This is a genomic window from Pseudomonas sp. Irchel 3E19 (assembly GCF_900187585.1).
Classification (GTDB): domain Bacteria; phylum Pseudomonadota; class Gammaproteobacteria; order Pseudomonadales; family Pseudomonadaceae; genus Aquipseudomonas; species Aquipseudomonas baetica.
This window is the reverse complement of the sequence record NZ_FYDT01000026.1, coordinates 1-93856: the sequence shown is the minus strand read 5'-3', so window position 1 is coordinate 93856 and position 93856 is coordinate 1. Positions and strand designations below refer to the sequence as shown.

72 protein-coding genes and 4 tRNA genes are annotated in these 93856 nt (G+C 59.8%); 42 read left to right on the top strand and 34 right to left on the bottom strand.

Annotated features, from left to right (window positions below; translation table 11 throughout):
• Positions 1 to 209: 209 nt before the first annotated feature.
• Positions 210 to 1064, bottom strand: a complete 855-nt coding sequence (gene folD, locus CKW18_RS17450; RefSeq protein ID WP_095189943.1) for a bifunctional methylenetetrahydrofolate dehydrogenase/methenyltetrahydrofolate cyclohydrolase FolD — start codon at positions 1062 to 1064, stop codon at positions 210 to 212.
• Between the two features lie 275 nt (positions 1065 to 1339).
• On the opposite strand from folD, the gene CKW18_RS17445 reads away from it, so the two are divergent.
• The 10 genes from CKW18_RS17445 to CKW18_RS17395 all read left to right on the top strand — a co-directional run bounded on the left by CKW18_RS17445 (position 1340) and on the right by CKW18_RS17395 (position 10734).
• Positions 1340 to 1416 (top strand) — tRNA-Arg (locus CKW18_RS17445).
• 32 nt (positions 1417 to 1448) lie between these two features.
• Positions 1449 to 1524: transfer RNA gene (locus CKW18_RS17440), tRNA-His, on the top strand.
• Positions 1525 to 1581: 57 nt separating this feature from the next.
• Positions 1582 to 1666: transfer RNA gene (locus tag CKW18_RS17435), tRNA-Leu, on the top strand.
• Between the two features lie 77 nt (positions 1667 to 1743).
• A tRNA-His gene (locus CKW18_RS17430) sits at positions 1744 to 1819 on the top strand.
• 401 nt (positions 1820 to 2220) lie between these two features.
• Complete coding sequence (gene tig, locus CKW18_RS17420; RefSeq protein WP_095189941.1) at positions 2221 to 3531, top strand: trigger factor; 1311 nt, start codon at positions 2221 to 2223, stop codon at positions 3529 to 3531.
• A 92-nt stretch (positions 3532 to 3623) separates the two neighbouring features.
• Complete coding sequence (gene clpP / locus CKW18_RS17415; RefSeq protein WP_007951559.1) at positions 3624 to 4259, top strand: ATP-dependent Clp endopeptidase proteolytic subunit ClpP; 636 nt, start codon at positions 3624 to 3626, stop codon at positions 4257 to 4259.
• Positions 4260 to 4371: 112 nt separating this feature from the next.
• Positions 4372 to 5655 (top strand): ATP-dependent Clp protease ATP-binding subunit ClpX, encoded by a 1284-nt coding sequence (gene clpX / locus CKW18_RS17410; RefSeq protein ID WP_016775335.1) that lies wholly within the window; start codon positions 4372 to 4374, stop codon positions 5653 to 5655.
• Positions 5656 to 5817: 162 nt separating this feature from the next.
• Positions 5818 to 8214, top strand: coding sequence for an endopeptidase La (lon, locus tag CKW18_RS17405; RefSeq protein WP_095189940.1), 2397 nt, complete (start codon positions 5818 to 5820; stop codon positions 8212 to 8214).
• Between the two features lie 148 nt (positions 8215 to 8362).
• Positions 8363 to 8635: an HU family DNA-binding protein gene (locus CKW18_RS17400; protein ID WP_003183171.1), complete on the top strand. Its 273-nt coding sequence runs from the start codon at positions 8363 to 8365 to the stop codon at positions 8633 to 8635.
• 227 nt (positions 8636 to 8862) lie between these two features.
• Complete coding sequence (locus tag CKW18_RS17395; protein ID WP_095189939.1) at positions 8863 to 10734, top strand: SurA N-terminal domain-containing protein; 1872 nt, start codon at positions 8863 to 8865, stop codon at positions 10732 to 10734.
• 100 nt (positions 10735 to 10834) lie between these two features.
• Here the strand turns inward: CKW18_RS17395 and CKW18_RS17390 are convergent, their stop codons facing one another.
• Positions 10835 to 12040 carry an MFS transporter gene (locus CKW18_RS17390; protein ID WP_095189938.1) on the bottom strand — a complete coding sequence of 402 codons (1206 nt, stop codon included), beginning with the start codon at positions 12038 to 12040 and terminating at the stop codon, positions 10835 to 10837.
• 118 nt (positions 12041 to 12158) lie between these two features.
• Here CKW18_RS17390 and CKW18_RS17385 point away from each other — a divergent pair, with 118 nt between their 5' ends.
• Positions 12159 to 13058 (top strand): LysR family transcriptional regulator, encoded by a 900-nt coding sequence (locus CKW18_RS17385; protein WP_095189937.1) that lies wholly within the window; start codon positions 12159 to 12161, stop codon positions 13056 to 13058.
• Positions 13059 to 13150: 92 nt separating this feature from the next.
• Positions 13151 to 13987, top strand: coding sequence for a DUF2242 domain-containing protein (locus tag CKW18_RS17380; protein WP_095189936.1), 837 nt, complete (start codon positions 13151 to 13153; stop codon positions 13985 to 13987).
• A gap of 359 nt (positions 13988 to 14346) precedes the next feature.
• On the opposite strand, the gene CKW18_RS17375 is transcribed toward CKW18_RS17380, so the two are convergent.
• Together CKW18_RS17375 and CKW18_RS17370 are read right to left on the bottom strand one after the other, a co-directional pair.
• On the bottom strand, positions 14347 to 15387 hold the full coding sequence (locus CKW18_RS17375; RefSeq protein ID WP_095189935.1) for an AraC family transcriptional regulator: 1041 nt from the start codon (positions 15385 to 15387) through the stop codon (positions 14347 to 14349).
• Between the two features lie 3 nt (positions 15388 to 15390).
• Complete coding sequence (locus CKW18_RS17370) at positions 15391 to 16521, bottom strand: nitrilase-related carbon-nitrogen hydrolase (protein ID WP_095189934.1); 1131 nt, start codon at positions 16519 to 16521, stop codon at positions 15391 to 15393.
• A 206-nt stretch (positions 16522 to 16727) separates the two neighbouring features.
• Between CKW18_RS17370 and CKW18_RS17365 the strand changes: the two genes are divergently transcribed.
• Both CKW18_RS17365 and CKW18_RS17360 read left to right on the top strand, forming a co-directional pair.
• Positions 16728 to 18767, top strand: coding sequence for an NADPH-dependent 2,4-dienoyl-CoA reductase (locus CKW18_RS17365; protein ID WP_095189933.1), 2040 nt, complete (start codon positions 16728 to 16730; stop codon positions 18765 to 18767).
• A 161-nt stretch (positions 18768 to 18928) separates the two neighbouring features.
• Positions 18929 to 19855, top strand: a complete 927-nt coding sequence (locus tag CKW18_RS17360; RefSeq protein WP_095189944.1) for a 1-aminocyclopropane-1-carboxylate deaminase/D-cysteine desulfhydrase — start codon at positions 18929 to 18931, stop codon at positions 19853 to 19855.
• 3 nt (positions 19856 to 19858) lie between these two features.
• Here CKW18_RS17360 and CKW18_RS17355 read toward each other — a convergent pair whose 3' ends face one another.
• Positions 19859 to 20407, bottom strand: a complete 549-nt coding sequence (locus CKW18_RS17355) for a cytochrome b (protein ID WP_095189932.1) — start codon at positions 20405 to 20407, stop codon at positions 19859 to 19861.
• A 357-nt stretch (positions 20408 to 20764) separates the two neighbouring features.
• Between CKW18_RS17355 and CKW18_RS30610 the strand changes: the two genes are divergently transcribed.
• The gene (locus CKW18_RS30610; RefSeq protein WP_170947275.1) at positions 20765 to 21415 is read left to right on the top strand and encodes a hypothetical protein; all 651 of its coding nucleotides are present in this window, start codon (positions 20765 to 20767) and stop codon (positions 21413 to 21415) included.
• 106 nt (positions 21416 to 21521) lie between these two features.
• On the opposite strand, the gene phnX is transcribed toward CKW18_RS30610, so the two are convergent.
• Both phnX and CKW18_RS17335 read right to left on the bottom strand, forming a co-directional pair.
• On the bottom strand, positions 21522 to 22349 hold the full coding sequence (gene phnX / locus CKW18_RS17340) for a phosphonoacetaldehyde hydrolase (protein WP_095189930.1): 828 nt from the start codon (positions 22347 to 22349) through the stop codon (positions 21522 to 21524).
• Positions 22350 to 22492: 143 nt separating this feature from the next.
• Entirely contained in the window at positions 22493 to 23602 is a 1110-nt protein-coding gene (locus CKW18_RS17335; RefSeq protein WP_095189929.1) for a 2-aminoethylphosphonate--pyruvate transaminase, read from the bottom strand.
• 112 nt (positions 23603 to 23714) lie between these two features.
• Between CKW18_RS17335 and CKW18_RS17330 the strand changes: the two genes are divergently transcribed.
• Positions 23715 to 24575 carry a LysR substrate-binding domain-containing protein gene (locus tag CKW18_RS17330; RefSeq protein WP_095189928.1) on the top strand — a complete coding sequence of 287 codons (861 nt, stop codon included), beginning with the start codon at positions 23715 to 23717 and terminating at the stop codon, positions 24573 to 24575.
• 99 nt (positions 24576 to 24674) lie between these two features.
• Here the strand turns inward: CKW18_RS17330 and CKW18_RS17325 are convergent, their stop codons facing one another.
• Positions 24675 to 25553: a LysR family transcriptional regulator gene (locus tag CKW18_RS17325; protein WP_095189927.1), complete on the bottom strand. Its 879-nt coding sequence runs from the start codon at positions 25551 to 25553 to the stop codon at positions 24675 to 24677.
• Positions 25554 to 25823: 270 nt separating this feature from the next.
• Here CKW18_RS17325 and CKW18_RS17320 point away from each other — a divergent pair, with 270 nt between their 5' ends.
• Both CKW18_RS17320 and CKW18_RS17315 read left to right on the top strand, forming a co-directional pair.
• A complete protein-coding gene (locus CKW18_RS17320) occupies positions 25824 to 27149 on the top strand; it encodes an MFS transporter (RefSeq protein ID WP_095189926.1) in 1326 nt (441 codons plus the stop codon).
• 71 nt (positions 27150 to 27220) lie between these two features.
• Positions 27221 to 28612 (top strand): FAD-dependent oxidoreductase, encoded by a 1392-nt coding sequence (locus tag CKW18_RS17315; RefSeq protein ID WP_095189925.1) that lies wholly within the window; start codon positions 27221 to 27223, stop codon positions 28610 to 28612.
• Positions 28613 to 28660: 48 nt separating this feature from the next.
• On the opposite strand, the gene CKW18_RS17310 is transcribed toward CKW18_RS17315, so the two are convergent.
• Complete coding sequence (locus CKW18_RS17310; protein WP_095189924.1) at positions 28661 to 30052, bottom strand: type VI secretion system Vgr family protein; 1392 nt, start codon at positions 30050 to 30052, stop codon at positions 28661 to 28663.
• A gap of 220 nt (positions 30053 to 30272) precedes the next feature.
• On the opposite strand from CKW18_RS17310, the gene CKW18_RS17305 reads away from it, so the two are divergent.
• Positions 30273 to 30977: a YebC/PmpR family DNA-binding transcriptional regulator gene (locus tag CKW18_RS17305; protein WP_095189923.1), complete on the top strand. Its 705-nt coding sequence runs from the start codon at positions 30273 to 30275 to the stop codon at positions 30975 to 30977.
• A gap of 127 nt (positions 30978 to 31104) precedes the next feature.
• Here the strand turns inward: CKW18_RS17305 and CKW18_RS17300 are convergent, their stop codons facing one another.
• Positions 31105 to 32418 (bottom strand): leucine-rich repeat-containing protein kinase family protein, encoded by a 1314-nt coding sequence (locus CKW18_RS17300; protein ID WP_095189922.1) that lies wholly within the window; start codon positions 32416 to 32418, stop codon positions 31105 to 31107.
• Positions 32419 to 32520: 102 nt separating this feature from the next.
• Positions 32521 to 33660, bottom strand: coding sequence for a cell division protein ZapE (gene zapE / locus CKW18_RS17295; protein ID WP_095189921.1), 1140 nt, complete (start codon positions 33658 to 33660; stop codon positions 32521 to 32523).
• 299 nt (positions 33661 to 33959) lie between these two features.
• Here zapE and CKW18_RS17290 point away from each other — a divergent pair, with 299 nt between their 5' ends.
• The 7 genes from CKW18_RS17290 to CKW18_RS17260 all read left to right on the top strand — a co-directional run bounded on the left by CKW18_RS17290 (position 33960) and on the right by CKW18_RS17260 (position 40391).
• Positions 33960 to 34463 carry a spore coat U domain-containing protein gene (locus tag CKW18_RS17290; RefSeq protein WP_095189920.1) on the top strand — a complete coding sequence of 168 codons (504 nt, stop codon included), beginning with the start codon at positions 33960 to 33962 and terminating at the stop codon, positions 34461 to 34463.
• 106 nt (positions 34464 to 34569) lie between these two features.
• Complete coding sequence (locus CKW18_RS17285; protein ID WP_095189919.1) at positions 34570 to 35103, top strand: spore coat U domain-containing protein; 534 nt, start codon at positions 34570 to 34572, stop codon at positions 35101 to 35103.
• 20 nt (positions 35104 to 35123) lie between these two features.
• A complete protein-coding gene (locus CKW18_RS17280) occupies positions 35124 to 35660 on the top strand; it encodes a spore coat protein U domain-containing protein (RefSeq protein ID WP_095189918.1) in 537 nt (178 codons plus the stop codon).
• A 4-nt stretch (positions 35661 to 35664) separates the two neighbouring features.
• Positions 35665 to 36165, top strand: a complete 501-nt coding sequence (locus CKW18_RS17275) for a spore coat U domain-containing protein (RefSeq protein ID WP_095189917.1) — start codon at positions 35665 to 35667, stop codon at positions 36163 to 36165.
• 34 nt (positions 36166 to 36199) lie between these two features.
• Positions 36200 to 36988, top strand: a complete 789-nt coding sequence (locus CKW18_RS17270) for a molecular chaperone (protein WP_095189916.1) — start codon at positions 36200 to 36202, stop codon at positions 36986 to 36988.
• Positions 36989 to 37065: 77 nt separating this feature from the next.
• Complete coding sequence (locus CKW18_RS17265) at positions 37066 to 39423, top strand: fimbria/pilus outer membrane usher protein (protein ID WP_095189915.1); 2358 nt, start codon at positions 37066 to 37068, stop codon at positions 39421 to 39423.
• Positions 39420 to 40391: a spore coat U domain-containing protein gene (locus CKW18_RS17260; protein ID WP_095189914.1), complete on the top strand. Its 972-nt coding sequence runs from the start codon at positions 39420 to 39422 to the stop codon at positions 40389 to 40391. The genes CKW18_RS17265 and CKW18_RS17260 overlap by 4 nt, the downstream gene beginning before the upstream one ends.
• 122 nt (positions 40392 to 40513) lie before the next feature.
• On the opposite strand, the gene CKW18_RS17255 is transcribed toward CKW18_RS17260, so the two are convergent.
• Complete coding sequence (locus CKW18_RS17255) at positions 40514 to 41260, bottom strand: anti-sigma factor (RefSeq protein ID WP_095189913.1); 747 nt, start codon at positions 41258 to 41260, stop codon at positions 40514 to 40516.
• Positions 41257 to 41763, bottom strand: a complete 507-nt coding sequence (locus CKW18_RS17250) for a sigma-70 family RNA polymerase sigma factor (protein WP_095189912.1) — start codon at positions 41761 to 41763, stop codon at positions 41257 to 41259. The genes CKW18_RS17255 and CKW18_RS17250 overlap by 4 nt, the downstream gene beginning before the upstream one ends.
• A 157-nt stretch (positions 41764 to 41920) precedes the next feature.
• On the opposite strand from CKW18_RS17250, the gene CKW18_RS17245 reads away from it, so the two are divergent.
• Together CKW18_RS17245 and CKW18_RS17240 are read left to right on the top strand one after the other, a co-directional pair.
• Entirely contained in the window at positions 41921 to 43015 is a 1095-nt protein-coding gene (locus CKW18_RS17245; protein ID WP_095189911.1) for a catalase family peroxidase, read from the top strand.
• Positions 43012 to 43557 carry a cytochrome b gene (locus CKW18_RS17240; RefSeq protein ID WP_095189910.1) on the top strand — a complete coding sequence of 182 codons (546 nt, stop codon included), beginning with the start codon at positions 43012 to 43014 and terminating at the stop codon, positions 43555 to 43557. The genes CKW18_RS17245 and CKW18_RS17240 overlap by 4 nt, the downstream gene beginning before the upstream one ends.
• A 211-nt stretch (positions 43558 to 43768) precedes the next feature.
• Here CKW18_RS17240 and CKW18_RS17235 read toward each other — a convergent pair whose 3' ends face one another.
• Positions 43769 to 44920 (bottom strand): M14-type cytosolic carboxypeptidase, encoded by a 1152-nt coding sequence (locus CKW18_RS17235; RefSeq protein ID WP_095189909.1) that lies wholly within the window; start codon positions 44918 to 44920, stop codon positions 43769 to 43771.
• Between the two features lie 475 nt (positions 44921 to 45395).
• Positions 45396 to 45737: a DUF6124 family protein gene (locus CKW18_RS17230; RefSeq protein WP_095189908.1), complete on the bottom strand. Its 342-nt coding sequence runs from the start codon at positions 45735 to 45737 to the stop codon at positions 45396 to 45398.
• 129 nt (positions 45738 to 45866) lie between these two features.
• On the opposite strand from CKW18_RS17230, the gene CKW18_RS17225 reads away from it, so the two are divergent.
• Complete coding sequence (locus CKW18_RS17225) at positions 45867 to 46526, top strand: LexA family transcriptional regulator (protein ID WP_095189907.1); 660 nt, start codon at positions 45867 to 45869, stop codon at positions 46524 to 46526.
• 39 nt (positions 46527 to 46565) lie between these two features.
• Here CKW18_RS17225 and CKW18_RS17220 read toward each other — a convergent pair whose 3' ends face one another.
• From CKW18_RS17220 to CKW18_RS17205, 4 genes are all read right to left on the bottom strand, one after another.
• Positions 46566 to 48515 (bottom strand): acetyl/propionyl/methylcrotonyl-CoA carboxylase subunit alpha, encoded by a 1950-nt coding sequence (locus CKW18_RS17220; RefSeq protein ID WP_095189906.1) that lies wholly within the window; start codon positions 48513 to 48515, stop codon positions 46566 to 46568.
• Positions 48515 to 49330 (bottom strand): gamma-carboxygeranoyl-CoA hydratase, encoded by an 816-nt coding sequence (locus CKW18_RS17215; RefSeq protein ID WP_095189905.1) that lies wholly within the window; start codon positions 49328 to 49330, stop codon positions 48515 to 48517. The genes CKW18_RS17220 and CKW18_RS17215 overlap by 1 nt, the downstream gene beginning before the upstream one ends.
• Positions 49331 to 49445: 115 nt before the next feature.
• Positions 49446 to 51053 carry a carboxyl transferase domain-containing protein gene (locus tag CKW18_RS17210; RefSeq protein ID WP_095189904.1) on the bottom strand — a complete coding sequence of 536 codons (1608 nt, stop codon included), beginning with the start codon at positions 51051 to 51053 and terminating at the stop codon, positions 49446 to 49448.
• Between the two features lie 12 nt (positions 51054 to 51065).
• The gene (locus CKW18_RS17205) at positions 51066 to 52229 is read right to left on the bottom strand and encodes an isovaleryl-CoA dehydrogenase (protein ID WP_095189903.1); all 1164 of its coding nucleotides are present in this window, start codon (positions 52227 to 52229) and stop codon (positions 51066 to 51068) included.
• Between the two features lie 178 nt (positions 52230 to 52407).
• Here CKW18_RS17205 and CKW18_RS17200 point away from each other — a divergent pair, with 178 nt between their 5' ends.
• Complete coding sequence (locus CKW18_RS17200; RefSeq protein ID WP_095189902.1) at positions 52408 to 54105, top strand: AMP-binding protein; 1698 nt, start codon at positions 52408 to 52410, stop codon at positions 54103 to 54105.
• Positions 54106 to 54765: 660 nt separating this feature from the next.
• On the opposite strand, the gene CKW18_RS17195 is transcribed toward CKW18_RS17200, so the two are convergent.
• The 3 genes from CKW18_RS17195 to CKW18_RS17185 form a co-directional block, all read right to left on the bottom strand.
• Positions 54766 to 55665, bottom strand: a complete 900-nt coding sequence (locus CKW18_RS17195) for a hydroxymethylglutaryl-CoA lyase (RefSeq protein WP_095189901.1) — start codon at positions 55663 to 55665, stop codon at positions 54766 to 54768.
• 146 nt (positions 55666 to 55811) lie between these two features.
• Positions 55812 to 56213, bottom strand: coding sequence for a MerR family DNA-binding transcriptional regulator (locus CKW18_RS17190; protein ID WP_027614625.1), 402 nt, complete (start codon positions 56211 to 56213; stop codon positions 55812 to 55814).
• Positions 56214 to 56411: 198 nt separating this feature from the next.
• Complete coding sequence (locus tag CKW18_RS17185) at positions 56412 to 57341, bottom strand: LysR family transcriptional regulator (RefSeq protein WP_095189900.1); 930 nt, start codon at positions 57339 to 57341, stop codon at positions 56412 to 56414.
• A 171-nt stretch (positions 57342 to 57512) separates the two neighbouring features.
• Between CKW18_RS17185 and CKW18_RS17180 the strand changes: the two genes are divergently transcribed.
• Entirely contained in the window at positions 57513 to 58742 is a 1230-nt protein-coding gene (locus CKW18_RS17180) for an acyl-CoA dehydrogenase (RefSeq protein WP_095189899.1), read from the top strand.
• Positions 58743 to 58873: 131 nt separating this feature from the next.
• On the opposite strand, the gene CKW18_RS17175 is transcribed toward CKW18_RS17180, so the two are convergent.
• Positions 58874 to 60208, bottom strand: a complete 1335-nt coding sequence (locus CKW18_RS17175) for a substrate-binding domain-containing protein (protein WP_095189898.1) — start codon at positions 60206 to 60208, stop codon at positions 58874 to 58876.
• Between the two features lie 189 nt (positions 60209 to 60397).
• On the bottom strand, positions 60398 to 61210 hold the full coding sequence (gene xthA, locus CKW18_RS17165) for an exodeoxyribonuclease III (RefSeq protein ID WP_095189896.1): 813 nt from the start codon (positions 61208 to 61210) through the stop codon (positions 60398 to 60400).
• A 303-nt stretch (positions 61211 to 61513) separates the two neighbouring features.
• Here xthA and CKW18_RS17155 point away from each other — a divergent pair, with 303 nt between their 5' ends.
• From CKW18_RS17155 to CKW18_RS17145, 3 genes are all read left to right on the top strand, one after another.
• Entirely contained in the window at positions 61514 to 62164 is a 651-nt protein-coding gene (locus tag CKW18_RS17155; protein ID WP_095189894.1) for an N-acetyltransferase, read from the top strand.
• A gap of 65 nt (positions 62165 to 62229) precedes the next feature.
• Positions 62230 to 63957: an autotransporter assembly complex family protein gene (locus CKW18_RS17150; protein WP_095189893.1), complete on the top strand. Its 1728-nt coding sequence runs from the start codon at positions 62230 to 62232 to the stop codon at positions 63955 to 63957.
• Positions 63954 to 67628: a translocation/assembly module TamB domain-containing protein gene (locus tag CKW18_RS17145; protein WP_095189892.1), complete on the top strand. Its 3675-nt coding sequence runs from the start codon at positions 63954 to 63956 to the stop codon at positions 67626 to 67628. Before CKW18_RS17150 ends, CKW18_RS17145 begins: the two co-directional genes overlap by 4 nt.
• Positions 67629 to 67763: 135 nt before the next feature.
• Here the strand turns inward: CKW18_RS17145 and CKW18_RS17140 are convergent, their stop codons facing one another.
• From CKW18_RS17140 to CKW18_RS17105, 8 genes are all read right to left on the bottom strand, one after another.
• Positions 67764 to 70307: a fimbria/pilus outer membrane usher protein gene (locus CKW18_RS17140; protein ID WP_095189891.1), complete on the bottom strand. Its 2544-nt coding sequence runs from the start codon at positions 70305 to 70307 to the stop codon at positions 67764 to 67766.
• Positions 70308 to 70391: 84 nt separating this feature from the next.
• Positions 70392 to 71141, bottom strand: a complete 750-nt coding sequence (locus tag CKW18_RS17135; RefSeq protein ID WP_095189890.1) for a molecular chaperone — start codon at positions 71139 to 71141, stop codon at positions 70392 to 70394.
• A 72-nt stretch (positions 71142 to 71213) separates the two neighbouring features.
• Positions 71214 to 71807, bottom strand: coding sequence for a fimbrial protein (locus CKW18_RS17130; protein WP_095189889.1), 594 nt, complete (start codon positions 71805 to 71807; stop codon positions 71214 to 71216).
• 110 nt (positions 71808 to 71917) lie between these two features.
• Positions 71918 to 72565: a response regulator gene (locus CKW18_RS17125; RefSeq protein ID WP_095189888.1), complete on the bottom strand. Its 648-nt coding sequence runs from the start codon at positions 72563 to 72565 to the stop codon at positions 71918 to 71920.
• 22 nt (positions 72566 to 72587) lie between these two features.
• Complete coding sequence (locus tag CKW18_RS17120; protein ID WP_095189887.1) at positions 72588 to 75755, bottom strand: hybrid sensor histidine kinase/response regulator; 3168 nt, start codon at positions 75753 to 75755, stop codon at positions 72588 to 72590.
• An 86-nt stretch (positions 75756 to 75841) separates the two neighbouring features.
• Entirely contained in the window at positions 75842 to 77029 is a 1188-nt protein-coding gene (locus tag CKW18_RS17115; protein ID WP_095189886.1) for an EAL domain-containing response regulator, read from the bottom strand.
• Positions 77016 to 79817: an ATP-binding protein gene (locus CKW18_RS17110; protein ID WP_095189885.1), complete on the bottom strand. Its 2802-nt coding sequence runs from the start codon at positions 79815 to 79817 to the stop codon at positions 77016 to 77018. The genes CKW18_RS17115 and CKW18_RS17110 overlap by 14 nt, the downstream gene beginning before the upstream one ends.
• Positions 79818 to 79871: 54 nt before the next feature.
• Complete coding sequence (locus tag CKW18_RS17105) at positions 79872 to 80843, bottom strand: fimbrial protein (protein ID WP_095189884.1); 972 nt, start codon at positions 80841 to 80843, stop codon at positions 79872 to 79874.
• A 177-nt stretch (positions 80844 to 81020) separates the two neighbouring features.
• Here CKW18_RS17105 and CKW18_RS17100 point away from each other — a divergent pair, with 177 nt between their 5' ends.
• The 5 genes from CKW18_RS17100 (at position 81021) to CKW18_RS17080 (ending at position 87445) form a co-directional block, all read left to right on the top strand.
• Positions 81021 to 82343 carry a hypothetical protein gene (locus CKW18_RS17100; protein ID WP_095189883.1) on the top strand — a complete coding sequence of 441 codons (1323 nt, stop codon included), beginning with the start codon at positions 81021 to 81023 and terminating at the stop codon, positions 82341 to 82343.
• Between the two features lie 257 nt (positions 82344 to 82600).
• Positions 82601 to 83083, top strand: coding sequence for a MarR family winged helix-turn-helix transcriptional regulator (locus CKW18_RS17095; RefSeq protein ID WP_095189882.1), 483 nt, complete (start codon positions 82601 to 82603; stop codon positions 83081 to 83083).
• Complete coding sequence (locus CKW18_RS17090) at positions 83073 to 84542, top strand: efflux transporter outer membrane subunit (protein WP_095189881.1); 1470 nt, start codon at positions 83073 to 83075, stop codon at positions 84540 to 84542. The genes CKW18_RS17095 and CKW18_RS17090 overlap by 11 nt, the downstream gene beginning before the upstream one ends.
• A gap of 15 nt (positions 84543 to 84557) precedes the next feature.
• Positions 84558 to 85760 (top strand): efflux RND transporter periplasmic adaptor subunit, encoded by a 1203-nt coding sequence (locus tag CKW18_RS17085; protein ID WP_095189880.1) that lies wholly within the window; start codon positions 84558 to 84560, stop codon positions 85758 to 85760.
• A 155-nt stretch (positions 85761 to 85915) separates the two neighbouring features.
• A complete protein-coding gene (locus CKW18_RS17080; RefSeq protein WP_095189879.1) occupies positions 85916 to 87445 on the top strand; it encodes a DHA2 family efflux MFS transporter permease subunit in 1530 nt (509 codons plus the stop codon).
• A 127-nt stretch (positions 87446 to 87572) separates the two neighbouring features.
• On the opposite strand, the gene lpxH is transcribed toward CKW18_RS17080, so the two are convergent.
• Both lpxH and CKW18_RS17070 read right to left on the bottom strand, forming a co-directional pair.
• Complete coding sequence (lpxH, locus tag CKW18_RS17075) at positions 87573 to 88325, bottom strand: UDP-2,3-diacylglucosamine diphosphatase (RefSeq protein WP_095189878.1); 753 nt, start codon at positions 88323 to 88325, stop codon at positions 87573 to 87575.
• Positions 88322 to 88828, bottom strand: a complete 507-nt coding sequence (locus CKW18_RS17070) for a peptidylprolyl isomerase (RefSeq protein WP_095189877.1) — start codon at positions 88826 to 88828, stop codon at positions 88322 to 88324. Before CKW18_RS17070 ends, lpxH begins: the two co-directional genes overlap by 4 nt.
• A gap of 251 nt (positions 88829 to 89079) precedes the next feature.
• Between CKW18_RS17070 and CKW18_RS17065 the strand changes: the two genes are divergently transcribed.
• From CKW18_RS17065 to CKW18_RS17055, 3 genes are all read left to right on the top strand, one after another.
• Positions 89080 to 90780: a glutamine--tRNA ligase/YqeY domain fusion protein gene (locus tag CKW18_RS17065; protein ID WP_095189876.1), complete on the top strand. Its 1701-nt coding sequence runs from the start codon at positions 89080 to 89082 to the stop codon at positions 90778 to 90780.
• A gap of 21 nt (positions 90781 to 90801) precedes the next feature.
• On the top strand, positions 90802 to 92184 hold the full coding sequence (cysS, locus tag CKW18_RS17060; RefSeq protein WP_095189875.1) for a cysteine--tRNA ligase: 1383 nt from the start codon (positions 90802 to 90804) through the stop codon (positions 92182 to 92184).
• A 373-nt stretch (positions 92185 to 92557) separates the two neighbouring features.
• Positions 92558 to 93766 carry an MFS transporter gene (locus tag CKW18_RS17055; RefSeq protein ID WP_095189874.1) on the top strand — a complete coding sequence of 403 codons (1209 nt, stop codon included), beginning with the start codon at positions 92558 to 92560 and terminating at the stop codon, positions 93764 to 93766.
• The last annotated feature ends 90 nt before the right edge of the window (positions 93767 to 93856 follow it).

Sequence of the window (93856 nt, the reverse complement as noted above, 5' to 3'; positions counted from 1 at the left end):
CACTCGATGGGAATATTTTGAGTGAATGTGCTCAAGTCACAGAAGTTGAAAAGGTCGCCGAGGTCGAGCAAGTCCTGTTGAACAGACATAAAAAATCCGATGCCAGAGATCTGACATCGGATTTTCGGAGAAGCCCGGCGAGGATTCAAATGCTTAAGTGAACAGCATTACCGCACAGGGCGGGGTTCTCGTACTGCGCAAAATATGCCTTATGCGTGCAGGGTTTCTGCCGCGTAGAGGGTGTTTTCCAGCAGGCAGGCACGGGTCATCGGGCCGACGCCGCCCGGAACTGGAGTGATCCAGCCGGCGCGAGGCAGGGCGGTTTCGTACACGACGTCACCGACCAGTTTGCCGTCTTCCTGACGGTTGATGCCGACGTCGATCACGATCGCGCCTTCCTTGATCCACTCGCCTTTGACCAGGCCAGGCTTGCCGGCGGCCACGACCACCAGATCGGCGCGACCCACATGGCCAGCCAGATCCTTGGTGAAGCGGTGGGTGACTGTCACGGTGCAACCGGCCAGCAACAGTTCCATTGCCATTGGGCGACCAACGATGTTGGAGGCGCCAACGACAACGGCGTCCATCCCGTAAAGATCAGCGCCGGTGCTTTCCAGCAAGGTCATGATGCCTTTAGGGGTGCATGGGCGCAGCAGCGGAATACGCTGGGCCAGACGGCCGACGTTATAAGGGTGGAAGCCATCGACGTCTTTGTCCGGGCGGATACGCTCCAGCAGTTTGGAGGCGTCCAGGTGCTCGGGCAGTGGCAGTTGCAGCAGGATGCCGTCGATTGCCGGATCGTCGTTAAGACGATCGATCAGGTCGGTCAGCGCTTGCTGAGTGGTTTCGGAGGGCAGGTCGTAGGCTTGAGAGAGGAAACCGACCTCTTCACAGTCTTTACGCTTGTGCGAGACATAAACCTGAGAGGCAGGATCGCTGCCGACCAGGATCACCGCGAGGCCGGGAGTGCGCAGGCCTTGCTGGCGACGCTCGGCAACTCGTTTGGCGATCTGCTGGCGCAGGCTGGCGGCGATCGATTTGCCGTCGATTAGTTGTGCAGTCATTGCGCGTGATTAACCATCGAGAGGGGAAAAAAAGAGAACGCATTCTCGCATGTCAGGCGGTGAGGGCAAAGGCGCTTGGTCAGCAAATTCCCCTAACTCCTTTAATTAAATGAATTTTTTTCAAAAAGGATTTGACGACCTTGGGAGCGCTCTATACTATTCGTCGCACTTGTCGGGCACAGCCTAGCACTGGTTAAGAAGGTGAAGCGGAATTAAGGTTCTGCAACGCTGGAAAGCACTTAGTTTGTAGTCCTTTAAGAGTACAGATTAATAAGGCGCCCGTAGCTCAGCTGGATAGAGCATCCGCCTTCTAAGCGGATGGTCGCAGGTTCGAGTCCTGCCGGGTGCGCCATTAGGCAGCTTTGGCACAAGTAGCGCGATATGGTGGGCGTAGCTCAGTTGGTAGAGCACGGGATTGTGACTCCCGTTGTCGTGGGTTCGATCCCCATCGTCCACCCCATATTTCGAAAGGCGCCAGATGTAACAGTCTGGCGCCTTTGCTTTAAAAGCTTCATCTGCGGATGTGGTGGAATTGGTAGACACACTGGATTTAGGTTCCAGCGCCGCGAGGCGTAAGAGTTCGAGTCTCTTCATCCGCACCAATTAAAGCTTCATTCATGCCTTTTGGCCTGGTGGGGTTCAACAAAGAAGACATTTGGCTTTTTTGTTACGCAATATGGTGGGCGTAGCTCAGTTGGTAGAGCACGGGATTGTGACTCCCGTTGTCGTGGGTTCGATCCCCATCGTCCACCCCATATTTCGAAAGGCGCCAGATTTAACAGTCTGGCGCCTTTTTTGTTTTAGCGGTTTGGAAACCCGGTGATTACCGGTTTCAGGCTGCAGGGCAGGGCGTTTCGTCGTATTTATGTTGCTCGATGATGCTGTGCTGCTCGCCGGGCTTGCTTGCAAGGTCGGCCGTCAGGGAGTTATGGGTCATCTCTTCTATATATAGAAGAGATTGGCGCAGAGCCCTGGCGTGATTGGTTGTATTCGCCTGTGGGGCGCGACGCATCCGTGTGTCGGTCCTTATAAATTGCCTGCTGTTTTTTTACCCGTTTTCAGTAGGGTGACTTCTTGAGTTTGACCCACTAGAATGCATGCCCTTGATTCTGGGGTCGGAAACGGCCGGCTAACGTCTGTGCAACGAGGAATATCCATGCAAGTTTCTGTTGAAAATACTACTGCTCTCGAGCGCCGCATGAGCGTCACCGTGCCGGCTGAGCGCATCGAGACTCAGGTCAACAAGCGTCTGCAGCAGACTGCCCAAAAGGCCAAGATTGCTGGCTTCCGTCCAGGCAAAGTGCCAATGAGCGAAATCAAGCGTCGTTTCGGTGCTGACGCTCGTCAGGAAGCTGTTGGTGATGTCATCCAGTCCTCCTTCTACGAAGCCGTGGTTGAGCAAAAGCTGAACCCGGCCGGTTCGCCGTCGATCGAGCCTAAGTCGCTCGAAGCTGGCAAGGATCTGGAATACGTTGCCGTATTCGAAGTGTTCCCTGAGTTCACCGTTGCCGGCTTCGAAGGCATCACCGTTGAGCGCCTGAGCGCTGACGTGGCTGACGCTGATCTGGACAAAATGCTGGACATCCTGCGCAAGCAGAACACCCGTTTTGAAGTGGCCGATCGTGCTGCCCAGAACGAAGATCAGCTGAACATCGATTTCGTTGGCAAGGTCGACGGCGAAGTGTTCGCTGGCGGTTCCGCCAAGGGTACTCAGCTGGTGCTGGGTTCCGGCCGCATGATCCCGGGCTTCGAAGAAGGCCTGGTTGGCGCTAAGGCCGGCGAAGAGCGCGTTCTGAACCTGACTTTCCCAGAGGACTATCAGAACCTGGACCTGGCTGGCAAAACCGCTGAGTTCACCGTCACTGTCAACACCGTTTCCGAGCCAAAACTGCCTGAGCTGAACGAAGAGTTCTTCGCTCAATTCGGCATCAAGGAAAGCGGCATCGACGGTTTCCGCACCGAGGTTCGCAAGAACATGGAGCGTGAACTGCGTCAGGCGATCAAATCCAAGGTCAAGAATCAGGTCATGGACGGTCTGCTGGCCACCAACCCGATCGAAGTGCCTAAGGCTCTGCTGTCCAACGAAGTTGACCGTCTGCGCGTGCAGGCTGTTCAGCAGTTTGGTGGCAACATCAAGCCAGACCAACTGCCGGCCGAGCTGTTCGAAGAACAAGCCAAGCGCCGCGTCGTGCTGGGTCTGATCGTGGCTGAAGTGGTCAAGCAGTTCGACCTCAAGCCTGACGAAGCCCGCGTTCGTGAAATGATTCAGGAAATGGCTTCGGCTTACCAAGAGCCTGAGCAGGTTGTGTCCTGGTACTACAAGAACGACCAGCAACTGAACGAAGTCCGTTCGGTTGTGCTGGAAGAACAAGTTGTGGATACTGTTCTGCAGAAAGCTAGCGTGACCGACAAATCGGTCTCTTACGAAGAAGCAGTCAAGCCGGTAGAAGCTCCAAAAGCCGACTGATCGTTTTTGCGTTAAGAAGTGCTCACATAAGCCAGCTCTCGAGCTGGCTTATGCGTATTCAAGACATAACTATTTGGGAGTGACTGCAGAGCATGTTCCGTAATTCGTATATTCAGCAGAACTCTGATATCCAGGCCGCAGGCGGCCTGGTTCCGATGGTTGTCGAGCAATCTGCTCGTGGCGAACGCGCCTATGACATCTACTCGCGCCTGCTCAAGGAGCGAGTGATTTTTCTGGTTGGTCCGGTAGAGGACTACATGGCCAACCTGATTTGCGCGCAACTGCTGTTCCTTGAAGCGGAAAACCCGGACAAGGACATCCATCTCTATATCAACTCCCCGGGCGGTTCGGTGACAGCAGGCATGTCGATCTACGACACCATGCAGTTCATCAAACCCAACGTATCGACTACCTGCATCGGCCAGGCATGCAGCATGGGCGCGTTCTTGTTGACCGCCGGTGCTCCAGGCAAGCGTTTCTGCCTGCCGAACTCGCGCGTGATGATTCACCAGCCACTGGGTGGTTTCCAGGGTCAGGCATCGGATATCGAAATCCATGCCAAGGAAATCCTCTTCATTCGCGAGCGCCTGAACACGCTGATGGCCAAGCACAGCGGTCGTACCCTTGAAGAAATCGAGCGCGATACCAACCGCGATAACTTCATGAGTGCAGAAGCTGCGAAGGAATACGGCTTGATCGACGAAGTGATCAACCAGCGCCCAGCTTAAAATAAGCAACTCAAAATAGGCTTGGTCGGCGCGTCTGATCAGTGGCGGGCTTGAAAAAGCCCGCAATAGCCTTCATCTTGTGTTGCAAGCCTATCGGATTTGGATCGAACGAATGACTGACACCCGCAACGGCGAGGACAACGGCAAGCTGCTCTATTGCTCCTTCTGTGGCAAAAGCCAGCATGAAGTGCGCAAATTGATTGCCGGCCCCTCGGTCTTTATCTGCGACGAGTGCGTCGACCTGTGCAATGACATCATCCGTGAGGAGGTGCAGGAAGCCCAGGCCGAAAGCAGCGCGCATAAATTGCCTTCGCCTAAAGAAATCAGCGGCATCCTTGATCAGTATGTGATTGGTCAGGAGCGTGCGAAAAAGGTTTTGGCCGTAGCGGTGTACAACCACTACAAGCGCCTGAACCAGCGTGACAAAAAGGCTGACGACGTCGAACTCGGCAAGAGCAACATCCTGCTGATCGGCCCGACAGGCTCTGGCAAGACCCTGCTGGCCGAAACACTGGCCCGCCTGCTGAACGTTCCGTTCACCATCGCCGACGCAACCACCCTCACCGAGGCCGGTTACGTAGGTGAAGATGTCGAGAACATCATTCAGAAGCTGCTGCAGAAGTGCGATTACGACGTAGAGAAGGCCCAGATGGGTATTGTCTACATCGACGAAATCGACAAGATTTCCCGCAAGTCCGACAACCCGTCGATCACCCGTGACGTTTCTGGTGAAGGCGTGCAGCAGGCCTTGCTCAAGTTGATCGAAGGCACGGTCGCTTCCGTACCGCCGCAAGGTGGCCGCAAGCATCCGCAGCAGGAGTTCCTGCAGGTCGACACCCGTAACATCCTGTTCATCTGCGGTGGTGCGTTCTCGGGTCTCGAGAAGGTCATCCAGAACCGTTCCACCAAAGGTGGCATCGGTTTCAACGCAGAAGTGCGCAGCAAGGAAGAAGGCAAGAAGGTTGGTGAGTCCCTGCGTGAAGTCGAGCCTGACGATCTGGTCAAGTTCGGTCTGATCCCGGAGTTCGTCGGTCGTCTGCCTGTCCTCGCGACGCTGGACGAGCTGGATGAGGCTGCGCTGATGCAGATCCTCACCGAGCCGAAAAATGCTCTGACCAAACAGTATGCCAAGCTGTTCGAGATGGAAGGCGTGGATCTGGAGTTCCGCTCAGACGCGCTGAAATCGGTCGCCAAGCGTGCCCTGGAGCGTAAAACCGGTGCCCGTGGCCTGCGTTCGATTCTCGAAGGTGTGCTGCTCGACACGATGTACGAAATCCCCTCGCAGTCCGAGGTGAGCAAAGTCGTCATCGATGAGAGTGTGATTGAAGGCAAGTCCAAGCCACTGTATATCTACGAGAACAGTGAGCCGACGGCCAAGGCAGCGCCGGACGCTTAAGCGTCCACTCTGCCGGAATAAAGAAGGGGCCTTCGGGCCTCTTTTTTTTATGTCATTTTTTACATCCGCTTTGTGCTTGTTTTTTTTCAAGGCAGCCCCCATCTTGGTTTCAAGCTTAATTCCATCTGATTACGGCCATATGGCCGCCGTAGAGGCGAAATCATGAAGACAACCATCGAATTGCCTCTCCTGCCATTGCGTGATGTTGTGGTTTATCCGCACATGGTTATCCCGCTGTTCGTGGGGCGCGAGAAATCCATCGAAGCCCTCGAGGCAGCGATGACGGGTGACAAGCAGATCCTGCTGCTGGCCCAGAGAAACCCGGCTGACGATGATCCCGGTGAAGACGCTCTCTATCGCGTAGGTACCATCGCAACTGTGCTGCAACTGCTCAAGTTGCCCGACGGCACCGTCAAGGTGCTGGTCGAGGGTGAGCAGCGCGGTACCGTTGAGCGCTTCAGCGAAGTCGACGGCCACTGCCGTGCCGAAGTCTCCTTGATCGAAGAAGTCGACGCTGCCGAGCGCGAGTCCGAAGTGTTCGTGCGAACGCTGCTGTCGCAGTTCGAACAATATGTGCAGTTGGGCAAGAAAGTCCCGGCTGAAGTCCTGTCATCGCTCAACAGCATTGATGAGCCGGGCCGCCTGGTTGATACCATGGCCGCGCACATGGCGCTGAAAATCGAGCAGAAACAGGAAATCCTCGAAATCATCGATTTGTCGGCGCGGGTCGAGCATGTTCTGGCATTGCTGGACGCCGAGATCGACCTGCTGCAAGTCGAAAAACGCATTCGCGGTCGCGTCAAAAAACAAATGGAGCGCAGCCAGCGCGAGTACTACCTGAATGAGCAGATGAAGGCCATTCAGAAAGAGCTGGGTGACGGTGATGAAGGTCACAATGAAATCGAAGAGCTGAAAAAGCGCATCGATGCTGCCGGCCTGCCGAAAGATGCACTGGCCAAAGCCACCGCAGAGTTGAACAAGCTCAAGCAAATGTCACCGATGTCCGCCGAAGCCACGGTAGTGCGCTCCTACATCGACTGGCTGGTGCAAGTACCGTGGAAGGCACAGAGCAAAGTGCGCCTGGATCTGGCCCGTGCGGAAGACATTCTCGATGCCGATCACTATGGTCTGGAAGAGGTCAAGGAACGTATCCTTGAGTACCTCGCCGTGCAGAAGCGCGTGAAGAAAATCCGTGGCCCGGTGTTGTGCCTGGTGGGTCCTCCGGGCGTGGGTAAAACCTCGCTGGCTGAGTCGATTGCCCATGCGACCAACCGCAAGTTCGTGCGCATGGCCCTCGGTGGCGTGCGTGATGAAGCGGAAATTCGTGGTCACCGCCGGACTTACATCGGTTCGATGCCGGGAAGATTGATTCAAAAGATGACAAAGGTGGGCGTGCGCAACCCGCTGTTCCTGCTCGACGAAATCGACAAAATGGGCAGCGACATGCGTGGCGACCCGGCGTCGGCGTTGCTTGAAGTGCTCGATCCTGAGCAAAACCACAACTTCAACGATCACTATCTGGAAGTCGATTACGACCTTTCCGATGTGATGTTCCTGTGCACCTCCAACTCGATGAACATTCCGCCGGCGCTGCTTGACCGGATGGAAGTCATCCGTCTGCCGGGTTACACCGAAGACGAGAAGATCAACATCGCGGTCAAATACCTGTCGCCAAAACAGATCGCCGCCAATGGTCTGAAGAAAGGCGAGCTGGAATTCGACGAAGAAGCGATCCGCGACATCATCCGTTACTACACCCGTGAAGCCGGTGTTCGTGGCCTCGAACGGCAGATCGCCAAGGTCTGCCGCAAGGCGGTCAAAGAGCACGCGCTGGAAAAACGCTTCTCGGTGAAAGTGACAGCTGATTTGCTGGAGCACTTCCTCGGCGTGCGCAAGTTCCGCTACGGCCTGGCTGAGCAACAGGATCAGATCGGTCAAGTGACCGGACTCGCCTGGACTCAGGTTGGCGGCGAATTGTTGACCATCGAAGCCGCTGTTGTGCCGGGCAAGGGTCAGTTGATAAAGACCGGTTCACTGGGTGATGTAATGGTCGAATCGATCACTGCCGCCCTGACTGTGGTACGCAGTCGCGCGAAGAGTCTGGGCATTCCTCTGGACTTCCACGAGAAGCGCGACACGCATATCCACATGCCGGAAGGCGCGACTCCGAAAGACGGTCCTAGCGCCGGTGTAGGGATGTGCACCGCGCTGGTGTCGGCGTTGACCGGCATTCCGGTACGCGCCGATGTCGCCATGACCGGCGAAATCACTCTGCGTGGTCAGGTGCTGGCAATTGGCGGTTTGAAGGAAAAACTGCTGGCGGCGCATCGCGGCGGAATCAAGATTGTGATTATTCCGGAAGAGAACGTGCGTGATTTGAAGGAGATTCCTGACAATATCAAGCAGGATCTTCAGATTAAACCGGTTAAATGGATTGACGAGGTCCTGCAAATTGCGCTGCAATACGCGCCGGAGCCCTTGCCGGATGTGGCTCCGGAGATAGTTGCCAAGGACGAAAAGCGCGAGTCTGACTCTAAGGAAAGAATTAGCACGCATTAATACGTTTTTGCCTGGGGGGCTTCCTTGACAGCTTTTTAGAGCCCTTGTTATAAAGCGGCTCTTAAGTGTCTGTAGGCCATTCAGCACTCGTTTTTGCTTTCACCAAAAAACTTAGAATCATCTCAAAATAGATATAAGGGGACTTAGAGTGAACAAGTCGGAACTGATTGATGCTATCGCTGCATCCGCTGATATCCCGAAAGCTGCTGCTGGCCGTGCGCTGGACGCTGTAATCGAATCCGTCACTGGCGCTCTCAAGGCTGGCGACTCCGTAGTTCTGGTCGGTTTCGGTACTTTCTCCGTGACTGATCGTCCGGCTCGTACCGGTCGTAACCCTCAGACCGGCAAGACTCTGGAAATCCCGGCTGCCAAGAAGCCAGGTTTCAAAGCCGGTAAAGCACTGAAAGAAGCTGTTAACTAAGTTTTCAGGTTTTTACCCATCCGGGTCGGGGTCATGCCTGACTTGGCAGCGGAGCGGTAGAGCAGGTCGCTGAAACAGCTGCCTGTAACGCCGGGATCGAGGGTTCGAGCCCTGTCCGCTCCGCCAGTTACGAGAAGGCGCATCCTCGGATGCGCCTTTCTTCTATCCGGATTCTACCCACGCTCCACGGTTGCCTAAATTGAAGTTCAACCGTTTCTGGGGGACGCATGCTGCAGAATATCAGGGACAATTCACAAGGCTGGATTGCCAAGACCATTATCGGGGCCATCATTTTGCTGATGGCTTTGACCGGTTTCGACGCCATTTTCCAGGCCGCCACTCACAAGAATGAGGTGGCCAAGGTCAATGGTGAAGAAATCAGCCAGAACGAGCTGAGCCAGGCCGTTGATATGCAACGCCGTCAGCTGATGCAACAGCTGGGCAAAGATTTCGACGCTTCCTTGCTCGATGAAAAAATGCTCCGCGAATCGGCCCTCAAGGGTCTGATTGATCGCAAGCTGCTGCTGCAAGGCGCTGAACAATCGAAATTCGCTTTCTCCGAAGGCGCTTTGGATCAGGTGATCCTGCAGACGCCTGAGTTTCAGGTTGATGGCAAGTTCAGCTCCGAGCGTTTCGACCAGGTGATCCGTCAACTGGGTTACAGCCGTATGCAATTCCGCCAGATGCTGGCTCAGGAAATGCTGATCGGCCAATTGCGCGGCGGTGTAGCGGGCAGCGGTTTTGTCACCGACGCCGAAGTGCTGGCATTCGCCCGTCTGGAAAAACAGACCCGCGATTTCGCGACCCTGAACGTCAAGGCTGATCCGGCCGCGGTCAAGCTGACCGACGATGAGGTCAAGGCGTACTACGACGAGCACGCCAAGGAATTCATGACCCCTGATCAAGTGGTCATCGATTACCTGGAACTGAAGAAGGCTTCGTTCTTCGATCAGGTCGCCGTCAAGGACGAAGACTTGCAAGCAGCGTATCAGAAAGAGATCGCCAACCTGTCGGAACAGCGTCGTGCGGCGCACATTCTGATCGAAGTGAACGACAAGACGACCGAAGCTCAGGCCAAGTCGAAGATCGAAGAAGTGCAGGCGCGTCTGGCCAAGGGCGAGAAGTTTGAAGCGCTGGCCAAAGAGTTCTCGCAAGACCCGGGTTCGGCCAACAACGGCGGTGACCTCGGTTATGCAGGTCCTGGTGTCTACGACCCAGCCTTCGAAAAAGCCCTGTACTCGCTGGCTAAAGATCAGGTTTCCGAACCGGTTCGCACCGACTTCGGTTACCACCTGATCAAGCTGCTGGGTGTTGAAGCGCCTGAAGTGCCAACCCTGGCCAGCCTGAAGGACAAGCTGACCCGCGAGCTGAAAGCGGCGCAGGTCGAGCAGCGTTTCGTTGAAGCGACCAAGCAACTGGAAGACTCCGCGTTCGAAGCGTCTGACCTGGCTCAGCCTGCATCGGATCTGAAACTGACTGTGCACACCTCCAAGCCGTTCGGCCGTGAAGGTGGCGAAGGTGTTGCGGCCAACCGTGCCGTGGTCACTGCTGCGTTCAGCACTGAAGTGATCGATGAGGGGGCCAACAGCACCGCCATCGAACTGGATCCGGAAACCGTGATCGTGCTGCGTTCCAAGGAGCACTTGAAACCTGCGCAACTGCCTCTGGAAAGTGTGAGTGCGGCCATCCGCACCCAACTGACCAAAGAGCACGCCAGCGCGGCTGCCAAGACCAAGGCCGAGAAGCTGATTGCTGATCTGCGCGATGGCAAGGCGCCGCTGGACAAGGCTGTTGATGGCCAGAGCTGGAAAGCCACACAAGCGGCCACCCGTGGTCAGGAAGGTGTTGATCCGGCGGTACTGCAGGCGCTGTTCCGTATGCCTAAGCCGGCAGCCAAGGACAAACCGACGTTCAGCAGCGTTACGCTGTCGGACGGTAGCCTGATGATCGTGCGTTTGAACGGCATCAATGAGGCGGCTGCGCCGACCGAGGAAGAGAAGGTTCAGTACCGTCGCTTCCTGGCGTCCCGTGAAGGGCAGCAGGACTTTGCGGCTTATCGCAAGCAGCTGGAGGCACAGGCAGACATCAAGAAGTTCTGATGGTTGACTGAGCTTTACTACGAGAGCCCCGGCCAATTGGTCGGGGCTTTTTTGTGGGCGCGATCCAGCCTTCTGGGCATGGGTCGGGATCGCCTTTGGATCATCCCGCTCGCGGAAATCCATGATGTCGGGCGTTTACAGCTGCGTACAAGGTCGAGACCAGCAGCGCTGCAACAATCCATGGAAAGTGTCCAACCCCCACGCTGTCCAGCAACAGCCCACCCGCCAGTCCACCTCCGGCGATGCCGACATTCCACAAGGTGACCAGCATGGATTGCGCGGTGTCGGCGGCGTCTTTTGCGGTTTTTGCCGAGGCGGTTTGCAGCAGCGATGGCATGGCGCCGAAGGCCAGTCCCCATATTGCCGTGGCGATGTAGATCACGTTCGGCGATTCGCGCCATAGGCCGAGCGCTATGGCCGAAAGCATGAACAGCAGCGTGCTGATGATGACCAGTTCGCGCAGCCAGCGATCTATCAGGCTGCCGACGACCCACAGACTCAGCACGGAGGCCAAGCCGAACATGAGCAATACAAGGTCGATATCACTGGCAAGTCCGGAGGGTTGCAGAAACGGTGCGATGTAGGTGTACAGAAGGTTGTGTGCGACCACGTAGGACAAGGTCACGAACAACACCGATCGTACGCCTGGCAGGGTAAAGACCTGACGCAGCGGCAAGCGGTTGCCTGCGCGATCGCCCGGAAAGTCCGGCACTTGCCAGCGTACCCAGATGACCAGCAGTACGGTTAACGCGGTCATGATCGCGAAGCTCAGGCGCCAGCCGATCAGGGTGCCGAGCAAGGTGCCTGCCGGGATTCCCAGTGACAGCGCAATCGGTGCACCCAGCATGGCCACGGTGATAGCACGGCCTTGCAGGTGCGGCGCGACCATTCGGCTTGCGTACCCGGCGAGCAGGGCCCAGAGCAGGCCGGCGAATACACCGGCGATAAATCGTGCAATCAGGGTTAGCCAGTACAGGTCTGAAACGGCGGTGATGCTGTTGGCGATGGCAAACCCGGAGATGGCGGATAGCAGCAGCGGGCGGCGACGCCAGGTGCGGGTAGCGATGGTCAGCGGTATGGCGGCCAGTATCGAACCGATGGCATACAACGTGACCAGTTGCCCGATCAGCGCCTGAGAGACGCCCAGGCCGTCGCTCATCTGCGGTAGCAGGCCGGCGGGCATGGCTTCGGTCATTACCGTGATGAAACCGGCGGTTGCCAGGGCCAGCAGTGCTGCGAGGGGGAGGCGTTCGCGGGTTGCAAGCGGGGGGTGGAGTGGGGGGCAGGTGAGTGGTGCGTCGTTCATGAGCCAGCATCCTTGTGCAGAGTTGACGAGGCACACAGGTTAGAGCGCTGCACATTCAGGAAAAACAGGTTATGGTTCCGAACATATCGGACATGGAAGTCGTCAATGGAGTGTTGGTATGGATAGCCTTGGCAGTATTTCGGTGTTTGTTCAGGTTGCCGAAACGCGCAGTTTTACCGAGGCGGGTCGGCTGCTGGGAGTATCGTCCTCGGCGGTGGGCAAAAGTATTGCCCGGCTGGAAGCACGGCTCGGCGTACGGCTGTTTCATCGCACCACTCGCAGTATCACGCTCACCAGCGAAGGTGCGCTGTTTCTTGAGCGTTGCCGCAAGATCCTCGCCGAGGTTGAGGCGGCGGAGTTTGAGTTGTGTGACGCCGCTGCAAAACCCCATGGCAAGTTGCGGATCAGTCTGCCGCAGGTGCATGGGTTGGTGATGCCGGTCATGAACGAGTTCATGGCCCTGTATCCGCAGATCGAGCTGGACCTGGATCTGACTGATCGCATGGTCGATGTGGTCGAAGAGGGCTTCGATGCGGTTATCCGAACCGGTACACCGCGTGACTCGCGACTGATGGCACGACCGTTGGGTAAGTTTTACATGGTGCTGGTGGCCAGTCCCGCCTATCTGCGTGAGCGCGGTGTGCCGCAAATGCCCGGCGATCTTGCTGACCACGCCTGTCTGCGCCACACCTTCCATGCCACCGGAAAACTGGAGCCCTGGCCTTTGCGGCGGGAGCCGTTTACCGCGGAGCCATTATTGCCGGCGCGGCTTGTCAGCACGTCCATCGAGGCCGTCAGTCATGCGGCATTGGCCGGTATGGGCATTGCCTGCCTGCCGGACTTCATGACGCATGACGCGGTCGCTGAAGGGCGCCTGCAGCGGGTACTGGATGGGTATCTGGAACATACCGGTCAATTCTGGGTGTTATGGCCCTCGAGCCGCCACGCGACGGTGAAGTTGCGGGTTTTCATCGATCATTTATCGGCGCGACTTTTTCCCGACACCGAAGGTCGATAGCGTTGTAACTGTTTCAAGACACTAATCCATACGCCGCGGGGCCGCGATCTGTTGCACAATACGCCCCGGACTGTTTTCCCTCAGGATGTTCAATGTTGATTTCCACTCCCCTGCGTGTTGTCGGGTTGGCGCTGTTGTTGACCGCTGTTGCCGGTTGTTCGAAAGACAAGCCGATGTATGAGCATGAGAACTTCGATGACTCCGGTACGTTCTCGCGCAATTATCCAGTGACCGACTCGGTCAGCTGTGAAGCGGCCCGTCGCGCATTGCTCAGTCAGGGTTACATCATCACCAGCAGCGACCCGAAAGTGATCAGCGGCCACAAAAGTTTCCAGCAGACCGGCGATACTCACATGGAGATCAGCTTCAACGTGGTCTGCGCCGATGACGGCACTGCCGGGCACCATGCCACGATGTTCGCCAACGCCCTGCAGGATCGGTACGCGCTGAAGAAGACCAACAACTCGGCCAGCCTGGGTGTTGGTGTGCTGGGTTCGGTGTCGATGCCGATCGGCTCCTCCGACGACTCGATGGTCAAGGTTGCCAGCGAGACGGTGACGGCGCAAAAGTTCTATGAGCGCTTCTTTGCGCTGGTCGAGCAGTTCCTGCCGGCAGAAACCAAAAAAGCGGCGCATATCGAAGAGAAGCCGAAGACCGATCTTGGCATGCCTGAGCCGAAAGCGGCTCCGGCAAACCTGACGCCTGCTGCAGAGCCCGCTCCCGCCCCGGCGGTCACCGCACCTGCACCTGTCGAGACCGCTCCGGTGACCTCAGAGCCGGTAGCGCCACCCGCGGAATCGACGCCGATCACGCCTGCACCGAGTGCAGAACCTGCGCCGGCCACGGAAGTCATCACGCCACCGGCCAATCCGACGGACATCCCGCCGCCGTCCGAGCCGATTCCGGCAATGCCAGCCTCCGGCCAATAATCCAGAGACCCAATCCCCGTGTGGGAGCGAGCCTGCTCGCGAAGGCGTCAGTCCATCCGATATTGAGGTGGTTGAAAGAACGCTTTCGCGAGCAGGCTCGCTCCCACATTGATTTGTGTCTGATCAAAACATCTTCTTACGAAAAATCCCCGCGATAAATTCCTGACCGCCTGCTACGTTTTATCCAAGAAGGCCGGATTTCATTTTTCCTTCACACGGGCACGTTATGCTCGGGACAAATCGAAGAGAGCAGTAGGGGGATTACGCAATGGATGACTATCAAGAAGAACTGCTCGAGTACCAGGCGTATGAACTGGATCAACCAGAGCCGGCCGAAGACGCCACCGAGCTTTAAAACCTCAGGCGGTTTTGCGATGGCTGCGGCGGAATTCGCCGGGTGTCTGTCCGCTCCAGCGTTTGAAGGCTCGCTGGAATGCTTCGGCTGAGGCAAAGCCCAGCAGGTAGGCGATTTCGCCGAACGCCAGTTCGGTGTCGCGGATGTAAGTCATCGCCAGGTCGCGGCGAGTGTCATTGAGGATCGCGCGAAATTGCGTGCCTTCCTCGGCCAGTTTGCGCCGCAATGTCCAGGTTGGCAGCTTCAGGCGTGCCGCCACTTCTTCCAGGTCGGGTTCCCGGCCCCCATTCAATAGCGGTCCGAGCAACTGCGTGATGCGTTCGCGCAGGCTGCGGGTGCGGGTCAGTTGCTCCAGTTCCCGTTCACACAACTGGAGTAAATGCTTCCAGGTGCTTGGGCAATGTTCGGGATTGCGCTGCGCCAGGCTGCTCAGGCTCAGGCGCAGTTGATTGCGCTCGGCGCCAAACTGGATCGGGCTGTCACCCAGCACGCTGTAAGCATCGCGGTAATCGGGTGCGTCGAATTCGATTTCAATGCGCTCGGCCTTGAGCGGTTCGCGGCTGACGCTGGACAACTGATGCAGCCAACCGGCGATGATCGAGTCCACTACAAAGCGGTTATAGGCGTTATACGGGCTGATCGAGTAGAAGCGCAGCCAGGCGCCGTTGGTGTCCTCATGGAAACTCGACTGGCCACGGTAGTTGGAGCCGTAGAGGGGCTCGAAACGGATCAGGCAACGGGCCGCTTCACGCACGGTGGGTGCCTGTGAGGCGGTGACGCCGGCCAGCCCCGCTTGACTCAGGCGACTGAGCAGACCCATGCGCAGGCCCAGCGCCGGATCAGCCGTCAGTTGAATCGCGCCATGGCCCAAACGCATATAACGCGGAATCGACAGCCGGGCCCCTGCCTCGGCCAGTCGGGCGGCGTCCAGACCATATTGTTCCAGCAACGGTTGCGGATCGCTGTCATGACTGCGCACGGCATCGGCGAGGCTATCGACGAAGCCCACCGACAGATCCCCGAGGCGCATCGGCAACGGCTTCATGGCTTACAACCAGATATTCAGCAAGCGCGCGCCACGGGCATCGCCATCGGCGAACTGTTGACCGTTGCTGCTGAGGAAACTTTGCCCCGAACCGGGCTTGTCCCAGAATTGCCCACGCAGGAATACACTCATGCCGGCAATCGCCCGACTGCTCGGCGGTTGCGCGGTCAGCGTCAGGCGATGCCAGGCCTGGCCCTCGCTGATTTCACCGGGTTTCAGGCTGACTGAACTCGGTGTACTGGAACCTTTGTAGCCCCCCCACGGTTTATTCCACACCCCGTGGCCGACCACGAACGCCGGCACGGCGACCAGTTGTGCGCCTTGTTCGTCGAGTTTTCGATAGTTGTCCGGATACCAGCTGTCGCTGCCGATCAGCACGCCAAGGCGCCCGGCCGGTGTGTCGACCACGTTGATCGCGTGCTCATCTTCGGCTTCGATCACGTCACGCTGTTCGAAGATCGGATGCATCTGCCGCTGTGGTTGACCGAGCGGCAAGCCATCACGGCCGAACACCACGCTGCTGTTGAACAGCGAACCGCTGCCGGGTTTGAGCTGGCCATCACGGATGCTCGGCTCGGGCAGCACGATGGAACCCGCCACCAGCGTGACGTGAAACTCCTTGGCCAGTCCGCCGAACAGCGCCTGATAATCCTTGGCCATGGCTTTGGATTTCATACGCAGATGGGCGTCATCCAGGCGGCTGCTGCCTTTTGCGCCGAGCCAGGCACGGGCAAAGAGCAGCGGATTGCTGGCTGCCAGCCAGTTCATCGCTTCGGCCAGAGTCGGGGCCTGATACAACTCGTCTTTCTCGCCGCTGATCATCAGCCAGGTGCCGACATGTTCCGGCAACACCACCACGGTTTTGTCATTCAACAAGCCCTGATCCTGCGCTTGCTGCAAATACGCGGCGAGTTTGCGGTGTAGGCGTTCGGAGCTTTGATAGTCGGTGGGAAACAGTTCTGGCTGGATGCCGAGCAGATTGCCCCGGTCGCCGGGCGTGCCTTCATCAACCGCGAGTTTGATACGCAGGTCCGACAGATAATGCCCCGCCGGCCGGTCCGCCGCCCACATGGCGTAGGTGGTGAGGGCAGCCACGATGGCCATGGAAAAAAACAGGTACAAAAGTTTGCGCATGAAAACCAACAACGACCGGGTACAGGGTGTGATGCCTAGGGTAGGGCCCATGGTCTTGCTTGCCAAGGGGCGCTGCGCATTTTGATCATTAAGTTGTCAGTTACGGTCATTGAGTGACAGCGATGCGACTCTTAGTCTGTCGAGCATGACTGACGGGGGACACAGAACTCCCGCATTTTCCGTGATCGCTCGTTGTGGAGTTACCGATGACCGCCGCTCATTACCCGAACCTGTTGGCCCCGCTGGACCTGGGATTCACCACACTGCGCAACCGCACCCTGATGGGCTCGATGCACACCGGCCTTGAAGAGAAACCAGGTGGTTTCGAGCGCATGGCGGCGTACTTCGCTGAGCGTGCCCGTGGCGGTGTCGGCCTGATGGTCACCGGCGGTATCGGCCCGAACGACGAGGGCGGTGTGTATTCCGGCGCGGCCAAACTGACCACCGAGGAAGAAGCGCTCAAGCACCGCATCGTCACCCGTGCAGTACATGAGGCGGGCGGCAAGATCTGCATGCAGATTCTTCACGCCGGGCGTTATGCCTATAGTCCGAAACAGGTAGCGCCAAGCGCGATTCAGGCGCCGATCAACCCGTTCAAGCCCAAAGAGCTGGACGAGGAAGGCATCGAGAAGCAGATCAGCGATTTCGTTACCTGCTCGGTGCTGGCACAAACCGCCGGGTATGACGGCGTCGAGATCATGGGCTCGGAAGGGTATTTCATTAACCAGTTCCTTGCCGCGCACACCAACCACCGCACTGACCGCTGGGGTGGCAGCTACGAAAACCGTATGCGCCTGCCGGTGGAAATCGTGCGCCGCGTCCGTGAAGCCGTGGGTCCGAACTTCATCATCATCTTCCGCCTGTCGATGCTCGATCTGGTCGAGGGCGGTAGCTCTTGGGAAGAGATCGTCACCCTGGCCAAAGCCATCGAGCAGGCCGGTGCGACCATCATCAACACCGGCATCGGCTGGCACGAAGCGCGAATTCCGACCATCGCCACCAAGGTGCCGCGTGCGGCGTTCAGCAAGGTCACGGCAAAACTGCGTGGGTCGGTGAGTATTCCGCTGATCACCACCAACCGCATCAACACTCCGGAAATCGCCGAGCAGATTCTGGCTGAGGGCGATGCCGACATGGTCTCGATGGCGCGGCCGTTCCTTGCCGACCCGGACTTCGTCAACAAGGCTGCTGAAGGTCGTGCCGACGAAATCAATACCTGCATCGGCTGCAACCAGGCGTGCCTCGACCATACCTTCGGCGGCAAGCTCACCAGTTGCCTGGTCAACCCACGCGCCTGTCACGAAACCGAACTCAACTACCTGCCGGTGCAGCAGATCAAGAAAATCGCCGTGGTCGGCGCCGGGCCTGCCGGGTTGTCCGCCGCCACTGTGGCCGCCGAGCGTGGGCATCAGGTGACCTTGTTCGATTCGGCCAGCGAAATCGGTGGCCAGTTCAACATCGCCAAGCGCGTGCCGGGCAAGGAAGAGTTTTTCGAGACCCTGCGTTACTTCAACCGCAAGTTGCAGACCACTAACGTCGAGGTGTGCCTGAACACCCGCGTCGACGTGGCGAAACTGGTTGAAGGCGGCTATGACGAAATCATCCTTGCCACCGGCATTGCGCCGCGTCTGCCGGCGATTGCGGGCGTCGACAACGCCAAAGTGCTGAGCTATCTGGACGTGATCCTCGAACGCAAACCGGTTGGCAAGCGTGTGGCGGTGATCGGCGCCGGCGGTATCGGTTTCGACGTCTCGGAATTCCTCGTCCATGAAGGCGTGGCCACCAGTCTGGATCGCGCCGCGTTCTGGAAAGAGTGGGGCATTGATACTCAACTGGAGGCTCGCGGTGGTGTGGCTGGAATCAAAGCTGAGCCGCACGCGCCGGCCCGTGAAGTGTTTCTGCTGCAACGCAAGAAAACCAAAGTGGGCGACGGCCTGGGCAAAACCACTGGCTGGATTCACCGTACCGGTTTGAAGAACAAGCAAGTGCAGATGCTCAACAGCGTCGAATACCTGAGCATTGACGACGAAGGCCTGCACATCCGCATCGGCGAAACCGGCGAGCCGCAGCTGCTGGCGGTGGACAACATTGTGATCTGCGCAGGACAGGATCCGCTGCGGGAACTGCAGGACGGGCTGGTCGCCGCCGGGCAGAACGTCCACCTGATCGGCGGCGCGGATGTGGCGGCGGAGCTGGATGCCAAACGTGCAATCAACCAGGGCTCGCGTCTGGCTGCTGAATTGTAAGCACCACGGTATCCCCCTGTGGGAGCGAGCCTGCTCGCGAAGGCGTTGTGTCAGTCAACATTTGCATTGACTGACAATTTACTTTCGCGAGCAGGCTCGCTCCCACAAGGGCACTGTTTTTGGCTGTTAAGATGGCGGTTCATGTTTCGGAACTGCCATTCATGCTTTTCCCTTCCTGCGACTGGCTTCCCCAAGCCCCTCTCAACCTTCTTCATCTGGACTGGCTCACCAACGCCGGCATCGAAGTGGCGATCCTGCGCCTTGATCAGATCGACCCGCTGATCAGCGGCAACAAGTGGTTCAAACTCATCGAACACCTGAAAGCTGCCGACCGTGCCGGCGCTGAAGGCATCATCAGCCTTGGCGGGGCGCATTCCAATCACCTGCATGCTTTAGCCGCGGCGGGCAAGCGTCTCGGGTTCAAGACCGTGGGACTGCTGCGCGGCCATCCGCAGGAAACGCCCACGGTGAAGGATCTGCAAGCATTCGGCATGCAGCTGCATTGGCTGGGTTATGGCGGCTATCGGGCGCGGCATGAGCCGGGTTTCTGGCTGCCGTGGCAGGCGCAATATCCGACGCTGCAGGCGGTACCGGAGGGCGGCGGCGGACTGCCCGGGGCCCTGGGTTGCGCAGCGCTCAAGGTTCAGGTCGATGCGCAATTGAGCGATCTGGGCTGGAGCGATTACCACGGCTGGTGGCTGGCTTGCGGTACGGGGACGACCTTGGCCGGGCTGGCCCTTGCCGAGGCCGGCGCGCATCCGGTGTACGGCGCGTTGGCTGTGCCTGACGATCACGGCGTGGCGTCGCAGGTCGAGGCGATCATTCGCGAAGCAGGGCTGGCCACGGCGGATTACGAACTGATCGACGCCAGCCGGGGTGGTTTTGCGAAGGTCGATCCCGCGTTGCTGGGGTTTATCGACATCACCGAACAAGCCAGTGCAGTGCCGCTGGAGCCGTTGTACACCGGCAAGGCGTTGCTGGCGCTCAGGCAGCAGGTCGATGCGGGCCTATTCGCCAGCGGCACGCGACTGATCTTCGTGCATACCGGCGGTTTGCAGGGGCGGCGCGGGTTTACGGCCACCCCGTGAGCGTCAGCCGCGCTTGGGCATCATCCGCAGCAACGTGTTATCGCGCACCACGTAATGATGATAAATCCCTGCCAGCGCATGCAGCCCGATCAGCCAGTAACCCGCCGTGGCGATCAGCACATGCCAGCCTTCTACCTGTTTGGCGAACGCTTTGTCTTCACCCACCAACAGCGGCAGATCAAAGCCATAGAACATCACCTGATGGCCCTCGGCGCTGGTGATCAGCCAGCCGAGAATCGGCATGCTGATCATGAACAGGTATAACGCCCAGTGCATCAGCCGCGCCAGCAGGGTTTGCCATTGCGGCGAGGCCGGGAAGATTTTTGGCGCCGGGCCGACGCTGCGGGCCAGCAGGCGAAACCACACCAATACGAATACGGTCAGGCCGAGCATGTAGTGGGCTTCTTTGATCAGCGTGCGCCCGCCGCTACCTTTGGGGAAGATGCCGCGAAATTCCATGCTGGCGTACACCAGCACCAACAACACCAGCATCAACCAGTGCAGCAGAACCGATACGGTGCTGTAGCGAGATTCGGAACTTGTCCACGGCATACGGTGTTTCCTCACAGATCAGGGTCGAAACGGGCCGTTCTTGGCGACGGCATGCTTTAACTGTAAACCCAAAGGCTTGTTTTTGCCTTGAGCGGTGTTTTTATTTTTTGAGTGCTGTGAGTTGTATATTTTTGGACGTGAGGTATCGGGTTGGAGCGTTTATTAAGTTTGTATTAATTTGTTGTGGGCGGTCTTTTGAGTTGGGGGGTGGTGTAACGGCTTGTTGTTTATATTCTGTAGTTTACTTTGGCTTGAGTGGTTTTGGTGGTCTGGTTATTGTGTGGACAGGTCCTGGGGTGTTGTAGGTTCTCAAGGAATTTTAATGTCGTTTAATTATATATTTAATCAGGTGTACTAATGTTTTCTAACAAAAATCAGAACGCATATATTGTAAAAAGGGCAATGGCCAAGAAGCCTGTGACCATGCCTAAACCTGTCGTCAAGCCAAACCCTGTAACCAAACCTGCGCCGGTCAAGCCAGTCGCTCCGATCAAGCCACCGGTCAAGCCCATTGCACCAGTCAAACCGCCAGTCAAGCCTGTTGTGCCGGTCAAGCCCCCAGTCAAACCCGTTGCGCCAGTCAAACCACCGGTCAAACCGGTTACGCCGACCAGGCCTGCCAAGCCTGGCGAGACTACTCCACCTGTTGAAGTGAAGCGGCCGCCAATGCCTTGGCCGACCATTAACTTCAATATCGACCCGGTTGCCCTGGCGACACTTATTATCAGCCTGGGTGGCGTTGTTAATGCGGATGGCTCGACTTCGCTGCCCGATGGCAGCCTGATCGATGCCGATCAAAATTCGCTGAAAGGCCCGGATGGCGTTATTCACCATCAGGACGGACGCGTCGAATTTCCCGATGGACGGATTGTCTGGCCGGATAGTACGATCGAATATCCTGATGGGCGTATTGTTTGGAAAGACGGAACAGAAAAACTTCCAGATGGCAGTATCAGGTACACGGACGGTTTGGCTTACGATGCGGCAGGTAATCTGATTTCGGAATAATTTAAATATTCTTTAATGTGTCAAAGTTCGTGATTTTTTGCACCACGGCAGAAAAAAGAAACACCGCGGACTTGTCCTCAAGTCAGCGGTGCTTCTTGTTTTTCAGTTAGAAAGTTTGTGGCATCTCACCGTTGGCCAGACGCTTGTTGATGTCGGCAATCACTTCCGGCAGGTCGGTGATGGTGTCAATCATGTAGTGCGGGCGCGAACCTTCGAACAGGGCGTGGATACGCTTGCGTTCGCTGGCCAGTTCGTCGCTGCCCAAGGCACGGAAACCCTCGTAATCGAGCCCCAGCGCATTACCCGAGCAGATCAGCGCCACAGTCCACATGCCGGCGCGGCGGCCCTCGAGGATGCCCGGCACGGTATCGTCGATCTTCACGCAGGCCGCCACATCGTCGATACCCAGCGCAATCACGTTGGCCAGTGCCTGCGCCGGCCATGGGCGGCCGTTCGGCACTTCGTCGGTGGCGACGACGTGGTCGGCGATATAGCCGTTGGTCGCGGCCAGTTCGACGACTTTGTCCATCACCTGTTTCGGGTAGCCGGAGCAGGAACCGATCTTGATCCCTTGCTGGCGCAGGTTAGCGATGGTTTCGAGGGCGCCGGGAATCAGCGCCGAATGCTCGGCGATTTTTTCGATCTGCAGCGGCATGAAGCGGTTGTAGATCGCGGTGACGTCATCGTCGGTCGGGGTGCGGCCAAACGCCTTGCGATAACGCTCCGCCACCTGCGGCTGATCACACAGGGTGCGGATGTGATCCCACTTGCCCATGCCCATAGGCCCGCGCGCTTCTTCGATGGAGACCTGAACGTCGAATTCAGCGAAGGCTTCGACGAAAATCTGGGTGGGTGCGAAAGAGCCGAAATCGACCACGGTGCCGGCCCAGTCGAGGATGGCGGCTTGCAGCTTGGTTGGGTTTGCGTAGTTCATGGCAATCAAATTCCTGAGTTGGCAATGCAATTCAAACTGTGGGAGCGAGCCTGCTCGCGAAGGCGTCGTGTCAGTCGACATCAATGTTGAATGTGCGACCGTTTTCGCGAGCAAGCCCGCTCCCACAGGGATTGGTGGTGTTCTTAGATCTCGAGGACTTCCATCTCGCGCAGCACTTCACCTACCGCCGCGACTGCTTCGCGCATTTGCGCCGGGCTGACGTGGCCGATACAGCCGACGCGGAAGGTTTCGACCTGGGTCAGTTTGCCGGGGTAGAGGATGTAACCCTTGGCCTTGACCCGTTCGTAGAAGTCCTTGAACTGATAGCGCGGGTCTTCCGGCGCATGGAACGTGGCGATGATCGGCGCCTGAATCGCTGTTGGCAGGAAGCTGCGCAAACCGAGTTTGGCCATCTCTTCCATCAGCGCCTGACAGTTGGCCGCGTAGCGCGCATGCCGTGCCGGCAGGCCACCTTCTTCGTTGTATTGCAGCAAGGCTTCGTGCAGCGCGGCGACCACATGGGTTGGCGGGGTGAAGCGCCATTGACCGGTTTTCTGCATGTAGGCGTGCTGGTCAAACAGATCCATCGCCAGCGAGTGCGAATTGCCTGCTGCAGCGGCCAACGACTCTTTGCGAGCGAAGACGAAGCCCATTCCCGGCACACCTTCCAGGCATTTGCCGGAGGCGGCGATCAGCGCATCGAACGGCACGGTCTGCGCATCCACCGGCAGCGCGCCGAAGGAGCTCATGGCATCGATGATCAGGCGTTTGCCGTGTTGCTCGATAACCTGGGCAATTTCCGCCAGCGGATTGAGGATGCCGGTGCTGGTTTCGCAGTGGATCAGCGCGACGTGGGTGATATCGCCATCGGCGCGCAGCAGACGATCTACGTCGGCGGCAGTGGTCGGTTCGTCTTCAGCGGTTTCGAAAGTGCTGAAGGAGCGGCCGAGCACTTCGCAGATTTTCGCCAGACGCTTGCCGTAGGCGCCGTTGATCAGCACCAGCACTTTGCCGTCGCGTGGCACCAATGTACCGATCGCCGCTTCGACCGCAAAAGTGCCGCTGCCCTGCAACGGCACGCAATGGTGAGTGGCGGCGCCGTTGAGGATCGCCAGTAGTTGCTCGCAAAGGCTGGCGGTCAGTTGATTGAAGCGGTCATCCCATGACCCCCAGTCGACCATCATCGCCTGGCGGGTGCGGGCCGAAGTGGTCAACGGGCCGGGAGTGAGCAGGATGGGTTCGGCGATACTCATTCGTGTGTCCTCGGGAAGCGCTGTGGGATGAAGCTACGGGGCATACGTTGCAATTCGCCGTTGCATCAATCAAATTGTTTGTTGTTATGCCAGCCATCAGTGAGGGTTATTCATGAACCTGTTTCAACTCCGCGCGTTCGATGCCGTGGCCCGTGAAGGCAGCTTCACCCGTGCTGCTGCCCGCTTGTTCATCAGTCAGCCGGCGGTCACCGGGCATATCAAGGCGCTGGAGGAGCACTACCAGATCACCTTGTTGCGGCGCACCGCACGACGGGTGGAACTGACCGAGGAGGGCACCAAACTGGCGGCGATCACTCGGGCCATGTTTGGTCTGGCGGAAGAGGCGCAGGCGATGCTCGAAGCCAATCGACAATTGCTCACCGGGCGACTGGAGGTGGCGGCGGATGGCCCGCACATGGTCATGCCGATGCTGGCGAGTCTGCGTTCGCGGTATCCAGGGATCACGGTCAATCTGCGTCTGGGCAATGCGCAGGAAACCCTTGCCGCGCTGTTATCCGAGCACGCGGACGTCGCCGTGCTGACCGAAGTCGAGCCGCGCAAAGGCTTGCACCTGCAAGCGCTGAGCGAGTCGCGGATTTGCGCCTTGGTGCCGGCCGGGCATCCGTGGGCGGTGCGCTCTTCAGAGGTGAAGCTCAAGGAACTGGATCAGGTGATCATGGTGCTGCGCGAGCCGAGTTCGATCACCCGGCGCACGTTTGATCAGGCGTGTACGCAGGCTGCGGTTAATCCGCGAGTGTTGCTGGAACTCGATAGCCGGGAAGCGGTGACTGAAGCGGTCGCCGCAGAACTGGGCGTCGGCGTGGTGTCCTCAGTGGAAGTCAGCCACGACCCGCGCGTGGTGGCGATTCCGATTGTCGGCGAGGGGCTGGTAAACCGGCACATGATTGGCTGCATGGAGCGGCGGCGGGAGTTGCGGCTGATTCAGGCGTTCTTCGACTTGGCGCCGGCCTGAGACACCGCGGCGCCTCATTCGCGAGCAGGCTCGCTCCCACACTGGTCTTGCGGCATATACACATCCCCTGTGGGAGCGAGCCTGCTCGCGAAGGGGCCATCACTGTTTCACAAGGCTTTCGCGAACCATATCGAGAAACGTCGCCACCACCCGTCGCGAACTCTGCTCACGCAAGCACACCAGTGTCTCGGTCAAACGCCGGGTGCAATCGGTAATCGGCAACGCACAGACCCGCGAGTCCGCACCAAACTCCGCAGCCGAAACAACCCCCACGCCAATCCCCACCACCACCGCCTCACGCGCCGCTTCCCGGCCTTCGACCTGAATCGCCGGACGAATGCGAAACCCGGCGCGGGCCATTTCCTCTTCCAGCGTCTGTCGCGTCACCGAGCCGTGCTCGCGCAAGACCAGCGGCGTGTCATCCAGATCCGCCAGGCAGATCGACTCGCGCTCGGCCCACGGATGATTGCGCGAAACGAACGCCACCATCGGGTCGTTGCGCAATGGCACGCTGAGCAAACGTTCATCACTGACATCACGCCCCAGTAGCGCCAGATCGGCCTGATAGTTAAACAACCGAAACAGCGATTCATCGGTATTGCCCGTCTCGATCTTCACGCTGATCCCCGGATAGCGCTCGCAGAACCGCGCGATCTGCGGCAACACATGCACCGGCGCATCCACCGCTAGAATCAGGCTGCCGGTCTGCAAGGCCTGGGATTCCTGAAGCAGTTCCTGGGCTTCGGCTTCAATCACAAACAGGCGCTGAGTAATCGTCAGCAAGCGTTCGCCGAGGTCAGTCAAACGCACGGAACGTTTATTGCGATGAAACAATAAAACGCCGAAGCGTTCTTCCAGTTTGCGCACCTGGTCGGAAATCGCCGGTTGCGTGAGGAAAAGCCGCTCGGCGGCCCTGGTGAAGCTTCCATGCACGGCCACGGCGTGAAAGGCTTTGAGCTGGGCGTGGGACACCGACATGAGGCCTCCAGTAACAAGCTGAGCTTATGAGTGAAATACGATAAATCGATTTTATTTATTAAACAGTAATTGCTTTGATCCGCTCACGCCATCGCTGACTGCCCGTTCGTGCAGCAACGCTGGCGATGAGCCTGTGCGTGCAACAGCAGGACTCATCTGACCGGTATCGCCATAGGGATGGGGTGATATCGCAGTGCTCAACAATAAAAAAACACAGGCGTTTACTTAACGATTCTGCCGGCACACTCACACCCTGAGGTCAGAACCACAATGAACAAGCACATCGGCACCATTGCGCGTTGGCGCATGCAGATTTTCGCTATCACCTGGCTCGCGTATGCCGCTTTCTACTTCACCCGCAAAGCGTTTTCGGTGGCCAAACTGGGCATCGGCGAAGACCCGACCTTCATGCTCGACAAGATGACGATGGCCAATCTGGATGCCATCTATCTGGCGGCTTATGCCATCGGCCAATTCACTTGGGGCATGCTCGCCGACCGCTTTGGGCCCAGGGTCGTGGTGCTCGGTGGTTTGCTGATTTCCGCTGCGGCGGCGCTGGTGATGGGCAGTTTCGCGACGTTACCGATCTTCGCCACCTGCATGTTGATCCAGGGGTTGGCGCAGTCCACGGGATGGTCGGGGTTGTGTAAAAACCTCGGCAGTTTTTTCCCCTCCGAGCAGCGCGGGCGAGTGCTCGGGTTGTGGAGTTCCTGCTATGCGTTTGGCGGTCTGGTTGCCTCGCCGTTCGCCGGATGGTGGGCCTATACGCTGGTCGGTAGCTGGCACGCGGCGTTTATTTCCAGTGCGGCGGTGGTCGCGGTCGTGGCGGTGTTGTTCTTTATTTTTCAACGTAACAAACCGGAAGACGTCGGCTTGCCGGCAGTGGAGCCAGAGCCGGAACTGAGCGCTGAAGAGACCGAGGCCAACAGCAAACTCAGCGTTTGGGAGCCGTTGAAGGAGATCCTGCGCAACCGCACGGTGTTGGTGCTGGGTCTGGCGTATTTCATGTTGAAACCGGCGCGCTACGCGATTTTATTGTGGGGCCCGGTGATCGTCTTCGAGCAGATGCCCAGTGTCGGCAAGGTGGGGGCGGCGATTATTCCGACCTCGTTTGAGCTGGCCGGGTTGCTCGGGCCGATCATGATCGGCCTGGCCTCGGACAAACTGTTCGGCGCCCGGCGCATGCCGGCCTGCGTCTTGAGTCTGCTGGCGTTGACCGTCACCCTGGCACTGTTCATGGGCGCCTTGCAGACCGGCAGTGTGTTGCTGGTGGTGGCGTTGCTGTTCGTTATGGGCCTGACCCTGTACGGCCCGGACTCGATGATCAGCGGCGCGGCCGCCATCGACTTCGGCAAAGCCAAGGCCGGCGCCACCGCCGCTGGATTCGTCAACGGTTGCGGTTCGGTCGGTGCGGTGCTCGGCGGTTTGCTGCCGGGTTATTTCGATACGGTGACGGTGTTCATCGTGTTCGCCGGTTGCGCGCTGTTCTCGGCGCTGGTGCTGATTCCGCACTGGAACAGCCGTCCGGTCGGCGTGATGGAGCCGCGCGCGTCCATCCCCAATAGCCCGTTGACGATCAAACCTCTGCGTTCTTGAAACCCCTTGCCTCGCGGCCTGCTGCAACGTTCGCGGCAGGCTGAGTCGTGGCCATTTGACTGGAGAATCCCATGAGACCGTTTTGGCTGGAGCAGGCCTTGCAGGCCGACGCATCCGAAACCTGCCCGTCGCTGCAAGGCGAAGTACGCAGCGATGTGTGCATTGTCGGCGGCGGTTACACCGGGTTGTGGACGGCGATCATGCTCAAGCAACAGGACCCGGAACTGGATGTGCTGTTGATCGAGGCCGACATCTGCGGCGCCGGTGCCAGCGGGCGCAATGGCGGTTGTGCGCTGTCGTGGTCGGCGAAATATTTCACCCTTGAACGCTTGTTCGGCGTCGAGGAAGCCGTGCGACTGGTCAAGGAATCCGAGCGCAGCATCCACGCCATCGGTGAGTTCTGCGAGCAATACGGCGTCGATGCCGATTATCGGCTCGACGGCACGCTTTACACCGCCACCAACCGTGCGCAGGTCGGTTCGACCGACGCGGTGATCGCGGCGCTGGAGCGCAACGGCATCAACTCGTTCAGCCAGCGCCCGGTCGCCGACGTGCAGCGCATGGCCGGTTCGAGCAAGCATCTGGAAGGTTGGTTCTCGCCGGCCGCCGCCAGTGTGCAACCGGGCAAACTGGTGCGCGGGCTGCGCCGGGTGGCGTTGCAACTGGGTGTGAAGATCCACGAGAACACGGCGATGACAGGGTTGCAGGAGGGCCGTCCGGCGCGCCTCCAGACGCCGAACGGCAACGTTGTCGCCGACCGTGTGGTGCTGGCGATGAACGCGTGGATGGCCCGCGCCTTCCCGCAGTTCGAGCGCAGCGTGGCAATCGTTTCCAGCGACATGCTGATCACCGAACCGCGCCCGGACCTGTTACAGGACATCGGTTTGACCAGTGGCGTCACCGTGCTCGATTCGCGGATTTTTGTGCACTATTACCACAACACCCCGGACGGCCGGATCATGCTCGGCAAGGGCGGCAACACCTTCGCCTATGGCGGGCGGATGCTGCCGGTGTTCGATCAGCCATCACCGTATGCCGGGTTGCTCAAGCGCAGCCTTGGCGATTTTTTCCCGGCGTTCGCCGACGTCAAGGTCGACGCAACCTGGAACGGGCCGTCCGATCGCTCGGTGACCGGTTTGCCGTTCTTTGGCCAGATGAGCAACAGCGGCAATGTGTTTTACGGATTCGGTTATTCCGGCAGCGGCGTTGGCCCTTGCCACATGGGCGGGCAGATTCTCGCGTCGCTGGTGCAGGGAGTGGACAACCCGTGGACGCGCTCGCCGCTGGTCAATGGGCCGCTGGGTTACTTCCCGCCGGAACCGATCCGCTATCTCGGCTCGTTGATGGTGCGTAACGCCATCCGCCGCAAGGAGCGTGCCGAAGACCATGGGCGACGGCCCCGGCATCTGGACGTGCACCTGGCGAAATTCGCCGCGGCGGCGGGCAAGGCCGACAAGGGTTGAGTCCCATCAGCAGTGAGTCTGTGTGGCGATGCCTCAGGCGGGGCAACACTATGTGCCGTTGAGCAGCCAATCAAGCAGCAAGCCGTTGTCCCGCGCAGCCAGTGTTTCGCGCGGCGCCGGATTGCGCGAATGGCCCAGGCATACAATCGGCCGGTCAGGATCGCTGTCGAGGAAGCTCACCCACACTTCACTGCCGGCGCAGGGCAGTTCAGCGGCGGCCATTCGGCCATTGGCGCAGGTCATGGCGATGGGCAGCCAGATTGCGTCGGATTCGACCGCTGGCGAGTGTTCCGACGGCCACAGCCGGACAGCGATGCGCCCGTGCGCGTCAATGCGCGCCGGTTGCCCCGACGCGCCGATGACCTGCGCCAGGTGATACCCGGCGATGCTCGGGCGCAGTTGTTTGAGCGGGGGGCGAAAGTCGGTTGACCAGGGTTGTGCGGTGAAGTCGTTGTAGTAGCGATGCACGGTGGGCGTCGGGTCGAGAATCGATGGATGTTGACCATGGTGGCGTAATGAGGTGATCCGCCATTGCTCATTGAAGTGGCTGATCGGATGCTCCGAAACCTGCAATAGATGCCCGCTGCGCAAACCGACGCAGTCGCTGCGACCATGGAATGAGCGATGCAGGCAACGTTGTCGCTCCAGATGGCGACGACTGCGTTGCTCGTCATGGCGGTGCTCCGGTGCCGGCATCGGCGGCCGTGGTGTTGACGCGGTCTGATTGGCTGCATCCTCGGCCGGCGCCTTTTGCCCTCGATTGCGCACAACGTGCAGGGTGGGGATGGGCGCGGCGTGGTGATGCTGGTACAGCGCGCTGACGCCGGGTGAGGGCGTTTGCTCGTCGACCGTGAAGGGTAGCAGTGTCGGCGTTTGCGGCAGACTCAGGCTGTCATCGGCGAACACAACGGTGTGGCCGCTGGCGTGATGCTCGAAGTGGTAGTGGATGCCTTCTTCTTCGCACAGCCGTTGCAGCAGCGCCAGATCGCTTTCCTCGTACTGGATGCAAAACGGTCGTACGGGATAATGGCCCACGGTCATTTCAATGCGGTAGCTGTGCGCCGGCAAGGCGTTTTCGTCGAGCAATTGCTGAATAATCTGTGGCACGCTCAGTTGCACCAATACCCGTCGCCTTTCTGGTTGTGCCAACGTCTGCAGGTACGGCACCAACGTCAGCCGGTAGCCGATTCGATACGTCCCGCGGTGTTCGCAACGGGCGCTGTGGATCATGCCGTGGACCCCGTGATGGTCGTCCAGTTGCACATAGGCCGTCTGCTGCAACAGCGTAGCTGTCGCCATGGCCGGGGCCAGGCCGATCAGTTCGATGTCGAAGCGAAAAGGCTGGTTGAGCGCTTCTTCACCGACAAAACGCAACACGGGCAGGCGCAAGCCGCTGTCGATCAGGGTCAGGGTGAACGGACTTTCCTTGTCATTGAGCATTCGCACAGGCTCTGTCAGGCAATACGGGCCTCAGAGAGTACGAAACCGCGGCGCTGAATAGTCATCGCAAAAGGGTTTTTCAGAATCGCCCTACGAGCTCTGGCGAAGATGTCGATTTCACATTGGATTTTTTGGTCGATTGCCGACTTTAGGCCGTATAAACTTGGCGCCACGCGTCGGCCAATAGATGTCTCGGCGCCACAGATCAAGAGAGTGAGTAATGGGCGCACAGTGGAAGGTTAAACACAAAGAAGCGGCAGCCAACGCCAAGGGCAAGATCTTCGGCAAACTGGTGAAAGAAATCACCATCGCTGCCCGCAACGGTGCCGATACCGCCACCAACGCACACCTGCGTCTGGTGGTCGAACAGGCCAAGAAAGCCTCGATGCCCAAGGAAACCCTGGACCGCGCGATCAAGAAAGGCGCGGGTCTGTTGGGCGAAACCGTGCAATACCATCGTGTGACCTACGAAGGTTTTGCACCGCATCAGGTTCCGTTGATCGTCGAGTGTGTTACCGACAACATCAACCGCACCGTCGCGGAAATCCGCGTGGCATTCCGCAAGGGCCAACTGGGCGCTTCCGGCTCTGTCGCCTGGGACTTCAACCATGTGGGCATGATCGAAGCTTCGCCGGACACCCCGGACGCCGATCCGGAAATGGCCGCGATCGAAGCCGGTGCCCAGGATTTCGAGCCGGGCGAAGACGGCGCGACCCTGTTCCTGACCGATCCGACGGACCTCGACGCCGTGCAGAAAGCGCTACCGGAGCAAGGCTTCACCGTGCTGTCGGCGAAACTCGGCTACCAGCCGAAAAACCCGGTGAGCGGCCTGAGCGACGAGCAAATGGCTGAAGTTGAAGCGTTCCTCGAAGGCCTCGACAACCACGACGACGTGCAGGACATGTTTGTCGGTCTGGCTGGCTGATTTGTTTTATTTGTAGCACTGTCATCGCGGGCAAGCCCGCTCCCACAGGTATTGCGTCGTACACACGTTCTGTGATCGCCACCAAACCCTGTGGGAGCGGGCTTGCCCGCGATTGACCGCGTAGCGGTCACGGCTTTTTCAGTACCGCAACCACTTCACTGAACCCCGGTCGCCCCGGCACATCCGCCTGACAGCAACGCCGCTGCAGTTCCTCCAGCTCCCCACGCCGCTCATCACTCAACCCTGAGTCGATCCGCGCGAGCAACTCCCCAAGCAAAACCCCGAACGCGCGCACCTCAATGCGTTGCAGCGCCCGTGTTTCGACGTTGTCCGTGGTGGCATGGAACGACGCCGCGCCGAAATCCCCCAGCAAACAGTCCCCCTGATCATTCAACAGAATGTTGTGCCCGTAGAGATCGCCGTGGGTGATGCCTTGCTGATGCAGATGCTCGGCCGCCGAGGCGATGCCCTTGGCAATGCGCAGCACCACATCGGCGCTGAAGCGGCAATCCTCGGCGTACACATCCCGTGAGCAGGAGGCCAGGCTTGGCAACCCCGCCAGGTTGCGAAAGCTTGGATCAATCAGTTGCATCACCAGCCCCTGCTGTCCGTCGGGGTGGCCAGTGATGCGGCCTTCAACCCGGATCAGGTTCGGGTGCAGCCCGGCGGTGATGCAGGCGTTCATTTCGTGCAGCGGCGAGCCGTCGCTGGTCATCTCGCCTTTGTACAGCTTCACCGCGACTGGCTGCCGTGAACCATCGGCGCGCTGCCAGATCGCCCGGGAAATCACCCCGGAAGCGCCTTCGCCCAGTTGCTGCTCCAGGTGCAACGCCGACCAGTCGATCTGCGGCGTGGCTTCAAGGGCGGCGGCGTCGGCTTCGGTTTCCAGCGGATTGCCGGCGTAGGCCAGCCACGTCAGGCGCGGCAACGTCAGCAGCTGTTGCGGCAGTTCGGTGAGGCGGTTGGCGGCGATGCGGATCAGTTCCAGCCGGTTGCAGTTGCCCAGCGATGGCGGCAGCGATTGCAGGCGATTGCCGGCCAGCATGAGTTTCTGCAAGTAAGGACGTTCGCCCAGTTCGTCTGGCAGGGTCTCGATGCAGTTGTCGGTCAGAATCAGCCAGCGCAGCAGCGGTGGCAGGGCGGCACCGGGCACATTGACGATGCGGTTGGCCTTGAAGCCGACCATCGTCAGTGCGGCGCATTGGCCGAGGCAGGCGGGCAGTTCGCTGAACTGGTTGTCGGAGCAGAACAGTACGCGCATTCGGGTCAGTCGATGCAGGTCATCCGGCAGACGGTTCAAGTTGTTGCCGCTGAGGTTGAGCACCTCCAGAGAGTCGGCCAGATCAAAGATCTCCGGCGGAAATTCGGTCAGGCCGCAGGACAGATCCAGCCGCGTGATGCCCGACAACTCGCCGGCGCGCAATTGAGCAAGGGTGTGCATGAAGTTCTTCGCAATAGAGGGGTCGCAGGAATGGCCGACATGATAGCGGTAGATGCCTGCTCAGCGCAGAGGAAACCCTGTAGGCGCTGCCGAAGGCTGCGCCTACAAAGGGTGCGGTGCTGTGGTCAGATCCTGCAGTTGCCCCAAGCGGCTGCGCGTGCGGGCCAGATCGATCGCGTTGCCCGCCAGACTTTCGCCCAGCGGCAGTGTGCCGAGCAGGCTCAGGTGTTTGTCCTGATCGTAGAGCACGTCGATCAGATTGATGAAGCGCTGTTGCGCAGCGATCGAGCATTCAGCCAGTTCCGGTAGATCGTCGATGATCCAGTGGTCGAACCGCCGACACAGTTCCAGATAGTCCATCACTGCAGTTGGTTCTTCGCACAGATCAGCGAAGGTAAAACCGACGCGCCGGCCCTCGCACACACGTGCCTGAATCTGCCGGGTGCCGACCGTTAACGGCAGGGGCGGTGCATTCTGCGCCGGCAGATTCAGCGCCTGACGTTGAGCCGGTGTGGCCGGCCACAGGTAGCGTCCGTGGGTGAAAACCTGATGTGCGTGATTGCGCGCCTGACTGCGGTAATCGTGGGGGCCGCCGACTTCCATGATCTGCATGCGCGAATTGATCAGCTCGATCACCGGTTTGAACCGCGCGTGATAAAGCGGATTCGGCAGCAGGCCTTCCGGGGCATAGTTGGAGGTCACCAACAACAGAATCCCGCGCTGGAACAGTGCCTTGAACAACCGTGTAATCAGCATTGCATCGCCGATGTCATGCACATGGAATTCGTCGAAACACAGCACCCGACAGTCCTGCAATAACTCATCGAGCGTGAGGGCGAGGGCATCGTCCTGTTGGCGATGGCGGAACATGCCCTGATGCAGTTGGGCAAAGAATTCATGGAAATGCAGGCGCCGTTTCTGCTCCATTGGCAGGGCCTGGAAAAAGCCATCCAGCAGCCAGCTCTTGCCGCGTCCGACGGCACCGTACAGATACAGGCTCGGCGGTTTTTGCGCTGCGCCGCCGAACAACAGACTGGCCTGCTGCGCCATGCAATCGATGACGCGCTGCTGGCTCTGGCTGAGGATGTAACCCTGATCGTGGGCTTTGTTTCGCATGTAATCGCGGATCAACCGGGCACTGGCGTCATGGCCGGCGCTGGCGGGCAGACCTTTGCCGAACAAACGGCGCAACGCCAGCCAGCGCTGGGTCAGTGGCGAACGTTTCGGCGGGTGGGTGGGCACTCTGCGGTCACTCCGTATGCGTCAAACCGGCTCTGGGGCGCGGCAGCGTAGTGTAACCAGACGCACCGTCAGCCTTCTACCGCAGCCGCCCGAGAGTGGGCGGTCACTGAACAATAATGTGCGGCGTGTAGAGGAATTTTCAGCAACTGGATTCTCCGCATTGCCAACCTTTCGAAACATATCCCGGCGTTTGCGTGGATCCAATCGACTGGCGCAATCGCAGTCCGTTGCTAACCTGAAACACAATAACGACGACGCGAGCACCGACAAGGAAGGGCGCAGTGAATGTACGTGTGGTCATGGGCCTGCTGGGTGTGTGTGTTGCACCTGTATACGCGGCGGATCTCCAGGTCGAAGTACGGGTCGACGTGCAGCGCGGCTGTCAGTTGATTGGCCAGCAGCGCGAGGCCGGTATCGAACAACTTGGCGTGCTCGATTTCGGCAGTACCGCGCGCCTTGACGATCCTGCAGGGCCGCTGGGGGCGGCGTTGACCAATCAACGGCTGCCGCGCCTGGAATGCAACCCGGACACGCCGTATCAGATGCGTGTCGATGGCGGTTTGCATGGCGGCGTCGGCGAAGTTCGCTACATGGCCGGCGCGGCTGACAGCCAGCCGATTCCGTATCGCTTGTATCAGGACGCCGCGCGACGGGTGCCGTTGGTGGTGGATGTACCGGTCAGCGGTCGGGTGCCGGACAGCGGCACTGTGGAGTTGCCCTTGTACGCGCGGATCGAGCGCCTGGCGCAAGTGCCCAGGGTCAGCCGTTACTCCGATCTGGTGAAAGTGACGGTCACCTGGTGATCGCAAGGTTTTAAGCGGCAATCCGCTGGATTCGGGTTGTTCATGGAAGGTGTTCAGCGATGAACGTGATGGTTGAGTCATTCCTCAGGGAGCAGGGGCGGACACAATGACAGGCAGGCACTGGATGGTCATGGCGGCAGGCACGCTGCTGTTGCTCGCGGACGAAGCGCAAGCGGCGGTCAGCGGGCAGATAAATGCGCGGCTGATCCTGATTGCCGGCTGCGAAGTGACCAATGCCAGCGATCCCTCCGGCCCGGTCAGCGACCTGGGCAAGCTTGATTTCGGCCAGCAGGGCCCGACCTGGGACGCGCCGATCAAGGCCAGCCTCGATGGCGACAGCAGCGGCAAACTCAACGTCGCCTGTAACCCTTCGGTCACCGGTTTCACCGTCACCATCGACGGTGGTGCCCACGGTGACGGCACCACCCGGCGCCTGAGCAACGGCCGCCAGACCCTTCCTTATCAGCTATTCCTCGATGCCTCCGGCAAACAAAGCTACAGCATCGGCCAGCAACACAATTTCGCTGTCACCAGCGGTGCGCAGATACCCATTCCGGTATTTGGCTCGGTGGTGGCGAATACCCGCGCGGTTCCGGCAGGGGTCTATACCGACACCCTGACGGTGACGCTCGACTGGTAACCCCGTAGAGGACGGACACCATGCGTACGTTTGCATCAAGGATAGGTTTGTCGCTGCTCGGCCTGACGCTGGTTTCCAGTGCCAACGCCGCTACCACTGTCACCGGCCAGATCACCTCCAGCCTGATCCTGATCAGCAGCTGTCAGGTCAACGGCGCCGGCGGCTCCACGGGGCTGAACTTCGGTGCGTTGAACTTCGGCACCGCCAACAGCCTGTTCACCACCGCCACCGGGCAAGTGTTGGGCGGTGGCGGCGGGGCGTTGTCGATTCTGTGCTCGAGCGGCACCACGCCGACGGTCAAGGTGCGTGCCGGCTCCCACGACGGTATGTCGCCGGGCGGTACGCGCGCGCTGTACGACGGTGTCGCCAACTACGTGCCGTATGACTTGTATACCGATGCCGGGCATTCGCAGCTACTGGCGATCGACGGCACGATCAATCTGGCGGCCAGCACCGGCGTGGCGCAAACGGTGAACATCTACGGTCAGGCAGTGGGCAAGGCCGGTTTACCCGCCGGGACCTACACCGACACCGTCGCTGTTGAACTGACGTTCTGATGCCATGCGCCGTCAAGGCTGCATTGCGCTGCTCCTGCTCTGTGCGGGCAGTGCGCCGCTGCCGCTGACAGCAGCGACCAATCAGAGCTTTCAGGTCAGCGCTACGATCACGGCGGGGTGTCTGGTGGTGGGTGGGGTGTCGAACTATGGCGGGCTGAATTTCGGTTCGCGTTCGGCCCTGGCCACCGGCACGGTGCAGGTCGCACTGACCGGCGGTGTGCAGTTGCAATGCACACCGGGGGTGACATTGAACATGAGCGTCGATGGCGGCCAGTACAACAGCAGCGGCCGGCACATGCAGGTCAGCAGCGGCACTGCGCGGGTGGCGTATGCACTGTTTCGCGACGCCGCGTACAGCCAGAGCCTGGGGATTGGCCAGAGTGTGGCAGTGGCCTATAGCGATGCGAACAACATCAGCCTGCCGATTTACGGTCAGGTGCAATTGCCCGGCAATCAGCCGGGGGGGACGTACAGCGACGTGTTGCAGGTGCAGCTGTCGTGGTAGGGCGAAATTTGAATGGCCGACAAGGAGCAGGTAGATGGGGGCAGTTATGTCACGGCATTCGTGGGTGCAGTGCGCGATGTTGGCGCTGGTCATGCTCGGGGCAGGTCACACGCAGGCAGCCAGCTCGGTATTGATCTGGCCGATTGATCCGGTTCTTGAGGCCGACCAACAGGCCAGCGCGCTGTGGCTGGAGAACCGTGGTAACGAAACCGCCAATCTGCAGATTCGCGTCTTCGCCTGGAGCCAGAACGGTTTTGCAGAGCAGTACCAGAATCAGCGCGACGTGATCGGCAGCCCGCCCGTGGCGAAGATCGAACCGGGGCAGAAACAACTGGTGCGCCTGACCCGAACCAAAGACGTACCCCCCGGGCAGGAACTGGCCTATCGAATCATCATCGACGAAATCCCTTCCGCACAAACGGCCTCCGCCGAGGGTGGCAAGACTGCAGCGGCCATTCGCTTTCAAATGCGTTATTCAGTGCCGCTGTTTGCCTACGGCGCGGGGCTGTGGAGCAAAGAGGACAGCACTCGGCCGCGAGATCCCAAAGGCATCGGCCTGCCGCAGTTGAGCTGGCGCACGGTGGCGGTCGATGGCCGACCCTACGTGGAGGTGCGCAATCAGGGTGCGGTCCATGCCCGGCTGACCGATGTGGCGATCAAACAGGGTGGGCAGAGCAAGCCATTGGCTGAAGGCCTGCTGGGTTACGTGCTGCCGGGCGCAGTGATGCGTTGGCCGGCACCGGGTTCTCTGGCCGGCGATTCAGCGTTGCAGGTGCGGGTCAACGGTGCGACGCAGGTGCAGAGCGTGACTCCGTCGCGGTGATTGAGTCGAGCCCGGGTCTTTGACGTCGAGCAAGCAGTGTCAGGAGGATTGAGTCCATTGACGGATGTAAAGCGCGTATGAGCCCAGGATGGGCTCGCCGTATTCGGCGTCCGTTGTGGCTCGTGACCGGCGCGTGTTGCCTGGTGTTCGTTCAACCATCCGGGGCCGGCGAGCTGCCGCCGCCTCCGAGCGGCATGGAGGCCGTGAGTGATGCACAGCTGTTTCTGGAACTGGTCGTCAACCAGATGAATACCGGGCGCGTGGTGGCGGTGCAGCAGCGCGGCGGGCGGCTGTTCCTGCCGGCCACGGCGTTGCGCGAGACCGGGATGAAATTGCCCGATAGCCTTGGCGCGGAAGTCGATCTCGACAGCCTGCCGGGGCTGCACAGCGAGTACGACAGTGTCGGTCAGCGGTTGCTTCTCGACGTACCGCCGGACTGGCTGCCGGAGCAATTGATCGGCAATCGCCAGGCCTATCCACGAACCCCGGCGCTGAGCAGCTTCGGCGCGCTGTTCAACTATGACCTGTACCTCAACGACACCGACGATGCCGGCACCTATCTGGCGGCGTGGAACGAAGTGCGCCTGTTCGACAGCTGGGGCACGTTGTCCAACACCGGGCAGTACCGGCGCACCTTGTCCGGTGATTCCGTCAGTACGCTGAACAACGGCTACCTGCGTTATGACACCACGTGGCGTTACTCCGATGACGAGCGAATGCTCACCTACGAGGCCGGCGACGTGATCAGTGGTGCGTTGCCCTGGAGCAGTTCGGTACGCCTAGGCGGCGTGCAGTTCTCCCGGGATTTCGCGGTGCGTCCGGATCTGGTGACCTATCCATTGCCGCAATTTGCCGGCGAAGCGGCGGTGCCGTCCTCGGTGGATCTGTTTATCAATGGCTACAAGTCCAGCAGTGCCGACCTGCAACCGGGGCCGTATACGCTGACCAACATTCCGTTCATCAACGGCGCTGGCGAAGCGGTGGTGGTGACTACCGATGCGCTGGGTCGGCAGGTGTCGACCACGGTGCCGTTTTATGTCACTAGCAGCTTGCTGCAAAAAGGCTTGAGTGATTTTTCCGTGGCCGCCGGCACGTTGCGTCGCGACTACGCCCTGAAGGATTTCAGCTATGGTCCCGGCGTAACCTCCGGTAGTTTTCGTTACGGCGTCAGCGACAGTTTCACCCTCGAGAGCCATGCTGAAGCCGCTGAAAATCTCACCCTCGGCGGGCTCGGCGGCAACCTGCGCCTGGGCAATTTCGGTGTGCTCAACAGCGCCATCAGCCAGAGCCGTTTCGAGGGCGACGGTGGCGAGCAGTTAAGCCTCGGTTATCAGTACAGCAACCAGCGTTTCAGCTTTTCCTGGCAGCGCCTGCAACGTCACGATCAATACGCCGACCTGAGCGTGGTCGACAGCCCCTACATCAGCCTCAGCCGCCGCAGCGAACAGGCCACCCTGAGCCTCAATCTCGAGCGCTGGGGCAGCCTCGGTGCCGGTTATTTCGACGTGCGCGCGGCCGACGATTCGCGCACGCGGCTGCTCAATCTGAGCTGGAGCAAACCGCTGTGGCGCAACAGCAGTTTCTATCTGTCGGCCAATCGTGAAATCGGCGACAGCCATTGGGCAGTGCAGGCACAACTGGTGATTCCGTTCGATCTGCGCGGCAGCCTAGCGATCAGCAGCGAACGCAGCAAGACCGGGCAAACCCAACAGCGGGTCAACTACAGCCGCGCGGTGCCATCCGAGGGCGGGGTGGGGTTCAATCTGGGTTACGCCAAGGGGGACGGCGCCGATTACCGTCAGGCTGACGTGACCTGGCGTCTGCAATCGGTGCAGTTGCAGGCCGGGGTGTATGGCACATCGGAGGCCGAAACCCGTTGGGCCGATGCCAGTGGTTCGCTGGTATGGATGGACCGGCAGGTGTTCGCCGCCAACCGCATCGACGATGCTTTTGTCGTGGTCAGCACCGATGGCTTCGCCGACATTCCGGTACGCTACGAAAATCAACAAGTGGGGCAGACCGATAAAAACGGTCATCTGTTAGTGCCGTGGAGCAGCGCCTATTACCGCGGCAAATACGAAATCGATCCGCTGAACCTGCCGGCCAATGTGCGCAGCCCGAATGTCGAGCAGCGTATTGCGGTGCGGCGTGGAAGCGGTTATTTGCTTGAGTTCCCGCTGTCCCGAGTGATTGCCGCAAGCATCGTTCTGGTTGACCCTCAGCAACGTGAATTGCCGTTGGGCGCAGGCGTACTGCATGAGCAGAGCGGCACGCGCACGGTGGTTGGTTGGGATGGTCTGGTTTATCTGGAAAACCTGCAGGCGCAGAACGCGCTGCAAGTGATCCTGGCGGATGGCAAAACCTGTCAGGCGCAGTTCAATGTCGACATGAACCAGACTCAGGTGCCGCTGATCGGCCCGTTGGTGTGCCAATGATCGGCGCCCGTTTGTTTCTGTGGCTGGCGCTGATGCTGCCGGGGGCGGCGCAGGCCCTGTGTTCAGTGGTCGGTACAACGCCGGCGGCATTCGGTTCAATCAGCTCGATTGCGTTGCGCACCACATCGCAGCCCAGTTCGACACTCAATGGCGGTTTGAGCTGCACCGGTTCGCTGTTGTCGCTGCTCACCAGCAACGATCACTTCTGGGGAACAGTCTCTTCGGCCCAAAGCGGATTGCTCGGGCCGAGCGGCGATGTGATCAATTACACGATCTACGCCAACAACAGCACCAGTTACCCGCTGACCCGCGGCACCGCCTTTGACTTCGCCCGTAACGGCATCATCGATGCCTTGGGATTGCTTGGGGGGACGACGCCGAAAACCGTGCCGCTCTATTTGCGGACGACCATCGGCAGCAATGTCGCTGCGGGGGTGTACACCGAAACCCTGAGCATTTTCTGGAACTGGAATTACTGTTCGGGGATTGGCATCGGCAGTATTTGTCTGGGACGTGATATCAACAGCGGAACATCCACGTTGACGGTGAACCTGACGGTTTCCAACGACTGTACGATCACCGCGCCGAATATCGCCTTTGGCAGCGCCCCGGTGGTCAGTGCCTTCACACCGGTAACCGGGCAGACCATCAATCTGGCCTGCACCAAGGGCAGCGACTACACCGTAGGCTTGAGCGACGGGCAGAACCCGGTGAGTGTCGGTGGGCGACGGCGAATGATTTCCGGGAGTAACTACCTGGCCTATGACATCTTCAAAAGCGCCGGCACCACACGGTGGGGCAGTGTGGGTGGCGCACGTCGTGCGAGCACCGATGCCGAGGTCAATCCGGGCAACGGGCTGGGCACTGGCAGCCAGATTTTCAATTTCAACGCCAAGATCTACACCGACCAGACCACACCGCCGGCGGGGACGTATCTGGACAATGTGGTGCTGGATGTCGGTTTCTGAGCTGGCACCGCACGACCCCCTGTAGGCGCTGCGGAACGCTGCGATCTTTTGATCTTGATTCTAAAAAACAGGATCAAAAGATCGCAGCGTGCCGCAGCTCCTACAACGGTTATGCAGTATTTTCAGAACTGCTTGAGCAGTGTGGCGGCCGGTGTATCAACCGGGCTGACAATCGCATAGTTATAGCCGCCCCCCGACCAATATTCGGCGCGCAAATCCCCATCACTGCGGCTGCCCCGAGGCAGAAAGGTGTTTTGCGGCCCAGGTGGCCGCACATAGAAACTCACCCTGTGCCCGCTGCCATCCTCATACATCACCATCGCTGCCGGCCCTTCATCGGTACTGAGCAGGCGTCCACTGACGGGCTCAAAACCGGCCGACTTCAGATCGGGCAAGCGACCCGCCTGAGTGAAATAGCGGTCGAGCCAGCGCTGCATATCGCCGTCGCCGTCGACCTTGTAATCGGCCGGCAACAGGCCTTGCTGGGCAATCAATCGATACGCCTGCAAGGCGTCGGTCATCGGCAGCACGGAGGAGCGCACGAGGGTCATTTCCCGGGCCTGCCAGCCGCTGAAACCGCCGACGCTCACCGCAATCAGCAACACCGCGGCGCTGGCCAGATGGCGGCGTGACTGCTGCTTGCGGCGCTGGCGAATCATCGCCGGATCGAGCGCCGGATTGGCCGGTTGCTGCAACGCGCCACTGAGGGCTGCGCGCAGTTGCTGGGCATCTTGTTGCCAGGCGCGCACTTGCGCGGCTGCATCCGGATGACTGGCCAGCCAGGTTTCCAGCACACGCCGGTCGGCGTCGCTGAGTTGGTGGTCGACGTAAGCGTGCAGGTCACGCTCGCTGGGAGGCAGGCTGATCATTTGAGTCTCCGCAAAGAAGGGCTGTTGATTTCGCCTTCGCTAAGTTGGCGCAAGGCCTGGCGGGCGCGGGACAGGCGCGACATCACGGTGCCGATCGGGGCGCCGAGAATCTCGGCGACCTCTTTATAGGAAAGGCCTTCAACCGAAACCATCAGCAGCAGGGCGCGCTGTTCGGTAGGTAATCGGTCGAAGGCTTGCAGGGTCGATTGAGCGATCACGGTGCGCTCGACCGACGGTTCGGCATCGTCGCGACCGGTGAAAAATTCGAGCATCCGCGCATAGCGGCGCGAGCGGCGATGAGCATCGAGAAACTGTCGGTAGAGGATCGAAAACAGCCAGGCGCGCAGATCGCCGTCGGCGCGTTTGTCGCCCCAACTCGACAGGGCCCGTTCAAGGCTCGCCTGCACCAGATCGTCGGCGCTGCTGCTGTTGCGCGTCAGTGACACGGCAAAGCGGCGCAATCTGGGAATGATTTCTCTCAACTGTTCGTCGAATTCGCTCATGAGTTTCTGCAAGTCACTACGCTGTGGACTAGGGAGACGTCCGTCGCTGGAGGTTATTCCACGATCGGAAAAATAAATACCGGGCCGTGGAATAAACCTTGCTGGGGTGCGTCTTGCTGATTCTTCCTACTTGTGGCCGATGGCCCTGGAGTTATTCATGGTTGATCGCACTTCACCCACAGGCGGGCCGCAGCGTCCGCCACTGAGTGCCGCGAGCCTGATAGTGCGTCTTGGTGGCATTGCCGTTGTGGTCGCCGCGGTGGCCGCGGCGTTTGCCTACGTACATGGCAACTTCGACCCACAACGTCTGACGCCCAAAGCGCTGGTCGATGTGCTGGAGAAGAACAACGGCGTGCATCCCGGATTTCGCCGCAATCACGCCAAAGGCGTGTGCGTGATCGGCCATTTCGAGAGCAGTGGCGAGGCGCGGGTGTTTTCCACCGCGCAGGTGTTCAACGAGCCACGCACTCCGGTAGTGGGGCGTTTTGCATTGCCGGCGGGCAATCCGTATGCACCGGATAGCGCCGTGCCGATTCGCAGTCTGGCGCTGCGTTTCACCCAGGCCAATGGTCAGCAATGGCGTACCGGCATGAACAGTATGCCGGTGTTCCCGGTGGGGACGCCTGAGGCGTTTTACCAATTGCAGCAGGCGCAATCGCCAGATCCGGCCACGGGTAAACCCGATCCGGGCAAGGTTCCGGCGTTCTTTGCCGCGCACCCCGAAGCCGTACCGTTCCTGACTTGGGTGAAGACCGCGAAGCCGTCGGCCAGTTACGCTACCGAAACCTACAACAGCGTCAATGCGTTTTATCTGGTGGACGCCAGCGGGAAAAAACAGGCCGTGCGCTGGAGCATGACACCGCTGGCCCAGGATGCTGCAGGTGCCACCGCCCCTGAGGGCAGCGACTTTCTGGAAAAGGATCTGGTGCAGCGCTTGGCTGCCGCGCCACTGCGCTTTGCGTTGAATATCACCTTGGCCAATCCCGATGATCCGGTGAACGACGCCAGCAAAACCTGGCCCGCCGGACGTAAGGTGTTGAACGCCGGCACGTTGGTGCTGGACAAGACCCAGCCGCAACTGAGTGGCGAGTGCCGCGATATCAATTACGACCCATTGGTGCTGCCGTCCGGCATTCAAGGCACCGACGACCCGTTGCTCGCCGCACGTTCGGCCGGTTACGCCGATTCCTATCTGCGGCGCACCAGCGAAGTCAGCCAGTTGCCCGCCGCCAAACAGGAGGCTCGCCCATGAGCACGCAACCGACACATTTCGCCCTGTTGGCGCGACTGCTGCACTGGCTGATGGCGGTAATGATCATCGCGATGCTGTTCATCGGTGCCGGCATGGTCACTTCGGTTTCACAGCGTCATGAATGGCTGATCCATCTGCACAAGCCGTTGGGCATCGCGATTCTGGCGCTGGTGATCGTGCGGATTGTGGTGCGCTTGGCGACGCGCCAGCCGCCGCTGCCGGCGGACCTGCCGGACTGGCAGGTGTTCGCGGCCAAGGCATCGCACCTGTTGCTCTACGGCTTGATGCTGGTGCTGCCGCTGCTCGGTTGGGCGATGATCAGCGCATCGGGTGAGCCAGTCATGCTCAGCACTTCGCTGCAATTACCGTCCATTGTTCCGGCCGATGCGCAGTTGTTTGCGTTGCTGCGCAAAGCGCATGGCTATCTGGCGTATCTGTTGTTCCTGACGGTGCTGCTGCACTTGGCGGCGGCGCTGTTCCATGGCTGGGTGCGCCGCGACGAAGTGCTCTCCAGCATGTTGCGTGGGCGCGATCGCGATTAACCCGTTGGGGCGGCGCATTGTGTGGATGCGCCACTTTCCCCGGCGCCACGGCGTTGATGCCTGCACCCAGCAGGCACACGCCGTACCAACCGGCCCATGCGGTTGTGCGAAGTACACATTGCCCACGGCAATACCGCAGGCAACGGCGAACAGCCGCACCACGCTAGATCGCAGACAAGCTGCGATCTTTTGGTATTGCGAGGGCAGAGGTTCAGCGCAGCGTACCGACCATGTCGGCAATGGTGGTCAAAACATCTTTACCCAACTGCATCGAGCGTTTGCCCGACCAACCGGTGTGCGCATTCGGTGCGTCGTCGTGATCCTTGAAGGGCATTTCCAGCGTCAGCGACAGGCAATCGTACTTCTGGCCGACGCTGTTGCATGCCAGCGTCATGTTGGCCTGGCCTGGTTCGTCGCGGGTGTAGCCATACTTGGTCTGGAAGTCTTTGGTGGTGTGCTTCAAGTGGCTGCGGAAATGCTCTTCGAGTTTTTCCAGCCGTGGTGTGTACCCCGGATTACCTTCGCAACCGGCGGTGAAAACGTGGGGGATTTCCTCATCGCCGTGTACGTCGAGGAACAGATCGACGCCGTACTTTTCCATCTGCTGCTGTACGAACAAGACCTCAGGGCTGACTTCCTGACTGGCACTCTGCCAGGCGCGGTTGAGGTCCTGACCCATGGCGTTGGTGCGCAGGTTACCGTGGAAGGCACCATCCGGGTTCATGTTCGGCACCAGGTAGAGGTCGGCACCGGCGAGCAATGTGTTCAGCACCGGGTCATCGTTTCTTTCCAGACGTTCGATCACGCCTTCCATGAACCATTCGGCCATGTGCTCACCGGGATGCTGCTGGGCGATGATCCAGACCTTGCGCTGACCCTGCGCACCGCTGCCTTTGCGCAGCAGCTGGATGTCGCGCCCCTCGACGCTTTTGCCGGTGGCCAACAGTTCGGTGCCGGCTTTGGTCAGCGCCTGCTCGATCAGCCAGTCGTGGCGACCACGGCTGTAAGGTTCGAAATAGGCAAACCAGGCGTGAGTCTGCGTGGCTTCAAGCGAGAAGCGCAGGCAGTCGCCTTCGAATATGGTCGGTACGCGGAACCAGTTGACGTGGTCGTAGGAGGCCACGGCTTGATAACCGGTCCAGGCCTTGTTGTACGAAGACTGGCTGGCGTTGTTCAGGCGAAACCAGTGTTCCTGGCCGACATGCAGGCCGCTGGCCTTGAAGTGGAACCACTGGAAATGCGCGCTGCGCATGTCTGGTCGAATGGCCAGAACCGGGTTGAGCGGATTACTGATGTCGATGACTTGGATATTGCCGCTGTCGAAGTTGGCGCTGATGTCGAACGAAGATTTGGCCACGGTCATAATCGGTTCCTGAATATGATTTTTATGGCGGCTACTTTAGCAGGCTGGGGTGAAACGGAGGAGAATCGCGGGGGTGTTGGCGGGGGCGTCCTCCATGACGCGGACGCAGCTTAGTGTCTGTGCGATTGATTCTCAAGTGCTAATTGCCATTAGTTTGCCCCAATGGCGCCGAGCTTCTCTTGCCAAGCGATATTCTTTTGATATTATCCGCGCCATCGAATTTGCAACATCAAAGACTTCATTAGCCTGAAGACATAAGCCCGAAAAACGGGCAAAAAAAGACCCGGCAAAAAGCCGGGTCAAAAACCGTGATTAGCCTGATGAGGAGATAGTCCAGAAGACCGACCTAAGGTCTCTGGTCCATCGACTGATCTCGCGACCAGCTGCATGCAATAATAATCATTATCATTTGCAAGTCAAATGATTTTATCTGCTCGATTGGAAAATTCTTTCCTGTCCTCTCGAAATCTCTTCGTCACGCTTCTTCTTCGCCATCAAGCGAATGGTCGACCATCGCCCGCGCCATATCCACCATGTGTACTACCGAAAACGCCAGATCGCGACTTGCGCCTTGCAGGTTTTCGGCTGCCTTGAACGCGGTAGCGGCTGCGCAACGCAACAGATCCGAGGCATGCACCAGAGCTTCTTCACCGCTGAGGTGACGCCTGACGTCAAAAAAACGCTCATCAACCTCGGGTTCTGACACAGTTGGTTTCAAGTAGTAGTCCAGCGCACGCTGTGCTGCGGCGTTGCCTTGTGGCGAGGTGAAAGTGGTGTCCATCTGCAGGTCGGGCAAGTCTTTGCAGCTGATATTCATGGTGAAAGGTCACTCCTTGGTCGATTCAAATCCGTGATCTCAGAATAGTACGATTCGTAATTGTGACTTGAATTTAAATACTACAATATGTGTTTTGTCGGTCGAAGACGTACGCGTAAGGTGCCGCACATGGATAAATGGATTGAGTTGGTCAAGGCCAAGATGAGTGAACTCAAAATCACTCAAACAGAGCTCGGAGAGCGCGTCGGCATGTCCCAGGGCGGCATCGGCCATTGGCTGAACAAGCGGCGGGAACCGGGCATCACGGAAATGAATCGCGTGCTGCAGGCGCTGGGCATGGATTTTCTGGAGGTGGTGCTGGTGATCCGCGAGCCCCTGGACACGCCGGACGACGATATGCCGCTGGCGCAGAAATACAACCCGTACTTTCGCTACCCGGTCAGTGACTGGCGTACCCCCTGCGAGGCACGGGAGAGTGAACCGACGTCCTACGCCCCGACGCAAAGCAAACAACGCTTCGAACTGACGGATTACCACGCCCGAGGTGCGGCGTTCTGGTTGACAGTGACGGGTGATTCGATGACTGCGCCCACCGGCTCGAGTATTGCCGAAGGCATGCTGATTCTGGTAGATCCGGAGGTGGAAGCGCTGCCCGGAAAGCTGGTCATCGCCCAGTGGCCGAACAGCGATGAGGCGATTTTTCGCAAGCTTGACGAAGAGGGCGGCCAGCGTTATCTGGTACCGCTCAATCCGACCTGGCCCAAAGCCCTGTTCACCGACGAGTGTCGAATCATCGGCGTTGTGGTTCAGGCAACGGCGCGTTACTAGTCAGATCGATCCTCGCCAAGCGTAGGATCGATCCTTGATTCACACTTCTTCCAATTCGACCAAAGCGCTGCCTTCGCCGACCATCTCACCTTCCTGGCAATACAGTGCTTTGATCACGCCTGCGTGTGGCGCGCGGATGCTGTGCTCCATCTTCATCGCCTCCAGCACCACCAGTTGCGCACCGGCCTCAACCGATTGCCCGGCCTCAACCAGCACTCGCACGATGCTGCCATTCATTGGCGCGGTCAATCCGCCCTGATGACTGTGGCCGGCTTCAACGGCACTGATCGGATCGTACGACTCAATGCGCCGTAACTCGCCTTCCCATTGCAGATACAGTGAATTGCCCTGACGGATAGCGCGCAGGCTGCGACGCACGCCGTCGCGCGCGACAACCAGCGCTTCAGCCGAGAGTTTGGCGTCGCCACCGGCTCCCAGCGTCAGCGCCCGATCCTGGCCTTCGCAACTCAAATGCAGGGCGATTTCTCGCGGCAGGCCAGCACGCAAACCGCTGCCCGTAACCCATGGCGAACCCGGATCATCCGCCCGAGCAACACTCGGCAGACTCTGCGCAAACGCCTGCGCCGCCGTGTTCCAGAACGCATCACTCAACTCGCCCGGAGCCGGCAACAGTTGCTCCTGATAACGCGGAATAAACCCGGTATCCAGTTCCGCTGCGGCAAACGCTGGGTGCGCAATGATCCGTCGCAGGAAATTGATATTGGTTTTCAACCCGCCAATTGCAAATTCATCGAGCATGCTCAACAACCGCAGGCGCGCCTGTTCACGGTCCTCGCCCCAGGCAATCAGCTTGCCGAGCATCGGGTCGTAAAACGGCGAAATCTCATCACCTTCCTCAACGCCACTGTCGACTCGACGTCCCGGCCCTTCAGCCGATTCACGATACAAATCCAGGCGTCCGGTAGCGGGCAGGAAGTCATTCGCAGGATCCTCGGCATACAGACGCACTTCAATCGCATGCCCATTCAAAGGCACCTGATCCTGAGTGATCGGCAGCGCTTCGCCACGGGCGACGCGAATCTGCCACGCCACTAGATCCAGACCGGTGATAGCCTCGGTGACTGGGTGCTCAACCTGCAGCCGCGTGTTCATCTCCATAAAGAAGAATTCGCCACGCGAATCGAGCAAGAACTCCACGGTGCCCGCGCCGACATAACCAATCGCCTGCGCCGAACGCACGGCCGCTTCACCCATCGCCCGGCGCAGTTCCGGGGTCAGGCCCGGTGCCGGGGCTTCTTCGACAACTTTCTGGTGGCGGCGCTGAATCGAACAATCACGCTCATTGAGATACAGGCAGTTGCCATGCTGATCGGCAAACACCTGGATCTCCACATGGCGTGGCTTGAGCAGGTATTTCTCCACCAGCATCCGCGAGTCGCCGAACGACGACTGCGCTTCTCGTTGAGCGGAGGCGAGGGCTTCGGCCAATTGGCTGACCTCCTCAACCACTTTCATGCCTTTGCCGCCACCGCCAGCCGTAGCCTTGAGCAGCACCGGATAGCCGATACGTTCGCAGGCATCGCGGAAGGTATCGAGGTCCTGCGCTTCGCCGTGATAACCCGGCACCAGCGGCACACCCGCGGTTTCCATCAACGCCTTGGCCGCAGATTTGCTGCCCATCGCGTCAATGGCCGAGGCCGGCGGGCCGAGGAATATCAGGCCCGCCGCTTCGATAGCGCGAGCGAACCCGGCGTTCTCGGACAGAAAGCCATAACCCGGATGAATCGCCTGAGCGCCGCTGGCTTTGGCCGCCGCGATCAGTTTGTCGATTTGCAGATAACTGTCGGCCGCTTTGCTGCCACCCAGATCCACGCGAATGTCCGCCTCACGGCTGTGCCGCGCTTCGCGGTCGGTGGCGCTGTGCACGGCAACAGTGGTCAGGCCCAGGGCTTTGGCGGTGCGCATGACCCGGCAAGCGATTTCGCCACGGTTGGCCACCAGCAGGGTGGTGAGAACAGGTGCGCTCATCAACGCGGCTCCTTGGTGGTGGTTGCGGCCTGCCAGTTCGGCGGACGTTTTTGCAGAAACGCGCGCAAACCTTCCTGGCCTTCGGGGCTGACGCGGATACGGGCGATGGCGTTTTCGGTGTAGCGGCGCAGGGCCGGGGTCAGGGCGCCGTTGCCGACTTCACGCAGCAAGTCTTTGCTCGCACGCATCGCGGCTGGGCTGTTGAGCAGCAAATTGTCGATCCACTGTTCGACCTGTTGCTCAAGCTCCGCGACCGGATAGCTGTCGGACAGTAAACCTATTTCCCGCGCCCGCTGACCGCCAAAACGTTCGGCGGTCAAGGCGTAACGACGTGCCGCGCGCTCGCCGATGGCTTGCACCACGAACGGGCTGATCACCGCTGGCGCCAGACCGATGCGCACTTCCGACAGGCAGAACTGCGCGTCATCGGCACCAATGGCCATGTCGCAGCAACTGATCAGGCCCAGCGCGCCGCCGAACGCTGCGCCTTGCACCACGGCCAGGGTCGGGATTTTCAGCTTGGCGAGGTTGTACATCAGCTCTGCCAGTTCGCGGGCGTCGTCGAGGTTGGTGTGGTAATCGAGTTCGGCCGATTGTTGCATCCACGCCAGATCAGCGCCGGCGCTGAAGTGCTTGCCGCGCCCGCGCACCAGCAGAAAACGCAGGCTGGCATCGCTGGCGACCTTGTCGAGGGCGAGGATCAGTTCGCGGATCATCTCGGCGTTGAAGGCGTTGTTCTTTTCAGCGCGGTTGAGCCACAGCGTCGCGAAACCCCGTGGGTCGCTCTGCAGTTCGAGGGTGTTGAAATCGCTCATATTCATCCGTCTCCACGTTTTCTGTGGGAGCGAGCCTGCTCGCGAAGAGCGATTGCGCGGTAAGACAGATGGACCGCGCTGAAGCTTTCGCGAGCAGGCTCGCTCCCACAAAAAATCACATCCGGAACACGCCGAAGCGGCTCGGTTCGATTGGCGCGTTCAGCGACGCGGACAAGGCCAGGGCCAGCACATCGCGGGTCTGCGCCGGGTCGATGACGCCGTCGTCCCACAGCCGGGCACTGGAATAGTAGGGGTGACCCTGTTCTTCGTACTGGTCGAGGATCGGTTGCTTGATCTCGGCTTCCTGCTCGGCACTGAACGCCTGGCCGCTGCGCTCGGCCTGTTCGCGCTTGACCTGCACCAGTACGCCGGCGGCCTGTTCGGCGCCCATCACGCCAATGCGCGCGTTCGGCCACATCCACAAGAAGCGCGGGTCGTAAGCGCGACCGCACATGCCGTAGTTACCGGCGCCAAAGCTGCCACCGATGATCACAGTAAATTTCGGCACCTTGGCGCACGCCACCGCTGTCACCAGTTTTGCGCCGTGCTTGGCGATGCCGCCGGCCTCGTATTTCTGGCCGACCATGAAGCCGGTGATGTTCTGCAAAAACAGCAGCGGGATGCCGCGCTGGCAGGCCAGTTCGATGAAATGCGCGCCTTTTTGCGCGGCTTCAGCGAAGAGGATGCCGTTGTTGGCCAGAATCGCGATCGGGTAACCGTGCAGATGCGCAAAGCCGCAGACCAGCGTGGTGCCGAACAGCGCTTTGAATTCATCGAACACCGAACCGTCGACCAGTCGCGCAATCACTTCGCGTACATCAAACGGTTGCTTGGCATCGGCCGATACCACGCCGTACAACTCGTCGCTGGCGTACAGCGGAGCGATCGGCGTGCGCTGTTGCACTTCGCCGTGCTTGCGCCAGTTGAGGTTGGCGACACTGCGGCGGGCGAGGGCAAGGGCGTGTTCGTCGCTCTCGGCGTAATGGTCGGCGACCCCGGAAATCTTGCAATGCACATCGGCACCGCCCAGATCCTCGGCGCTGACCACTTCACCGGTCGCGGCTTTCACCAGCGGCGGGCCGGCGAGGAAAATCGTCGCCTGATTGCGCACCATGATTGCTTCGTCAGCCATCGCCGGCACATAAGCACCGCCGGCGGTGCACGAGCCCATGACCACGGCGATTTGCGGAATGCCCATCGCGCTCATGTTGGCCTGGTTGAAGAAGATCCGCCCAAAGTGCTCGCGATCCGGGAACACTTCGTCCTGTCGCGGCAGGTTGGCACCGCCCGAGTCCACCAGATAAATGCACGGCAGACGATTCTGTTGAGCGATGGTCTGCGCGCGCAGGTGCTTTTTCACGGTCAGCGGGTAGTACGAACCGCCTTTCACCGTCGCGTCGTTGGCGACGATCATGCACTCGACGCCTTCGACCCGGCCGATCCCGGCAATCACCCCGGCGGCCGGTACGTCTTCACCGTAAACGGCGTGGGCGGCCAACTGGCTGATTTCCAGAAACGGCGAGCCAGGATCGAGCAAGCGGTTGATGCGCTCACGCGGCAGCAGTTTGCCCCGCGAGGTGTGACGTTCCTGAGCTTTTGCGCCGCCACCCTGGGCCACTTGGGCGAGCAGGGTGTGCAGGGCGTCGACCTGTTTGAGCATCGCCGCGCTGTTGGCGGCGAACTCCGCTGAGCGCGGGTTGAGCTGAGTGTGCAGGGTAGCCATGGCCAGCTCCGTTTAGCGGGTTTCGTTGAACAGTTCGCGACCGATCAGCATGCGACGGATCTCACTGGTGCCAGCGCCGATTTCGTACAGCTTGGCGTCACGCAACAAGCGCCCCGCAGGGAATTCGTTGATGTAACCGTTACCACCGAGAATCTGGATCGCATCGAGGGCCATTTGTGTGGCGCGCTCGGCGGTGTAGAGGATCACGCCAGCGGCGTCCTTGCGGGTGGTCTCGCCACGCTCGCAGGCCTGGGCCACGGCGTAGAGATAGGCGCGGCTGGCATTGAGCTGGGTGTACATGTCGGCGACTTTGCCTTGGATCAGCTGGAATTCGCCGATGCTCTGGCCGAACTGTTTGCGGTCGTGGATGTACGGCACGATCAGGTCCATGCACGACTGCATGATCCCGGTCGGGCCGCCGGACAGCACGACGCGCTCGTAATCGAGGCCGCTCATCAGCACTTTCACGCCACCGTTGAGCACGCCGAGGATGTTCTCTTCCGGCACTTCGACGTCATCGAAGAACAGCTCGCAGGTGTTGGAGCCGCGCATGCCGAGCTTGTCGAACTTATTGCTGCGGCTGAAGCCTTTCCAGTCACGCTCGACGATGAACGCGGTAATGCCGTGTGCACCTTTTTCCAGGTCGGTCTTGGCGTAGATCACGTAGGTGTTGGCGTCCGGGCCGTTGGTGATCCAGGTCTTGCTGCCGTTGAGGACGTAGTGATCGCCGCGTTTGTCGGCACGCAGTTTCATCGAGACCACGTCGGAACCGGCGTTCGGTTCGCTCATGGCCAGGGCGCCGACGTGCTCGCCGCTGATCAGCTTCGGCAGGTATTTGATTTTCTGTTCGTGGTTACCGTTGCGGTTGATCTGGTTGACGCAGAGGTTGGAGTGCGCGCCGTAAGACAACGCCACCGAGGCCGAACCACGACTGATTTCTTCCATCGCGACCACGTGCGCCAGATAACCCAGGCCAGCGCCGCCGTACTCTTCCGGCACGGTGATGCCGAGCAAGCCCATGTCACCGAATTTACGCCACATGTCGGCGGGGAACAGGTTGTCACTATCAATCTGCGCCGCGCGCGGGGCGATCTCTTTAGCGACAAAGGACTGAACCTGATCGCGCAGCATGTCGATGGTTTCACCGAGGGCGAAGTTCAGGGATGGGTAGCTCATGGGTCACCTTTTGGCTTTTTTGTAGGGTGGGGAGAAGTGTGTTTCAGTTCTCACCTTTACGTTAACGTAAGCCTGAGATGATTGGCTGTCAATCAACCTTTACGTTAACGTCAACTTGAGCCAGAGTAGGGGCAGTTCAAGATTGCTAAACCCACTAATAAAGACAATAGGGGTCGTCATGGATCAACCCGGTGCAAACCCGCAGCGCAGTTACACCCGCGGCTCCCAGGACCAAGCCTTGCTGGCGATGACCATCGGGCAGAAGTTCGCTCAGACCGTCGCGCAATACCCGGACGGCGAGGCGCTGGTGGTGCGCCATCAGCAGTTGCGCTACTCGTGGCGGCAACTGGCCGATGCGGTGGATCTGCATGCCAGAGCCTTGCTTGCACTGGGTCTACAGACGGGGGACCGGCTCGGTATCTGGGCGCCGAATTGCGCGCAGTGGTGCATCACGCAATTTGCCACGGCGAAAATCGGCGTGATCCTGGTCAACATCAATCCGGCCTACCGCAGTTCCGAACTCGAATACGTGCTCAAGCAAGCTGGCTGTCAGTGGCTGGTGTGCGCCGGGGCGTTCAAGTCTTCCAACTATCACGGCATGTTGCAGGGATTGGTGCCCGAACTGGCCGAACAATCCATCGGTGAGTTGCGCAGTGAGCGCCTGCCGGACTTGCGCGGTGTGATCAGTCTTGACGCCCAGCCGCCCTCAGGTTTCCTGCCGTGGTCGCAACTGGCCGATCTGGCCGTTACTGTCTCTCCAGAACAGCTGCGTGAACGCAGCGACAGCCTGCACTTCGATCAACCCGTCAACATCCAGTACACCTCCGGCACCACCGGTTTCCCCAAGGGGGCGACCCTCAGTCACTACAACATTCTCAACAACGGTTACATGGTCGGTGAAAGCATCGGTCTGACGCCGCTTGATCGCCTGGTAATCCCGGTGCCGCTGTATCACTGCTTCGGCATGGTCATGGGCAACCTCGGCTGCATCACCCACGGCAGCACGATGATTTACCCCAACGACGCCTTCGATCCGTTGCTGACGCTGCAAACCGTCGCCGAGGAAAAAGCCACCGGCCTGTACGGCGTGCCGACCATGTTCATCGCCATGCTTGATCAGCCGCAGCGCACCGACTTCGATCTGTCGAGCCTGCGCACCGGGATCATGGCCGGCGCCACGTGCCCGATCGAAGTGATGCGCCGGGTCATCAGCGAAATGCACATGAGCGAAGTGCAGATCGCTTACGGCATGACCGAAACCAGCCCGGTGTCGCTGCAGACCGGCCCGAACGACGAGCTGGAGTTGCGCGTGACCACCGTCGGCCGTACCCAGCCGCAACTGGAAAGCAAGATCATCGACGAGGCTGGCAACCTGGTCCCGCGCGGCATCATCGGCGAACTCTGCACCCGCGGTTACAGCGTGATGCTCGGCTACTGGAACAACCCGCAGGCCACCGCCGAGGCCATTGATGAAGCTGGCTGGATGCACACCGGTGACTTGGCCAGCATGAATGACGACGGCTACGTGAACATCGCCGGGCGTAACAAGGACATGATCATCCGTGGTGGCGAGAACATTTATCCGCGTGAGCTGGAGGAGTTTTTCTTCACGCATCCGGCGGTGGCGGACGTGCAGGTAGTCGGCATTCCGTGTTCGCGTTACGGTGAGGAGATTGTTGCCTGGATCAAGTTTCACCCCGGCCACAGTGCTTCGGAGCTGGAGCTGCAAACCTGGTGCAAGGAGCGCATCGCGCACTTCAAGACGCCACGGCACTTCAAGTTCGTCGACGAGTTTCCGATGACGGTGACGGGCAAGATCCAGAAGTTCAGGATGCGTGAGATCAGTATCGAAGAACTACGCGAAAAGCTCGCCTGACGAGGATTCAATGTGGGAGCGAGCCTGCTCGCGAATGCAGTGTGTCATTCAGCGCAGATGTGTCTGATACACCGCTTTCGCGAGCAGGCTCGCTCCCACAAGGGATATTCAGTGAAAACACAAATCGCAGAAAGCACAAAGGGGAGCCGAAGCTCCCCTTTAATTTTGTCGTCGCGTGCTCTTTTTTATTATTGAGGGGCGGTCTGTTGTTGTTTTTGGCAACCGTGGCCCTTTACCGCTGTTTTTGGCGACCCCCATCCGGGGTCAAGAGCAAACGTATTTTTTTGAGCGCTGATCTACTTTCTCGCTAAGCGATCCAACCGATTCGGGAGCTACCTGAAGGTAGTTTTATTGTTCTCTGCCCGGTTGCGGGTCACTCCTGAGAGCACCCTGAAAAGCACACCTTCTCCAAAAAAATCTGTTAGCTGCGTCTCTGCCGTGTTGTTTTTGTTATGTCAGAGTCGGTACGTCTTATTTTTATTGGTTTGCTGCTTTTTATTCTTGTTATGCCATAGAGATAGCAGAACGCGTGCCAACTTTATAAAGGCCTTATAAATCAAGGATTTGTGATTTTTGTGGGATTTTTCATTCAGGCAAAGCCAGACAATTTGTTTCCGTGTTACTCGCTTGTGCCCACATTTCACTCGCGGCGGTAACACCTCACTGTGCGCGGCGAGCCTTGGCCACGCGCGAACCGCTCGGACGACCGAGTACGGCGCTGATTTGCTGACCCGCAGCAATCAAGGCGTCCAGATCGATACCGGTCTCGATCCCCAAGCCATTGAGCAGGTACACCACGTCTTCAGTAGCAACGTTACCGCTCGCACCTTTGGCATACGGGCAGCCGCCGAGGCCGGCAATAGAGCTGTCGAACACACTGATGCCTTCGAGCAGGCTGGCGTAGATGTTGGCCATGGCCTGGCCGTAGGTGTCGTGGAAATGCCCGGCGAGTTTGTCCCGTGGCACTTGGGCCGACACCACTTCGAACAGACGACGAGTCGCGCCCGCAGTGCCGGTGCCGATGGTGTCGCCCAGGGACACTTCATAGCAGCCCATCGCGTACAGCTCGCGTGCAACCATCGCCACTTGTTCCGGCGCGACTGTGCCTTCGTATGGGCAGCCGAGCACGCAGGAAACGTAACCGCGCACGGTAACGCCGTGCTGTTGCGCCGCTTCCATGATCGGCGCAAACCGCGCCAGGCTTTCGTTGATCGAGCAGTTGATATTGCGCTGCGAGAAGGCTTCGGACGCGGCGGCGAATACCGCAACCTCCTTGACCCCGGCCGCGACCGCATCTTCGAACCCGCGCAGGTTCGGTGCCAGCGCGCCATAGGTGACGCCGGGTTTACGCTGGATTTGCGCGAACACCTCGGCGGAACCGGCCATCTGCGGTACCCACTTCGGTGAAACGAAACTGCCGACTTCTATATAGCCAAGACCGGCGGCGCTCAGCGCATCGACCAGTTGCACCTTGTCGGCGACGCTGATGGGTTGCGCTTCGTTCTGCAGGCCATCGCGCGGGCCGACTTCGATCAGGCGTACTTGGGAGGGGAGGGACATTGGGCAGACCTGTGCTTTTGAATTCGAGGTGACCCCCTTGTGGGAGCGGGCTTGCTCGCGAATGCGCAGTGTCAGGCGACAAATGGGTATCTGATACACCGCATTCGCGAGCAAGCCCGCTCCCACCGGGGAAATGTTGTGTCCAATTACTGCGCTATTTGCTGGCTCTTGAGCGTCTGCTCCAACGCCTGCACACAGCGCTCTTCGGCGGTATCGAGTTCCAGCTTCATTTGTTCGATGTCGAGCAACTGTTGCTCCAGCTGTTCGCGGCGCTCGCCGATTTTCGCCAGCATGCTGTTGAGCTGTTTGGTGTTACCGCTGGACGGGTCGTAGAGTTCGATCAGCTCGCGACATTCGGCCAGCGAAAAGCCGATGCGCTTGCCGCGCAGGATCAGCTTCAGGCTGACCTTGTCGCGGGGCGAATAGATGCGTTCCTGGCCACGTCGCTCGGGGCTGAGCAGGCCTTGCTCTTCATAAAAGCGGATCGCCCGGGTGGTGATGTCCAGCTCGCGGGCGAGGTCGGAAATGCTGTAAGTCTGGCTGCTCATGAAAGCGCTCGGAAAAAGGTCTTGGCGCTAAGCTAATGGCGAGTTGACGTTTACGTCAAGCGGGATGATTTGTGTTGTATTTGATGGCCCCTTCGCGAGCAAGCCCGCTCCCACAGGTTGATTGCATTCCATCTGGATGAACGCGGTCAACTGTGGGATCGGGCTTGCTCGCGAAGAACGATGACGCGATAAAAAGCCTTACACCTTATCCAGCTTCTTCTCATGCGCCGTCACCTGCTGGCACAACTCAATCATCTGCTCGCGCATCCAGCGGTTCGCCGGGTCTTGATCGGTGCTTTCATGCCAGTACAAGTGCGTCTCCACCGGCGGCACATCATTGACCGGCAGATTGAACGCGTGCAGTTCATGCCGCCGGGCAAAACGCTCCGGGACGGTCATGACCATGTCGGTCTGCTGCATCACCTGGGACGCCATCAGGTAATGCTGCGAGCGCAGGGCGATCTTGCGCTGAATGCCCATTTTGCCCAGTGCCAGGTCGACATAACCCAGGCCACTGCGACGGCTGGAAATATGGATATGGGTCAGCGACAGATAATCATCCAGCGACAGTTTTTCCTTGCCCGCCATCGGATGGCCCTTGCGCATCGCGCAGACGTAGCGATCTTCCATCAGCTTGACGTGGCGCACCTGTGGGTCGGTGTTGAGTGGCGCGTCCACAGCAAAATCCAGACGCCCGGCCGCCAGTTCCTTGGTGGTCTCGCGACGTTTCGACAGGAAACTTTCGATGATCACCGTCGGTGCCAGGCGGCGCAGGCGTTGGAACAGCGGCGGCAAAATCACCGCCTCGGTGAGGTCGGTCATGCTGATGCGGTAGGTCTTCACTGCCTGTGCCGGGTTGAAAATACGGCTTTCCTGAACCGACACCCGCAGCAGCGACAGCGCGTTGCGCACTGGGCCAATGATGTTCTGAGCCATCGGGGTTGGCACCATGCCTTGGGCTGTGCGCACGAAGAGCGGGTCGTTGAAGGTCTCGCGCAACCGCGCCAATGCGTTGGACACCGCCGGCTGAGTGATACCGACAATCTGCCCGGCGCGCGTCAGGTTGGCTTCGGTGTAGATCGCGTCAAAGACGATGAAAAGGTTGAGGTCGACCTTGCTCAGATTCATAACGCGGCTTCTCTTGTTTTTAAGGGCTGACGATCACTGGATCATATATCGGTGATGAATGTTTATACACGCCGAGAATAGGCTAGGTAAATTATCAGCGCTGTTCTAGCATCGATTGCATGACTTAAACAACCTCTGCTCAAGAACTGCCTCAACCATCGGGAGCTGCTCATGGATTTCGCTTATTCGCCCAAGGTGCAAGAACTGCGTGAGCGCGTAACCGCGTTCATGGACACTTACGTTTACCCGGCCGAAGCCGTGTTCGAACGCCAGGTTGCCGAGGGCGACCGCTGGCAGCCGACAGCGATCATGGAAGAGCTCAAAGCCAAGGCCAGGGCCGAAGGTCTGTGGAACCTGTTTCTGCCAGAGTCGGAACTCGGCGCCGGCCTGACCAACCTTGAATACGCACCGCTGGCGGAAATCATGGGCCGTTCCTTGCTCGGGCCAGAGCCGTTCAACTGCTCGGCGCCGGACACCGGCAACATGGAAGTGCTGGTGCGTTATGCCAACGAAGAACAGAAGCAACGCTGGCTTGAACCGCTGCTTCGCGGCGAGATCCGCTCGGCATTCGCCATGACCGAACCGGATGTCGCCTCCTCTGACGCCACCAACATGGCCGCCCGCGCCGTGCGCGATGGCGACGAGTGGGTGATCAACGGTAAGAAGTGGTGGACCTCCGGCGCCTGCGATCCGCGCTGCAAGATCCTGATCTTCATGGGCCTGAGCAACCCCGATGCGCCGCGCCACGCCCAGCACTCGATGATCCTCGTGCCGGTCGATACCCCCGGCGTGAAAATCGTCCGGCCGCTGCCCGTGTTCGGGTACGACGATGCGCCGCACGGTCACGCCGAAGTGCTGTTCGACAACGTGCGGGTGCCGTACGAAAACGTCCTGCTGGGTGAAGGACGCGGTTTCGAAATTGCTCAGGGCCGGCTTGGCCCGGGCCGTATTCACCACTGCATGCGGTCGGTCGGCATGGCTGAGCGTGCGTTGGAATTGATGTGCAAACGTTCAGTGAGCCGCACCGCGTTCGGCAAACCGCTGGCACGACTGGGCGGTAACGTCGACAAGATCGCCGACTCGCGGATGGAAATCGACATGGCGCGTCTGCTGACGCTGAAAGCCGCCTACATGATGGACACTGTCGGCAACAAAGTGGCGAAAAGCGAGATCGCACAGATCAAGGTGGTCGCACCCAACGTGGCGCTGCGGGTGATCGACCGGGCGATCCAGATGCATGGCGGGGCAGGGGTGTCTAACGATTTCCCGCTGGCTTATATGTATGCGATGCAACGTACTTTGCGTTTGGCTGATGGTCCGGACGAAGTACACCGCGCGGCGATCGGCAAATTCGAGATCGGCAAGTATGTGCCGAAGGAAATGCTGCGTAGCGGTCACTAAGACCGCGTCGCCCCCTTCGCGAGCAAGCCCGCTCCCACATTCAACCGCATTCCAATTGGAGGAATGCGATCAAATGTGGGAGCGGGCTTGCTCGCGAAAGGGCCTGAACATTCAACCCATCAACGTCAGGCTCAATAAATCCATACCTCCACCCGCCGATTCTTGATCCGCCCCTCATCGGCACTGTTGGTCGCCACCGGCATCTGCGCGCCAAAACCGCGCACCTCGCGCAGCACCACACCGTGCTTGACCAACTCGCGCCGCACCGCCATCGCCCGCAACTTCGACAACAAATCCGCCCGCGCCGGATCGTCCTTGGCATCGCCAAACCCCACGAGCGTCACCGCTCGCTCGGTTTTGTCATGACGCTTTATATAGTCGAGTACCCGGGCCAGATCCTGCCGTGCCTTGTTATCCAGGCTGGCGCTGCCTTCCTCGAAGCGGAAGTTCACTGTAAGACGCTGGGCGTGACGGCTGAGGGATTGATAACCCTCGGGCATCAGCGCATTCGGTGCGACGGTCATTGCCTGCACGGTCTGACTGATAAAACCGTTGGCCGCGACGATCGTCTGGCCCTGACGACTTTGTGCGAACACCACCAACGCCTGCGCCCACTGATTTTTGCTGTTCGGCGGCAGATAGAAGAACAAACGGCGCGACAGCGGATAGTCTTCGGTGGCGATCAGGCTGTTGAGCGGCAGCATCGATTGCGAGGCACCATCGGCAATCGCTACCGCTTTGGCCTGGCGCACGTAGGGCAAACCGATAAAACCAATGCCTTGGGGATCGGCGCTGACGGCGTCGGACAATTGCTCGCTGGATTCAAACCTTTTCGCAGCGTTACTCAGATTTTTCCCACGACGACTGAGGACCAACTCCTTAAACGTATCGTAGGTGCCGGACTGATCATCGCGTGCGTATAAATGAATCGCGCCGCCACGACCGCCAAGGTCTTCCCAGGTTTTTACCTCGCCACTGAATATCCGCGCCAGTTGTTCGGTGTCCAGTTGCTGCAGCGGATTGTCGGGGTGAAGGATGATTGCCAGGCCATCGATGGCGATGACTTGCTCGGCGGCGGGGCTTTTCAGATCACCCAGTAATTGCAGGGTCTGTAGCTCACTGTCCTTGATCTCGCGGGAGGACGCGGCCAGGTCGGCGCTGGCATTTTTCAACGCGGTGAAACCGGTGCTGGAACCGTGGGCGGCGACTTCGACGACCACGCGTTGACCTTCGCTGGTCTGGCCGACGATACGCAGTTCGTTGGCGGTGTCCGGGGTTTCGCGGTGGATTTTTTGCAGGCCTTGCTCGCGTAGCAAACCCTCAACCAGCGCCGGACCCAGTTCGGCACCGATGGTGTTCGACCCCTGAATGCGCAGTGCCGGGCCGTTTTCAGGGATGGGCAGGGCAGCGGCAGAGACCGTCAGCCATCCACTCAAGAGAAAAACGCACAAAACACGCAGGGTCATGCCGGCACCGAATCAAGCCAAGGGGATTGCCGGGGAGATTAAGTCAGAAAAGTTACTTGAAGATGACAACGATCTAAATGTGGGAGCGAGCCTGCTCGCGAAGCGGTGGGTCAGTTACAAAAATGTATCTGACAGACTGCTTTCGCGAGCAAGCCCGCTCCCACAAGGGGATTTCAGGTGATTCGAAGATCAGCTCAGTTCAAGCCAGATCGGCGCATGATCCGAAGGCTTCTCCATCCCGCGCAATTCGTAGTCGACACCGGCTGCCTTCACTCGCGGCAGCAAACCGTGGGAGGCCAGAATCACATCGATGCGCAGGCCACGCTTCGGCTCATCCTCAAAGCCACGGCTGCGATAGTCGAACCAGCTGAACATGTCAGTCACGTCAGGGTTGAGGTGGCGGTAGCTGTCGGTCAAGCCCCAGTTTTTCAGGCGGGCCATCCACTCGCGCTCTTCCGGCAGGAAGCTGCATTTGCCGGTTTTCAGCCAGCGCTTCATGTTGTCCGGGCCGATGCCGATGTCGCAGTCTTCCGGGGAAATGTTCACATCGCCCATCACCACCAGCGGCTGTTCGTTGTGGAACTGACTTTCCAGCAGGGTTTGCAGATCGTTGTAGAAGCGCTGCTTGGCCGGGAATTTGGTCGGGTGGTCGCGGCTTTCGCCCTGAGGGAAATAGCCGTTCATGATCGTCACCGGCACGCCATTGGCGTCGGCGAACGTGCCCCAGATGAAGCGGCGCTGGGCGTCTTCTTCGTCAGTGGCGAAACCTTTGTGGATGGCAATCGGTTCCTGGCGTGAAAGGATGGCCACACCGTAGTGACCTTTCTGGCCGTGGAAATACACGTGGTAGCCGAGGGCGCGGACTTCTTCGAGCGGGAACTGGTCGTCGTGGACCTTGGTTTCCTGCAGGCCGATCACGTCTGGCTGGTGTTTTTCGATCAGCGCTGCCAGCTGATGCGGACGGGCGCGCAGTCCGTTGATGTTGAAGGAAACGATCTTCATGGTCGGCAGTCCTGGCAAAAGGGCGATGCTAGCTGACATGTGGGATGGGGGCCAGTGTGGGGTGGGAGAAATCATTTTGGCCTGTGGGATTTGTATTGCCTGGGAGGGCCTCTTCGCGAGCAGGCTCGCTCCCACAGGGATGCGCATTCCAAACGTGGGAGCGAGCCTGCTCGCGAAGAGGCCGGCAAAATCGATGAAGATCCCGAGTTGGTCTATACCTGTGGGGGAACTGCGCCGCCATCAAAAGGTTCGTACCAACAAGAGCGCAGTCATTTGAGCCGTGCCCCGGGGAGAATCCACGTCATGCCTGAAACCCAGACCGCCATCGCCGACATTCACATGCTCGATCGCGGCTACTCCCGCGAAGCCCGATCCCTGCTGTATCAGGCCTACCGCCACGAGCCGACTTTCGGTTACCTGTTCGAGGCCGAACGGCCAGGTTATGAGCAGCGTGTGCGAGCCACGGTAAGGGAGCTGGTCAAGCAGCACTTTCTACAGGATCTGCCCGCCATCGGCTTGCTGGTCAACGACCGCCTCATCGGTATCGCGCTTATCGCGCCGCCGCAACGCCGTCTGGGCATCACCGAAAGTTGGGCATGGCGCCTGCGCATGGTGCTCAGCACCGGCTTTCGCTGCACCCGTCGCTACCTGGAATATCACGATGCCGTCTCTGCCTGCGTGCCGAGCGATTCGGTGCACATGTTGCCGCTGCTGGGGGTTCATCCGCAGTTCCAGGGCAAACACTTCGGTGAGCAGTTGCTGACGGCGGTACACAATTGGTGTGCGGTCGACGAAACCTCGCAAGGTGTGGTGCTCGACACGGGCAACCCGCGCTACCTGGAATTCTATAAACGTCAGGGTTATCAGGAGATTGGCGAAGTTGCCGTCGGCCCCGTGCGCGAACACGTGTTTTTTCACGCCAATCCACAGGTGTTACAAACTGCAACAGCATAACAATCGAACTTCTTGGGAAATTTCCGCTTCTATTACGCTCCCAAGCCCGTGATAGCATTCGCGCCATGAAGTTTCCAGGAAGATTTACCAGTGGCGTGCTCATGCTGTTATCCAGCTGTACGGCGCTGGCGCAAAGTGAATTGGATGTGCGGATCAAACCGTCCAACGATGAACTCAAAGCCAATATAGAAGGCTATATCGGCAGCCTCGGTGACCGCGACGAAGAAGCCTTGCTACGCTTCAGTCGTGGTGCCGAAGAGCAGGCGCGCAAGGCGGCCCAAGCGTTGGGTTACTACCAGCCGCAGATCGACAGTGACGTGAAGGGCGGCGACAAACCGCGCCTGGTGCTGAACATCGATCCCGGCGAGCCGATTCGCCTGCGCAACGTCACCATTCGCGTCGACGGCCCGGCTGCCTCCTTCAAATCCTTTCGCGTACCGAAAGCCGACGTGCTCAAGCCCGGCGCGGTGCTCAACCATGGTCGCTACGAAGATGCCAAACGGCTGATCCAGAATCAGGCCTCGCGCTTCGGCTATTTCAGCGGCCATTTCACTAGCCAAAAGCTCTTGGTCGATCCGCGTGCCGGCGTTGCCGACGTTGAGTTGATCTACGAAAGCGGCCCGCGTTATGCGCTGGGCAACGTCAGTTTCGAGGGCGACACGCCGTTCGACGAAGACCTGCTGCAACGCATGGTGCCGTTCAAGGCCGGCGAACCGTACGACTCCGAACTGATCGCCGAACTCAACCGCGATCTGCAATCGAGCGGCTATTTCGAGGGCGTGCGCGTTGATGCCGCGCCGACTGCGGCGAAAAACGAGGTGATCCCGGTCGACGTCAAACTCGACACGCGCAAGCCACGCACCATGGGCCTGGGCCTCGGTTACTCGACCGACGTCGGGCCACGGGTCAAAGCCAACTGGACGCGCCACTGGGTCAATCCGCAGGGTGACAGCTACGGCTGGGAGGCCGAATTGTCGGCGCCACGGCAAAACGTCGGGCTGTTCTACGACATTCCGCTCGACCCGCCACTGACCGACAAATTGCGTTGGGCCGGTGGTTATCAATTCGAAGACATCGAGGGTTCCGACACCCTGAGCAAACTGCTGACCTTCGGTCCGGAATGGCACAGCAAGTTGCCCAGCGGCTGGCAACGGGTGATCTCGCTGAAATGGCAGCGTGAGGAATATGAGCTCGGTGATGACTCGGGTTTGAGTACCTTGCTGATGCCCGGCATCAGTTATTCGTACCTGAAAAGTGACAACCGCATCGACCCGCACAACGGCTATCGCCTGACCTTTGAAAGCAAAGTGGCGAAAGAGGGCATCGGTTCGGACAACAACCTTTTATATGGCACGGCATTGGTCAAAGGCCTGACCACGGTCTTCGACAAACACCGTTTCCTCGGTCGCGTGCAGGTCGGGGGCAGTGCCACCAACGGTTATAACTCGGTGCCGCCGTCGCTGCGGTTCTTCGCCGGTGGCGATCAGAGCGTGCGCGGTTACGACTACCAGAGCCTGTCGCCGGAAAACGCCAAGGGCGACCGCATCGGTGGTCGCTACATGGTCGCCGGCAGCGTCGAATATCAATACTCGGTCGCCGAAAAGTGGCGGGTCGCGACCTTCGTCGATCAGGGCAACTCCTTCAACAAACTCGAACTGCCGAACCTCAAGACCGGGGTCGGTATTGGTGTGCGCTGGGTCTCGCCGGTAGGGCCGATCCGCCTCGACCTGGCCCACGCGCTGGACGACGATGGCGGCATCCGGCTGCACTTTTCCATGGGGCCTGAGCTGTGAAGCGTGGTTTGAAAATAACGGCACTGACGCTGCTGGCGCTGGTGTTGTTGATTGTCTTGAGCATCGTTGCGGTGCTGGGTACACAGGCTGGCAGCCGTTGGGTGCTGGGTCTGGTGCCGGGCTTGAGCGTGGAAAATTTCCAGGGCCACCTCGGCGGGCAGTGGAGCGCCGATCACTTGCTGTGGCAGCAGGACAGCAGCCGCGTCGAGTTGCAGAAGCCGATTTTCGCCTGGTCGCCGCTGTGCCTGACGCGCATGACCCTGTGCATCGAGCAGCTCAAGGCTGATCAGGTCACCCTGCAATTTCCGCCGAGTGAAGAGACCACCGAAAGCGGCCCGATCAAACTGCCGGATCTGCAATTGCCGGTAGCCATCGAGCTGGGCGACGTACAGGTCGGCAGCCTGTTGTTCAACGGCAGCGAACAGCTCAAAGGCCTGCAACTGGCGGCGCACTGGACTGCTCAAGGTCTGCAGATCGACAGCGTGAAATTGCAGCGCGACGACCTCAGCCTGAATCTGTCCGGGCTGCTCCAGCCTACTGGCAACTGGCCGCTGAACATTGCAGGCGACCTGACCTTGCCGTCGCCGGGCACCGGCCCATGGACGCTGGCGTTGAAAGTCGACGGCGATCTGTTGAAAACCCTCAACCTGCACGCCGACAGCCGTGGCTACCTCGACGGCCAGTTGAGCGGTGAACTGCAACCGATGGTGGAAAACCTGCCGGCCAAGGTGCGGATTACTTCCGAGGCGTTCAAGCCGAGCGCCGATCTGCCGGACACCCTGCAACTCAATCAACTGGTGTTGACCGGCGAAGGCGACCTGAAAAACGGTTACCAGCTCAACGGCAACGCCACACTGCCCGCTGATAAAGGCCCGGTCGCGCTATTGCTCAAGGGCAAAGTCGACGCCAGCGGCGCACAGATTGCCGGCCTCGACCTGACGGCCAACGACAAGCAAAGCCTGAAACTCACCGGCAGTGTCGACTGGAGCAAGGGCCTCACAGCGCAAGCCAACATCAACTGGCAGGACTTTCCGTGGCACCGGCTCTATAACGAAATCGACGAGCCACAAGTGGCTTTGCGTACTTTCATTGGCGAAGTCTCCTACACCGACGGCCAATATCTCGGTAACTTCGCCGCCGCACTGGATGGCCCGGCGGGCGCGTTTACTCTGAGTAGTCCGTTCAGTGGCAGCCTGAAACAGATCGCCTTGCCGCAATTGAAAATGCAAGCCGGACAGGGCAAGGCCGAAGGTCATGTGAACGTACAGTTTGCCGACGGTATTGCCTGGGACACGGCGCTGGATCTGTCGGCACTCAACCCGGCGTACTGGGTCGCGGAGCTGCCGGGAACCTTGGCCGGGCCGTTGAAAAGTAAAGGCGAAATGAAGAACGAGCGCCTGAGCCTGACCGCCGACCTCGATCTGAAAGGTAAACTGCGCGGCCAACCGGCGATTCTGCAAGCCAAGGCTGACGGCGCCGGCGAGCAGTGGAACCTCAACGCCCTGCAAATCCGCCTCGGCGACAACAGCATCACCGGCAAGGGCAGCCTGCAACAGAAACTCACCGGGCAGATCGACATCAAGCTGGCGCGCCTGGCTCAGCTCTGGCCAGAGCTGCGTGGGCAGATCAATGGCCGCGTCGACGTCGCGGGTACGTTGAAAGCACCGCAAGGCAAACTCGGTCTGCAAGGTTCGCAACTGGCGTTCCAGGACAATCGCCTGCAAAGCCTCAACCTCGACGCCACCCTCGACAGTGCGCAACGGGCGAAAATTGATCTGAAAGGCTCAGGGATTCAGGCCGGCGACACCAATCTGGGCACACTGACCGCCAGCGCCCAGGGCGACATCAAGAACCAGAAACTCAACCTCGACCTGATCGGACCGAAGCTGAAACTCGCCCTCGGTCTGGACGGCAATCTGGACAAGGGCAACTGGCGTGGTCGCCTGGCCAGCGGTGATATTCAGGCCGGTGGCCAAGACTGGAAACTGCAAAACCCGGCCAAACTCGAGCGCCTGGCGGACGGCAAAATCAACTTCGGCGCGCATTGCTGGATGTCCGGCAGCGCCAGCCTGTGCGGTGAAGATCAACGGCTGATGCCCGATCCGAAGCTGCGTTATCACCTCAAGCAGTTCCCTATCGAAAGTCTGGCGCAATGGCTGCCCAAGGATTTCGCTTGGCAGGGCAAACTCAATGCCGACCTGCAACTGGACTTGCCGGCCAGCGGCCCGAACGGTGTAGTCAGCATCGACGCCAGCGGCGGCACCTTGCGCATGAAGGAAAAGGATCAGTGGCTGGATTTCCCGTACCAGACGCTCAAGCTCACCAGCAAACTCACGCCGAAGCGCGTCGACACCGACCTCAACTTCGTCGGCGGCAAGCTCGGCGAACTGATGGTGCAGGCGCAGCTCAATCCACTGCCGAAAAACAAACCGCTGAGCGGCTCGTTCCGCCTCACCGGTCTGGATCTGTCGGTGGCGCGGCCGTTTGTGCCGATGGTCGAGAAACTCACCGGACGCCTGAACGGCAGCGGCACGATTTCCGGTGGCCTGCTGGCGCCGCTGGTCAACGGCACAGTGCAACTCAGTGACGGCGAAGTCTCCGGCGCCGAATTGCCGATGGAGCTGCAGAATCTGCAACTTACCGCTGTGATTGCCGGCGAATCGGTACGCCTCGACGGCGGCTGGAAAAGCGGCAAGACCGGGCAGGGCAGCCTCACTGGCAATGTCGCCTGGGGCCAGGCATTGATCGTCGATCTGGCACTCAAGGGCAGTCAGTTGCCAGTCACCGTCGAACCGTACGCCAAGCTCGAAGTGGCGCCGGACCTGAAAATTTCCATGGCCGGCGACGAGCTGAAAATCGCCGGCAAAGTGCAGGTGCCCAGAGGCGAAATCACCGTGCGTGAATTGCCGCCATCAACGGTAAAAATCTCCGATGACACGATCATCGTCGGTGCGCAGACCGAAGAGGGCAAACCGCCGCTGGCCATGAAAATGGACATCGACGTGGTGGTCGGTGAAGACAAACTGGCCTTCGCCGGTTTCGGTCTGACCGCCAACGTGCAAGGTCATGTGCACATCGGCGACAACATGGACACCCGTGGCGAGCTGTGGCTCAACGACGGCCGCTACAGTGCCTATGGCCAGCGCTTGTCGGTGCGCCGTGCGCGTCTGTTGTTCGCCGGCCCCCTCGATCAGCCGTATCTGGACATCGAAGCGATCCGCCAGACCGACGACGTGATTGCCGGTATTCGCCTGAGCGGCAGCGCCGAGCAACCGACCACGCAGATCTTCTCGGAACCGGCGATGAGCCAGGAGCAGGCATTGTCTTACCTCATACTCGGCCGTCCGCTGAGTACCAACGGCGAAGACAACAACATGCTCGCGCAAGCGGCGCTGGGCCTGGGCTTGATGGGCAGCGCCGGAGTCACCAGCAGCCTGGCCAAGGATCTGGGGATTCAGGACTTCCAGCTCGACACGGCGGGCAGCGGCGATGCCACCAGCGTGGTGGCCAGCGGCAATATTACCGAGAAGCTCAGTTTGCGTTATGGCGTGGGCGTGTTTGAGCCGGCCAGCACCATTGCCCTGCGTTACAAGCTGAGCAAGAAGGTCTATGTCGAAGCGGCGAGTGGCGTGGCCAGTTCGCTGGATATCTTCTACAAGCGCGATTTCTAGACCGTAACTGGTTATTTGAATCGAGGCGCAGCCTTCGCGAGCAGGCTCGCTCCCACATTCGATCTGTGCCAGGCACGGATTTGTGTTCGCTCGAAATCCCCCTGTGGGAGCGAGCCTGCTCGCGAAGGCGTCTTCTCATTCATCGATGATGCTGAGGTTGCCGACCTCTTCGCGAGCAGGCTCGCTCCTGATTTGATCTTTGGAATGGCACACCAGCGAGGCCCGCTCGTAGTTCAGCGCCTTGTTGCGTTCCGGCAAGGCATAAGGCGCCTCACACCGCTGGCCCTGCCAGTTGATGGTCAGGGTACCGGCGTCGGCTTCTACCAGCGCCAGTGCCTTGCCGCCCGGGTCGGAGATCGCCAGTTGCTTGCCGGCGCTGTCCTCCAGCGAGGCGCCAAACGGGATCGGCTGGTGTTGCGCGTCGAACAAGGCGAACTGCACGCGGCGTCCGGTCTTGCTGGTGTAACGTGCCAGCACCACCGCACCACGGCGTGGCACCACTTGCCGGGTGGCGTTGTCGATCTCGATATCGCCGCCCAGATCGCGGGTGTCGAGGTTGATCCAGTTCACGCGATAGGGCTGCGCATTGGGCACCACGGCGAAGCCGTTACTGCCGGTCTTGGCCCCGGTGAAACTGCCGATTTTCACCCCTTCCACGCCTTCGACCTGCGCCAGCGCGAATGTCTCGCCCACGGTTTGTCCAAGGTTGACCCCGCCGCCGTGGCCGACGATCGAACCTGCCAGATTCAGGTTCTGCGAGTTATAGCCGCGTCCCTGGCTGTAACCGGCACTGATGTCCATCACCGAGGTGCGGGTGCTGAGGTTGACCGAGCCAGAGCTGCCGCCGGTGCTGCTGCTACCACCTTGCACCGAATAGTAAGTATCGCTGTCTTCCGTCAGGTAACCATTGATGCCCACTTGGGTGCTGTCGGTGGCTTTCTGTGTGCTCGCGGAAACAAAGGCACGGGGTGCACGAGGTTTCGAACCCAGCGGGAACGACAGCGACAGGTTGACCAGTGTGTCGTTGTTCGCCGGCCCATAGTTGCCGATATCCTTGGAGTAGGTGGCGCCGAGGTTGTAACTGACTTCGCCCCAATAGTTGCTGTAACCCGCCGACAGGCTTTGCGAACCGCCGCGCCCCCAATAGCGCTGGTCACTGGCGTTGAGGTAGATGCTGCCATATTGCTGATCACGTCCCAGGCTCTGGTTGACGGTCAGGTCGGTGCGGGTTTTCGAGTTGCCCGTGCGTTTTTCGCCCTCGTGGCTCAGTTCCTCGACGTGGTCGCTGAGGGTGCGATAGCCCTCGGTCGAATAGCGATAGGCGGCGAGTGTGAAGCTGGTGTCGGTACCGGTGAACGTTTTGGCGTACAGCGCGCGCAAACTGTTGCCCTTGACCACTTGGCCAAAGGTACGACTGGCGGAATGGGTGACGTCGAGCGACACGGCACCAATCGGCGTATTGCGCCCCGCGCCCAAGGACAACGCCTGAAAATTCTCGGTCGCCTGCACGCCGACGATGCCGGACAAGTTGCTGCTGATGCCATAGGCCAGCGTGCTGCTGACAAACTGCGGCGACTGTTGATCGTCGCTGTTGCTGTTGTAGCGGCCGGCCGAGACGCTGTACTTCAACTGCCCCTGGCGCACCATGATCGGCAGGCTGGAAAACGCCTGCACCGTCACCCGGCGCTGACCGTCGGCCTCGATAATCGTCACTTCCAGATCACCGTTGGAACCGCTGGGATAGATATCGCTGATCTCGAACGGACCTGGTGGCACGTTGGCGGTGTACAGGAGGTAGTTGTTCTGCCGAATTTCTACGGTGGCGCTGGACTGCGCAATCCCGCGAATCACTGGCGCATAGCCGCGCTCACTGTCGGCGCGCATGCCATCGTCAGAGGCCAGTTTCAGGCCGCGATAGCGCACGCTGTCGAACAGGTCGGCGTCGGAGAAAATATCGCCGGTACTGAACTGGCCTTTCAACGCGGTCAGGTCATGTTGCAGATAGCTGCGGTTGCTCTTGAAGGTGCTTGGCTGGCCCGTACTGCTGTTGAAGTTGGACTCGTTGCGCAGGCGCCAGCCACCGAAGTTGATGCCGTTGCGCAGGCCGATGTTATTGGAGATCGTATTGGCCGTTTGCGTGCTGTTACGGTTGCTGCTCAGCTGATAGTTGATAAACGCCGCAGGCACGCCGTCGTCCCACAGCGCCGGGTCGACATAACCCCGTCGACCGCGCTCCATGGCGCTTTGCGGCACGCTGACCATCAGGCGCAAGCGCGGTACGTCGTAACGCACGCTGGCATGCTCGATCAGCGCGGGCAGGTCGAGGCAGGCCTGCGGATCGTCAGCATCCAGTTTGCCGCTGGCCTGCAACTTGGCTATGTCGACGCCCAACTGCTGGACCATTTCCAGGGTCAGGCAGGCCTGGATCTTGCCGTTGCCGGGGTGGCGGCGGAAGTCGATATCGCGACGCCCGACCAGCGTGTCGTTGCTGTAGAGATCAACCCGGTAGTTGCCGGGCAGGACGCTGTTGCTGGCGAGCAGCGATTGCACATCAACGGTCGACGCGGCGCCTTGCAGAAACGACGTGTTGAACTGTTCATCGCCGTCAGCCTGGCACGCCGTGCTGATGGCCGAGGCGATCAACAACGATGCCAGGCCGTCGCGTTTGAGTAAAAACATGCAGGAACCCTATATCACCTCCGATACGAACTAACGGAGCGAAGAGAAATACAGTGAAAGTGTGCGATCAGAGCGATTCGCGAGTTATGGCGTTTCTTTCTTTGGACTGGCGCTGGTGTCAGCGCTATTGGAAAGTTGCGCGGTAAAACGATCTTGGGCGCCATAGTCATTAATACTGCTGAACAACAAAGTAGGCGTGTTCGTCGAGTGAAGTTGTTTTAGGGCAAACTCTTTGCGTTCGCCGGGGGCGATCATCATCGAATCAAACGGGTGCTCGCTGAGTGCGCCGGATTGCAGGGTGATATCGGCAATCGACACGTGATAAAGACCAGGGTTGTTCACCACCAGCACGCTTTTGCCGGCGCGCTCGGCCAGGCGCCAGGTCAATTCGCTCGGTGCCAGATAGGCGTTTTTTTTCAGACCGGCCGGACGGAAGAACACCTTGATACGCTGGCGTACAGCAAGTTGCAGGGTGTTCTGGGTCTTCGCGTTCTGGGGGATTTCCTGCACGTTGAGCCAGACCACCGATTCGCGGTCGGTCGGCATGCCGGTGCCTTCGTAGATGACCCGCAGTATTTGCTGTTCGTCGCCGCTGACGCGCACCAACGGCGGTGTGACTGCAAACGGCACGGAAGCGGATTCGCTGGCGTCGGTGTCGATCCACGACTGGACCAGAACATCTGCACCGCTGTTACGCACGGTGATGCCGGCTTCCTTGTGCTGGCCGTCGAAGATCAGGCGGGTGCTGCTCAGGGAAATGCTGGCCGTGGCCTGATTGACCACGAACAGGCCCAGCAGGCCTGCGCAAAAGGACAATGAGTGACGATAAAACATGATGGTTACCGCGCAAGTGATTGAAAGCGCGGGGCCGGGCGGCCCCGCACTGGGCTCGAGTATTCGCGCGGGTTATTCGTATTGCAGGGTGAACGGCAGGGTGGCGTCGCCGCGGCCGGCAACAGCCAGTTTCGGGTCAACCGTGGTGACGTAGGCGGCCGAAAATTTCAGCGTGGTATTGCTGTCCTGCAGGGTGTTTTCGATCTTCGCGGTGGCTGGCGAGCTCAAGTCGATCACGGCACCATTGGCGTCGAGCAAGGCGATACCGATGCCTTTTGCAGCCCCCAGGCCGCTGATCAGTCGCAGCACTTTAGTGCCAGGTTCGATGCCCGAACCGGCGCCTTTGGTCGGTTCGAAGAGCATCGCAACCTTGGTGCCGGCGTTGCAGTTGATCTTCATGTCGAAGTTCTCGACGCTCAACGTGCCGTTGCCTTTAGGTGCGGTGGCGGTGCCCATGTCCTTGATCGACACTTCACCCATGGCGACCGAAATGGTCTTGTCCTTGCCAGCGCTTTCAACCGAACAGGCGTCGTTGTTGATGGTGCCGGTGAAGTTGATGGTGCCGCTGCCGGCCTTGGTCGGGGTCACTGGCGGGTCGGCTGCCAGGACATTGCCGGCGGCAGCGAAGATCGAAAGGGCGAGAAGCGTTCGGGACAACTTTTTCATGTTGCTTTTTCCATTGGTGGGGTTAAAGCAACACAATAAAACTCGTTTTACCGATGGAACATCAGACGATTCCTAGATGCGCGGAAGTTGTAGCGGAGTGTCCTGTTTTATCAGCTGAACAAGTTGCGTTCTATGCAATAAGTCAACAGTTCCTGGTCGCTGCTGACTTCCAGTTTGCGCATCGCCGAGATTTTCTGCGTGCTGATGGTTTTTGCACTTCTACTTAAGTTACGGGCAATGTCGTTGACGCCCTGGCCCTGAACGAACAAACGCAGGATTTCATGCTCCTTGGGCGACAGCCTTGAGAAACGTTCATCCAGATCAGCACCGTCGTTCACCACCGATGTCGGCGCGGGTACCTGCCAGCGCACCGGGCTGCCCTTGGCAATGGCTTTGAGGGCGGTCTCGATTTCGTCGTGCAACTGGTTTTTCTGAATGACTGCCAGCACACCCAGCTCCTGCAGGCGCGTCAGGATCAACGGATTGGAAATCATGGTCAGCACCAATACCCGAACCTTGGGAAAGTGCCTTATCAGGTACTCCACCAGTTTCAGGCCGTCACCGTAGGTCGAATCGGCCGGCATGTTGAAGTCGGTGATCAACAGATCTACAGGCTTGGTCTCCAGCAGCTTGATCAGTTCATCGGAGCCGACGGCTTCGCCCACCACGCGAAAGCGTTGGTCACGCTCGACCAGTTCCCGCACCCCCAGCAGCACGATGGGATGATCATCGGCAATGACAACGTTGAAGGTTTCCATGAGTGATTTATCCAGAGTGAAGTTATTCGAGGGAGTCGAGCAGATCTTGCAGCCGCGTCAGATTTTGTCGCACCGCCACGGCCAGAGCGGGCGTCACGGCCATGCCGGTCAAGCGACATTCCAGCTCGACAAACGCGCTGGCCAAGGCGTTGATCTGCACTGCCCCTAGCGCCCCCGCCATGCTGTGCAGTTGCTGCGCCACGCTGTTGGCGTCGGCCGCATCCAGTGCCGCCAGGGTGGTCTGAATATCCTGGCGCAGGGTGGTGACAAACAACTCGCGCATTTTTGCAGATAGCGACGGCGGGGCATCGATAACGGGTGCCACAGCGATTTTGCAATGCTGCTCAAGTTGCGTGCGCAGGGTAGCGAGGTTCAGCGGCTTGACCATCCACGCGTTCATGCCGACGGCGGCGCAGCGTTCGCCTTCTTCGCGCAGGGCGTTGGCGGTGACGCCGATGATCGGCAGCGTCGAGTCCTGCTGGCGTACAGCCTCGGCGAGTCGGTAACCGTTCATAACCGGCATGTTGACGTCGGTCAGCAGCAGATCGAAACGACGGGGCGCCCACTGCGCCAGAGCCTGTTCGCCATTCGCAGCGACGATCACCGTGCAGCCGAGGGCTTCCAGTTGCTCCCTGATGATCGCCGCGTTGATCACGTTGTCTTCGGCCACCAGCACCTGCAGATTCAGTGGGCGGGTCTTTGCCTGCAACGCCGCGGGGCGCTGCGTATTGGCGCCGTGTTGTGACAGATAAATCGCCCAGGCAATTGCGCGCACATCGTCGGCGTCGACCGTCCAGTCAGAGCCATTTGACTGCGCCGGGTTGGGGCCGCCCGCTACGGCGACGATCCGAGGCCCGCTCCAGTGCGGAGCGTTGTCGAGAGGCGTGAGGTCCACCAGCAGCGCCGAGGATGGTGGCCTCTCGGTCGTCACCGAGCGGCAATCCAGACCAAAACGGTTGAGCCAGGCCATCAGGTGCAGCGCCAGTTCGCTGATCGGTGCACGTACATAAACGGCGGGGCTGCCGGCCTCGAACGCGGGGCAGTCGGCCAATGCGCCCGGCACGTTCTCCAGCGCGAGTTGCAGGGTAAAACTGCTGCCCAGCCCCGGTTCGCTGACCACGCTCAACTGGCCGTGCATCAACTCGCACAGCCATTTGCAAATGGCCAGGCCCAGACCCGCACCGGCCTGGCTGTCGGCATCGTTGACCTGATAGAAGGGGTCGAACAATTGCTGTTGCTGCGCGGGGGAAATCCCCACCCCCGAATCGCTGACCTGCCACTGAACTTGGGCGTTGCCGGCGGCGTTTTGCAGCACGCGTACGCGCAGGACCACGCGGCCGTTGTCGGTGAACTTGATCGCGTTGCTCAGCAGGTTGTTGAGGATCTGGCGGATGCGCAACGGGTCACCGCGCAGTCGATCCGGCAAGGTCGAATCGATGCAGGCATACAGTTGCAGGCCTTTGGCGCGGGCGAATGCGCTGTAAGTACGCACAACCTCTTCAGTCAGCTCCAGCGCGCAGAAGTCCTGAAGCTCAAGGGTCATTTGCCCGGCCTCGATCTTCGACACATCCAGCACATCGCTGATCAGCTTGAACAGGCTGGCGGAGGAACGCTGGATGGTGTCCAGATAATCCTGCTGGCGCGGGGCGAGCGGTGTCAGACCGAGCAATTCGAGGGTGCCCAGCACGCCGTAGAGCGGGGTACGAATTTCATGGCTCATGGTGGCCAGGAAGCGGCTCTTGGCCTGGTTGGCCGAGTCGGCGGCCTGACGGGCTTCTTCCAGGGCGGCGGCGTCTTCGATATGCCGGGTCACGTCATGCAACGCACACAACCAGGCATCCTGGCCTTGATAGCGCGTCGAGACGAAAGCCAGATGCAGATGCCGCCCGTCGATCTCCAGATCGGCATGGCCGGACTCGCTGTGTGACTTGAGCAGGCTCATCAAACGGCTGCTGTCGTGCCATTGCTGGGCGCGCTGGTTTTCCAGGAGCACGTGGTGATCGCTGCGGCGAATCACACAGAGGCCGGTCGGTGCGGTGTCGATCACCGCACGGCTGAACGCCTCGCTTTCGGCAATGCTGGCGTGCGCACTTTGCGCGGGGATGATCACGCGCGCGGTGTACCACCGATTGATGGCCCGACCGCAGCCGAGCAGCGCCAGCACCACGGCCACCAGGCACAGCAATGGCCACAGCGCGTAACTGAGAAAACTGCGCAGGCTGATGACGTAGATCGCTGTCCAGTGTTGCGCGCCGGGGCTGCTCAGTTTGAACACCAGGCCGTCGCGGTCGACATTTATTCCATCATCCAGTACCTGGGCGGACCTCGGTGCGCCGGTCAAAACCACGCCGGCCGGGGTGATCAAGGTGAAGTCATCGTAAATCGACCATTCCATCAAGCGCTCGATGTTGTTCACCTGAGACAGTTTCAGCAACGTGCCGAGCACCACCCAGGAATCGGCGCCCTCGATGGCCAGCGTAGGCTGCAGCAGATTGATCCTGACGTAGGCCAGCAGCGTCGGTGTTGCCTCGCTGTCCTGAGTGGGCGGGTAGGGCACCCAATGCACTTGATGATCAGCGACTGATGACGGCTGCTCGCGTGCATGCTGGTTCACCTGGCTCATCACTTGAGCAAACGCGCCGATCTGCATCGGGCCGGCACCGCGCAAGCGCCCGGCGGAGGGCACGGCCACGTCGAAGTTGTCGGGGCCATTGAGCAGGATCACTTGCGGCGACTGATAGTGCGATGCCGCCCAGAACGCGCTGTAGTAGGCGGCCAGATAACTGCCCAGTGCGAAAACCTTGGGGTATTGGTCGGCGGCGATTCTGTTCGGATCGATCTTTACACTGAACGGCAGTGAGAACGGCAAGCCACGGCCCTCATAGACATTCGGGCCTTCTTCGGGCAGCAGTTTTTGCGAATAAGTGGGCAACACCACCAAAGGAAAATATCGGCCCTTGGCACTGGCCTGGGAAATATCGCGCAGGAACACTTCCTGCTCGTGGATGTTCTCCATCAATCGGGCGAAGTGAAATTGCAAGGTGTCGCGCTGCTCTTCGAGCATGCGCAGCACCCCCAGATAGCTGATGCCCAACAGCAGCAACACCAGCGCGCCGAGCAACAACAGACTTTTGTTCAAGCGCAGCGAACTGCTGGCCAGTTTGTCCAGAAATGCATTGGTATGCGGCATTACAGCGCCTGACCAGCGGTGATGGAGCAGCCTTTGGACACAGTGACCTCGGTAGCGAGCGACGTTCAACAATAGCCACGTGCCGCTCAATAGGCAGCCGCCGGCCCGTCGTGGGTCAGCAAGTGCTGGAACTGGTCGGCTGAAACGGCGTGGGAGATCAGGAAACCCTGAACCTGAGTGCAGTCGATTTTACGCAACAGAGCAAGTTCTTGTGCGGTTTCTACACCTTCGGCCACCACCGTCAGGCCCAATTGGCGACCGAGGCTGACAATGCTGGTCAGCGCCTGCGCGAGTTCGGCGTTGGCGTTGCAGCCTTGCACCAGCGCGCGGTCGATTTTCAGTTCGGTGAACGGCGCCGACACCAGGTTCATGTACGAGCTGTAGCCCTTGCCGAAGTCGTCCTGCGACAGACCGAAACCCTTGATCCGCAAGCGGCACGCGCCGGCGTAGAAGTTGCTGATGTCGTCGGGCACCGAGCACTCCATCAACTCGAAACAGATCCGCGCGGGCAAGCCTTGATGGGCAAGCACGAAAGCGAGGATGCGGTCGGGCAGGTCGTGGCTGTTGAGCAGGTGCGTGGGCAGGTTGACCGAAACCGGAATGTCATAGCCCTGTTCGCGCCAGGTCGCTTGGGCGGCGATCGCCTGTTTCAGCACGCACCAGAGCAACGGCTCCTCGAGACCGAAGGCAATCAACGCTGGCAAAAACACCCCCGGCAACAGCGTGCCATGTTCGGGGTGATTCCAGCGTACCAGTGCTTCGGCGGCGACGATCCGGCCGTTGTTCAAGGCTTTTTTGGGTTGAAACCAGGCTTGCAGTTCGCCGTTGTCGAGGGCGTTGCAAATACTCTGGCGATCGATGCCGGGATGGGTCGCCGCCGGGACGCTCTGACGCAGCGCCTGCAATTGATCGATCAGGCAACGCAGGGCGGCTGCGTTCACTGGTTTGGAAATCAGCCCGATGACTTTCACTTGCAGGTTGCTCGCCACCAGGCTCGCGCCCATCAACATGCGCCGTGAGGCGGCGCTCATGATCGCCAGTGCCGGGCGCGAACGTTGGGCGGCGAGGCCCTGAATAAATTGCACACCGTCCATGCCCGGCATCAGCAGGTCGGTGAGCACCAGATCGAAGTCGCGGTGTTTCAGGCAGTCCAGTGCTTCTTCGCCGTCCTTGGCGCACGCCAGATCGAAGTCACCCAACTCGCTGAAAAGGTTCTGCAAGTACAGGTGCTGGAAGGGGTGGTCTTCGACAATCAGAATGCTACAGGGCTTCATGGGCGACTCGTTCGTAGGGAGCCAGGACAGCGAACAAGGCTCGTAGCGTAAAAGGTTTGACCAGGCAGTGATTCATGCCGGCAGCCAGGCACAGCGCGTCCTCACCGCGCAGGGCGTTGGCGGTCGCGCCGATGATCGGAATGCTGCAACCGAGGCGCCGCAGGGCTTTGGCCAGTTCGTAGCCGTTGAGGCGGGGCATGTTGACGTCAGTCAGGACGATGTCAAACGCCGCGTCGGGCCAGAGCGCCAAGGCCTCTTCGCCATCGCTGGCCAGCGCCACCGTGCAGCCCAATTCTTCGAGCTGATCGCGCAGGATCAACTGATTGATGACGTTGTCTTCGGCCACCAGAATGTGCAGGCGCAACGGACGCATCGCGTGGGGTTCACTGTCTTGCGGGCGGTGAACGATCTGGCCGCTCTGGGCTTGGCGAACGGCCCGTTGAATCGCCAGCAGATCATTCAGATTGACCTGCCAGCCGTCGCCGCTGAACTGCGGCTCATGGGCGCCGTCACCGCTGGCCAGTACGCGCGGCCCGCGCCATGTCAGGTTCGGGCGCTGTCCGAAGGCCGCGGGATACAGTTCCAGCAACACTGTCGTTGTATCAGGCTCGATGTCGTCCGGTGCGCCGATATGCGCGCGGGCGCCCCAACGACGCAACCAGCCACTGACGCTGTCGGCCAGTTCGCGCACGGGCGAAACGACATAGACGATGTCCGCTGCCAATGGCGGCAAAGCGGCAGGTGGTGTGTTGCCAGAGCGTTGCTCCAGCGGCACGCTCAGGGAAAAACTGCTGCCCAGACCAGGTTCGCTGACCATGCGCAGGGTGCCATTCATCAAGTGCGTCAGGCGCAGGCAAATGGGCAGGCCGAGGCCGGTGCCGGCGACCACGTTGGTGTTGCCGGCGGTCTGGTAGAACGGCTCGAAAATAAACGCCTGATCGTCATGGGCGATGCCTTTGCCGGTGTCGGAAACCTGCCATTGCAGGCAAACGCGTTCGCCTTCGCGAGCGAGCAGTCTGACCCGCAATACCACGCGCCCGGAATCGGTGAACTTGACCGCGTTGCTCAGCAGATTATTGAGGATCTGCCGTACGCGGCTGACATCGCCCAGCAGGCAATCGGGCAGTTGCGGATCGAGGCAGGCATAGAGTTGCAGGCCTTTGCTTTGCGCGGCGGCGGCATAGCCTTGCACCACTTCGTGCACCAGTTCCGGGACGGAAAACTCGCTCAGCTCCAGCGCCAGTTGCCCGGCCTCGATCTTCGATACATCGAGCACGTCGCAAATCAACTGCAGCAACGTCGCCGATGATCCCTCGATCGCACGCAGGTAACTTTTCTGCTGAGTGTCCAGATGCGTGCGCGCGAGCAATTCCAGGGTGCCCAGCACACCGTAGAGCGGGGTGCGTATTTCGTGGCTCATGGTTGCCAGAAACAAGGTCTTGGCTTCGTTGGCGGCATCGGCCGATTGGCGCGCCTGTTCCAGCGCTGCTTCGATCTGTCGCCGAGCGCTGATGTCACTGAACGCGCAGAGCAAGACGTCTTCACCCTTGTAGCGGGTGGGTGAGCAGCTCAGGTACAGGTGACGACCGTCAGCAGTCTCGAAGTAATCGGTCAGGCACGGCGTGTGTTGGTCAAACGCATCGCGGATCCAGCCGGCGCCCAGTTGCTCGCTGCACTGACCCAGCCATTGCCGCGCGAGGGTGTTATCCAGCACCACTTGACCGTCACTGCGGCGCAACACGCACAGCGCCACCGGCGCGGTCTGAATCACGTCGCGGCTGAACAGTTCGCTTTCCACCAGCGCCTGAATGCGCTGGATCGCCGGGGTGATGAAACGATGTTCCAAGCGTCGGACCAACAGGCACACCAGGCTGATACTCAACACGCAGAACAGCAACGCGCCGAGCATTTGTGGCCACAGGGCGTGCAGTACCGCCAGCAAGTCGATGGAGTAAGTCAGCTGCCAGTCCGAGGATTTCAGCTGCTTGCGCAGCACCAATTGCTCGGGCAGCCAGCCATCGCCGACGAAGCCGAAAAAATCCTGTTGTCGCAGCAACGGCAGGTGCTGTTCGGGCGGTGGTTTGTGGCTGTTGCTGAACAGCGGTTTGCCTTGTGAGTTGAACATGGTGAACTCGCCGGCGCTGTGGTCGCTCAGGGCGCTGGAGACTTCGCGGTCGTCCATTTCCAGGCCGAGCCAGCCGGAGTGGACGTCGCGTTCATCCAGGCGGATGAAGATGTACAGCTGCGAGTGGCCGTCTGCGGCATGGGTCAGCCACAGTTCCGACAATGTCGCCGTGAGCTTGAGCGCCTCCAGTTGATCCAGCGTGGCCTGTGGCAAACCGACGACCAGCGGCGTCGCGTTGTATAGCCGCAATACATGACCGCCATTGCTGACATACAGCAGATTGAGCTGCTTGGCTTTCAGGTAATCGCGCATGCGCTGGGTCAGCCAGATGCTCCATTGCTTGCCCGGCGTTTGCCCCAGCAGCAGACGGATTTCTTCTGCGGAAACCGGTACGTTTATTTTCGCCTTACGTGTGGCCGACAGGCTCAGGCTTTCCAGCAGCGCTTCACGGGTGGTGAAAAACGTATGCGCCTCAGCGATGGCGCTGCTCATGTAGCTGCGCCGCTGGGAAATCTCATTGTTGAAGGTAAACAGCAGGAAACTGTAGACGCCGCCGAGAATGCCCACCAGCAGCACCAGGGCAAACATGCGCAGCAGACGCCGCGCCGCATGGGGCGAGGACAGGAGCGGGCTGATCTGATGGAGGTAGTTCTTCAATCTCATCCCGGCACTCTAGGGAGGGCCGGGAGCATGGAACATCAGACGATCCTTAGAATGCTAAAGGTAGTTGACGATGAAGGTGACTTCGGTGTTCGCGCTGCCGGCCTTGAGTTCGCCCGTGGGCAGACGGTAGTACGCGGCGGTTAACGGGATCTTGAAATCGGTGCCAGTGGTGGTGAAGGCGTTGAACGGGTAGGTGGTATCGAAGGCGATCGGCTGCCCGACATCGTTCATCAATTGCAGGCCGATGCCGCTGGCGGTGGAGGTGCTATTGAGCGCAACGATGCCCTTGGTCGCGTCGATGACGGGCGTGGTGGCCTTGAGCGAATAGGTGACTTTCTTGATGCCGGTCTGGCACTGATTCAGGGCAATGTCGAAGCGCACGGTGCGGGGTTTGGCGCCCGCGTCGCTAAAGTCCTGGAGTTGATAGTCATCGCCCATCGCGACAGGGACGGACGGGGTCTGGCAGGAGGCCGCATTCAACACCAACGCGTTGGCCAAATTGAAGTTATTCAGAATCAGTTCGCCGGCTTTCAGACTGCCGAGGTTGCCGGCCGGTATCGTGATCTGCGCCGCCAACGGGCCTGACTTGACGATTTCCAGGCGGATCGAGCCTGACATCACGCCGTAGCCGTTTGGGGCGACCGAAAAGAGCGAGGGCTCATAGCGATCCAGCATACCCATCCAGATACGGAACGACAGCCCGGTCTTGCCCAGCGGGAAGGTCGTGACGCTACTGGTCGGGGAGCCAAACGCGGGATTGACCGCTATTCCGTAGAAAGAGCTCGCATTGCACGACCAACTGTGCGAGCTCGATTGCTGCGCGGTTTCCTGATAAACCACCGTGCCATCCGGTGTGTCGGCGGGGATGGTCAGGCCGCCATTGGCCAGGCTGCCGCCGTAACTGAGCGTTTGCGTGGAAGGGGAACTGTTGAAGCTACAATTCGCCGCCATTGCGTCCGTTGCACATGCCAGCAACGTCGCCACGGCAAGAGTGAGCAGGGGGCGCTGCAGAGTTATTCGCTTCATGAAAAGGGCTATACGTGTCGGCCAAAGAGCGGCGTACGTTAAACACGCCGTTTGCCGATGGACATCAGGCGATTCTTAGAACACGCTCCCGCGTCTGTGCAATCGCGGCGATGTATTAGACTCAGCAAAGCCTGAAACCGTGCAGGTTGTGCGGCCCCGGCGCAGCAGGGAGGTCATATGGTCCGCTTGAGTATGGTCTTGCTCGGTCACGACTTTGTCCGCAAGCGTTGGTCCGCGCTGGCGCTGACGGGCATTGTCTGGGGCGCGGCCGGTGTGGGCATCTTCATTGATGCGCTGGACGGCGTTCTGTATTTCCCGCTGCATCTCTTCGGCTATCTGTTGTTGCTCGAAGCGCTGATCCTGCTGCTGGTGCCGGCACCGCAAGCCGGGACCGCTGCGGCCCTGCGCAGAGGGCGAGGACTGGCTTTTCTCTTGCTGGGACTGCTGATCGTCGACCGGCAACATGCCGCTGGACTGATTCTGGCGGTGCTGTTTGGCGGGGCTTTTCTGCTCGATGGCGGTTTTCGGCTGGCGGCGGCGCTGGTGGTGCGCTTTGTCGGTTGGCAAGTGTCGCTGATGGCGGGGTTGTTCGAAATCGGCTTTGGCGTGTTTATCCTTGAGCCGTATCCGACGTTGTACAAGGGCACGGTGCCTTTTTGCATCGGCATGAGCCTCTTTCTCACCGGTTGCGCCTTGTTGCGGCAAGCCGTGCGCTTCAAAAACCAGCTGCCGCTGACCCGTACTGCTGCAGTGAGTGCGCCGACCAGCAGCGAAGCGTTGGTGATTCACGTCTGGACCCCCAGCGGCACCGTCGACGACACCCTGGTGCGCAATCGTCTGCTCAACCGCTACATCGCGGCGGTCGACATCAACGGCGTGATCTCCGCCGGCCATGCGGCACTGGAATGCGGCCCGGACATTTACATCAGCCATTACCCGCAGGACGACATTGATCGTTCGGCGGGGGATTTTGTGCGCTTGCTGCGGGCGACGCCGAACAACGATGTTGCCGGCAGGTTTTTGCCGGATTATGCCGGCGAGGTGGCGGACTGGTGTCCGTCTTCGGTGCAGGTCAGTTTTGCCCATTACGACGCCCGGCGACTCCATGCGTTCTGGGCGGACTATCGGCAAAACAGCACTTACAACCTGACCAGTCGCAATTGTTCCAGTGCTGTCGCTCATAGCCTCGAAGCGGCGCTGGAAGGGGCGATGAACCGGGGGCATTCGAGCATGCTGGATTTTGCCCGCGTCATCTTCAGCCCTGAGTTCTGGATCGCCGCGCAAGTGCGCAAACGCGCCGAGGCGATGGCCTGGACGCCCGGACTGGTGCTCGACTATGCGCGAGCGTTGCATGCTGCGATCGAACCGGCACCGCCGGGCTGGCACAGTATTTATGCGGTGGTCAAACGGGGCTGTGGCTATGCGGCCACTGCCTTGCGCGGGCGTGAGGTGCATCCCGTTCAGCCGCCACCGCCAGCCCATCCTCCCGACGAGTTCTGATCGGCTTCACACCGAGTCGCCGCCTTCGCGAGCAGGCTCGCTCCCACATTGGATCTCTGAGCAACGCGGAATTTGTGTTCACTGGAGATCTCCGGTGGGAGCGAGCCTGCTCGCGAAGGCGTCAGTGCGGGCGCCGCAAAAACCCAGCCCATTGGTCAATTAATTACCAAGCAACCTAACTATTACGTTGACATTCGCTGCCTAGGCAGTAACATCTCGACATACATTCACTGCCTAGGCAGTTATTAGGTGAGCAAATGAAGCATTTCACCCCGGACGAATTCAAACACTGCCATCTCGGCCTGTTGCTGGGCCGTGCTGCGCTGCTCAAGGACCGGATCATCGACACCCACATGGAACCCCACGGCATCACCGCCGCGCAGTTCAAGGTGTTGATCATCATGGCCCAGTTCGGCGTCGACACTCCGGCCGAACTGTGCCGGCACCTGTCGCTGGACAGCGGTTCGATGACGCGCATGCTCGATCGTCTGGAGCAGAAGGGCTTTCTGGCTCGCCACCGCAGCGAAGGCGATCGCCGTCAGGTGCAACTCAAGCTGACCGAACAAGGCCAGCAACTGGCCGATCGCCTGCCGCACATCGGCGCCGATGCGATGAATGAACTGGCCGGCGCCGTCACTCCGGACGAGTTGAAGACCCTGGAATACATCCTCAAGAAAATTCTGCTGGCAGCCGGTGACCCAATCACCATCCAGCGGTTAGGTGAACACAATGAGCGGTAAAACCTTGCGCAGCAGCCTGACCCTGGTGCTGTCGGCAATGATCCTTGCCGGTTGCGCCAACTACAGCGGCCTCGACACCCAAGGCCAGAACCTTGATGCGAAAAGCCTGAAAGTCGGCCAGTCGCTGAACGGCGTGACCCTGTCGTCGGCCGCGTGGCCGAAAAGCGACTGGTGGACCAGCCTCGGCGATCCGCAACTCGACGGCTTGATCCGCGAAGCCCTGCACGACAACCCGGACATGCAGATCGCCGCAGCCCGCGCCCATCAGGCCAGCGCCGCCGCGTATGCCGCCGATGCCGCGCGTTATCCGACCCTAGACGCCAGCGCCGGTATCAGCCGTTCGCGCCTGGCCAAGGATCAGGATCCGCGAGGGCAGGGCGATGCCTACGCCACCGTGCGTAATGTCAGTGCCGGCTTCAATTACAACTTCGATCTGTGGGGCGGCCAGCGTGATGCCTGGGAAGCCGCACTCGGTCAGGCCCGTGCGGCCGAAGTCGATCGTCAGGCTGCACAGCTGACCCTCGCCGCCGACGTCGCTCGCGCTTACAGCGATCTTGGTCAGGCGCACATCGTTTATGACCTCGCGAACGAAGACCTCAAGCGCACCAGGCAAATGCTCGATTTGAGCCAGCGTCGCTTGAGCTCGGGGATCGACAGCCAGTATCAGTTCCAGCAAACCCAGAGCCTGGAAGCCAGCTCCGAAGCCAGCCTGATCGATGCGGAAAAACGCTTGAACAGCGCGAAAATCGCCTTGGCCGTGTTGCTCGGCAAAGGCCCGGATCGCGGCAATGAAATCGCCCGGCCGAAAGTGCTGCAGGCCAGCGCCGTGGCCGTACCGTCGGTGCTGCCGGCAGAACTGCTCGGTCGTCGCCCTGATCTGGTCGCCGCGCGCTGGCGTGTAGAAGCGGCGAGCAAAGACATCGACTCGGCGAAAACCCGGTTCTATCCGAACCTGAACCTCACGGCCTCGGCCGGTGCCGAGTCCCTGTTGGGTGATGCGATGTTCGGTTCGGCCAGTCGCTTCTTCAACATTGCCCCGACCATTTCGGTGCCGATCTTCGATGGCGGTCGCTTGCGCGCCAACCTCGATGCGCGCGACGCCGATTACGATCTGGCGGTGGCGCAGTACAACAAAAGTCTGGTGAAAGCACTGGGCGATGTCAGCGACACGATCAACCAGTTGCGTGACATCGGCCGGCAGATCGGCGCGCAGCAACACGCCACCGACATTGCTCAGGATTCTTACAACACCGTCGTCCAGCGTTACGGTTCCGGCATCGGCAACTACCTGGACGTGCTCAGCATCGAGCAGCAATTGCTTCAGGCCCAGCGCCAACTGGCCACCCTCAATGCCGAGCAGATCGACCTGTCGATTCAACTGATGCAAGCGCTGGGCGGCGGCTTTCAGGGGCAGACCCTGACCGCAGCCAACGCCACCCCAGCCACGTCGCACAACTAATTCAAGGTATTTGTCATGGCCACTGCCGAAAACACTCAAGCTCAAGACAACACCCCCGACACCGGCAATCCGCGCAAACGCAAAGTGATGCTGCTGGCGCTGACCGTTATCGTCCTCCTCGCGTGTGCGGGCGTCTGGGCTTATCACGAATTCATCGGGCGCTTTAACGAAAGCACCGACGACGCCTACGTCAACGGCAACGTCGTCGAAATCACCCCGTTGGTCACCGGCACCGTGGTCAGCATCGGTGCCGACGATGGTGATCTGGTTCACGAAGGTCAGGTGTTGATTAACTTCGACCCGAACGACGCTGAAGTCGGCCTGCAAAGTGCCAAAGCGAAACTGGCGCGCACCGTGCGTCAAGTGCGTGGCTTGTACAGCAACGTTGATGGCATGAAAGCCCAGGTCAACGCGCAACAGGCCGAAGTGCAGAAGGCGCAGGACAATTACAACCGCCGGAAAAACCTGGCGCAGGGCGGGGCGATTTCCCAAGAAGAACTGTCCCACGCTCGCGATGACCTGACCTCGGCGCAAAACGCCCTGGCCAATGCCAAACAACAGCTGAAAACCACCAGCGCACTGGTCGACGACACCGTGGTGTCGTCGCACCCGGACGTGATGTCGGCTGCTGCGGATCTGCGTCAGGCCTACCTGACCAATGCGCGCAGCACCTTGATCGCGCCGGTCACCGGCTATGTGGCCAAACGCACCGTGCAGCTCGGTCAGCGTGTGCAACCGGGTACTGCGCTGATGGCGGTGATTCCACTGGATCAACTGTGGATCGACGCCAACTTCAAGGAAACCCAACTGCGTGACATGCGCATCGGTCAGCCGGTCGATATCGAATCCGACATCTACGGCAGCGACTTGAAATACAGCGGCACCGTCGACAGCCTCGGCGCCGGCACCGGCAGTGCGTTTGCCCTGCTGCCTGCGCAGAACGCCACCGGTAACTGGATCAAGATTGTTCAGCGTGTGCCGGTGCGCATTCACATCAACGCCGAAGAACTGGCCAAGCATCCGTTGCGCGTCGGTCTGTCGACCAACGTCGAGGTCAATCTGCATGACCAGAGCGGCCCTGTGTTGGCTCAGCAGCCGCCGCAAAAAGCGTCGTTCAGCACCAACGTCTATGACCGTCAACTGGCCGAAGCCGACGCGATGATCGCCCAGCTGATCCACGACAACAGCGCTGCGGCCAGCAAAACCCCGCAACGCTGAATCTTTCCCTGTGGGAGCGAGCCTGCTCGCGAATGCTGCCTGACATTCAACATAGAAGTGGTCTGACACACCGCTTTCGCGAGCAGGCTCGCTCCCACAAAGGGCAGTTGCATCTGTAACAGATGCGGCGCTAATCAGGTTCCATAGGATTCACAATGAGCAATAACGCCTCTTTCACGCCGCCCAGCCTGTTGCTCAGCACTATCGGCCTGTCGCTGGCGACGTTCATGCAAGTGCTCGACACCACCATCGCCAACGTGGCGTTGCCGACGATTTCCGGCAACCTTGGGGTGAGTTCGGAGCAGGGCACCTGGGTGATCACCTCGTTTGCCGTGAGCAACGCGATTGCGCTGCCGTTGACTGGTTGGTTGAGCCGGCGCTTCGGTGAGGTGAAGCTGTTTCTCTGGGCCACGATTTTGTTTGTGCTGGCCTCGTTTCTCTGCGGTATCTCGACCTCGATGCCCGAGCTGATCGGCTTTCGCGTGTTGCAAGGCCTGGTGGCCGGGCCGCTGTACCCGATGACACAAACCCTGTTGATCGCCGTTTATCCCCCCGCGAAACGGGGGATGGCTTTGGCGTTGCTGGCGATGGTCACGGTGGTTGCGCCGATTGCCGGTCCCATTCTTGGCGGCTGGATTACCGACAGTTATAGCTGGCCGTGGATCTTCTTCATCAACGTGCCGATCGGCATCTTTGCGGTGATGGTGGTGCGTTCACAACTGGCCAAACGTCCGGTGGAGACCAGCCGTCAGCCGATGGACTACGTCGGTCTGATCACGCTGATCATTGGCGTCGGCGCGTTGCAGGTGATCCTCGACAAGGGCAATGATCTGGACTGGTTCGAATCGAACTTCATCATCATTGGCGCAGCGATTTCGGGGATCGCGCTGGCGGTGTTCGTGATCTGGGAAATGACCGATCAGCACCCGGTGGTAAATCTGCGTTTGTTCGCCCACCGCAATTTCCGTATCGGCACACTGGTGCTGGTGTTGGGTTATGCCGGGTTCTTCGGCATCAACCTGATCCTGCCGCAGTGGCTGCAGACGCAAATGGGTTACACCGCGACCTGGGCGGGGCTGGCCGTGGCGCCAATCGGCATTCTGCCGGTGCTGCTGTCGCCGTTTGTCGGCAAGTACGCGAACAAGTTCGACCTGCGTTTGTTGGCGGGGCTGGCATTTCTCGCGATTGGCCTGAGCTGCTTCATGCGCGCCGGGTTCACCAACGAGGTGGACTTCCAGCACATCGCCCTGGTGCAGCTGTTCATGGGCATTGGCGTGGCGCTGTTCTTCATGCCGACCTTGAGCATTCTGATGTCGGACTTGCCGCCGAGCCAGATTGCCGACGGCGCGGGCCTGGCGACTTTCCTGCGGACATTGGGCGGCAGCTTCGCGGCGTCGCTGACCACGTGGATCTGGATCCGCCGGGCAGACCAGCATCATGCGTACATGAGCGAGAGCATCAGCACCTATGAGCCGGCCACCCGTGAGACGTTGAATCAACTGGGCGGGGCGAGTCACTCGGCTTATGCGCAGATGGATCAGATCCTGACGAGTCAGGCGTACATGCTCTCCACCGTGGATTACTTCACGTTGCTGGGGTGGGGGTTTATGGGGTTGATTCTGATTGTGTGGCTGGCGAAGCCGCCGTTTGCTGCCAAGGCCGGGCCGGCGGCCAGCGGTCACTGAGTAAAACGCGGTCAAAAAAGTGGGAGCGGGCTTGCTCGCGAAAGCGGTGTGTCATTCAGTAGAGATGTCGACTGAACCACCGCATTCGCGAGCAAGCCCGCTCCCACATTGGTTTTGTGTTTGAGCTTTAGGGAGCGGGAGCGGGCAGGGCCGGTGGCGGGGCGAAGTCGAACGGCGCTAACGCATAGCCATTCTCATCCACCTGCAACGCCCAACCCTGCCGATCCCAATCCCCCAGCACAATCCGCTTCGCCGCTTGCTCACCGAGCTGCAGCTTGTGGATCGCCGGGCGGTGGGTGTGCCCGTGAATCAGGGTCTTCACGCCAAACGCCTGCATGATCCGCGGAATCTCCTCCGGCGTGACATCGACAATGTCATTGGCCTTCATCCGCACCTGCGCGCGGCTCTCGCTGCGCAACTTGCGCGCCAGTTTGTGCCGGGTGCTTAAAGGCAGGTTCCGCAAGATAAACAGGGTGATCGGGTTACGCAGGTAGCGCCGTAGCTTCATATAGCCGACGTCGCGGGTGCACAGGCTGTCGCCGTGCATCAACAGCACCGGCTCGCCGTAAAACTGCACGACACTCGGGTCCTTCAACAACGTGCAGCCGGCCTGTTTGCAGAAGGCCTTGCCGAGCATGAAGTCGCGATTGCCGTGCATCAGAAAAATGGCCGTGCCGCTGTCGCTCAATTCGCGCAGGGCCTGGCAGATGGAACGCTGGAAGGGCGTCATGGCATCGTCGCCAATCCACGCCTCGAAGAAGTCGCCCAGAATGTACAACGCACTCGCCGAGCGGGCGCGTCCGGCGAGCAAATCCAGAAACGCCCGAGTAATGTCCGGGCGCTCCTCTTCCAGATGCAAGTCTGAAATCAGCAATATCACGCTTCGATGATCTCGGCTTTCTCGATGATCACGTCGTCTGCTGGTACGTCCTGGTGGCCGGCCTTGGAAGTGGTCGAAACACCTTTGATCTTGTCGACAACGTCGGTGCCGGCAGTCACTTTACCGAACACGGCGTAGCCCCAGCCCTGAACGTTCTTGCCGCTGTGGTTGAGGAAGGTGTTGTCGGCAACGTTGATGAAGAACTGCGCAGAAGCCGAATGCGGCTCCATGGTGCGCGCCATGGCAACGGTGTATTTGTCGTTGGAAAGACCGTTGTCAGCTTCGTTCTGGATGCTTGGACGCTTGTCTTTCTTTTCTTTCATGCCTGGCTCGAAACCGCCGCCCTGGATCATGAAGTTACCGATGACGCGGTGGAAAACGGTGTTGGTGTAGTGACCGGCGTTAACGTACTCGATGAAGTTGGCGACGGTGATCGGCGCCTTTTCAGCGTTCAGTTCGATGACGATGTCGCCATGATTGGTGGTCAATTTAACTTGAGTCATGATCGCTACTCTTTATAAGGAATTCGTGGTTATCGGACATTGAGCCCCAAAACCGGTTCAGCCTGCTTTGGCCAAGGTGCGCAGTTTAGCGTGACAGGCGCGAATTTCGAGGCTGTTTTTCAATTCCTGGTGATTAAATGCGCTCCTTTATAGGGCCTGCTCTGTCAGCCCCTTGACAGCATCGGCTATGATAGCGGCTTTGTTTTGTCTGGCCCCTCTCTGCGGCCGCGCACATGTAAGTCAAGGATCCTATGAGCAAGCCCACTGTCGACCCTACCTCGAATGCCAAGTCCGGCCCTGCCGTGCCGGTCAATTTCCTGCGGCCGATCATCCAGGCAGACCTGGACTCGGGCAAGCACACACAGATCGTCACCCGTTTTCCGCCTGAGCCCAACGGCTACCTGCACATCGGCCACGCCAAGTCGATCTGCGTGAACTTCGGCCTGGCCCAGGAGTTCGGCGGCGTCACGCACCTGCGTTTCGACGACACCAACCCGGCCAAGGAAGACCAGGAATACATCGACGCGATCGAAAGCGACGTCAAATGGCTGGGCTTCGAATGGTCCGGCGAAGTGCGCTACGCCTCGCAGTATTTTGACCAGTTGCACGACTGGGCCGTTGAGTTGATCAAGGCTGGCAAGGCCTACGTCGACGACCTGACCCCTGAGCAAGCCAAGGAATACCGTGGCAGCCTGACCGAGCCGGGCAAGAACAGCCCGTTCCGCGACCGTTCGGTTGAAGAGAACCTCGACTGGTTCGCCCGCATGCGCGCCGGTGAGTTCCCGGACGGCGCCCGCGTGCTGCGCGCGAAGATCGACATGGCCTCGCCGAACATGAACCTGCGCGACCCGATCATGTACCGCATCCGCCAGGCCCATCACCACCAGACCGGTGACAAGTGGTGCATCTACCCGAACTACGACTTCACCCACGGTCAGTCGGACGCCATCGAAGGCATCACCCACTCGATCTGCACCCTGGAATTCGAAAGCCATCGTCCGCTGTACGAGTGGTTCCTCGACGCCTTGCCAGTGCCGGCGCACCCGCGTCAGTACGAGTTCAGCCGTCTGAACCTCAACTACACCATCACCAGCAAGCGCAAGCTCAAGCAGCTTGTGGACGAGAAACACGTCCATGGCTGGGATGATCCGCGCATGTCCACGCTGTCTGGCTTCCGCCGCCGTGGCTACACGCCGGCGTCGATCCGCAACTTCTGCGACATGATCGGCACCAACCGTTCCGACGGCGTGGTCGACTTCGGCATGCTCGAATTCAGCATCCGCCAGGACCTGGACGCGAACGCCCCGCGCGCCATGTGCGTGCTGCGTCCGTTGAAAGTCGTGATCACTAACTACCCGCAAGACCAGGTCGAGAACCTCGAACTGCCGCGTCATCCGCAGAAAGAAGAACTTGGCGTGCGCAAGCTGCCGTTCGCCCGTGAAATCTACATCGACCGCGATGACTTCATGGAAGAACCGCCAAAGGGCTACAAGCGCCTGGAGCCGAACGGCGAAGTGCGTCTGCGCGGCAGCTACGTGATCCGTGCCGACGAAGCGATCAAGGACGCCGACGGCAACATCGTCGAACTGCGTTGCTCGTACGATCCGGACACCCTCGGTAAAAACCCGGAAGGCCGCAAGGTCAAAGGCGTGGTTCACTGGGTGCCGGCCGCTGCCAGCGTCGAGTGCGAAGTGCGTCTGTATGATCGCCTGTTCCGCTCGGCCAACCCTGAGAAGGCCGAAGACAGCGCCAGTTTCCTCGACAACATCAACCCTGACTCACTGCAAGTGCTGACCGGTTGTCGTGCTGAGCCATCGCTTGGCAATGCACAGCCGGAAGACCGTTTCCAGTTCGAGCGCGAAGGCTACTTCGTTGCGGATATCAAGGACTCGAAACCAGGTCAGCCGGTATTCAACCGTACCGTGACCCTGCGAGATTCGTGGGGCCAGTGATTCAGCGTCAAGGAAATTAACGTGCTGACGATCTACAACACGCTCACCAAGAGCAAAGAAGTCTTCAAACCGCTGGATGGCAACAAGGTGCGTATGTACGTGTGCGGGATGACCGTGTACGACTACTGCCACCTCGGCCACGGCCGCAGCATGGTCGCGTTCGACCTGGTGACCCGCTGGTTGCGGTTCAGCGGTTACGACCTGACCTACGTGCGCAACATCACCGACATCGACGACAAGATCATCAACCGGGCCAACGAGAACGGCGAGTCGTTCGAAGCGTTGACCGAGCGCATGATCGCCGCGATGCACGAAGACGAAGCGCGCCTGAACATCAAGAAGCCGGACATGGAGCCGCGCGCCACGGATCACATTCCGGGCATGCACGCGATGATCCAGACCCTGATCGACAAGGGCTACGCCTACGCCCCGGGCAATGGCGACGTGTACTACCGCGTCGGCAAGTTCATGGGCTACGGCAAGCTGTCGCGCAAGAAGATCGAAGACCTGCGCATCGGTGCGCGGATCGAGGTCGACGAAGCGAAGGAAGATCCGCTGGACTTCGTGCTGTGGAAAGGCGTCAAACCAGGCGAACCGAGCTGGGAATCGCCGTGGGGCGTCGGGCGTCCGGGCTGGCACATCGAGTGCTCGGTGATGTCGACCTGCTGCCTGGGTGAGACGTTCGACATTCATGGCGGCGGCAGCGATCTGGAATTCCCGCACCACGAAAACGAAATCGCCCAGAGCGAAGCGGCCACCGGCAAGACCTACGCCAACGCGTGGATGCATTGCGGCATGATCCGCATCAATGGCGAGAAGATGTCCAAGTCCTTGAACAACTTCTTCACCATTCGCGACGTGCTCGACAAGTACCACCCGGAAGTCGTGCGTTACCTGTTGGTGTCGAGCCACTACCGCAGTGCGATCAACTACTCGGAAGACAACCTCAAGGATGCCAAAGGCGCACTCGAGCGTTTCTACCACGCGTTGAAAGGTCTGCCGAACGTGGCGCCGGCCGGCGGCGAAGCCTTCGTCGAGCGTTTCACCACGGTGATGAACGATGACTTCGGTACGCCGGAAGCCTGTGCGGTGCTGTTCGAGATGGTTCGCGAGATCAACCGTCTGCGTGAGAGCGATCTCAATGCAGCGGCCGGTCTGGCTGCACGTCTGAAAGAGCTGGCCAGCGTGCTGGGTGTGTTGCAATTGGAAGCCGATGACTTCTTGCAGGCGGGCGCTGAAGGGCGTGTCGATGCGGCTGAAGTGGATGCGCTGATTGCGGCGCGTCTGGCGGCACGGGCCGGTAAGGACTGGGCTGAGTCCGACCGTATTCGTGACCAGCTCACCGCGATGGGTGTTGTGTTGGAAGATGGCAAGGGCGGCACGACCTGGCGTCTGGCTGACTGATCGCCTTACCGGTTACAGACAAAACCCGCCTTGTGCGGGTTTTTGTTTTTTAGAATCAAAAGATCGCAGCCTTCGACCTGTCACGAAGAAGAGCCCCTCACCCTAACCCTCTCCCGGAGGGAGAGGGGACTGATTGGGGGATGTTTAAAAGATGCGCCGACTTGAACGTGCTGCTTTGAATCCATAATCGACTGGTTTTTTCAGGTCGATGGATGACTCGAGACACCTCGGTCGGCTCCCTCTCCCTTCGGGAGAGGGCTGGGGTGAGGGGGTTGCTTTTGCGCTACGCGTAGGTCTTGATGTCTGACTCCGCCAACATGGGCGGCAGCGCGTTCAGCAGGATGCAGCTCAGCGACGAATAAATGGAGGAACCATGGCCAATCACTATCGCGAACTGTTTACGACACCCGGTGCCACCGGGCTAGTGCTCGCGAGCTCCATTGCCCGATTGCCACAGGCAATGATCGGCATTGGCATCATCACCATGCTGGTCCAGCAAACAGGCGTGTACTGGCTGGCCGGCGCGGTCGCCGGCACGTTTACCCTGGCCAATGCGCTGCTCGGCCCGCGCATCTCGAAACGGGTTGATCAGCGGGGCCAGAGCCGCGTGCTGCCCATCGTCACGGCGTTCAGCATCGTCATGCTGCTGGCGCTGATCTTCGCCGTCTACATGAGGGCTCCCGCCGCATTGTTCTTTGTGCTTGCTGCGCTGGCGGGGACGATGCCGAGCATGCCGTCCATGATCAGGGCACGCTGGTCGCAACTGTTCCGTGGCAAACCGCAGCTGCACACAGCGTTCTCTCTGGATACGGTGCTGACCGAACTGGCCTACATCATCGGTCCGCCACTGGCGATCGGTTTGAGTGTGAGCTTTTTCGCCGAAGCCGGGCCGCTTGTCGCGGTGGCGCTGTTGGCCATCGGGGTGACGGCGTTTCTCCTGCAGCGCCAGACCGAACCGAAAGTAGTCTTGGGCCACAAGAGCCACACCGGTTCCACCTTACTGATTCCCGGCGTTCGCACCATCGTGCTGGCGTTGTTGGCGATGGGGGTCATTGGCGGAGCAATCGATGTCGCCGTTGTGGCGTTCGCCAATGCCCAAGGCTGGCCAGCGTCTGCCACCTTCATCCTCGCTGCCTATGCGTTCGGCTCCCTGGTGGCGGGCCTGACGTTTGGTGCATTGCGGGTTTCCCTGCCGATCGAAAAACAGTTCTTTATCGGCATATTGGTCACGGCCGTCACCGGCGTACTGCCGGTTTTCGCAACAGATGTTTATGTCCTGTCAGCGATGCTGTTTATCGCGGGCATATCGTTTGCGCCCACCATGGTCGTGGTCATGAAGCTGGGGACGATCATCATCCCTGCGTCCAGGATGACCGAAGGGCTGACGTGGATGACCACTGGCATCAGCATTGGCGTAGCGCTGGGCGGCATGCTGGCGGGGCTGGTGATTGATGCGTTCGGCGCGCGAGCAGGGTTCGGGGTGGCGATTGGTGCCGGGGTGATGATGATGGTGGTTGTGCTGGTTGGACTGCGCACATTGGCTGCGGGGGTGTCAGAAATTTTGTGTTCGGGCATAACATGAGTAAGAGGTGCATGTATGCCAACCAAAAAGAAACCCCTGCGTGACCTACCAAAAATCCCCAAGGAGCTGCTCGAAGAGTTCGGTGAGGGG

Excerpts from the sequence above, each read along its gene's own strand:
- folD (WP_095189943.1), bottom strand. The coding sequence starts at position 1,064 with ATGACTGCACAACTAATCGACGGCAAATCGATCGCCGCCAGCCTGCGC.
- tig (WP_095189941.1), top strand. The coding sequence starts at position 2,221 with ATGCAAGTTTCTGTTGAAAATACTACTGCTCTCGAGCGCCGCATGAGC.
- clpP (WP_007951559.1), top strand. The coding sequence starts at position 3,624 with ATGTTCCGTAATTCGTATATTCAGCAGAACTCTGATATCCAGGCCGCA.
- clpX (WP_016775335.1), top strand. The coding sequence starts at position 4,372 with ATGACTGACACCCGCAACGGCGAGGACAACGGCAAGCTGCTCTATTGC.
- lon (WP_095189940.1), top strand. The coding sequence starts at position 5,818 with ATGAAGACAACCATCGAATTGCCTCTCCTGCCATTGCGTGATGTTGTG.
- CKW18_RS17395 (WP_095189939.1), top strand. The coding sequence starts at position 8,863 with ATGCTGCAGAATATCAGGGACAATTCACAAGGCTGGATTGCCAAGACC.
- CKW18_RS17390 (WP_095189938.1), bottom strand. The coding sequence starts at position 12,040 with ATGAACGACGCACCACTCACCTGCCCCCCACTCCACCCCCCGCTTGCA.
- CKW18_RS17385 (WP_095189937.1), top strand. The coding sequence starts at position 12,159 with ATGGATAGCCTTGGCAGTATTTCGGTGTTTGTTCAGGTTGCCGAAACG.
- CKW18_RS17380 (WP_095189936.1), top strand. The coding sequence starts at position 13,151 with ATGTTGATTTCCACTCCCCTGCGTGTTGTCGGGTTGGCGCTGTTGTTG.
- CKW18_RS17375 (WP_095189935.1), bottom strand. The coding sequence starts at position 15,387 with ATGAAGCCGTTGCCGATGCGCCTCGGGGATCTGTCGGTGGGCTTCGTC.
- CKW18_RS17370 (WP_095189934.1), bottom strand. The coding sequence starts at position 16,521 with ATGCGCAAACTTTTGTACCTGTTTTTTTCCATGGCCATCGTGGCTGCC.
- CKW18_RS17365 (WP_095189933.1), top strand. The coding sequence starts at position 16,728 with ATGACCGCCGCTCATTACCCGAACCTGTTGGCCCCGCTGGACCTGGGA.
- CKW18_RS17360 (WP_095189944.1), top strand. The coding sequence starts at position 18,929 with ATGCTTTTCCCTTCCTGCGACTGGCTTCCCCAAGCCCCTCTCAACCTT.
- CKW18_RS17355 (WP_095189932.1), bottom strand. The coding sequence starts at position 20,407 with ATGCCGTGGACAAGTTCCGAATCTCGCTACAGCACCGTATCGGTTCTG.
- CKW18_RS30610 (WP_170947275.1), top strand. The coding sequence starts at position 20,765 with ATGTTTTCTAACAAAAATCAGAACGCATATATTGTAAAAAGGGCAATG.
- phnX (WP_095189930.1), bottom strand. The coding sequence starts at position 22,349 with ATGAACTACGCAAACCCAACCAAGCTGCAAGCCGCCATCCTCGACTGG.
- CKW18_RS17335 (WP_095189929.1), bottom strand. The coding sequence starts at position 23,602 with ATGAGTATCGCCGAACCCATCCTGCTCACTCCCGGCCCGTTGACCACT.
- CKW18_RS17330 (WP_095189928.1), top strand. The coding sequence starts at position 23,715 with ATGAACCTGTTTCAACTCCGCGCGTTCGATGCCGTGGCCCGTGAAGGC.
- CKW18_RS17325 (WP_095189927.1), bottom strand. The coding sequence starts at position 25,553 with ATGTCGGTGTCCCACGCCCAGCTCAAAGCCTTTCACGCCGTGGCCGTG.
- CKW18_RS17320 (WP_095189926.1), top strand. The coding sequence starts at position 25,824 with ATGAACAAGCACATCGGCACCATTGCGCGTTGGCGCATGCAGATTTTC.
- CKW18_RS17315 (WP_095189925.1), top strand. The coding sequence starts at position 27,221 with ATGAGACCGTTTTGGCTGGAGCAGGCCTTGCAGGCCGACGCATCCGAA.
- CKW18_RS17310 (WP_095189924.1), bottom strand. The coding sequence starts at position 30,052 with ATGCTCAATGACAAGGAAAGTCCGTTCACCCTGACCCTGATCGACAGC.
- CKW18_RS17305 (WP_095189923.1), top strand. The coding sequence starts at position 30,273 with ATGGGCGCACAGTGGAAGGTTAAACACAAAGAAGCGGCAGCCAACGCC.
- CKW18_RS17300 (WP_095189922.1), bottom strand. The coding sequence starts at position 32,418 with ATGCACACCCTTGCTCAATTGCGCGCCGGCGAGTTGTCGGGCATCACG.
- CKW18_RS17290 (WP_095189920.1), top strand. The coding sequence starts at position 33,960 with ATGGGCCTGCTGGGTGTGTGTGTTGCACCTGTATACGCGGCGGATCTC.
- CKW18_RS17285 (WP_095189919.1), top strand. The coding sequence starts at position 34,570 with ATGACAGGCAGGCACTGGATGGTCATGGCGGCAGGCACGCTGCTGTTG.
- CKW18_RS17280 (WP_095189918.1), top strand. The coding sequence starts at position 35,124 with ATGCGTACGTTTGCATCAAGGATAGGTTTGTCGCTGCTCGGCCTGACG.
- CKW18_RS17275 (WP_095189917.1), top strand. The coding sequence starts at position 35,665 with ATGCGCCGTCAAGGCTGCATTGCGCTGCTCCTGCTCTGTGCGGGCAGT.
- CKW18_RS17270 (WP_095189916.1), top strand. The coding sequence starts at position 36,200 with ATGGGGGCAGTTATGTCACGGCATTCGTGGGTGCAGTGCGCGATGTTG.
- CKW18_RS17265 (WP_095189915.1), top strand. The coding sequence starts at position 37,066 with ATGAGCCCAGGATGGGCTCGCCGTATTCGGCGTCCGTTGTGGCTCGTG.
- CKW18_RS17260 (WP_095189914.1), top strand. The coding sequence starts at position 39,420 with ATGATCGGCGCCCGTTTGTTTCTGTGGCTGGCGCTGATGCTGCCGGGG.
- CKW18_RS17255 (WP_095189913.1), bottom strand. The coding sequence starts at position 41,260 with ATGATCAGCCTGCCTCCCAGCGAGCGTGACCTGCACGCTTACGTCGAC.
- CKW18_RS17250 (WP_095189912.1), bottom strand. The coding sequence starts at position 41,763 with ATGAGCGAATTCGACGAACAGTTGAGAGAAATCATTCCCAGATTGCGC.
- CKW18_RS17245 (WP_095189911.1), top strand. The coding sequence starts at position 41,921 with ATGGTTGATCGCACTTCACCCACAGGCGGGCCGCAGCGTCCGCCACTG.
- CKW18_RS17240 (WP_095189910.1), top strand. The coding sequence starts at position 43,012 with ATGAGCACGCAACCGACACATTTCGCCCTGTTGGCGCGACTGCTGCAC.
- CKW18_RS17235 (WP_095189909.1), bottom strand. The coding sequence starts at position 44,920 with ATGACCGTGGCCAAATCTTCGTTCGACATCAGCGCCAACTTCGACAGC.
- CKW18_RS17230 (WP_095189908.1), bottom strand. The coding sequence starts at position 45,737 with ATGAATATCAGCTGCAAAGACTTGCCCGACCTGCAGATGGACACCACT.
- CKW18_RS17225 (WP_095189907.1), top strand. The coding sequence starts at position 45,867 with ATGGATAAATGGATTGAGTTGGTCAAGGCCAAGATGAGTGAACTCAAA.
- CKW18_RS17220 (WP_095189906.1), bottom strand. The coding sequence starts at position 48,515 with ATGAGCGCACCTGTTCTCACCACCCTGCTGGTGGCCAACCGTGGCGAA.
- CKW18_RS17215 (WP_095189905.1), bottom strand. The coding sequence starts at position 49,330 with ATGAGCGATTTCAACACCCTCGAACTGCAGAGCGACCCACGGGGTTTC.
- CKW18_RS17210 (WP_095189904.1), bottom strand. The coding sequence starts at position 51,053 with ATGGCTACCCTGCACACTCAGCTCAACCCGCGCTCAGCGGAGTTCGCC.
- CKW18_RS17205 (WP_095189903.1), bottom strand. The coding sequence starts at position 52,229 with ATGAGCTACCCATCCCTGAACTTCGCCCTCGGTGAAACCATCGACATG.
- CKW18_RS17200 (WP_095189902.1), top strand. The coding sequence starts at position 52,408 with ATGGATCAACCCGGTGCAAACCCGCAGCGCAGTTACACCCGCGGCTCC.
- CKW18_RS17195 (WP_095189901.1), bottom strand. The coding sequence starts at position 55,665 with ATGTCCCTCCCCTCCCAAGTACGCCTGATCGAAGTCGGCCCGCGCGAT.
- CKW18_RS17190 (WP_027614625.1), bottom strand. The coding sequence starts at position 56,213 with ATGAGCAGCCAGACTTACAGCATTTCCGACCTCGCCCGCGAGCTGGAC.
- CKW18_RS17185 (WP_095189900.1), bottom strand. The coding sequence starts at position 57,341 with ATGAATCTGAGCAAGGTCGACCTCAACCTTTTCATCGTCTTTGACGCG.
- CKW18_RS17180 (WP_095189899.1), top strand. The coding sequence starts at position 57,513 with ATGGATTTCGCTTATTCGCCCAAGGTGCAAGAACTGCGTGAGCGCGTA.
- CKW18_RS17175 (WP_095189898.1), bottom strand. The coding sequence starts at position 60,208 with ATGACCCTGCGTGTTTTGTGCGTTTTTCTCTTGAGTGGATGGCTGACG.
- xthA (WP_095189896.1), bottom strand. The coding sequence starts at position 61,210 with ATGAAGATCGTTTCCTTCAACATCAACGGACTGCGCGCCCGTCCGCAT.
- CKW18_RS17155 (WP_095189894.1), top strand. The coding sequence starts at position 61,514 with ATGCCTGAAACCCAGACCGCCATCGCCGACATTCACATGCTCGATCGC.
- CKW18_RS17150 (WP_095189893.1), top strand. The coding sequence starts at position 62,230 with ATGAAGTTTCCAGGAAGATTTACCAGTGGCGTGCTCATGCTGTTATCC.
- CKW18_RS17140 (WP_095189891.1), bottom strand. The coding sequence starts at position 70,307 with ATGTTTTTACTCAAACGCGACGGCCTGGCATCGTTGTTGATCGCCTCG.
- CKW18_RS17135 (WP_095189890.1), bottom strand. The coding sequence starts at position 71,141 with ATGTTTTATCGTCACTCATTGTCCTTTTGCGCAGGCCTGCTGGGCCTG.
- CKW18_RS17130 (WP_095189889.1), bottom strand. The coding sequence starts at position 71,807 with ATGAAAAAGTTGTCCCGAACGCTTCTCGCCCTTTCGATCTTCGCTGCC.
- CKW18_RS17125 (WP_095189888.1), bottom strand. The coding sequence starts at position 72,565 with ATGGAAACCTTCAACGTTGTCATTGCCGATGATCATCCCATCGTGCTG.
- CKW18_RS17120 (WP_095189887.1), bottom strand. The coding sequence starts at position 75,755 with ATGCCGCATACCAATGCATTTCTGGACAAACTGGCCAGCAGTTCGCTG.
- CKW18_RS17115 (WP_095189886.1), bottom strand. The coding sequence starts at position 77,029 with ATGAAGCCCTGTAGCATTCTGATTGTCGAAGACCACCCCTTCCAGCAC.
- CKW18_RS17110 (WP_095189885.1), bottom strand. The coding sequence starts at position 79,817 with ATGAGATTGAAGAACTACCTCCATCAGATCAGCCCGCTCCTGTCCTCG.
- CKW18_RS17105 (WP_095189884.1), bottom strand. The coding sequence starts at position 80,843 with ATGAAGCGAATAACTCTGCAGCGCCCCCTGCTCACTCTTGCCGTGGCG.
- CKW18_RS17100 (WP_095189883.1), top strand. The coding sequence starts at position 81,021 with ATGGTCCGCTTGAGTATGGTCTTGCTCGGTCACGACTTTGTCCGCAAG.
- CKW18_RS17095 (WP_095189882.1), top strand. The coding sequence starts at position 82,601 with ATGAAGCATTTCACCCCGGACGAATTCAAACACTGCCATCTCGGCCTG.
- CKW18_RS17090 (WP_095189881.1), top strand. The coding sequence starts at position 83,073 with ATGAGCGGTAAAACCTTGCGCAGCAGCCTGACCCTGGTGCTGTCGGCA.
- CKW18_RS17085 (WP_095189880.1), top strand. The coding sequence starts at position 84,558 with ATGGCCACTGCCGAAAACACTCAAGCTCAAGACAACACCCCCGACACC.
- CKW18_RS17080 (WP_095189879.1), top strand. The coding sequence starts at position 85,916 with ATGAGCAATAACGCCTCTTTCACGCCGCCCAGCCTGTTGCTCAGCACT.
- CKW18_RS17070 (WP_095189877.1), bottom strand. The coding sequence starts at position 88,828 with ATGACTCAAGTTAAATTGACCACCAATCATGGCGACATCGTCATCGAA.
- CKW18_RS17065 (WP_095189876.1), top strand. The coding sequence starts at position 89,080 with ATGAGCAAGCCCACTGTCGACCCTACCTCGAATGCCAAGTCCGGCCCT.
- CKW18_RS17055 (WP_095189874.1), top strand. The coding sequence starts at position 92,558 with ATGGCCAATCACTATCGCGAACTGTTTACGACACCCGGTGCCACCGGG.